Origin of the sequence: Nonomuraea sp. NPDC001831 (assembly GCF_042892035.1) — a bacterium.
GTDB lineage: Bacteria > Actinomycetota > Actinomycetes > Streptosporangiales > Streptosporangiaceae > Nonomuraea.
This window is the reverse complement of the sequence record NZ_JBIATU010000018.1, coordinates 56,396-169,717: the sequence shown is the minus strand read 5'-3', so window position 1 is coordinate 169,717 and position 113,322 is coordinate 56,396. Positions and strand designations below refer to the sequence as shown.

At 70.1% G+C, this 113,322-nt stretch carries 103 protein-coding genes and 2 pseudogenes (2 of these 105 only partly in view); 54 read left to right on the top strand and 51 right to left on the bottom strand.

The window, feature by feature from the left end:
• The 6 genes from ACFYYW_RS40540 to truB form a co-directional block, all read left to right on the top strand.
• A protein-coding gene (locus ACFYYW_RS40540) for a YlxR family protein (protein WP_352319852.1) crosses the window boundary here: on the top strand, window positions 1-186 show its 3' portion. Its footprint begins 114 nt before the window's first position; 186 of the gene's 300 nt are visible here — the last part of the coding sequence; its start codon lies off the left edge, out of view; the stop codon is at window positions 184-186.
• A 125-nt stretch (window positions 187-311) separates the two neighbouring features.
• The gene (infB, locus tag ACFYYW_RS40535; RefSeq protein ID WP_387657649.1) at window positions 312-3,425 is read left to right on the top strand and encodes a translation initiation factor IF-2; all 3,114 of its coding nucleotides are present in this window, start codon (window positions 312-314) and stop codon (window positions 3,423-3,425) included.
• A gap of 120 nt (window positions 3,426-3,545) precedes the next feature.
• Complete coding sequence (locus tag ACFYYW_RS40530; RefSeq protein WP_352320823.1) at window positions 3,546-3,842, top strand: DUF503 domain-containing protein; 297 nt, start codon at window positions 3,546-3,548, stop codon at window positions 3,840-3,842.
• 39 nt (window positions 3,843-3,881) lie between these two features.
• Window positions 3,882-4,322 carry a 30S ribosome-binding factor RbfA gene (gene rbfA, locus ACFYYW_RS40525; RefSeq protein ID WP_352320726.1) on the top strand — a complete coding sequence of 147 codons (441 nt, stop codon included), beginning with the start codon at window positions 3,882-3,884 and terminating at the stop codon, window positions 4,320-4,322.
• Entirely contained in the window at window positions 4,319-5,356 is a 1,038-nt protein-coding gene (locus tag ACFYYW_RS40520; RefSeq protein ID WP_352365331.1) for a bifunctional oligoribonuclease/PAP phosphatase NrnA, read from the top strand. Before rbfA ends, ACFYYW_RS40520 begins: the two co-directional genes overlap by 4 nt.
• Complete coding sequence (truB, locus tag ACFYYW_RS40515; RefSeq protein ID WP_387657643.1) at window positions 5,338-6,210, top strand: tRNA pseudouridine(55) synthase TruB; 873 nt, start codon at window positions 5,338-5,340, stop codon at window positions 6,208-6,210. Before ACFYYW_RS40520 ends, truB begins: the two co-directional genes overlap by 19 nt.
• Before the next feature lie 26 nt (window positions 6,211-6,236).
• Here the strand turns inward: truB and ACFYYW_RS40510 are convergent, their stop codons facing one another.
• On the bottom strand, window positions 6,237-7,256 hold the full coding sequence (locus ACFYYW_RS40510; RefSeq protein ID WP_352320732.1) for an SAM-dependent methyltransferase: 1,020 nt from the start codon (window positions 7,254-7,256) through the stop codon (window positions 6,237-6,239).
• 102 nt (window positions 7,257-7,358) lie between these two features.
• On the opposite strand from ACFYYW_RS40510, the gene ACFYYW_RS40505 reads away from it, so the two are divergent.
• The 8 genes from ACFYYW_RS40505 to ACFYYW_RS40470 all read left to right on the top strand — a co-directional run bounded on the left by ACFYYW_RS40505 (window position 7,359) and on the right by ACFYYW_RS40470 (window position 16,501).
• Window positions 7,359-8,285, top strand: a complete 927-nt coding sequence (locus ACFYYW_RS40505) for a bifunctional riboflavin kinase/FAD synthetase (protein ID WP_352320734.1) — start codon at window positions 7,359-7,361, stop codon at window positions 8,283-8,285.
• A gap of 208 nt (window positions 8,286-8,493) precedes the next feature.
• Window positions 8,494-8,763 carry a 30S ribosomal protein S15 gene (rpsO, locus tag ACFYYW_RS40500; protein WP_090945762.1) on the top strand — a complete coding sequence of 90 codons (270 nt, stop codon included), beginning with the start codon at window positions 8,494-8,496 and terminating at the stop codon, window positions 8,761-8,763.
• 375 nt (window positions 8,764-9,138) lie between these two features.
• Window positions 9,139-11,478: a polyribonucleotide nucleotidyltransferase gene (locus tag ACFYYW_RS40495; RefSeq protein WP_387657634.1), complete on the top strand. Its 2,340-nt coding sequence runs from the start codon at window positions 9,139-9,141 to the stop codon at window positions 11,476-11,478.
• Between the two features lie 46 nt (window positions 11,479-11,524).
• The gene (locus ACFYYW_RS40490) at window positions 11,525-12,832 is read left to right on the top strand and encodes a pitrilysin family protein (protein ID WP_352320738.1); all 1,308 of its coding nucleotides are present in this window, start codon (window positions 11,525-11,527) and stop codon (window positions 12,830-12,832) included.
• A gap of 113 nt (window positions 12,833-12,945) precedes the next feature.
• Window positions 12,946-13,683: a 4-hydroxy-tetrahydrodipicolinate reductase gene (gene dapB / locus ACFYYW_RS40485; protein ID WP_357988077.1), complete on the top strand. Its 738-nt coding sequence runs from the start codon at window positions 12,946-12,948 to the stop codon at window positions 13,681-13,683.
• Window positions 13,684-13,829: 146 nt separating this feature from the next.
• Window positions 13,830-14,303: a GNAT family N-acetyltransferase gene (locus ACFYYW_RS40480; RefSeq protein ID WP_352320741.1), complete on the top strand. Its 474-nt coding sequence runs from the start codon at window positions 13,830-13,832 to the stop codon at window positions 14,301-14,303.
• Window positions 14,304-14,312: 9 nt separating this feature from the next.
• A complete protein-coding gene (locus ACFYYW_RS40475; RefSeq protein WP_387657630.1) occupies window positions 14,313-14,975 on the top strand; it encodes a TenA family protein in 663 nt (220 codons plus the stop codon).
• On the top strand, window positions 14,966-16,501 hold the full coding sequence (locus ACFYYW_RS40470; RefSeq protein ID WP_387657627.1) for a PucR family transcriptional regulator: 1,536 nt from the start codon (window positions 14,966-14,968) through the stop codon (window positions 16,499-16,501). The genes ACFYYW_RS40475 and ACFYYW_RS40470 overlap by 10 nt, the downstream gene beginning before the upstream one ends.
• 38 nt (window positions 16,502-16,539) lie before the next feature.
• On the opposite strand, the gene ACFYYW_RS40465 is transcribed toward ACFYYW_RS40470, so the two are convergent.
• Entirely contained in the window at window positions 16,540-16,776 is a 237-nt protein-coding gene (locus tag ACFYYW_RS40465; protein ID WP_352320746.1) for a glutaredoxin domain-containing protein, read from the bottom strand.
• 130 nt (window positions 16,777-16,906) lie between these two features.
• On the opposite strand from ACFYYW_RS40465, the gene ACFYYW_RS40460 reads away from it, so the two are divergent.
• The 5 genes from ACFYYW_RS40460 to ACFYYW_RS40440 are packed head-to-tail and all read left to right on the top strand — an operon-like array spanning window position 16,907 to window position 23,985.
• Window positions 16,907-18,529 (top strand): ABC transporter substrate-binding protein, encoded by a 1,623-nt coding sequence (locus ACFYYW_RS40460; protein WP_387657624.1) that lies wholly within the window; start codon window positions 16,907-16,909, stop codon window positions 18,527-18,529.
• Window positions 18,529-20,442, top strand: a complete 1,914-nt coding sequence (locus tag ACFYYW_RS40455) for a prolyl oligopeptidase family serine peptidase (RefSeq protein WP_387657621.1) — start codon at window positions 18,529-18,531, stop codon at window positions 20,440-20,442. Before ACFYYW_RS40460 ends, ACFYYW_RS40455 begins: the two co-directional genes overlap by 1 nt.
• On the top strand, window positions 20,442-21,395 hold the full coding sequence (locus ACFYYW_RS40450; RefSeq protein WP_387657618.1) for an ABC transporter permease: 954 nt from the start codon (window positions 20,442-20,444) through the stop codon (window positions 21,393-21,395). Before ACFYYW_RS40455 ends, ACFYYW_RS40450 begins: the two co-directional genes overlap by 1 nt.
• On the top strand, window positions 21,392-22,234 hold the full coding sequence (locus ACFYYW_RS40445) for an ABC transporter permease (protein WP_387657615.1): 843 nt from the start codon (window positions 21,392-21,394) through the stop codon (window positions 22,232-22,234). The genes ACFYYW_RS40450 and ACFYYW_RS40445 overlap by 4 nt, the downstream gene beginning before the upstream one ends.
• Before the next feature lie 2 nt (window positions 22,235-22,236).
• Window positions 22,237-23,985, top strand: a complete 1,749-nt coding sequence (locus tag ACFYYW_RS40440) for an ABC transporter ATP-binding protein (protein WP_387657717.1) — start codon at window positions 22,237-22,239, stop codon at window positions 23,983-23,985.
• On the opposite strand, the gene ACFYYW_RS40435 is transcribed toward ACFYYW_RS40440, so the two are convergent.
• The 11 genes from ACFYYW_RS40435 to ACFYYW_RS40385 form a co-directional block, all read right to left on the bottom strand.
• Entirely contained in the window at window positions 23,982-24,557 is a 576-nt protein-coding gene (locus ACFYYW_RS40435; RefSeq protein ID WP_352320754.1) for an XRE family transcriptional regulator, read from the bottom strand. The two genes, ACFYYW_RS40440 and ACFYYW_RS40435, sit on opposite strands and share 4 nt — an antisense overlap.
• Before the next feature lie 35 nt (window positions 24,558-24,592).
• Entirely contained in the window at window positions 24,593-25,438 is an 846-nt protein-coding gene (locus ACFYYW_RS40430) for an alpha/beta fold hydrolase (protein WP_387657612.1), read from the bottom strand.
• A 7-nt stretch (window positions 25,439-25,445) separates the two neighbouring features.
• Window positions 25,446-26,168 carry a GAF and ANTAR domain-containing protein gene (locus ACFYYW_RS40425; RefSeq protein ID WP_387657609.1) on the bottom strand — a complete coding sequence of 241 codons (723 nt, stop codon included), beginning with the start codon at window positions 26,166-26,168 and terminating at the stop codon, window positions 25,446-25,448.
• A gap of 101 nt (window positions 26,169-26,269) precedes the next feature.
• A complete protein-coding gene (locus ACFYYW_RS40420; RefSeq protein ID WP_387657607.1) occupies window positions 26,270-27,268 on the bottom strand; it encodes an adenosine deaminase in 999 nt (332 codons plus the stop codon).
• Window positions 27,269-27,270: 2 nt separating this feature from the next.
• Entirely contained in the window at window positions 27,271-29,010 is a 1,740-nt protein-coding gene (locus ACFYYW_RS40415; protein ID WP_387657604.1) for an adenine deaminase, read from the bottom strand.
• Entirely contained in the window at window positions 29,007-30,356 is a 1,350-nt protein-coding gene (locus tag ACFYYW_RS40410; protein WP_352320763.1) for a cytosine permease, read from the bottom strand. Before ACFYYW_RS40410 ends, ACFYYW_RS40415 begins: the two co-directional genes overlap by 4 nt.
• Window positions 30,357-30,644: 288 nt before the next feature.
• Window positions 30,645-31,520, bottom strand: a complete 876-nt coding sequence (locus ACFYYW_RS40405; RefSeq protein WP_387657600.1) for a 1,4-dihydroxy-2-naphthoate polyprenyltransferase — start codon at window positions 31,518-31,520, stop codon at window positions 30,645-30,647.
• Window positions 31,521-31,532: 12 nt separating this feature from the next.
• A complete protein-coding gene (locus ACFYYW_RS40400) occupies window positions 31,533-32,021 on the bottom strand; it encodes a GNAT family N-acetyltransferase (protein ID WP_352320766.1) in 489 nt (162 codons plus the stop codon).
• A 164-nt stretch (window positions 32,022-32,185) separates the two neighbouring features.
• Window positions 32,186-32,338, bottom strand: coding sequence for a CGNR zinc finger domain-containing protein (locus ACFYYW_RS40395; protein ID WP_387657596.1), 153 nt, complete (start codon window positions 32,336-32,338; stop codon window positions 32,186-32,188).
• Window positions 32,339-32,591: 253 nt separating this feature from the next.
• Window positions 32,592-33,959, bottom strand: coding sequence for a PLP-dependent aminotransferase family protein (locus ACFYYW_RS40390; protein WP_387657594.1), 1,368 nt, complete (start codon window positions 33,957-33,959; stop codon window positions 32,592-32,594).
• A gap of 165 nt (window positions 33,960-34,124) precedes the next feature.
• Window positions 34,125-34,412 (bottom strand): hypothetical protein, encoded by a 288-nt coding sequence (locus ACFYYW_RS40385; RefSeq protein WP_387657591.1) that lies wholly within the window; start codon window positions 34,410-34,412, stop codon window positions 34,125-34,127.
• 64 nt (window positions 34,413-34,476) lie between these two features.
• Here ACFYYW_RS40385 and ACFYYW_RS40380 point away from each other — a divergent pair, with 64 nt between their 5' ends.
• The 3 genes from ACFYYW_RS40380 (at window position 34,477) to ACFYYW_RS40370 (ending at window position 36,848) form a co-directional block, all read left to right on the top strand.
• Entirely contained in the window at window positions 34,477-35,322 is an 846-nt protein-coding gene (locus ACFYYW_RS40380; RefSeq protein WP_387657588.1) for a DMT family transporter, read from the top strand.
• Window positions 35,323-35,417: 95 nt separating this feature from the next.
• A complete protein-coding gene (locus ACFYYW_RS40375) occupies window positions 35,418-36,440 on the top strand; it encodes a hypothetical protein (RefSeq protein ID WP_387657586.1) in 1,023 nt (340 codons plus the stop codon).
• A gap of 9 nt (window positions 36,441-36,449) precedes the next feature.
• Entirely contained in the window at window positions 36,450-36,848 is a 399-nt protein-coding gene (locus ACFYYW_RS40370; RefSeq protein WP_387657583.1) for an ASCH domain-containing protein, read from the top strand.
• 516 nt (window positions 36,849-37,364) lie between these two features.
• On the opposite strand, the gene ACFYYW_RS40365 is transcribed toward ACFYYW_RS40370, so the two are convergent.
• Entirely contained in the window at window positions 37,365-37,607 is a 243-nt protein-coding gene (locus ACFYYW_RS40365; protein WP_352320777.1) for a GntR family transcriptional regulator, read from the bottom strand.
• A gap of 42 nt (window positions 37,608-37,649) precedes the next feature.
• The gene (locus tag ACFYYW_RS40360) at window positions 37,650-38,126 is read right to left on the bottom strand and encodes a GntR family transcriptional regulator (protein ID WP_352320779.1); all 477 of its coding nucleotides are present in this window, start codon (window positions 38,124-38,126) and stop codon (window positions 37,650-37,652) included.
• Window positions 38,127-38,236: 110 nt separating this feature from the next.
• Here ACFYYW_RS40360 and ACFYYW_RS40355 point away from each other — a divergent pair, with 110 nt between their 5' ends.
• Window positions 38,237-38,536, top strand: a complete 300-nt coding sequence (locus ACFYYW_RS40355; protein WP_387657579.1) for a hypothetical protein — start codon at window positions 38,237-38,239, stop codon at window positions 38,534-38,536.
• 792 nt (window positions 38,537-39,328) lie between these two features.
• On the opposite strand, the gene ACFYYW_RS40350 is transcribed toward ACFYYW_RS40355, so the two are convergent.
• The 6 genes from ACFYYW_RS40350 to ACFYYW_RS40325 form a co-directional block, all read right to left on the bottom strand.
• Window positions 39,329-39,640: a hypothetical protein gene (locus tag ACFYYW_RS40350; RefSeq protein ID WP_352320782.1), complete on the bottom strand. Its 312-nt coding sequence runs from the start codon at window positions 39,638-39,640 to the stop codon at window positions 39,329-39,331.
• A gap of 1,295 nt (window positions 39,641-40,935) precedes the next feature.
• Window positions 40,936-41,379 carry a transposase gene (locus ACFYYW_RS40345; protein ID WP_387657576.1) on the bottom strand — a complete coding sequence of 148 codons (444 nt, stop codon included), beginning with the start codon at window positions 41,377-41,379 and terminating at the stop codon, window positions 40,936-40,938.
• Between the two features lie 682 nt (window positions 41,380-42,061).
• Entirely contained in the window at window positions 42,062-42,718 is a 657-nt protein-coding gene (locus ACFYYW_RS40340; RefSeq protein ID WP_387657573.1) for a RadC family protein, read from the bottom strand.
• An 806-nt stretch (window positions 42,719-43,524) separates the two neighbouring features.
• Complete coding sequence (locus tag ACFYYW_RS40335) at window positions 43,525-44,271, bottom strand: phosphotransferase (protein WP_352320786.1); 747 nt, start codon at window positions 44,269-44,271, stop codon at window positions 43,525-43,527.
• A gap of 577 nt (window positions 44,272-44,848) precedes the next feature.
• On the bottom strand, window positions 44,849-45,565 hold the full coding sequence (locus ACFYYW_RS40330; RefSeq protein ID WP_352320788.1) for a GntR family transcriptional regulator: 717 nt from the start codon (window positions 45,563-45,565) through the stop codon (window positions 44,849-44,851).
• 510 nt (window positions 45,566-46,075) lie between these two features.
• A complete protein-coding gene (locus tag ACFYYW_RS40325; RefSeq protein ID WP_387657570.1) occupies window positions 46,076-46,399 on the bottom strand; it encodes a hypothetical protein in 324 nt (107 codons plus the stop codon).
• 173 nt (window positions 46,400-46,572) lie between these two features.
• On the opposite strand from ACFYYW_RS40325, the gene ACFYYW_RS40320 reads away from it, so the two are divergent.
• The 3 genes from ACFYYW_RS40320 (at window position 46,573) to ACFYYW_RS40310 (ending at window position 49,923) form a co-directional block, all read left to right on the top strand.
• A complete protein-coding gene (locus tag ACFYYW_RS40320; protein ID WP_387657567.1) occupies window positions 46,573-47,019 on the top strand; it encodes a GNAT family N-acetyltransferase in 447 nt (148 codons plus the stop codon).
• 246 nt (window positions 47,020-47,265) lie between these two features.
• Window positions 47,266-48,183: a 4-hydroxy-tetrahydrodipicolinate synthase gene (dapA, locus tag ACFYYW_RS40315; RefSeq protein ID WP_352320794.1), complete on the top strand. Its 918-nt coding sequence runs from the start codon at window positions 47,266-47,268 to the stop codon at window positions 48,181-48,183.
• Window positions 48,184-48,237: 54 nt separating this feature from the next.
• Entirely contained in the window at window positions 48,238-49,923 is a 1,686-nt protein-coding gene (locus ACFYYW_RS40310) for a ribonuclease J (RefSeq protein WP_352320796.1), read from the top strand.
• 100 nt (window positions 49,924-50,023) lie between these two features.
• Here the strand turns inward: ACFYYW_RS40310 and ACFYYW_RS40305 are convergent, their stop codons facing one another.
• From ACFYYW_RS40305 to ACFYYW_RS40295, 3 genes and pseudogenes are all read right to left on the bottom strand, one after another.
• Window positions 50,024-50,800 (bottom strand): ABC transporter permease subunit, encoded by a 777-nt coding sequence (locus ACFYYW_RS40305; RefSeq protein ID WP_387657563.1) that lies wholly within the window; start codon window positions 50,798-50,800, stop codon window positions 50,024-50,026.
• Window positions 50,797-51,561, bottom strand: coding sequence for an ABC transporter permease (locus ACFYYW_RS40300; protein ID WP_387657560.1), 765 nt, complete (start codon window positions 51,559-51,561; stop codon window positions 50,797-50,799). Before ACFYYW_RS40300 ends, ACFYYW_RS40305 begins: the two co-directional genes overlap by 4 nt.
• 62 nt (window positions 51,562-51,623) lie before the next feature.
• A pseudogene (locus ACFYYW_RS40295) lies at window positions 51,624-52,277 on the bottom strand (ABC transporter ATP-binding protein); the annotation flags it as partial.
• A gap of 112 nt (window positions 52,278-52,389) precedes the next feature.
• On the opposite strand from ACFYYW_RS40295, the gene ACFYYW_RS40290 reads away from it, so the two are divergent.
• From ACFYYW_RS40290 to ACFYYW_RS40280, 3 genes are all read left to right on the top strand, one after another.
• Entirely contained in the window at window positions 52,390-53,769 is a 1,380-nt protein-coding gene (locus tag ACFYYW_RS40290; RefSeq protein WP_387657557.1) for a sensor histidine kinase, read from the top strand.
• Window positions 53,766-54,407, top strand: coding sequence for a response regulator (locus tag ACFYYW_RS40285; RefSeq protein WP_387657554.1), 642 nt, complete (start codon window positions 53,766-53,768; stop codon window positions 54,405-54,407). Before ACFYYW_RS40290 ends, ACFYYW_RS40285 begins: the two co-directional genes overlap by 4 nt.
• Window positions 54,408-54,936: 529 nt before the next feature.
• The gene (locus ACFYYW_RS40280; RefSeq protein ID WP_387657551.1) at window positions 54,937-55,530 is read left to right on the top strand and encodes a hypothetical protein; all 594 of its coding nucleotides are present in this window, start codon (window positions 54,937-54,939) and stop codon (window positions 55,528-55,530) included.
• Window positions 55,531-55,563: 33 nt separating this feature from the next.
• Here the strand turns inward: ACFYYW_RS40280 and ACFYYW_RS40275 are convergent.
• A pseudogene (locus ACFYYW_RS40275) lies at window positions 55,564-55,752 on the bottom strand (transposase); the annotation flags it as partial.
• A gap of 88 nt (window positions 55,753-55,840) precedes the next feature.
• Here ACFYYW_RS40275 and ACFYYW_RS40270 point away from each other — a divergent pair.
• Window positions 55,841-56,371, top strand: coding sequence for a hypothetical protein (locus ACFYYW_RS40270; RefSeq protein WP_387657549.1), 531 nt, complete (start codon window positions 55,841-55,843; stop codon window positions 56,369-56,371).
• 295 nt (window positions 56,372-56,666) lie between these two features.
• Here ACFYYW_RS40270 and ACFYYW_RS40265 read toward each other — a convergent pair whose 3' ends face one another.
• The 3 genes from ACFYYW_RS40265 to ACFYYW_RS40255 all read right to left on the bottom strand — a co-directional run bounded on the left by ACFYYW_RS40265 (window position 56,667) and on the right by ACFYYW_RS40255 (window position 59,499).
• Complete coding sequence (locus ACFYYW_RS40265; RefSeq protein ID WP_387657546.1) at window positions 56,667-56,969, bottom strand: hypothetical protein; 303 nt, start codon at window positions 56,967-56,969, stop codon at window positions 56,667-56,669.
• Between the two features lie 146 nt (window positions 56,970-57,115).
• Window positions 57,116-58,249 (bottom strand): serine hydrolase domain-containing protein, encoded by a 1,134-nt coding sequence (locus ACFYYW_RS40260; RefSeq protein ID WP_387657543.1) that lies wholly within the window; start codon window positions 58,247-58,249, stop codon window positions 57,116-57,118.
• A gap of 152 nt (window positions 58,250-58,401) precedes the next feature.
• Window positions 58,402-59,499 (bottom strand): serine hydrolase domain-containing protein, encoded by a 1,098-nt coding sequence (locus ACFYYW_RS40255; protein ID WP_387657540.1) that lies wholly within the window; start codon window positions 59,497-59,499, stop codon window positions 58,402-58,404.
• 118 nt (window positions 59,500-59,617) lie between these two features.
• Here ACFYYW_RS40255 and ACFYYW_RS40250 point away from each other — a divergent pair, with 118 nt between their 5' ends.
• Both ACFYYW_RS40250 and ACFYYW_RS40245 read left to right on the top strand, forming a co-directional pair.
• Window positions 59,618-60,274: a response regulator transcription factor gene (locus ACFYYW_RS40250; protein ID WP_349457788.1), complete on the top strand. Its 657-nt coding sequence runs from the start codon at window positions 59,618-59,620 to the stop codon at window positions 60,272-60,274.
• A complete protein-coding gene (locus ACFYYW_RS40245) occupies window positions 60,271-61,536 on the top strand; it encodes a sensor histidine kinase (RefSeq protein WP_387657537.1) in 1,266 nt (421 codons plus the stop codon). Before ACFYYW_RS40250 ends, ACFYYW_RS40245 begins: the two co-directional genes overlap by 4 nt.
• An 83-nt stretch (window positions 61,537-61,619) precedes the next feature.
• On the opposite strand, the gene ACFYYW_RS40240 is transcribed toward ACFYYW_RS40245, so the two are convergent.
• Window positions 61,620-61,928 (bottom strand): hypothetical protein, encoded by a 309-nt coding sequence (locus ACFYYW_RS40240; protein ID WP_387657534.1) that lies wholly within the window; start codon window positions 61,926-61,928, stop codon window positions 61,620-61,622.
• A gap of 537 nt (window positions 61,929-62,465) precedes the next feature.
• Complete coding sequence (locus ACFYYW_RS40235; RefSeq protein ID WP_387657714.1) at window positions 62,466-62,723, bottom strand: transposase; 258 nt, start codon at window positions 62,721-62,723, stop codon at window positions 62,466-62,468.
• Between the two features lie 850 nt (window positions 62,724-63,573).
• Here ACFYYW_RS40235 and ACFYYW_RS40230 point away from each other — a divergent pair.
• Window positions 63,574-64,071 (top strand): DUF402 domain-containing protein, encoded by a 498-nt coding sequence (locus ACFYYW_RS40230; protein WP_387657531.1) that lies wholly within the window; start codon window positions 63,574-63,576, stop codon window positions 64,069-64,071.
• A 657-nt stretch (window positions 64,072-64,728) separates the two neighbouring features.
• On the opposite strand, the gene ACFYYW_RS40225 is transcribed toward ACFYYW_RS40230, so the two are convergent.
• Window positions 64,729-65,985, bottom strand: a complete 1,257-nt coding sequence (locus tag ACFYYW_RS40225; RefSeq protein WP_387657528.1) for a glucarate dehydratase family protein — start codon at window positions 65,983-65,985, stop codon at window positions 64,729-64,731.
• A 107-nt stretch (window positions 65,986-66,092) separates the two neighbouring features.
• Here ACFYYW_RS40225 and ACFYYW_RS40220 point away from each other — a divergent pair, with 107 nt between their 5' ends.
• Window positions 66,093-67,565: an aldehyde dehydrogenase (NADP(+)) gene (locus ACFYYW_RS40220; RefSeq protein ID WP_387657525.1), complete on the top strand. Its 1,473-nt coding sequence runs from the start codon at window positions 66,093-66,095 to the stop codon at window positions 67,563-67,565.
• Window positions 67,566-67,794: 229 nt separating this feature from the next.
• On the opposite strand, the gene ACFYYW_RS40215 is transcribed toward ACFYYW_RS40220, so the two are convergent.
• A complete protein-coding gene (locus ACFYYW_RS40215) occupies window positions 67,795-68,556 on the bottom strand; it encodes an IclR family transcriptional regulator (protein ID WP_387657521.1) in 762 nt (253 codons plus the stop codon).
• A gap of 60 nt (window positions 68,557-68,616) precedes the next feature.
• On the opposite strand from ACFYYW_RS40215, the gene ACFYYW_RS40210 reads away from it, so the two are divergent.
• The 4 genes from ACFYYW_RS40210 to ACFYYW_RS40195 all read left to right on the top strand — a co-directional run bounded on the left by ACFYYW_RS40210 (window position 68,617) and on the right by ACFYYW_RS40195 (window position 71,636).
• Window positions 68,617-68,880, top strand: a complete 264-nt coding sequence (locus ACFYYW_RS40210) for a hypothetical protein (protein WP_387657518.1) — start codon at window positions 68,617-68,619, stop codon at window positions 68,878-68,880.
• Window positions 68,865-69,659, top strand: a complete 795-nt coding sequence (locus ACFYYW_RS40205) for an NAD-dependent epimerase/dehydratase family protein (RefSeq protein WP_387657516.1) — start codon at window positions 68,865-68,867, stop codon at window positions 69,657-69,659. The genes ACFYYW_RS40210 and ACFYYW_RS40205 overlap by 16 nt, the downstream gene beginning before the upstream one ends.
• Window positions 69,660-69,741: 82 nt before the next feature.
• Complete coding sequence (locus ACFYYW_RS40200) at window positions 69,742-70,704, top strand: LacI family DNA-binding transcriptional regulator (protein ID WP_387657513.1); 963 nt, start codon at window positions 69,742-69,744, stop codon at window positions 70,702-70,704.
• Window positions 70,701-71,636, top strand: coding sequence for an aldose epimerase family protein (locus ACFYYW_RS40195; protein WP_387657510.1), 936 nt, complete (start codon window positions 70,701-70,703; stop codon window positions 71,634-71,636). Before ACFYYW_RS40200 ends, ACFYYW_RS40195 begins: the two co-directional genes overlap by 4 nt.
• On the opposite strand, the gene ACFYYW_RS40190 is transcribed toward ACFYYW_RS40195, so the two are convergent.
• The 3 genes from ACFYYW_RS40190 to ACFYYW_RS40180 all read right to left on the bottom strand — a co-directional run bounded on the left by ACFYYW_RS40190 (window position 71,626) and on the right by ACFYYW_RS40180 (window position 76,178).
• Window positions 71,626-74,088, bottom strand: coding sequence for a SpoIIE family protein phosphatase (locus ACFYYW_RS40190; protein ID WP_364391024.1), 2,463 nt, complete (start codon window positions 74,086-74,088; stop codon window positions 71,626-71,628). The two genes, ACFYYW_RS40195 and ACFYYW_RS40190, sit on opposite strands and share 11 nt — an antisense overlap.
• 99 nt (window positions 74,089-74,187) lie before the next feature.
• The gene (locus tag ACFYYW_RS40185; protein ID WP_364391027.1) at window positions 74,188-75,441 is read right to left on the bottom strand and encodes an MFS transporter; all 1,254 of its coding nucleotides are present in this window, start codon (window positions 75,439-75,441) and stop codon (window positions 74,188-74,190) included.
• Window positions 75,438-76,178, bottom strand: a complete 741-nt coding sequence (locus ACFYYW_RS40180; protein ID WP_387657506.1) for a tyrosine-protein phosphatase — start codon at window positions 76,176-76,178, stop codon at window positions 75,438-75,440. The genes ACFYYW_RS40185 and ACFYYW_RS40180 overlap by 4 nt, the downstream gene beginning before the upstream one ends.
• Window positions 76,179-76,265: 87 nt before the next feature.
• Between ACFYYW_RS40180 and ACFYYW_RS40175 the strand changes: the two genes are divergently transcribed.
• Window positions 76,266-76,973 carry a GntR family transcriptional regulator gene (locus ACFYYW_RS40175; RefSeq protein ID WP_387657503.1) on the top strand — a complete coding sequence of 236 codons (708 nt, stop codon included), beginning with the start codon at window positions 76,266-76,268 and terminating at the stop codon, window positions 76,971-76,973.
• Here the strand turns inward: ACFYYW_RS40175 and ACFYYW_RS40170 are convergent.
• A complete protein-coding gene (locus ACFYYW_RS40170) occupies window positions 76,957-77,793 on the bottom strand; it encodes a metallophosphoesterase (RefSeq protein WP_387657500.1) in 837 nt (278 codons plus the stop codon). The two genes, ACFYYW_RS40175 and ACFYYW_RS40170, sit on opposite strands and share 17 nt — an antisense overlap.
• A 122-nt stretch (window positions 77,794-77,915) precedes the next feature.
• On the opposite strand from ACFYYW_RS40170, the gene ACFYYW_RS40165 reads away from it, so the two are divergent.
• The 6 genes from ACFYYW_RS40165 (at window position 77,916) to ACFYYW_RS40140 (ending at window position 84,448) form a co-directional block, all read left to right on the top strand.
• On the top strand, window positions 77,916-80,426 hold the full coding sequence (locus ACFYYW_RS40165) for a DNA translocase FtsK (protein WP_352323165.1): 2,511 nt from the start codon (window positions 77,916-77,918) through the stop codon (window positions 80,424-80,426).
• A gap of 77 nt (window positions 80,427-80,503) precedes the next feature.
• Complete coding sequence (locus tag ACFYYW_RS40160) at window positions 80,504-81,268, top strand: helix-turn-helix domain-containing protein (protein ID WP_387657497.1); 765 nt, start codon at window positions 80,504-80,506, stop codon at window positions 81,266-81,268.
• A gap of 58 nt (window positions 81,269-81,326) precedes the next feature.
• Window positions 81,327-82,736 carry a 30S ribosomal protein S12 methylthiotransferase RimO gene (gene rimO, locus ACFYYW_RS40155; RefSeq protein ID WP_352323163.1) on the top strand — a complete coding sequence of 470 codons (1,410 nt, stop codon included), beginning with the start codon at window positions 81,327-81,329 and terminating at the stop codon, window positions 82,734-82,736.
• Window positions 82,733-83,305: a CDP-diacylglycerol--glycerol-3-phosphate 3-phosphatidyltransferase gene (gene pgsA / locus ACFYYW_RS40150; RefSeq protein ID WP_352323162.1), complete on the top strand. Its 573-nt coding sequence runs from the start codon at window positions 82,733-82,735 to the stop codon at window positions 83,303-83,305. The genes rimO and pgsA overlap by 4 nt, the downstream gene beginning before the upstream one ends.
• A gap of 8 nt (window positions 83,306-83,313) precedes the next feature.
• Complete coding sequence (locus ACFYYW_RS40145; protein WP_387657493.1) at window positions 83,314-83,805, top strand: CinA family protein; 492 nt, start codon at window positions 83,314-83,316, stop codon at window positions 83,803-83,805.
• A gap of 286 nt (window positions 83,806-84,091) precedes the next feature.
• Complete coding sequence (locus tag ACFYYW_RS40140) at window positions 84,092-84,448, top strand: helix-turn-helix transcriptional regulator (protein ID WP_352323171.1); 357 nt, start codon at window positions 84,092-84,094, stop codon at window positions 84,446-84,448.
• On the opposite strand, the gene ACFYYW_RS40135 is transcribed toward ACFYYW_RS40140, so the two are convergent.
• The 3 genes from ACFYYW_RS40135 to ACFYYW_RS40125 all read right to left on the bottom strand — a co-directional run bounded on the left by ACFYYW_RS40135 (window position 84,445) and on the right by ACFYYW_RS40125 (window position 87,634).
• A complete protein-coding gene (locus ACFYYW_RS40135) occupies window positions 84,445-85,224 on the bottom strand; it encodes a DNA-formamidopyrimidine glycosylase family protein (RefSeq protein ID WP_352323160.1) in 780 nt (259 codons plus the stop codon). The two genes, ACFYYW_RS40140 and ACFYYW_RS40135, sit on opposite strands and share 4 nt — an antisense overlap.
• A gap of 80 nt (window positions 85,225-85,304) precedes the next feature.
• Window positions 85,305-85,754, bottom strand: a complete 450-nt coding sequence (locus tag ACFYYW_RS40130) for an Rrf2 family transcriptional regulator (RefSeq protein ID WP_352323159.1) — start codon at window positions 85,752-85,754, stop codon at window positions 85,305-85,307.
• 8 nt (window positions 85,755-85,762) lie between these two features.
• Window positions 85,763-87,634 carry an endonuclease/exonuclease/phosphatase family protein gene (locus ACFYYW_RS40125; protein WP_387657489.1) on the bottom strand — a complete coding sequence of 624 codons (1,872 nt, stop codon included), beginning with the start codon at window positions 87,632-87,634 and terminating at the stop codon, window positions 85,763-85,765.
• An 89-nt stretch (window positions 87,635-87,723) separates the two neighbouring features.
• Between ACFYYW_RS40125 and ACFYYW_RS40120 the strand changes: the two genes are divergently transcribed.
• Entirely contained in the window at window positions 87,724-88,905 is a 1,182-nt protein-coding gene (locus tag ACFYYW_RS40120) for an ROK family transcriptional regulator (protein ID WP_352323170.1), read from the top strand.
• Window positions 88,906-88,929: 24 nt separating this feature from the next.
• On the opposite strand, the gene ACFYYW_RS40115 is transcribed toward ACFYYW_RS40120, so the two are convergent.
• The 4 genes from ACFYYW_RS40115 to ACFYYW_RS40100 all read right to left on the bottom strand — a co-directional run bounded on the left by ACFYYW_RS40115 (window position 88,930) and on the right by ACFYYW_RS40100 (window position 93,628).
• Entirely contained in the window at window positions 88,930-90,369 is a 1,440-nt protein-coding gene (locus ACFYYW_RS40115; RefSeq protein WP_387657486.1) for a glycoside hydrolase family 3 protein, read from the bottom strand.
• Between the two features lie 75 nt (window positions 90,370-90,444).
• Complete coding sequence (locus ACFYYW_RS40110; RefSeq protein ID WP_352323156.1) at window positions 90,445-91,296, bottom strand: carbohydrate ABC transporter permease; 852 nt, start codon at window positions 91,294-91,296, stop codon at window positions 90,445-90,447.
• The gene (locus ACFYYW_RS40105; RefSeq protein WP_352323155.1) at window positions 91,293-92,306 is read right to left on the bottom strand and encodes a sugar ABC transporter permease; all 1,014 of its coding nucleotides are present in this window, start codon (window positions 92,304-92,306) and stop codon (window positions 91,293-91,295) included. The genes ACFYYW_RS40110 and ACFYYW_RS40105 overlap by 4 nt, the downstream gene beginning before the upstream one ends.
• 2 nt (window positions 92,307-92,308) lie before the next feature.
• A complete protein-coding gene (locus tag ACFYYW_RS40100; protein ID WP_352323154.1) occupies window positions 92,309-93,628 on the bottom strand; it encodes an extracellular solute-binding protein in 1,320 nt (439 codons plus the stop codon).
• Between the two features lie 137 nt (window positions 93,629-93,765).
• Here ACFYYW_RS40100 and ACFYYW_RS40095 point away from each other — a divergent pair, with 137 nt between their 5' ends.
• From ACFYYW_RS40095 to ACFYYW_RS40085, 3 genes are all read left to right on the top strand, one after another.
• A complete protein-coding gene (locus tag ACFYYW_RS40095; protein WP_352323153.1) occupies window positions 93,766-94,914 on the top strand; it encodes an ROK family transcriptional regulator in 1,149 nt (382 codons plus the stop codon).
• A gap of 12 nt (window positions 94,915-94,926) precedes the next feature.
• The gene (locus ACFYYW_RS40090) at window positions 94,927-95,583 is read left to right on the top strand and encodes a M15 family metallopeptidase (RefSeq protein WP_387657480.1); all 657 of its coding nucleotides are present in this window, start codon (window positions 94,927-94,929) and stop codon (window positions 95,581-95,583) included.
• A 74-nt stretch (window positions 95,584-95,657) separates the two neighbouring features.
• A complete protein-coding gene (locus ACFYYW_RS40085; protein WP_352323151.1) occupies window positions 95,658-96,743 on the top strand; it encodes a glutamate--cysteine ligase in 1,086 nt (361 codons plus the stop codon).
• A gap of 86 nt (window positions 96,744-96,829) precedes the next feature.
• Here ACFYYW_RS40085 and ACFYYW_RS40080 read toward each other — a convergent pair whose 3' ends face one another.
• From ACFYYW_RS40080 to ACFYYW_RS40065, 4 genes are all read right to left on the bottom strand, one after another.
• Window positions 96,830-97,576, bottom strand: coding sequence for a sulfite exporter TauE/SafE family protein (locus ACFYYW_RS40080; RefSeq protein ID WP_387657476.1), 747 nt, complete (start codon window positions 97,574-97,576; stop codon window positions 96,830-96,832).
• Between the two features lie 175 nt (window positions 97,577-97,751).
• Entirely contained in the window at window positions 97,752-99,593 is a 1,842-nt protein-coding gene (locus tag ACFYYW_RS40075; protein WP_387657709.1) for a gamma-glutamyltransferase family protein, read from the bottom strand.
• A gap of 91 nt (window positions 99,594-99,684) precedes the next feature.
• A complete protein-coding gene (locus tag ACFYYW_RS40070) occupies window positions 99,685-100,464 on the bottom strand; it encodes a GntR family transcriptional regulator (protein WP_387657473.1) in 780 nt (259 codons plus the stop codon).
• 58 nt (window positions 100,465-100,522) lie between these two features.
• Entirely contained in the window at window positions 100,523-105,367 is a 4,845-nt protein-coding gene (locus ACFYYW_RS40065) for an ATP-dependent helicase (protein ID WP_387657470.1), read from the bottom strand.
• An 83-nt stretch (window positions 105,368-105,450) separates the two neighbouring features.
• On the opposite strand from ACFYYW_RS40065, the gene ACFYYW_RS40060 reads away from it, so the two are divergent.
• Entirely contained in the window at window positions 105,451-105,939 is a 489-nt protein-coding gene (locus tag ACFYYW_RS40060) for a VOC family protein (RefSeq protein WP_352323147.1), read from the top strand.
• Between the two features lie 263 nt (window positions 105,940-106,202).
• Entirely contained in the window at window positions 106,203-106,397 is a 195-nt protein-coding gene (locus tag ACFYYW_RS40055; RefSeq protein ID WP_352323146.1) for a DUF3046 domain-containing protein, read from the top strand.
• 43 nt (window positions 106,398-106,440) lie between these two features.
• Here the strand turns inward: ACFYYW_RS40055 and ACFYYW_RS40050 are convergent, their stop codons facing one another.
• Entirely contained in the window at window positions 106,441-106,707 is a 267-nt protein-coding gene (locus ACFYYW_RS40050; RefSeq protein ID WP_352323145.1) for a hypothetical protein, read from the bottom strand.
• A 744-nt stretch (window positions 106,708-107,451) separates the two neighbouring features.
• On the opposite strand from ACFYYW_RS40050, the gene recA reads away from it, so the two are divergent.
• A complete protein-coding gene (recA, locus tag ACFYYW_RS40045) occupies window positions 107,452-108,549 on the top strand; it encodes a recombinase RecA (protein ID WP_364415061.1) in 1,098 nt (365 codons plus the stop codon).
• 281 nt (window positions 108,550-108,830) lie between these two features.
• On the opposite strand, the gene ACFYYW_RS40040 is transcribed toward recA, so the two are convergent.
• Entirely contained in the window at window positions 108,831-109,133 is a 303-nt protein-coding gene (locus ACFYYW_RS40040; RefSeq protein WP_387657725.1) for a hypothetical protein, read from the bottom strand.
• On the opposite strand from ACFYYW_RS40040, the gene recX reads away from it, so the two are divergent.
• Window positions 109,026-111,062: a recombination regulator RecX gene (gene recX, locus ACFYYW_RS40035; protein WP_387657465.1), complete on the top strand. Its 2,037-nt coding sequence runs from the start codon at window positions 109,026-109,028 to the stop codon at window positions 111,060-111,062. The two genes, ACFYYW_RS40040 and recX, sit on opposite strands and share 108 nt — an antisense overlap.
• A 474-nt stretch (window positions 111,063-111,536) precedes the next feature.
• Here the strand turns inward: recX and ACFYYW_RS40030 are convergent, their stop codons facing one another.
• Both ACFYYW_RS40030 and ACFYYW_RS40025 read right to left on the bottom strand, forming a co-directional pair.
• The gene (locus ACFYYW_RS40030) at window positions 111,537-112,628 is read right to left on the bottom strand and encodes an IS630 family transposase (RefSeq protein ID WP_387657463.1); all 1,092 of its coding nucleotides are present in this window, start codon (window positions 112,626-112,628) and stop codon (window positions 111,537-111,539) included.
• Between the two features lie 43 nt (window positions 112,629-112,671).
• Window positions 112,672-113,148, bottom strand: a complete 477-nt coding sequence (locus ACFYYW_RS40025) for a GNAT family N-acetyltransferase (protein ID WP_352356362.1) — start codon at window positions 113,146-113,148, stop codon at window positions 112,672-112,674.
• A gap of 58 nt (window positions 113,149-113,206) precedes the next feature.
• On the opposite strand from ACFYYW_RS40025, the gene ACFYYW_RS40020 reads away from it, so the two are divergent.
• A protein-coding gene (locus ACFYYW_RS40020) for a hypothetical protein (RefSeq protein WP_387657459.1) crosses the window boundary here: on the top strand, window positions 113,207-113,322 show its beginning. The gene runs 184 nt beyond the window's last position; only the first 116 of its 300 coding nucleotides appear in the window; the start codon lies at window positions 113,207-113,209; its stop codon lies beyond the right edge, outside the window.

Below are 113,322 nucleotides of genomic sequence, written 5' to 3'. Positions count from 1 at the left end.
GACCATCTGGTCCCTGATCTGCGAGGACGGCTTTCTGGCCGCGGTGCATCGCTGCATCCGTCCTTGAGCTGTCTGGAGCTCGCCGAGCGTCGCCGAGCGTTCCCGCGCGCGTTCCGCGTGCCGGGACCGCTTGACAGCTCGCGTGTGCGGGCACACCTGGAGGAGGAATCACGAAATGTCATGTAGGACGCCGAGTTGATGGGCGGAGTCAGATTGCTATGAGCGCCTGATGAGCACGCGGCGATGAAGACGTCAAGTTAACGACGGTCCGGACGGCACAGCCAGCCTCCCGGGCCGAGTAAGGGAGTGCAGTGGCGAAGGTCCGGGTATACGAGCTCGCTAAGGAGTTCGGCGTAGAGAGCAAGGTCGTCATGGCCAAGCTCCAAGAGATGGGGGAGTTCGTCCGTTCGGCGTCCTCGACCATCGAGGCGCCGGTGGTCCGCAGGCTCACCGAAGCTCTGGGCGCATCGAAGGGTGGGCCCTCCAGGGGCGGCGGTTCGTCGTCCAACAGGCCGCAGCCGCCCAAGGCTGCGCCCCGTCCGGCAGAACACCAGGCCGGCAACGGCGCCGCGGAGGCGCCGACCCCTATTACTCCGCGTCCAGGTCCGGCCCCGAGGCCCGGCCCGCGTCCCGGCCCCGCGGGCGGCGCGCAGCCGCGTCCGCCGGTGCCGATGCCCCACCAGCCGCAGCAGCAGCCCGAGGCGGCGCGCGGCGAGACCTCCGGGGCGCCGCAGGCCCGCTTCGAGAGCGCGGCCGGTTCCGGCGCGCCCGCCCGTCCGACTCCGGGGCCGCGTCCGGGTCCCGCCGCCCGTCCGGGTCCCAAGCCCGGTCCGGCGCCGCGTCCCGGGCAGCCTTCCGGTGGTGGCGGCGGCGGCCAGCAGCAGGCTCCGCGTCCGGGTGCGCCCGCAGGCGGCGGCCCGCGTCCCGGTCCCGGTCCCAAGCCGGGTCCGCGTGGCCCGCGTCCGGGTAACAACCCGTTCTCGTCCAACGCCAGCGGCATGGGCCAGTCCCGTCCGCCGCGTCCCGGCGGCAACCGCGACGGCGGCGGCCCCGGTCAGCGCGAGCGTCGTGAGGGTCCGCCGCGTGACGGCGCGATGCCGCGTCCGCCGCGTCCCGGTGGCGGCGGCGAGGCCGGTCCGCGTCCTGCGGGTCCGCGTCCCGGTCCGCCCGGTGCGGCCGGTCCGCGTCCGGGTCCCGGCGCCGGTGGTCCGCGTCCCGGTGGGCCGCGTCCCAACCCGATGATGATGCCGCAGGGTCGTCCTGCCGGTCCGGGCGGTGGCCCGCGTCCCGGTGGCGGCGGCGGTGGCGGTCGTCCCGGCGGCGGTGGCGGCGGTGGCCGTCCCGGCGGTGGCGGCGGTCGTCCCGGTGGCGGCGGCGGCTTCGCCGGTCGTCCCGGTGGCGGCGGCGCCGGTCCCCGTACCGGCACCGGTGGTCCCGGTGGCGGCGGCGGTGGCTTCGGCGGTCGCCCGGGTGGCGGCGGCCGTGGTCGCGGCGGTGGCACGGCGGGCGCGTTCGGGCGTCCCGGCGGCCGTCCCGCGCGTGGTCGTAAGAGCAAGCGTCAGAGGCGCCAGGAGTTCGACAACATGTCGGCGCCGGCGATCGGCGGTGTGCAGGTCGCTCGCGGCAACGGCGCGACGATCCGCCTGCCGCGCGGCGCGTCGCTGTCCGACTTCGCCGACCGCATCGGTGCGAACCCCGCCTCGCTCGTGCAGATCATGCTGCACCTCGGCGAGATGGTGACCGCGACCCAGTCGGTCAACGAGGAGACGTTGCAGCTCCTCGGCGCCGAGCTCGACTACAACATCCAGGTCGTCAGCCCGGAGGAGGAGGACCGCGAGCTTCTCGAGGCCTTCGACATCGAGTTCGGCGAGGACGAGGGCGACGAGGCCGACCTGGCCGCGCGTCCGCCGGTCGTGACCGTCATGGGTCACGTCGACCACGGTAAGACCAAGCTGCTCGACGCCATCCGCAAGACCAACGTGGTGGCGCGCGAGGCCGGTGGCATCACCCAGCACATCGGTGCCTACCAGGTCGCCACGACGCACGAGGGCGAAGACCGCAAGGTCACCTTCATCGACACCCCGGGTCACGAGGCGTTCACCGCCATGCGTGCCCGAGGCGCCAAGTCCACCGACATCGCGGTGCTGGTGGTCGCGGCCGACGACGGTGTGAAGCCGCAGACGATCGAGGCGCTCAACCACGCCCAGGCGGCCGACGTGCCGGTCGTGGTCGCGGTGAACAAGGTCGACAAGGAGGGTGCCGACCCCAACAAGGTCCGCGCCCAGCTCACCGAGTACGGCCTGGTCGCCGAGGAGTACGGCGGCTCGACCCTGTTCGTCGACATCTCGGCGAAGAACGGCACGGGCATCGACAACCTCCTCGAGGCGATCCTGCTCACCGCCGACGCCGAGCTCGACCTGCGGGCCAACCCGACGATGGACGCCCAGGGCATCGCGATCGAGGCGCACCTCGACAAGGGACGCGGCCCCGTCGCGACCGTCCTGGTCCAGCGCGGCACGCTGCGCGTGGGCGACTCGATCGTGTGTGGCGAGGCCTTCGGCCGCGTCCGCGCGATGCTCGACGACAACGGCGACCCGGTCGAGGAGGCCACGCCGTCCCGTCCGGTCCTGGTCATGGGTCTGACGGCCGTGCCGAGCGCCGGTGACAACTTCATCGTCGTCACCGACGACCGGATGGCCCGCCAGATCGCCCAGCAGCGCGCGGCGCGCAAGCGCAGCGCCGACATGGCGAAGTCGAGCCGTCGCCGCACCCTCGAAGAGCTGTTCAGCGACCTTGAGAAGGGTCGCGTCGACGAGCTCAAGCTCATCATCAAGGGTGACGTGTCCGGTTCGGTGGAGGCCCTGGAAGACGCCCTGCTCAAGATCGACGTCGGCGACGAGGTCAGGCTCCGTGTCCTGCACCGCGCGGTCGGCGCGATCACCGAGTACGACGTCAACCTGGCCGTCGCCGACGACAACGCGGTCATCATCGGCTTCAACGTGCGCCCCGAGCCTCGGGCGCGCGACCTGGCCGAGCGCGAGGGCGTCGACATCCGCTACTACTCGGTCATCTACCAGGCGATCGAGGAGATCGAGGCGGCGCTCAAGGGCATGCTCAAGCCCGAGTTCGAAGAGGTCCAGATGGGCACCGCCGAAGTCCGCGAGGTCTTCAAGGTGCCGAAGATCGGCAACGTCGCCGGTTCGCTGGTCCGCTCCGGCACGATCGTCCGCAACAGCAAGGCCAGGGTGATCCGCGATGGCGTCGTCATCGCCGACAACCTGACCGTCTCGTCCCTGCGTCGCTTCAAGGATGACGCCACCGAGGTCCGCGAGGGCTTCGAGTGCGGCATCGGTGTCGGTTACAACGACATCCGGATCGACGACACGATCGAGACGTTCGAGATGCGGGAGAAGCCGCGGGCCTGACCCGCGGCCGGGCGCCCGGCGGAACCTCCGCCGGGCGCCTCTCGCACGCCCGGGCCCCCTTCCCACCGCAGCGGGCCGGTCGTGCTTCCACCCCACCAGGCCAAGCGGTGGTTTCACACGATGTATGTGGGTGCTCTGACCCTGGACATCCTGCTCGGCGACGTGCGTTCGCTGAAGCAGAAGCGCTCTGTCGTCCGGCCTCTGATCGCCGAGCTGCAGCGACGTTACCCGTCCATCGCGGTGGCCGAGACCGGTCATCTTGACCTGCATCGCAGGTGCGAGGTGGGCGTCGCGGTGATCTCCGCCTCCGCGGGTAACTGCAAAGAGGTGATGGACGCCTGCGAGCGGATGGTGGCCTTCCGCCCTGAGATCGAGTTGCTGTCAGCCAGACAGCGCCTCTACAACGACGAAGATTGAACGACAGCACGGCCAGGTCGTGCGTGAGGGGGAGCGAACATGGTGGATGCCGCACGAGCGCGCAAGCTCGCCGACCGCATCCAGCAGATCGTCGCCGAGATGCTGGAGCGCCGGATCAAGGACCCGCGCCTGGGCTTCGTCACCGTGACCGACACGCGGATCACGGCTGACCTGCGTGAGGCGACGGTGTTCTACACGGTGTTCGGCTCCGACGCGGAGCGGTCCGACAGCGCGGCCGCCCTGGAGAGCGCCAAGGGCATCATCCGCGCCGAGGTGGGCCGCCAGACCGGCGTGCGCTTCACCCCGACGCTGACGTTCCGGCACGACCCGCTGCCCGACAGCGCCCGCCAGCTCGACGACCTGATCAACGCCGCCAGGGCGCGGGACGCCGAGGTGGCGCGCCGGGCCGAGGGCGCGGCCTACGCCGGCGAGGCCGACCCCTACAAGAAGCCCGATGAGGGTGAGGACGACCAGGCGTGACGTCGCACGTGCGCGCCCGAGCCGAGCAGCCCTCCCAGGAGGCCACGGACATCCCCGAGGCCGCCTGGGAGCGCGCGGTCCAGCTCATCGGCCAGGTCGACGAGGTCGCCCTGGCCTGTCACGTGTCGCCCGACGGCGACGCGCTCGGGTCGATGCTGGCCGTCGGTTACGTGCTGCGCTCGATCGGCAAGCGGGTCGTGGCCTCCTTCGGTGACCAGTACTTCGCGGTCCCGCGGATCCTGCGGTTCCTGCCGGGGCAGGAGATGTTGTGCCCGCCGGCCGACTATCCCGAGGCCCCGGCCCTGATGATCACCTTCGACTCCTCCACGTTCGAGCGGCTGGGCCTGCTCAGCCCCAACGCGGCCAGGGCCGAGGAGGTCATCGTGATCGACCATCACCCGTCCAACGCCGGGTTCGGCACGCACAGCCTCATCGACCCGCGGGCGGCGGCCACGGCCATGCTGGCCGAGCAGCTCATCTACCGGCTCGGCGGCAGCCTCGACCGGGACATCGCCACCTGCCTGTACACCGGCCTGGTGACCGACACGGGCTCCTTCCGGTACGCCTCCACCACGCCGGCCGTGCACCGGATGGCGTCCCGGCTGGTGGCCACGGGCCTGCACACCGACGAGATCGCCCGCGAGCTGTGGGACCGCTCGCCGTTCGGCTACCTCAAGGTGCTGGCCAGGGCGCTCGACCGGGTCCAGCTGGAGGGCTCGATGGTCTGGACGTACGTGCCGCGGGTCGACCGGGCCGCGTACGGGCTGCCGTACTCGGAGATCGAGGGCATGATCGACATCGTCCGCCGTACCGACGAGGCCGAGGTCGCGGTCGTGCTCAAGGAGGACGACCACGGCGACTGGCAGGTGTCGACCAGGTCCAAGGGCGGGGTCGACGTGGCGGCCGTGTGCGCCGCGCTGGGCGGCGGCGGACATCACAACGCGGCCGGGTTCACCTCCTACGACAGCGTGGAGGAGACCATGGCCAAGTTCAGACGAGAGCTGGGGAAGGCTGGATGGCCGAGAGCGGTCTGATCATCGTCGACAAGCCGGGCGAGTGGACCTCGCACGACGTGGTGGCCAAGATGCGGCGCATCGCGGGCACCCGCCGCGTCGGGCACGCCGGCACGCTCGACCCGATGGCCACGGGCGTGCTGGTGATCGGGGTGGAGAAGGCGACCCGGCTGCTCGGGCACCTGGCGCTGACCGAGAAGGTCTACGAGGCCACGATCCGGCTGGGCGTGTCCACCAACACCGACGACGCCGAGGGCGAGACCGTGGCCACGGCGTCGGCGGCGCAGGTGGGCGCGGCCGAGGTGCACAAGGGCGTCGAGGCGCTCACCGGCGCCATCATGCAGGTGCCGCCGCAGGTCAGCGCCATCAAGGTCAACGGGCAGCGGGCGTACAAGATGGCCCGCGCGGGCGAGGAGGTCGCGCTCGCGGCCCGGCCCGTGACCGTGTACGGCTTCGACGTGCTCGACATCAGGGCCGCCGGCGACGTCGTGGACGTCGACGCGGTCGTCACCTGCTCCAGCGGCACCTACATCCGGGCTTTGGCCCGCGACCTCGGGGCCGCGCTCGGCGTCGGCGGCCACCTGACGAGCCTGCGCCGGACCCGGGTCGGCCCCTACGACCTGTCGCTGGCCCGCAGCATCGACCAGCTCGCCGAGGAGTGCGTGGTGCTGCCCATCGGCGAGGCGGTGTCGGCGGCCTTCCCGCGCCGGGACGTGACCGCCGAGGAGGCGCGCGTGATCGGCCACGGCGGCCGGCTGCCCGCGGCCGGGCTCGGGGACGGGCCGATCGGTGTGTTCGGGCCGGCGGGCGAGCTGCTGGCGCTGGTGGAGGAGCAGGGCCGGATCGCCAAGCCCCTGGCCGTGTTCGCGGGCTGAGCCGCGGCTCTGGCTGTTCTGTCCCGTCAGGCGGGTTTGCGGGCGACCAGGATGTCGCGGACGATCGCCTGGTCGACCCAGTGCTCGAAGTCGGGGTAGTCCATGACCTCCAGGCCCGCGCCGGTGAGGATCGCGGCCAGCTCGGCGCTCTTGCCGCCGTAGGTGTTCCAGGAGATGCCCATCGCGCCGCCGGGGCGCAGCAGCTCGGCCCAGACCGGCACGGCCTGCCTCAGCAGCTCCAGCGGGCTGCGGGACAGGCCGCCGCCGCCCTTGCTGCCGTGCTGGACGCCGTAGGGGGCGTCGGTCACGACGACGTCGAACGTGCGGGGCTTGAAGAACTCGCGGCTCTTGAGCGTGTCGGCGTTGACCACGGCGAGCTGCTGCACGTCGCCCGCCTTGACGGCCTCCTTCGACAGCCCGAACGTGACGTTGAGCCGCCGCCCCACCAGCGCCCGCGCCCGCCGCACCGGCACGGTCTCGGCGGTGTGCTTGAGCCGCTTGTTGCGCAGCCAGGTCTTGATGAACGTCGTGTACGCCTCGAAGTCCTTGCCGTCGACGTCGAGGCCGTAGGCGTCGTAGCCGTACATGAGGGCCTGGTTGAGGGTGGTGCCGCGGCCGCACATCGGGTCGAACACCGACAACTTCCCGGACATGGGCCGGTCGGAGGCGAGCACGGTGACGTTGAGCAGCAGCTTGGTGAAGTGTTCGTTGGTCTTGCCGGCGTATTTCTGGATGGTCAGCAGGTCGCTGCTCAGCCGGTCGAGGGGGCGCATGGCCAGCGGGCGCAGCAGGTCGCCCTCGACGCCGAAGACCGCGTAGACGGAGGACAGGTTGGACAGCAGCGCGACGTCGGGCTCCGACAGCGGCTCGGCGGTCTCGAACGTGATGTACGGGACGCCGCCGATGGTGGTCTCCGCGCTGTCCAGCACGGTGTTCTCGATGGCGTGGTCGCTGAAGACGGCCAGCTCGCCCCTGGTCAGACGTGGGGAGCTCTCGCCGTAGACCCGGTTGAAGGCGGGCAGGATCAGGAGCGCGTATCGAGGCATGATGGCTCATCCTACTTGCGGGAATACCGCGCTCCGCCCCTCGATTGGAGGTGAGCGGGAGGTGCATGGCAGGCTTGTGTCGGATTGATCTGCCACGAACGAATGGGGCCTAGCGTGCGGGGTTCGAGAGGGTCTGTGGTGACCATCGGCGTGTACGACGGGGTCCATCGCGGGCATCGCAAGGTGATCGAGCGGACGGTCGAGCTGGCCCGCGAGCGGGGGGCGCGCAGCGTGGCGGTCACGTTCGAGCCGCATCCCGACGAGGTGGTGCGGCCGGGCACCCGGCGGGCGCGGCTGACCACGCTCAAGCGGCGCGCCGAGCTGCTGGCCGAGCTGGGCATCGACGACGTCGAGGTGGTGGAGTTCACCCTCGACCTGTCCAGGACGAGCCCCGACGACTTCGCCCAGGGCGTGCTGGGCGAACGCCTCGGGGCGGCGGTGGTCGTCGTCGGGGCGGACTTCACGTTCGGGCACCACGCCGTCGGCGACGTCGAGACGCTGCGCACGCTGGGCGACAAGTACGACTTCGAGGTCGAGGTGGTGCCCCTGCTCGACGGCGTCTCCTCGACCTCCGCGCGCGAGCGGATCGTCGCCGGTGACGTCGAGGGGGCCGCCGCCGAGCTGGGCCGTCCGCATCGGGTGGAGGGCGTGGTGGTGCGCGGCTACCAGCGGGGGCGGCAGCTCGGCTTCCCGACCGCCAACGTCGAGACGCCGCAGCAGACGGCCATCCCGGCCGACGGGGTCTACGCGGGGTGGCTGGAGTGCGTCCCGGTGGCCAACCTGCCCGCGCCGTACGAGGGCGAGCGGTGGCCGGCGGCGATCTCGGTGGGCACGAACCCGACGTTCGAGGGCGTGCCGCGTACCGTGGAGGCGTACGCGCTCGACCGCGACGACCTGGAGCTCTACGGGGTGCACGTGGCGGTGGAGTTCGCCGCCCGGCTGCGGGGCAACACCCGCTTCGAGTCGATCGAGGCGCTGATCGACCAGATCCACGCCGACGTCGACGCCGCCCGCCGCATCACGTCGTGACACCGGCCGCGGCCGTCACGGCCGCCACGGCGGGCGCGGAACGCTCGCGGGCGCGGAACGCTTGACTCCGATGGTAACCTTGCATGTCGGCTCTGTGACGGTGGCGCTGCTGCGCTGCCCATGACGGCCTTCACGCGGCGACTGTAGGCACGCACGGTCGTTCGCACTCTCATCTCATTCGCGCGTGTCCGTAGATCGAAGGAGAGCCGTGTCCCTCGACACCGCTGCCAAGAAGACCATCATCAGTGAGTACGCGACGGCCGAAGGCGACACCGGTTCGCCCGAGGTGCAGATCGCGCTGCTCAGCAAGCGCATCAGCGAGCTCACCGAGCACCTGAAGACGCACAAGCACGACCACCACAGCCGTCGTGGCCTGCTTCTGCTCGTCGGTCGCCGGCGTCGTCTGCTGAAGTACCTGCAGAAGGTCGACATCCAGCGTTACCGTTCGCTCATCGAGCGACTCGGTCTGCGCCGATAACATGAAAGGGAGCGGCGCGCGGCGCCGCTCCCTTCTCATATGGCTCCGCCCATGTGGGTAGGAGCACACACGAGCGCCGCGCCGTCGGCGTACAACTGAATATCCGAGACACACAGCCCCCGCGTCCGATTCAGCACCATGCGACCCGCGACGCCTGCGGGCCGGTCCTCGGTAGTGGCTTCCGGTAAGAATGACCGGGCGCTTCGATCGAAGACCGGCGCTGCACCTTCTATGGGGAGACACGCTGATGGATCTCCGCCACCGTGCCACCGGGCACGACGGATGGGCGGCGGTCTGACGAGCGGGTCCTTTCATAGGCACGAGGGTGCCGGTGAGAAAAGAGGGCGCGGGTGACCGACCACAAGGAGGTCCCCCGTGGAGGGTGTCCACACCGCTGAAGCCGTCATTGACAACGGCTCTTTCGGCACGCGCACGGTCCGGTTCGAGACCGGCCGTCTCGCGCGCCAGGCGGCGGGTTCCGCCGTCGCCTATCTCGACAACGACACGATGGTGCTCTCTGCCACCACCGCGTCCAAGGCTCCCAAGGAGAACTTCGACTTCTTCCCGCTCACGGTCGACGTCGAGGAGCGCATGTACGCCGCGGGCCGCATCCCCGGCTCGTTCTTCCGCCGTGAGGGCCGTCCGTCCGAGGACGCGATCCTGACCTGCCGCCTGATCGACCGGCCGCTGCGCCCGTCGTTCGTCAAGGGCCTGCGCAACGAGATCCAGGTCGTCGCCACGGTCATGGCGCTCAACCCCGACCACCTCTACGACGTGGTCGCCATCAACGCCGCCTCGCTGTCCACGCAGCTCGCCGGGCTGCCGTTCTCCGGCCCGATCGGCGGCGTGCGGGTCGCGCTGATCGAGGGCCAGTGGGTGGCCTTCCCGACGCACCCCGAGCTGGAGCGGGCCACGTTCGACATGGTCGTGGCGGGCCGCCTGCTCGACGACGGCGACGTCGCGATCATGATGGTCGAGGCCGAGTCCACCAAGGACACGCTCAAGCTGGTCGCCGACGGCGCGGTCGCGCCGACCGAGGAGACCGTCGCGCAGGGCCTTGAGGCGGCCAAGCCGTTCATCAAGGTGCTGTGCGAGGCGCAGTCCCGCATCGCGCAGGTCGCCGCCAAGGAGACCGCCGAGTACCCGGTCTTCCTCGACTACCAGGACGACGTCTACAACGCGGTCGAGGCCGCGATCAAGACCGAGCTGGCCGCCGCGCTGACCATCGCCGGCAAGCAGGAGCGCGAGACCGAGCTCGACAAGGTCAAGGCGCTGGCCGCCGAGCGGCTGCTGCCCGAGTTCGAGGGGCGCGAGAAGGAGATCTCCGCCGCGTTCCGCTCGGTGATGAAGAAGCTCATGCGCGAGCGGGTCGTCAAGGAGGGCGTCCGCATCGACGGCCGCGGCACCAAGGACATCCGCGCCCTGTCGGCCGAGGTCCACGTGGTGCCCCGGGTGCACGGCTCGGCCCTGTTCGAGCGCGGCGAGACCCAGATCCTGGGCATCACCACGCTGAACATGCTGCGCATGGAGCAGAACATCGACACGCTCAACCCCGAGCGGACCAAGCGCTACATGCACAACTACAACTTCCCGCCGTACTCCACCGGTGAGACGGGCCGCGTGGGCTCGCCCAAGCGCCGCGAGATCGGTCACGGCGCGCTGGCCGAGCGGGCGCTCATCCCGGTGCTGCCCTCGCGCGAGGAGTTCCCGTACGCCATCCGCCAGGTCTCCGAGGCCCTCGGCTCCAACGGCTCCACCTCGATGGGCTCGGTCTGCGCGTCTACGATGGCGCTGCTGGACGCCGGTGTGCCGCTCAGGGAGATGGTCGCCGGCATCGCGATGGGCCTGATCAGCGAGGGCGGCAGCTACGTCACGCTAACCGACATCCTCGGCGCCGAGGACGCCATGGGCGACATGGACTTCAAGGTCGCCGGCACCAAGGACGTCATCACCGCCCTGCAGCTCGACACCAAGCTCGACGGCATCCCCGCCTCCGTGCTGGCCGGCGCGCTGAAGCAGGCCAAGGGCGCCCGCCTGGCGATCCTCGACGTGATGCAGGAGGCGATCGACTCCCCGGCGGAGATGAACCCGACCGCGCCGCGCATCATCACGATCAAGGTCCCGGTCGACAAGATCGGCGAGGTCATCGGCCCGAAGGGCAAGATGATCAACCAGATCCAGGACGACACGGGCGCCGAGATCACCATCGAGGACGACGGCACGATCTACATCGGCGCCACCGACGGGCCCTCCGCCGAGGCGGCCCGTTCGGCGATCAACGGCATCGCGAACCCGCACATGCCCGAGGTCGGCGAGCGTTACCTGGGCACGGTCGTCAAGATCGCGGCCTTCGGCGCGTTCATCTCGCTCATGCCCGGCAAGGACGGCCTGCTGCACGTCTCGCAGATCCGCAAGCTGCACGGCGGCAAGCGCATCGAGAACGTCGAGGACGTCATGGGCGTCGGCGAGAAGATCCAGGTCGAGATCGCCGAGATCGACGGCCGGGGCAAGCTCTCCCTCGTGCCCGTCGAGGTCATCGAGAAGGAGGCCGCCGAGAAGGAGGCCAAGGCCGCGGCCGGCGCCGAGGACGGCGAGGCTCCCGCGCCCGAGGCCGACTCCGCCGCCGCCGCCGAGGACAAGCCGGAGCGGCCGCGCCGCACCCGGACCCGCGTGCGCACCAGCCGCCCCAACGAGGGCGACGACCGCAACTCGTGACCGCGCAACCACAGTTCTCGGCACCCCCGAAGCAGGAGGCCTCGTGATGACCACCACGCTGCACCCCGGCAAGGACGGAGCCGGGGTCGTCAGGCGCACCGTCCTGCCGGGCGGGCTCCGTGTGGTGACCGAGACCATGCCGACCGTGCGTAGCGTCGCGGTCGGCATGTGGGTCGGCATCGGCTCGCGTGACGAGGCCCCCGAGCACATGGGGGCCACCCACTTCCTCGAACACCTGCTGTTCAAGGGCACGCCCACGCGGGACGCGATGGAGATCTCGGCCTCCATCGAGGGCATCGGCGGCGAGATCAACGCCTTCACCGCCAAGGAGTACACCTGCTACTACGCGCGGGTCCTCGACGAGGACCTGCCCGTGGCGGTCGACGTGCTCGCCGACGTGGTGACCAGCTCGCTGATCACCGACGAGGACGTCGAGTCCGAGCGCGGGGTGATCCTGGAAGAGATCGCCATGCACGACGACGACCCGTCCGACGTGGTGCACGAGCAGTTCGCCGCGGCCCTCTACGGCGACTCGCCGATCGGCCGGCCCATCCTGGGCACGGTCGACTCGATCAACGCCCTGGGCCGTGAGCGCATCGCCGAGTACTACCACCGGTACTACCGGCCGCGTACCACGGTGGTGTCGGTGGCGGGCAACGTGCGGCACGAGGAGGTCGTCGAGCTGGTCGCCCGCGCGTACGAGCGGGCGGGCGCGCTGGAGGGCCCCTACGAGTTCGCCCCGCCGCGCACCAGCGGTCCGGGCGCCGAGACCCGTTCCGGGGTCAGGGTGCTGGACCGGCCGACCGAGCAGGCCAACCTGGTGCTCGGCACGACCGGCATGTCCCGCACCGACGACCGCAGGTTCGCGCTCGGCGTGCTCAACGCCGCGCTGGGCGGCGGCATGTCCTCCCGGCTCTTCCAGGAGATCAGGGAGAAGCGCGGGCTGGCCTACTCGGCCTACAGCTACACCTCGGCCTACGCCGACACCGGGCAGTTCGGGATCTACGTGGGCTGCCTGCCCTCGAAGATCGACGACGTGCTCAAGATCTGCCGGGACGAGGTGTCCCGGGTGGTGGCCGAGGGGATCACCGCCGACGAGATCATGCGCGGCAAGGGGCAGATGCGCGGCGGGCTCGTGCTCGGGCTGGAGGACACCGGGTCGCGCATGTCGCGGATCGGCAAGAACGAGCTGGTCTACGACGAGCTGATGTCGGTCGACGAGGTGCTGGCCCGGATCGAGGCGGTCACCCCCGACGAGATCGGGGAGGTCGCCCGTGACGTCCTGAACCGGCCGCTCACGCTGGCCGTCATCGGGCCGTACGGGGACAAGGACTTCTCGGAGGCCATCGCCTGACGGGGTTCGCCCTGGCCGGGGCTGTTTTCGAGGGGGAGAGCGGGGTTCCGCTCTCCCCCTTCTCGGTTCGGGGGGTGCTTGGGAGGGGGTGGCGGGCGTAATAGGGTTGGGGCGTGATCAGGGTTGGTGTGCTGGGCGCGCGTGGTCGCGTGGGCGTCGAGGTGTGCAAGGCGGTCGAGGCGGCGGACGACCTGGAGCTGGTGGCCGCGCTCGACAAGGACGATCCCGTCGAGGGGCTCGAAGGCGCCGAGGTGGTGGTCGACTTCACCCATCCCGACGTGGTCATGGGCAACCTGGAATGGGCCATCGCCCACGGGGTGCACCCGGTGGTGGGCACCACGGGGTTCGACGCCGGCCGGCTGGAGACCGTGCGGGGGTGGCTGGAGCGTTCGCCGGGCGTCAACTGCCTGATCGCTCCCAACTTCGGCATCGCGGCCGTGCTCATGATGCACTTCGCGCAGCAGGCGGCCCGCCACTTCGAGTCCGTCGAGATCATTGAGCTGCACCACCCGAACAAGGCCGACGCCCCCTCGGGCACCGCCCGGCGTACCGCTGAGCTGGTGGCCGAGGCGCGTGGCAAGGCCGGGCTCGGCGGGATGCCCGACGCCACCAGCACCGCCCTCGACGGCGCCCGCGGCGCCGACGTGGGCGGGGTGCACGTGCACGCGGTGCGCCTGTCCGGGCTGATCGCCCACCAGGAGGTGCTGCTCGGCGGCGACGGCGAGATCCTCACCATCCGGCACGACACGATGAGCAGGTCGGCGTTCACGCCGGGCGTGCTGCTGGGCGTGCGCCGGGTGCGCGAGCTGCCCGGCCTCACCGTGGGCCTGGAGCCCCTGCTCGACCTGTGACCGCTGCACGACGTGCCCATGACCGCGTGTGACCGGGGTCATGGGCACGTCGTGAGGAGAGGGTCCCGGCTCCGCACAGCCGGGCCTACGATCATCAACACTAATACCAGCGGCGTGGTCCACCCGAAACATGAGACCGTGTCGTCATGGTGCGATGGGCCGACCCGGACGAGCTGGCCGGGCTGATCTCCGTGGAACTGGCCGCCGACAAGCTGTTCGAGCAGGCCGGCATAGTCTTCCCGCCGGGCACGACCATGGTCGAGGAGGTCACGGACGCGGCCTCGGTGCTGGTCGAGGGCGACCCGCCGGCGGGGTTCGCGATGATCGGCCGGGTCGACGGCAACCTGCATCTCGACCAGCTCGCGGTGCACCCCGACCACATGCGGCAGGGCATCGGCGGACGGCTGATCGAAGCGGTGGCCGACCACGCGCGGGCGGTCGGGGCCCCGGCGGTCACGCTGACGACGTTCCGCGACGTGCCCTGGAACGCCCCCTGGTACGAGCGGCACGGCTTCGCGGTGCTGCCCGAGGCCGAGTGGGGGCCAGAGCTGCGTGCGCTGGTGGAACACGAGCGCGAGCTGGGCATCGAGGTGGCGCCGCGGGTCGTGATGCGCCGATAGCCTGGGCGGGTGAGCCGGTTTCGTGATGAGTTGTGGCAGGTCGTCGGCGGTGTGTACGACCAGATCCTGGCCCACCCGTTCCTGTCGGGGCTGACCGACGGCTCCCTGCCGCGGGAGGCGTTCCGCCACTACGTGGTGCAGGAGGCGCACTTCCTGCCCGACTACGCCAGGGCGCTGGCGGCGTGCGCGGCGCGTTCGCCGGAGCCGTCCGGCGTGCAGCGGTTCGCCCGCGACGCCGCCATGACCGTCGAGGTGGAGCACAGCCTGGTGGTGGAGCTGCTGGCCGCGTTCGGGCTGGACGAGGCCGACGCGCGCAAGACGCCCGCCGGGCCCACGACGGTCGGATACACCTCGTACCTGGTGCGTACGTGCTCGCTGAGCACGTTCCCGGAGGCGCTGGGCGCGATCGTGCCCTGCTACTGGATCTACGCCCGGGTCGGCGAGACCCTGCTCGGCCGGTCCTCTCCCGACCCGCTGTACGCCTGGTGGATCGACACCTACGGCGGCGAGGGCTACCAGGAAACCGTGGCCGGGGTGCTCGACCTGCTCGACGGGCTGGCGCCGGCCGGCGAGGAGCGGCTGCGGCTGCTCGACCGCGCGCTCACCACGGCCCGTTACGAGTGGATGTTCTGGGACGCGGCCTGGCGCCGGGAAGGCTGGCCATGCGGCTGAGGGACCTTCTCCAGGCCGGCCAGCTGGCCCTGAAGGTGCTGACCGGGCACGACCTGCTCGACCGGCGCGTACGCGGCGTCACCACGACCGACCTGCCCGACCCGGCCATGTTCGTCAAGGCGGGCGAGCTGGTGCTCACCGAGCTGACCTGGCACACCGGCCCGGCCTCCTCGCGCGACTTCGTCGCCAAGCTCGGGGACGTGGCGGCGCTGGTCGCCGGCACCGCGCTCAAGGTGCCGCCGGCCGACCTGATCGACGCCTGCGCCGAGGCCGGGCTGCCGCTGCTCACCCTGCCGGTGGATGTGCCGTTCAGCCAGCTCACCGAGCACGTCCTGCGGGCGCTGATCGCCGAGCTGGGCACGCCGCCGCGGCCCGCGTACGCCGCCCGCAGGCGGCTGGCCAGCACCCTGGTCGACGGCGGCAGCCTCACCAAGCTCGTCACGGCGGTGGCGGGCGAGCTGGACGTGCCCTGCTGGGTGCTCTCGCCCACGGGCCGGGTGGTCGTCGGCTCCCAGCCGCTGGACGCCGCGGCCCGGCTGCGGCTGGCGCACACGTTCCTGACCGCGCGGTTCCTGCCGGGGATGGTGACGCAGGAGGACGGCACGACGCTGTCGGTGTTCCCGGTCAGCAAGGGGGCGCCGCACCGCATCGCCAACTGGTTCCTGGCGTACGCGGGCGAGCAGGTGCAGGGCGAGAACGAGGACCTGGTCGTCGAGCTGGCCGCGCTGGTGGCGCTGGAGCGCTCGCGGCTGGAGGCGGCGCAGCGCATCGAGCGGCGGGTGCTCGACCAGCTCCTGACGCTGCTGGAGTCGGGCGACGCGGCGCTGCCCGGCGTGGTGTCGCGGCTGCACACGCTGCACGTGGAGACCGAGCACGGCCTGCTGGCCGTCGCCCTGTCGGCGCGGCTCGACGGCGGCGGCGGCGAGGTCGCCGTGCCCGTCCTGGACGAGCTGCTGCGGCCGCTGGCGCCCGGCATCGTCACGGCCACCGGCCCCGCCGAGGCGGTCGCGCTCGTCCCGCTGGCGGGCAACACGGCCGACGAGCTGACGGCCCACGTGCTCAGGGGCGCGCGCACCCTGGAGGCAGGGCTCGGTCAGGGCCGCATCACGCTCGGGGTGAGCAGCGTGACGACCGGCCCGGCGGCGCTGAGCAGCCTGATCGAGGAGGCCAGGCACGCGCTCACGCTGGCCGGCCTGAGCGGCGACCGGGTCAGCGTGATCACCGGCGACGACGTCAGCTCCCACCGCACGCTGCTGGCCGCCATCCCGGGGGAGCTGCGGCGGGCGTTCCGGTCGCGGCTGCTGGGGCGGCTGGAGTCGTACGACGCGGCCAACCAGACGGACCTGCTGGAGACGTTGCAGGCGTACCTGGAGGAGTCGGGCTCGTGGGCGGCCACGGCCGAGCGCCTGCACGTGCACGTCAACACGCTGCGCTACCGGCTGCGCCGGATCGAGGAGCTGACCGGCAGGTCGCTCAACTCCTGGGACGAGCGGGTCGACTTCATGCTGGCCCTCAGGATGCGCTGAGAACGCCGGCCCTCAGGATGCGCTGAGAATGCCGGCCCTCAGGATGCGCCGAGCCGCGCCCGCACCTCCTCCACGCCGGGGTTGACCAGGGCGGAGCCGTCCGGGAAGACGACCGTGGGGATGAGCCAGGAGCCGCCGTTGAGCTCGGCGATGAGGTCGACGGCGCCGGGGGTCTCGTCCACGTCGATCTCGGTGTACGGGATGCCGGCGCGGGAGAGCTGCGTCTTCAGCCGGTGGCAGTGACCGCACCAGGGAGCGCTGTACACGGTGATCATGTATTTCCGATTCGGTAGGTGGGTTTGACTGGTGGCGCAGGCGCCGAATACTCTCGTGTGCCAACTGGAGTTTACCGGTAGACACTGCAGCTAGGCGGGTTGGCCGGTCGTGTGAAAGTAGGGTCCCCCGGTGACCGATCTGCCTGTCTCCCGGCGTTCTGTCCTGCGGTCCGCCGCCTTCGCGGGGGCGCTCGCCGTGCTGCCCGGCCTGCTGTCGGCGTGCGGGCCGGCCGAGCAGGAGGCCGGGACGGCCGCCAAGAAGAGCCTCGACGTCCTGCGCGTCGCGCTGCCCTCCTCCATCGGGTCGCTGGACGCGGCCAAGGAGGCGGGCATCATGAACTACGTCGTCGCCCTCCTCGTGCAGGAGTCCCTGGTCGGCGTCGGCCCGGACGGCAGCCTCCAGCCGTCCCTGGCCGAGTCCTGGGCCAGGAAGGACGCCACCACCTACGTCTACAAGCTGCGCCCCGGCGTGACGTTCTCCGACGGCAGCCCGCTCACCGCCGCCGACGTGGTCGCCAGCCTGAACCTGCACGCCAAGAAGGGCTCGACCACCGCCTTCGCCTACGCCTACGCCAACGTGGACACGATCGAGGCCACCGGCGACGCCGAGGTGACGATCAGGCTCAAGAGCCCCGACGCGGCGTTCGCGTGGGTGCCCACGCCCGGCACGCTGCTGGTGACCAGCGCGAAGTTCATCGAGGCCACCGGCGAGCGCATCGGCACGCCGGAGGGCAAGCTGCTGGGCACGGGGCCGTACAAGGTGGCCGAGTTCGCCCCCGACTCGCACGTCACGCTGGAGCGCAACGACGCCTACCGGGGCGGCAAGCCGGCCTTCCGGCAGATCAGGATCGACTTCATCCCCGAGGAGTCCACGCGGCTGCTGGCCATGCGCGGCGACAACGTGGACGTCGCGCTCAACGTGCCGGCCGAGCAGATCGACCAGTGGAAGGCCGTGCCCGGCGCGCAGGTGCTGACCGCCGCCGACCGTTCGCTGGTCACGCTGGCCTTCAACACGGCCAAGAAGCCCTGGGACGACGTGCACGTGCGCCGGGCCGTCGCCCACGCCGTGGACCGGGAGGGCATCGTCAGGAGCGTGCTGCGCGGCCACGGCAAGGTCGCCACCGCCATCCCGGACCCGGCCCAGTGGGGCGGCGTGCTGGCCGAGGCCGAGGTCACCGCCCTGTACGCGGCCATCCCCCAGTACGGCTTCGACCTGGCCCAGGCCAAGGCCGAGCTGGCGAAGTCGGCCACGCCGCAGGGGTTCGCCGACACGCTCACGTACCCGAGCAGCGGCCCGCAGCTCGGGCGGGCGGCGCTCACCCTGGCCGAGAACCTCAAGACCATCGGCATCACGCTGGAGGTCAAGGAGGTGCCGCTCGAACAGTGGATCGCCGACCTCGGCAAGCACGGCTCCGGCGTCTACCTCGGCTGGTACTTCGCCACCACCGGCGACCCCGCCGAGTACGTCCAGCAGCTCCTGCACGGCGGCGCCACCGGCGAGAACGGCACCAACATCGCCGAGTACGACAACGCCGAGGTGACCGGCCTGCTGGACCGGGCCAAGGCGGGCACCGACGACGCCGCCCGGGGCAAGCTGCTCGGCCAGGCGCTGGTCAGGGCGGCGGCGGACGTGCCGTACCAGCCGCTGTGGTGGGGCGAGGCGGCCACCGCGTTCGGCAGGGCGGTCGCCGCCGAGGGCTTCGGGCCCTACTTCTTCGTCGGCCCGTGGGCGACGAAGGTGGCCGCACGCTGATGACCGACCCCACCGACCTGACCGGCCCCACCCGCCCCACCGACCCGACCGACCTCACCTACGCGAACCGGGCGGCCGGGACGCGCGACCCCATCGACGTGCATCAGGCGCTGGCCGGGATGCGCTATCCCGAGTCGGTGTCGCTGCATCCTGACGGCGACCGCGTCGCCTGCGTGATCGACGGCGTCGCGTACGTCGTCGGGCTCGACGGCGTCACGGAGGCCGCGGGCGACTGTCACGGCCCGGTCCGGTGGCTGCCCGACGGGCGGCTGCTGCGCACGCCGTCGCCGTCCGAGCTGGCCGTCGACGGCTGGCGGGCCCGCGTGGACGGCGAGATCGAGGACCTGATCCCCGGCGCGGACGGCACCGTCCTGGTCCGGCTGGCCGACCCCGGCAGCGAGCGCGACGGCAGCCACCTGGGCCTGCGCGTGCACGACCCGTCCGACCCCTTCGTCCTGACACCGGGCGGCCGGCTGCGCCGCCTGGCCTGGTTCGAGATCGGCGACGACCGGCCGCGCGAGCTCCCGCTGCCCGGCCTGACCGTGTGGGACGCCGACTGGCGCGCAGGCCGTGCCCTGGCCGTGACCTCGCCGGACGAGACGCCCGCCGGGTACTACCGGCCCCGGCTCGACCTGGTCGAGGACGGCGAGGTGCGCACGTTGCACCGCACGTCCTGGCAGCTCGCCCGGCCCCGGCTGGCCCCGGGCGGCCGGATCGCCGTGGTGGTCGAGGGGCTGTCGATCGTCTCGGGCCGCGTCCTGCGGGCCGACCTGGTCACGGGGGAGGTCGCCTACCTGGGCGACCTGGACGACGTCACCGACCTCGGCTGGCTGGACGACGACACCCTGTGGTTCACCGGCTGGTCGGGCACCGGCGTGCACGGCGGGGTGCTCAGCGCCGCCGACGGCCGCGTCCTGAGCCGCTGGACGGCCCGGGGGACGCTGGGCGGCCGCGACGGCCAGCCCTCGCTGTCCGTGGACCGCGCCGGCACGGTGGCCGCGGCCTGCTGGGAGAGCCCCGGGCAGCCGCCCGAGGTCGCCGTGGCCGTCCTCAGGGAGGGCGACTGGCGTCCGGTCACCGCGCTCAACGCCGGGCTGGCCGCGCTGGCGGCACGCCAGGAGGAGATCACCTGGACGGGCCGCGACGGCCTGCCGGTCAGCGGCCTGCTGCTCACCACCCCCGGCGCCGGAGAGGGACCCAGGCCGCTGGTCGTCATGGTGCACGGCGGGCCCACCTGGTTGTGGTCCAGCTCGTTCGCGCCCGCCGAGTCCAACCAGCTCGCCCTGCCGCTCGCGCACGCCGGCGCCGCCGTCCTGCTGCCGAACCCCAGGGGCAGCAGCGGCCGCGGCCAGGACTACGCCCGCGCGGTCATCGGCCAGGTCGGCGCGGCGGACCTGGACGACGTGCTGGCCGGTGTGGACCACCTGGTCGCCACCGGCGTCGCCGACCCCGGCCGGACCGCGGTGATGGGCCTGAGCTACGGCGGATACCTGACCGCCTGGGCCGTCACCCGCACCGACCGCTTCCGAGCCGCCGTCGTCATGTCCGGCGTGAGCGACTGGCTGAGCTTCTCCACCGCCAGCAACCTCGCGGGCGGCTTCGACCCGCTCTACCACGCCGGCGCCGACCCGGCCACCAGCGAGGGACGCGAACGCCTGGCCGCCCGCTCACCCGTGCACCACGCAGCCAAGGCCGCCGAGGCCGCCACCCCGACCCTGATCCTGCACGGCGAGCGCGACCGCACCACCCCTCCCGGCCAGGCGGAACAGCTCTATCGTGCCTGGTCGGCGGCGGGCGTGAGCACTCAGCTGGTCCTCTACCCTCGGGAGGGTCACGAGCTGGTCGAGCCCGCCCACCGCAGGGACGCGGCGGAGCGCGTGATCGGCTGGCTGACCGGGGGCGGGGTGTTGTGATGGGCTGGGCCGGGTTCCTGCTGCGCAGGTCCGCGGGCACCGCGGCCGTCGTGCTGCTGCTGTCGGCCGGCGTGTTCGGCCTGCTCTACCTGGCCCCGGGCGACATCCAGCAGACCCTGCTCGGCACCCGTCCGGCCACCGCCGACACGATCGCCGCCCTGCGCATCCGCTACCACCTCGACGACCCCGTCGCCGTCCAATACCTGCGCTGGCTCGGCGGGGTGCTCGGCGGCGACCTCGGCACCTCCATCAGGACCGGCCAGCCGGTCGCCGCGATGCTCGGCGAACGCCTGCCGCGCACGCTCGTCCTGACCGGCTACGGCACGCTGCTGGCCGCGCTGGCGGGCCTGCCGCTCGGCGTGCTGGGCGCGCTGCGCAAGGGCCGGGCGAGCGACCGCCTGGTGGTGACCGCCGGGGTGGTGGGGCTCAGCGCGCCGCCGTTCGCGGTCGGCCTGCTGCTGCTCGTGGTGTTCGCGCTGGGGCTCGGCTGGTTCCCCGTCTACGGCACGGGGGAGGGGTTCGCGAGCGAGCTGTGGCACCTGACGCTGCCCGCCGTCGCGCTGGCGGCCGGGGCGGCCGGGATGCTGCTGCGCTTCAGCAGGGCCGCGCTCGTCCGCGAGCTCGACCAGGACTACGTGGTCTTCGCCCGCGCCCGCGGCCTGAGCGCGCCCGTCGTGCTCGGCTACGCCATGCGCAACTCGCTGGTGCCCGTCCTGACCGCGGCCGGGCTCGTCGTCACCGGCATGCTCGCCGGGACCGTGCTGGTGGAGGTCACGTTCGCGCTGCCGGGGCTCGGGTCGCTGCTGGTCGACTCGGTCACCTTCAAGGACGTGCCGGTGGTGCAGGCGCTCGCGCTGCTGCTCACCCTCCTGATCGCCGCCGTCAACCTGCTGGTGGACGTCGCCTACTCGGTGGCCGACCCGCGCGTGCGGCTCGGCGGGGGCGCGTCGTGACCGCGCCGGCCCGTACGCGCGGGCGTGCCCTGATCCGCCGGTTCCCGATCGCCGTGCCGCTGGCGCTGGCCGTGCTCGCGGTCGTCGTGGCCGCCGCCGCGTTCGCGCCCTGGCTGGTCCCCGGCGCCACCGCGCAGGACCTGATGACCGGCATCTCCATGCCCGGCCCCGGCCACCCGCTCGGCACCGACGACCTGGGCCGCGACGTGCTGAGCCTGCTCGTCGCGGGGGCCCGCACCGCCGTGCCGGGGGCGTTCGCCGTGGCCGCCGGCTCCATGCTGATCGGCAACCTGCTCGGCCTGGCCGCCGGGTACTTCGGCGGCTGGACGGACACCCTGGTCATGCGCTGGGCCGACCTGATGTTCTCGCTGCCCGCGCTGCTGGTCGCGATCGTCGTGGCGGGCGTGCTGGGCGGCGGTTACGGCCTGGCCGTCGCCGTGCTGGTGGTGCTGTTCGCGCCCACCGACACCCGCGTGGTGCGCGGCGCGGTCCTGGAGCAGCGTCACCGGCCCTACGTCGAGGCGGCCCTGCTCAAGAACCTGTCGTCCTGGCGGATCATGACCCGGCACATCTGGCCGAACATCGTCCCGGTCAGCCTGGCCTCGGCGTTCCTGAACTTCGCCTTCGCCCTGGTCTCCCTGTCGTCGTTGTCGTTCCTCGGCCTGGGCGTGCCGGCCGGATCGCCCGACTGGGGGCGCACGCTGGCCGACAACCGCACCCAGCTGCTGGCCAACCCGTGGGCGGTCATCGCGCCCGGCCTGGCCGTGATCGTCACCGCCGCCGCGCTCAACCTGGTGGGCGACTGGCTGCACGAACGTTTCGAGCGGAGGGCCCGGTGACCATGCTGCGGGTGGCCGACCTGACCGTACGGCAGCCGGACACCGGCCGTACGCTGCTGTCGCAGGTGTCCTTCGAGGTCGCCGCCGGCGAGTCGGTGGCGATCGTGGGCGAGTCCGGCTCGGGCAAGTCGCTGACCGTCCGCGCGCTGCTCGGGCTGCTGCCCGCCGGGCTGGAGTCCACCGGCCTGGTCGAGATCGACGGGCGGCGGGTCGACGACGACCCCAGGGCCAGGCGGCGGCAGCGCGGTGGCACGGTCTCGCTGCTCATGCAGGACCCGTTCACGCTGCTCAACCCCCTGCGCAGGGCCGGCAAGCAGATCGCCGACGGCCTGCCCGACGGCGCCGACCCGAAGACCGAGGTGCCGCGGCTGCTGGCCGAGGTGGGCCTGCCGGAAGAGGTGGCGGGCCGCTACCCGTTCCAGCTCTCCGGCGGCATGCGGCAGCGGGTGGGCCTGGCCTGCGCGCTGGCCGCCGCGCCGCGGATCCTGCTGGCCGACGAGCCGACCACCGCCCTCGACGCCACCACGCAGCGCGAGGTCCTCGCCCTCATCCGCCGCATCCAGCGCGAACGGGACATGACGTTCCTGCTCATCACCCACGACCTGCGGCTGGCGTTCTCGATGTGTGACCGGGTCGTGGTCATGTACGCGGGCCGGGTCATGGAGGTCGGGCGCGCCGCCGAGCTGCGCAGGGAGCAGCGGCATCCGTACACGCGGGCGCTGCTGGCCGCCGAGCCGCCCGCCGACCGGCGGCTGCCGGTCATCCCGTCCGTGCCGGGCTCGGTGCCGGCCCACGACGCGGTGGCCGGGCGGTGCGGGTTCGCCGACCGGTGCGCGCACGCGGGGGAGGAGTGCCGGGCGGGCGTCCCGGCCCTGGTTCCGGTGCCGGGCGCGGAGCTTCGCCTGTCGGCCTGCGTACGGGCCGCCGCGCTGCCCGAGGCGCCGCCGCCCCCGCCGGGCGTGCCGTCGCCGCCGCGCACCGCCGCCGCGCCGCTGCTGGCGGTGACGGGCCTGCGCAAGACGTACGCGGGCGCGTCGCGGCCGGCCCTGGCCGGTGTGGACCTGACCGTGGCGCCGGGCGAGGTCGTGGCCGTCGTCGGCGAGTCGGGGTCGGGCAAGACCACGCTGGCCCGCTGCGTCACCGGCCTGGAACGGCCCGACGCGGGCGTCGTCACCCTCGACGGGCTCGACTGCTCCGACCACGCCCGCCTGTCCCGCCAGGCGGTGCGCCAGGCCCGCCGGACGGCACAGATGATCTTCCAGGACCCGTACTCGACGCTCAACCCGGCGCGTACCGTCGGTGCGACGCTCAAGGAGGCGCTCGCCGCCGAGGGACGCCCCACGGACGTCGGCGCGTTGCTGCGCCTGGTGGGCCTCGACCCCGCACTCGCCCGCAAGCGCCCGGCCGGCCTGTCGGGCGGCGAGCGGCAGCGCGTGGCCATCGCGCGGGCCGTGGCCGGCGAGCCCCGCCTGCTGGTCTGCGACGAGCCCGTCTCCGCCCTCGACGTCTCCGTGCAGGCGCAGGTGCTCACCCTGCTCGCCGGGCTCAAGGAACGCCTGGGCATGGGCCTGCTGTTCATCACCCACGACCTGGCCGTCGTCCGCCAGCTCGCCGACCGCCTGTACGTGCTGCGCGCCGGCGAATGCGTCGAGACCGGCGACGTGGACCGGGTCCTGGACGCCCCCGCCCACCCCTACACCCGCGAGCTGCTGGCCAGCGTGCCCGACGGAAGCAGCCGCTGGCCCGGCTAGTCGTAGGAGATCAGCGTGAGCATCCGGCAGCCGCGCTCGCCGGTGGAGTAGACGTGGTCGACCTCAGCCCCGAACCGCACCGCGTCGCCCTCGCCCAGCCGCACCGACCACGTGTCGCTCTCGACCGTCACCTCGCCGGACACCACATAGGCGTGCTCCACGGACCCGTGCCCGTGGGCGCTCCTGGCGCTGCGCGTCAGCGGCGGCAGCTCGCCCTCGGCCAGCTCGAACCGCCGCCGGTCGGCCGCGGCGAACAGGCCGCGCACGGTCGTGTCGCCCACCGCCACCGGCAGGCCCTCGCTCCTGCGCAGCACCTCGGGCTCGGCGAGCTGGGTACGGGTCAGCTCGGCGAAGGTGAGCTCCAGCGCCCCCGCCAGCCGGGTCAGCACCTCGATCGTCGGATTGGCCACGCCGCGCTCGATCTGCGAGATCAGCGCCTTGCTCACCCCGGTCAGCTCGGCCAGCTCGCGGACGCTGAACCCCCGGGCCAGCCGCGTGCGCCGCAGGTTGCCCGCCAGCGCGCCGCGCACCCCGGCGGCCTGCCCGTTGGTGACCGCGAGTTCCTGCCGCACGTGGTGAGTCCTTCCTGTCCCGGCGTCCACCCCCATCATGCCCTGCGCGTCAGGCCGTCTCGTCCGGCCGCCGCGTCCAGGAATCCGGACACCGCCGAGACGAACGCGGCCGGGTCGTCCACCCACGGGAAGTGCCCGGCGCCGGGCAGCGTCACCAGCGTGGCGTCGCGGAACAGGGCGGCGAAGGGCTGCGCGTGCAGGCGGCAGGGGTGGACGTCCAGGTCGCCGGTCAGCAGCAGCGCGGGCGCGTCCAGCGCGGCCAGCCCGGCCCTGACCTCCTCGGGCGTCACCGGGGACGGCGCGTAGAAGCCGTCCGCCGCGGCCTCGCCGCACTCCTCCTCGGCCCGGGCGGAATGGGCCGCGGCGCGTTCGGTCCAGGGGCCGTAGAAGAACCGGTGGCGTTGCACGCCCTCGTCGGCCAGGAACTCCGCCAGGGCGGCGGCGTACCACGGCTCGTGCGCGCGCAGCTCCAGGCCGGCCCGCCAGTCCTCCTCCGTCGGCGCGAAGCCCACGGCGACCGGCGAGGGCGCGACCAGGCACAACGACCTCAGGCGGGCCGGATGCAGCCCGGCGTACCGGACGGCCACGTTCGCGCCCGCCGAGTGGGCCAGCAGGTCCATGCGGTCCAGCCCCAGGTGCTCCCGCAGGGCCTCGACGTCCGCGGCCAGCCGGTCCCACCGGTACGTCCCGGGGTCGGCCGGGCTCGCCGAGTCGCCGGTGCCGCGGCCGTCCAGCCGGATCAGCCGCCGGGGCAGGCCGCCGAGTTCGCCCAGGTAGACGGAGGCGCGGCCCGGGCCGCCTGGCACGCACACCAGCGGCTCGCCCGTCCCGTGGACGTGGTAGGCCAGCTCGGTCCCGTCGTGGGCGAGGAAGGAGGGCATGAGGCGATTATGCCGAATGCCCCTGGTCGCCGGGCGGCGGATCCTCGAACCGCGGCCGCTGCGGCGGGCCGCCGCTCACCGACCGGACGATCGTCGCCGCGACGTGGTGCACCTTGAGGTTGCGGTCCTGGGAGACGTTGCGCAGGATCTCGAACGCCTGGTGCGCGGTGCAGCGGCGCTGCGCCATGACGATCCCGATCGCCTGGTCGATGACCGGCCGGGTGCCGAGCGCCTCCTTCAGCTGCGCGGCCACCTCCCGCGTACGGGCCGCGCCGATCGCCACGTCGAACAGCACGCCGATCGAGGCGGCGCTCACCTGCGCCGCGACGTGCGTCCGCGCGGCGAAGCCGGCCGCGCCCGCCGAGTAGAGGTTGAGCGTGCCCAGCAGCCGCCCCTGGGTGGTCAGCGGCTCGGCGTGCAGGCTGAGTATCCCGTGCGGCTGCGGGCAGAAGGACCCCCAGCGGGCGTCGCCGGCCGCCAGACCGGCCGCCGTGACCGGGCGCCCGGCCTCGATCGCGTCGAAGCTCGGCCCCCGCCCGGCCGCCGACTGCATGCCGTCGAGCACCCTGGCACGGGCGTGCGCCCACGCCGCCGACCGGATGCCGCGCTCGGTGCACAACGTCACGCTGACCAGCGGAGAGTCGGGCATCGCACGGGCGGCGACGACGACACTCCGCGCCAGTGCCCGTTCGAACTCGTCGATTCCGGCCGGAACAGCGGTCCTGTTCAACAAATCCCTCGCGCTCGGCTGCGGCTCACGCCTGCGACCAGACAGCCTGCCCCTCCAGCGGGGTTCTAAGCGGCCCCCGCCGGAGGATTTCCCGGGACCGCTCAGGCGAGGTAGGCGTCGACCTCGGCCAGGTAGGCGTCCTTCAGGTGCCGCGGCAGCCACGTGATCTCGAACGCGTTGCGCTCCAGCCGGGCCAGCTCCTCGCGGGTGAGCTGCAGCTCCTCCTGCAGCGCCACCAGGTTCTCGCCCACGTACCCGTTGAAGTACGCCGGGTCGTCGGAGTTGATCGTCACCCGGACGCCGAGCTCCATGAGCTTGCGGATGCCCTCGGCCTTCATGGAGTCGGTGACGTACCCGTTGGAGATCGGGCAGCAGGTCAGGCCGATGCCGCGGGCCAGCACCAGGTCCACCAGCCGCTGGTCCTCCAGGATGTTGACGCCGTGGTCGATCCGGTCGACGCCGATCTCCTCGATCGCCTGCCGGATGTGCTCGATCGAGTTGTCCTGGTCGACGTCGCAGTGCATGGTCAGCAGGTAGCCCTCCTGGCGGGCCCGCTCGTACACGGCGGCGAACTTGGCCGGCGGGTTGCCCTTCTCGTCGGAGTCCAGGCCGATGCCGACGATCCACTCCTTGTACGGCAGCGACTCCAGCAGCGTCGCCATCGCGTACTCGGCCTGGAAGTCGCGCAGGAAGCACATGATGAGCTGGGCCCGCACGCCGAGCTGCCGGTCGGCGTCGATCAGCGCCCGCCGCAGCCCGCGGATCACCACGTCGAACGGCACCCCGCGCGAGGTGTGCGCCTGCGGGTCGAAGAAGATCTCGGCGTAGCGCACGTTCTGCTCGGCGGCCTTGCGCAGGTAGGCCATGGCCAGGTCGTAGAAGTCGGGCTCGGTGCGCAGCACCTGCATGCCCTCGTAGTAGACCGTGAGGAAGGAGGGGAGGTCGTCGAAGGAGTAGGCGGCCCGCATCTCCTCGACCGACGAGTAGGGCAGCGCGATGCCGTTGCGCCGGGCCAGGTCGAACTTGAGCTCCGGCTCCAGCGTGCCCTCGATGTGCAGGTGCAGCTCGCACTTGGGGAGACCGGCGATGAAGTCCTTCATGATCAAACCTCCGTGAGGATGGGGTCGACGACCTCGAGCCGTACGCAGTCGACCAGCCCGAGGTCGGTGACGGCGTAGTCGGGGATCGCGGTGATCGACAGGAAGAACAGGTACATCAGCGGCGCCGGCAGCGTGCAGCCCAGCTCGCGGGCCAGATCGTCGAGCCGCTCCTCCAGCACCGCCATCTCGGCGGCCGGCAGGTCGGAGACGATGCCGCCGACCGGCAGCGGCAGCAGCGCCCGCACCTCGCCGTCCACCACCACGGCCTGGCCGCCGCCGTGCTCGGCGACGGTGTTGACGGCCAGCGCCATGTCCTCGCGGGAGGCGCCCACGCAGATGATGTTGTTGTCGTCGGGCGCCGCGCTGGTGGCGATCGCGCCGGCCCGCAGGCCCATGCCGCTGACCATGGCGACCGGCTTGTTGCCGGTCTTGCCGTAGCGCTCGACGACCGTGACGAGCAGCGCGTCCTGCTCCACGGACGGCTCCACGACGCCGTCGGTCACCGGCAGGGTCACGTCCCGCCTCCTGCGGACGAAGACCTGGTCGGTGAAGCCGAGGGTCAGCACGGTCGCCTGCTCGCCCTCGGCGCGCAGCACCAGGTCGCCGGCGGTGACCGGGGCGATCGGGAACGGCCGGACCGGGCCGCGCTCGGGGGCGGGCGTCGGCGTGACCATCCGGCCGTCGCGGGCGGCGGGCACGCCGTTCGCGATCACCTCGCGGACCCGGAAGTCCTCCAGCGAGTCGACGATCAGCACGTCCGCGAACCGGCCGGGGGACAGGCTGCCCACCAGGTGGTCGATGCGGTACATCTCCGCGCAGTTCACCGTGGCCATCTGGATCGCCGTCACCGGGTCGACCCCCGCCGCGACCGCCATCCGGACCAGCTTGTCCATGTGGCCGCCCGCCAGCACGTCGGCGGCGTGCACGTCGTCGGTGCAGAACGCCAGCCTGCGGGAGCCGGCCAGGGCCACGGCCTTGATGTTCTCGTCGAGGAAGTGGGCGACGGAGGACTCGCGGATGATGCCGTACATGCCGCGGCGCAGCTTCTCCAGCATCTCCTCGTGGGAGTAGGACTCGTGGTCGAGCCGCACCCCGGCCGCCGCCAGCCCGCTGATCCGGCGCGGGTCGGACAGCGGCGCGCAGCCGAACACCGGCAGCCGCCGCTCCCGGGCCAGGTCGAGGGCCTCCATGACGGCAGGATCGGAGTGTTCCACCATCTCCTGGACGGTCTCCCAGATCCCCACACATTCCGGCCATTCGTGGGCGATCCTGTGCTCAGCCGGACCGAACGGGTGCCCGACGGTCGACTCAGGCACGGTGTAGGGCGCCTTGGCGGGTGCACCCCACCAGATTCGCATGCCGGTCGCCGCCGACTCGTCCAGGAAACGCCGGACGCCCGGCAGCCCCTCGGCCACGAGGATCTGGTCCAGCCCCGACACCACGCTCGTCGTGCCGAACGGCACCACCAGGTCGGCGAAGCTGGTGACCGACAACTTGCTGCACTCGATGTGCAGGTGGCCGTCGATCAGGCCGGGAACCAGGTAGCCGCCCCGGGCGTCGATGACCTCGGTGTCCGGGCCGCGCTCCAGCACCGGCTCGACGGCGGCGATCCGGCCGCCCACGATGCCGATCTCGGCCGGGTACAGCTCGCCGGTCAGCACGTTGACGAGCGTGCCGTTCGTGATGATCGTGTCCGCGGGCCTGCGCCCGTACGCCACGTCCAGCAGGTCGCGGTCCATCATGCCTCCACAGTCCGTACGGCGGGCCGCGGGACGAGCAGCGCGTAGGCCGCGCCCGCCACCAGGAAGCCCGCGAAGATGCTGAAGTCGCTGCCGCCCGTCGCCTCCGACAGCGGCCCGACGAAGACGGCCGAGTTGATCCACAGGGCCGCCGCCACCATGCCCAGGACCTGCGCGATGATCGCCGGCCACCGGACCTGGCCGGGCGCCTGCTCGTCGAACAGCGCCTCGGCGTCGTAGCGTCCCCGCCTGCGCAGCCAGTCGGTGATGTAGACGCCGGCCCAGGGCGCCAGCCAGATGATCAGCAGCGCGAGGAAGTTGTTGAGCATGGTGTTGAAGCTGTTCGAGGTGACCGCCACGAACGTGATGATCACGCACAGCACGAGGTCGCCGACGACCGCCACCCAGCGCTTGACCTTGATCCCGGCCGCCTGCAGGTTCAGCCCCGAGGAGTACAGGTCGGTGGTGTTGACCGCGAACAGCGACACGATCGCCAGCAGCAGGTACGGCACCACGAACCACTGCGGCAGCGCGCCCGGCAGCCCCGAGATCGGGTCGGTGTTGTCCTTGACCACGGTCGCCACGGCCGCCCCGAGCGTCATCAGCAGCACGTACGGGACGAACCCGCCCAGGGCGGCGTACCCGAAGACCGCCTTCCTGGAGGAGCTCGCCGGCAGGTAGCGGGAGTAGTCGCCGCCCAGCGGCCCCCACGACAGCCCGCCCGCCGACATGATCATCGCGATGGCCATCGTGAACGTGGCGAAGTCCGCCGACCCGCCGCCGCCCCCGAGCTCCACCTTGGGCGCGATCAGGATCGCCATCAGGCCGAACAGCACGACGAACACCCAGGTGAAGTACTTCTGCGCCTTCATCACCGCGGCGTGCCCGATCAGCGGCAGCACCAGCTGGATCGCCGCCGCCACCAGGATGACCACGACCTTGAGCCCGAGCCCCTGGTCGCTCACCCCCGCCTGCTCCAGCAGCGACAGCGCCGCGAACGTGATGAGCACCATGCCGCCGGCCTCGAAGCCCACCATGTTGAGCCAGCCGAAGAAGCTGAGCACGCGGGCGCCCTTGGGGCCGTAGGCGGCCCTGGAGACCGCCATGGTGGAGGTGCCGGTGGCCGGGCCCTGCAGGCTCGTCAGGCCGACCAGCGGGAACGACAGCAGGTTGCCGATGACGATCGCGACGACCGCCTGCGTGAAGCTGAGCTGGAACGCCGCCACGATGGTGATGCCGTAGACGAGGGTGAAGATGCCCATCGTCGTCCCGGACCAGAGGAAAAGCAGGTCACGCGGGCGGCCGTACCTTTCGCCGGCCGAGACCAGTTCGATCCCGCGTTGTTCCATGGCCCCTCCTGAGGGTCGCTGGGTGTGTGCGCACACAGTGAACCGTAGGGGGGTGACCTGGTGAGTTATCGGGACATACGAGCGTGCTGGGGGCCAGTTGTGCCCCGCCTACAAAGTGATCGCCAAGCCGACTGCCGTACCTCGCTAGAGAGTGATCGCCAAGCCGCTTGTCGTACCCGGCCACAAGGTGATCGCCGAGCCGACCGCTGTGACCGGCTACAGGGTGATCGCCAAGCCGACCGCTGTAACTGGCTACAGGGTGATCGCCAAGCCGACCGCTGTAACTGGCTACAGGGTGATCGCCAAGCCGACCGCGAACAGCAGGCCGTACGCCATCTGCAGTTTGCCCGTCTGCTGCAGGACCGCGATCAGCGCCGGCCCGACGGCCTTGCCGAGCACGGTCCTGATCGGCGTGATCGCGAGCGGCGCGGCCAGCGCCGCGAGCGCCGCCCACGGCGTGACCGCGATCATCGCCAGCGCCACCACGAACGGCACCACCTGGCACAACACGTACAACGCCCGGGTGCGCTCGGCGCCGAGCACCACCGCCAGCGTGCGCTTGCCCGACGTGCCGTCCGTCTGGACGTCGCGCAGGTTGTTGACCACCAGCATCGAGCACGACAACAACCCCACCGGGATCGAGGCCAGGAACGCCGTCCAGCTCAGTTGCTCGGTCTGCACGTACGCGGTGCCCATCACCGGGACCACGCCGAAGAACACGAAGACCGCCAGCTCGCCCAGGCCGCGGTAGCCGTAGGGCCGCTTGCCGCCGGTGTAGAACCAGGCCGCCGCGATGCACGCGACCCCCACCAGCAGGATCCACCACGCCCGCGTCACGACCACCAGCACCAGCCCGAGCACCGCCGCGACCGCGAAGCAGCCCAGCGCCGCCGTCAGGACCTGCCGGGGCGTGGCCGCCCGCGAGCCCACGAGCCGCATCGGGCCGACGCGCTGGTCGTCGGTGCCGCGGATGCCGTCGCTGTAGTCGTTGGCGTAGTTGACGCCGATCTGCAGGGACAGCGCCACGAGCAGCGCCAGGACCGCGCGCCACCAGACGAATCCGCCGTCGCCGATCGCCACGCCCGTACCGACCATGACGGGGACTACGGCGTTGGGAAGCGTGCGCGGGCGTGCGCCCGCGATCCACTGACCGGGGGTTGCCATGCTGTCGAACCTCTAGCTGATATCCGTGGTGAGCCTGACCATGCGGATCGGACGGCCCATGTCGAGGACGCGTTCGGCCATGTCCTCGCCCCAGCCGGCCGACTCCAGGAAACCGAGCACCGCGTAGTTGTCGGCGAACACCCAGGTGACGATCTGGCGGAAGCCGTCCTCACGCAGGTAGTCGACGGTGGCGTTGAGCAGGCGGCTGCCGTGGCCGCGACGCACGAAGTCGGGGTCGACCAGCAGCGTCAGCATCTCGGCGACCCTGCCCGGATCCAGGTCGGGGTCCTCGGCGGGGGCGTGCGAGGCCAGCCCCACCACCCGCTCGCCGCCGCGCGGGGTCGTCAGCGCCGCGCTGCCGCCCGCGCCCAGCGCGGGGAAACCTTCAGTGTCGAGGATGGTCTCCACCGCGACCAGCACCCGGTGCGAGGGGCCGGGCGGGGCGACGATCGCCTCGTCCCACTGACGCAGCCACATCTTCTCGGCCGCCGGCCCCGTCATCTGCTCGAGTGGGCCTTCCGGGAGGAACTCCCGATATCCGTAGCGCCAGGCGCGGATCTGAGTATTCGCAACCTGGAGAACATCCTCGCGCCGGGCCGCCCGGACGCCTACGTCTGCCATCTCGGCCCGCTCCTTCGCCTGCCGTTCGTGCCACAAGGCACGAGTTACACCGTATCGGTGTTTGAGCCTTGGAGACGACGCGAACCCCGCTTCCCCGCCCGGTAAGCGCGTGTCTTGGTGTTGTCACCGCATACCCGCATCGAACACCATGAGCGCGAACGATTCCCGGACACGTCGACGACCACCCGCCGACACATTCCCCACTGGGCCGACGACCCACCCCAACCGCCTCCAACGGGCTTCCGCCCGCCCCCCGGCCCGCCCGCGGCCCGCCCGCCCGCCCGCCCGCTCGCCGCCCGCCGGACGCCGCTGTCCGTCGGGGCCCGCCGCCGTCTGCCGCCGCCCGTCGATCCACGCGTGTCGATCGCACCCGTCGGCTGAGGTGGCTGGGACCGGTGCGGCGGTGGTCGCGGTCGGGCGCGTCCCGGTCGTCCCTGACCGGGCGTCCGATCACCGGACCTGTGCGTCCAGCGCCTGCCCGAGCCTCCGCACCCCTTCGGCCAGGACCGTCAGGTTGGCGGCGGCCATGTGCGTCACCCTGATCCGCGGGCCCGGCGGCTCCGACGGGTAGTACATCCGCCCCGGACTCACCAGCGTCCCGTACTGCCGGGCCGTCTCGACCAGGGCGTTCTCGTCCACCTCGGCAGGCAGCCGCAGCCACAGGTGCAGGCCGCCGATCGGCAGCAGATGCACCTCAGCCCCCGGGACGTGGGCCGCCAGCGCCGCCGCGAGCGCGTCCCGCCTGGTCGCGATCTCGGCGTGCACGGCGTTCAGATGCCTGCCCCACGCCGCCGAGCCCACGAACTCCAGCGCCGTCTCCTGCAACGGCCGCGCCACGAAGAACGACTCGACGAGCTGGCTGGCCCGCAGCCGGTGCGCGGCCGGCCCACGGGCCACGACCGCCGCCACCCGCAGGCTGGGGGACAGGATCTTGGTCAGCGAGCCGACGTTGACGACCGTGCCGTGCGCGTCCATGGAGGCCAGCGACGGGGGAGCGGCGGGGGACAGGTAGCGGGCGTAGTCGTCCTCGATCACGAACGCCCCCGCCGCCCTGGCCACCTCCAGCACCTGCGCGCGCCGCTCCAGGGGCAACGTCGCGCCGGTGGGGTTGTGCAGGGTGGGCTGGCAGAAGAACACCCGCGCGCCGGTGACGGCGAACGCCTCGGCGAGCAGGTCCGGCCGCACGCCGTCGCGGTCCATCGGCACGGCGGTCGCCCGCAGCCCGGCCGCCTTGGCCGCCGCCAGCGCTCCGGGATAGGTGGGCGTCTCGACCAGCACGGGCGTCCCGGGGGCCGCCAGCGCCCTGAACGCGTGCGTCAGCGCCGCCTGGCCGCCGCTGACGATCAGCGCGTCCGCCGCCGTCACGTCGCCCCCGGCCTGACGGGCGAACCAGCCGCGCAGCTCGTGCAGGCCGGTCAACGGCGGCGTCGCCCAGACGTCCGGACGGCGCACCGCCCGCGCGGCGGCCGCCGCGAGCTGCCGGTCCGGCCTCAGCCCCGGGTTCAGGTAGCCGCCGGTCAGCGGCACCACCTCCTCGGACGGCTGCGCGAGCAGCGCCGCCACCGGCCCGTCGTCCACCACCCGGTCGCCGAGAGCGACCGTCTGCCAGGACAGGTCCAGGGGGTCCTGGCCGCGCACGACCTGCCGCGGCGCCACGAAGGCGCCGCTCCCCGGACGCGACACCACCCGCCCTTCGGCGGCGAGCTGGCTGATGGCGCGCGAGACCGTGACGGGGCTGACGTTGTGCCGCCGCATGATCTCCCGGCTGGACGGCAGCCGCCCACCAGGCCCCAGACGGGCGGCCTCTTCACGCAGCATCGCCGCAATCTGGGCGATACTGCTATCGTTGGTCATGAAGGACAAGGATAGCGCTACCGCCCAAAACGCAGTAGCACCCCCTCCCACCCCCCACCCTGCAACGCCCCCCACCACCGGCTCTCCCGCCACCGGCTCTTCTGCCACCCTCAACCAGCCGGCCGCCCCTCAACTGCCGACCACCCCTCCCAGCCCTCCCAACAGGACCGGCACCGCACCCTCCTCTCCAGCCTCTGTCCCGAAGCCCACCCCCGCGACCGGCACCGCACCCTCGACCGGCACCACCTCGTCGAACGCCGCCCCCTCGAACGGCACCGGGATCTCGAACAACACCGGAATCTCGAACGACGCCGCGCCCTCGACCGGCACCAGCTCGTTGAACACCGCCTCCTCGACCGGCACCGCCACGTCGACCGGCACCGCCACGTCGACCGGCACCGCCTCCTCGACCGGCACCCGCACGCTCCGCGACGCCCTAACAGGAACCTGCGGGACCGCCGCCCGCGCCCGGCAAGGGACGATGCTGGCCTTCCTGGGCGTCCTGGCCTTCTCCGGCAGCTTCCCCGGCACCGTCTACGCGATGCGCGGCTTCGACCCCTGGCTCGTCGCCATCGGCCGTGCCGCCGTCGCCGGCGTCATCGCCCTGGTCTGCCTCAAGGCCGCCCGCCTGCCCCTCCTCCCGCCGCGCCGACACTGGCCCTCCTACGCCGTGATCTCCCTGGGCGTGGTCTTCGGCTTCCCGGTGTTCAGCAGCCTCGCCCTGGACCTGGGCGCCAGCACCTCCCACGCCGCCGTGGTCATCGCCCTGCTCCCCGCGGCCACCGCCGCCTGCGCCGTCGTACGGGCGGGCGAACGCCCCCGCCCCCTGTTCTGGGCCGCCTGCGCCGCCGGCGCCGCCGCGATCACCGCCTTCACCCTCACCCGAGGCCAGGCCGGCGCCGCCTGGCCGGACCTGCTCCTGGTCGGCGCCCTCCTGTCAGCCGCGCTCGGCTACACCGAGGGCGGCCGCCTGACCAGGACGACCCCCGGCTGGCAGGTGATCAGCCACGCTCTCGTCCTCTCCCTCCCGCTGACCGCCCCGATCACGGCGATCCTGACCCTCACCACCCCCATCACGCCGACCGCCCCCGCCCTGGCCGGCTTCGCCTACGTGGCGCTGATCTCGATGTTCCTCGGCTTCATCCCCTGGTACGCCGGCCTGGCCAGAGGCGGCATCGCGAGGGCCGGCCAGACCCAGCTGGCGCAGCCGCTGCTGACCCTCATCTGGGCCTGGGTCCTGATGGGCGAACGTTTCGGCCCCGCCACCGTGGCGGCGGCGCTCGCCGTCCTGGCCTGCGTCGCCGTCACGCAGCGCACCCGCTCGTAGGGAAAGGCCTGGTACGACGACGTGCGCACCGGGCCGCGGCGAAGCTTGCATGGCGTGACGCCGCCACGCAGGATGGCAGGGGAGGTGTCACAACCATGGCGGACCTCACGATCCCGGAAGGCGGCTTCTGGCCCGCGCCGGAGATCCCGCAGCCCAACATCTATCCGATGGAATGGCGCGTGGAGACCGAGAAGCTCGCGGCCATCTACGAGAAGTCCAAGCGCAAACTCTGGAACCCGGCCGACCTCCCATGGGACGGCCTCAACCCGGACGACTTCACCCGCGAACAGCGCCTGGGCATCATGTACTGGTTCGCCGTCCTCGCCAATTTCGACGCCTCGGGCCCGGCCGTGTTCGCCCGCGCAACCATCCAGGCTTTCGAGAAACACGAGGAAGACCCGGTCAGGAAGTGCTTCTTCTCCATCACCCGCGACGAGATGAACCATGAGGAGTGCTGCCAGCGCACCATCGCCCGGCTGTGGCCCGGCGGCCCCCTGAACTGGACCCCCGAAGACGATCTCGAAAAGGCCGCCCACAACAACATCGGCTGGCTCTACCACAACGGCGGCCGCTACTGGAACGGCTACACCAGCGCCGTCGGAAGATACTCCCTGCCGGTCCTGTTCACGAGCTTCATGATGGGCGAGATGGCCGCGTCCACGCTGTTCAGAGGCATGGCCACGGGCACCCGGCATCCGGTCTTCGGCGAGATGTTCCAGCGCATCGGCCTCGACGAGTCCCGCCATCTGCAAATCTGCATGACCATTCTGGAAAACGAATGGCCGGGCCTCACCGACGAGACCCGCAGCCTCATCACCCGCCAGCTGCGAGCCGGTTTCGTGTTCCTCTCCATGATTCTCTGGGAGCCTCCGGAAGGTTTCTGGGAACTCCCGCCGTACTTCCTCGACAACCACCGCGTCCTGATGGACCACGCGAGGGACGCGGGCCTCGGCGTGCTCTCGTACGAGGAGCAGAAGGAGAACTGGCGCGTGGCCATGGCGAAGGTCCGCGCGATCGTCGAACGATGGGGCATCGCCTTCCCCGCCATTCCCGAACTGGACCTGGAAGGCGTCGAGGTGAACGTCATCGACCCGGAGGAGATCATCCCCGTCTTCTAGGATGCGCGTATGTGGCCCCGCATCGACGGACGCAGAGTCCTCGCCCTCGGCACCCCCGGCAAGGTACGCACCCTGCTGACCGACCTCACCCTCTCAGGCACGAAGACCGCCACCGCCGGTCTCCTGCCCCTCGACTACGAGGCGGAAGGCGAAGAGGTGGAACACGTCGGCGAACACCTGATCCTCGTGAACGACGCCGGCGAGAAGGCCGCGACCATCGAGATCACCTCAGTGGCACTGGTGCCGTTCGCCGAGGTGCCGTGGGAGTTCGCCGAGGCGGAAGGCGAAGGATTCACCTCGATCCAACACTGGCGAGAAGTCCACCAACGCTACTGGTCATCCCTGGGCCACGACGTGAACGACACCTCCACCATCGTCTGCCTCCACTACCGCCTACTCCCGGAATAACCCCCAGCCACAAAGCCCAAGCCCCCCTGAACACACCCAGCCCCCAACACCCACCCATCAGCCGCACTGCCCCTCACCCCCCGCCACGCCCTGGGGGAGTGCACCATGAACCACCTGTACACAGCCCCGACCACACCCCTCGGCCAAGCAATCCGCCCGTAGCCAAGCATCCGCCCGTAGCCAAGCATCCGCCTGTAGGCCAAGCATCCGCCTGTAGGCCAAGCATCCGCTCCGGGCCAAGCTTCTACACCTGGGCCAAGCACCCTCTCCCCGCCGAGCATCCACCTCCCGCCAGGCACGCATTCATAGGCCCCCAGACAAGAGCCACACCGCAAAAACGAGCCGACTCGCACCGCCGTCACTCCCGCACCGACGCCCTCAGCGAACCGCCCCACCAGGCTCCCGCGTACTCCCGCCTCTGTCGTCCCCTGTGCTGTCGTCCCCTGTGCTGTCGTCCCCTGTGCTGTCGTCCCCTGTGCTGTCGTCCCCTGTGCTGTCGTCCCCTGTGCTGTCGTCCTACACCCCATCCGCGGCGGCCCCGACGAACGTCCCCTTCCCCTTCACCGTGTGCACGAGCTGCCGCCGACGCAGTTCCCGCACCACGTTCCGGACGGTTGACCGCGCCACGTCGAACTCGGCCTCCATGGCCAGCTCGCTCATCACCGCCTCACCGGCCAGCAGCTCACCTCTCAGAATCTGACCCTCGATCATCTCGGCAATCTGCACATAGATCGGCACGGGGCCGTCTCGGTCGAGCATGCTCATACCTTAGACGTCTGGATACAAGCAGATGAGTGAATCTCAATCCTGGGGCCACGACTCTTCGGGCGACACGTAACTCCCACGCTGCGGCACGGTGTAGATCCACCCCTGCTCCCGCAACAACGCCATGGCCCGCCGCACCGTCTCACGCGCCACGTCGTACTGCTGCACCAACGCCGTCTCGCCCGGAATCGCCCGCTTGGGCTGGAAGTGCCCCGCCCTGATCTGCTTGGCCACATCGGCAGCGATCTGCCGATAGAGCGGCACTTTCCGCTGCTTACGCGGCGCTTCATCAGGTGCACCGACGAACGTTCCCTCGCCCTGGACCGTGTAGATGAGCCCTTCCTCGCGCAACACGTGGATGGCCCGGCGGGCCGTCGTCCGCGCGACCCCGAACTCGTGCTGAATGTCCGCCTCGCTCGGCACGGGATGCCCGGACGCGAGCCCCTCGACCCGCCGCCGAAGGATCTCCGCGATCTGTACGTAGATATGGGTGTCGCCGTCGTAGTCCAGCACACCGGCAACATAGACGAAGGTGTACGAGCCCTCCCATATCCTCCTGCCTGCTCAGACAGAGTCATCTTTCTGAATAGACGAGCGGATACAACCAGACGTATTCTCCGACCATGACCGTCCTCCCCCTGGACTACGAACACTGCATCGGCATCCACCTCCCCGAACCCTGTCCAGACCGCACAGTCATCCACTGGTATCCCACGTACTCCCCCTACGAACGCGTACGGGTCCGGGCATATACCTGCCACTGCGCGCCCCTGATCTACGAGCTCTGCCAGATCGGCGGGCAGCGCTTCATCCGCCGAACCCGCAAGAACGGCAGGACCCCGATCCGGGAGGAGACCTTCCGAGGCTCCACGCTCAGGACCCAGCTGCTCTGGGACAGTCTGCTGACCGGCAACGCCCGATAACCCGGGCACCTTCCAGACCAGTACTCAACTTCGGCTCATCTTTTTTGGCCCTGGAGGACCTCGGCCCCTGAGCCGCTACCTGCAGCAGCACGACCCCCCGCATTGTCTGCCCGCCTGAGGCAACCCATCGGGAGAGCCTGACAGAACCAGCCCTCTCGTCGAACGCACCCCTCAAGCTCCCGTGCAGCTCAAACGCGGCGCTGCGGCCCCGCGTAGGCCCGCTTCTGGAGACCTCTTCGTCTCGCGACACGAACACTCTCTACATACGTGCGGTCGTCCGAGTGGCCGGCCGCGCCAGCCCGCCACGATGGCAACACCGCCACAAAGCTCGCAGATCTCGCACCAGAGGCTTCTCGAGATCCCTTGCCCTCTGGATATAGTCATGCGCCATCCTGGGCAACGCTCGACAGCCCCGGCCGCCGTACTGCAATTTCGCCAACAAGCAGTCACTCAAGCCCGATTTCCCTGACTATGAGGGACACATTGGCATTCCGTCCGAAGCTAGGCCAGAAAGAGAAAAGTAGGAGCCACAGTTCCGAAACGGCCTTGCATGCCATCTCGAAGGCGGCACACTGTTCCTCGCGGCCATCACGTTGGCTCCTTCGTTCTCGGACAAGGCCCTAGAAGGAGTACGGGATGGCCGTCACCATTTCCCGATACCGTCCCCACTCCTGGCCGATCCGCTCAAACCAGCCCTGAAACCGGCCTCCAGCATCATCGCCATCAAACCTCGGATCGGTCGAGCAGCCTCATTCAAGAGCCCCCAACCCGAACCGGGGGCTCAAATGCCACTCAGGCATCATCTTTCGCCAACAGGCGATCCAATCTGAGCCCGAGATCATCGAGCTGGAACCGTAGCCCTTCCAACATCGTCAACGTCTCCTCCAGGCTGGCCTTGCAGCTCTCGTCTATCCGTTCCCGAAGGCGCGCGATCTCGAAGTTGAGGATCTCAAAGTCCCGCCCGACCCCTGAGCGAACCTCGACGATCTCCGCCCTCGCCGTAGCCAGCCCGGCCAACACCGCATCACGGCCACCCGTACACGAGCGAGCCTCCAGCGCCTGCAGACGGAGTTGTAGATCGAGGATCTCCACCTCAACGTTCACGAACCCCCACCCCTTACCAGTGGACGACGAGGGAACCCGCCCACAGCGGCCGGCCCCACTTGCTGCGAGCACATATTGGCAAGACGCCCCTGCCTGAAGCGATCCCCGCCAAGCCACCCGGAGTGGTTTTCTTCCTCCGGCGTCCCACGCTTTTCCTGTGAACGTCCACATCCGCCCGTCTTGTCGGAGGAAATAACCCCACCTAGGCGAGGAGGATCAATCCGCCGCCCCCAGCAATGGACCGCCCGCCAGACCGGAGCGCCTAAACAGCCAGCCAGATCGAAGATATGTCATCGATCAGTCTCACTCGCTCGGATGTGCAAGCACGCATAAATACGGTGTAGCGCTGTCATGTCCTCTCATGCCGACCAGGTGCGCCGGAGTTAGGTAATCCTCGGCCGATATCCTGAGATGAGGGGCAACCTCCTGAAACAGGTACCGCAGAATTAGCTGAACTCGTGGGTGTCACACATCCTGCTGACTGGCCCACCGCCCGACGTACAGGGGAGCCGTTCGTAATAGGCGGCGGGCCGGCGACCGAAGCTCAGTCTCGTCCGAACTACCACACACGGCACTCGTGATCACCATCCTTCACACAGAGTGGCCCTGGACCAACGACGTCACGAGACCTCCCGTTACCTCGTCGAACGCGGCCGCCTGTGCCGCTTGCCGCCCAACGTCCCGGCCGCGGGGCGCAGGCAGCCACCGCATTCGCCGCGCTTCTTAAGCGCATTGACGTGACCTGTCGCCAGCCGAACAAGCTCGCTGGCCCGCCTCAGTGATCCTCCGACCGCACAGGGTGATACGTCTAAAGGGCAATGCTCACGATGCTGACTGCCTCCCGACGTCAAGGCCTGACACTCGGGTCCTCGCCGCCGATCCCCGGCGACACCGCGAGAAGCCCAACGACGTCGGCAGCCCCACCTCAACGGCAACAGCAGCGTTCAAGCGGTCACCCAGGGCGCCGGTCGTCACCTTGGCGACATCAGGCGCCCGCTACAGCCGATACATCCACCGCACAAACGAGATCCTTCGGCCTGATCCCCGCCCTTGGCCGCAGAGTGACCTGCAACGGACAACCCCTGGAAGAGCCTCACCTGTCGTCCAGCAATGTGGCGAGTAGGCGATGATCAGCCTGACGCTTGATCCTTGCCCGTGGGCCTGTTGGACCCCATGCGATGCGCTACACCGCGTCTCCCGCCGCCCATCGATCACAAACAGGCCGATCAAGGTCGGGCTGGCAGGCGCCCTGCCCAAACAACGAACAGGCGCCTGCCAGCACCAGCGCCCTCACTTCAACCTTTACGCTTCCCCATCTTGATCACCTCGGTCAGCCGGAGCTCGAGGCTCGCCAGCACCGGATCTCTCTGCTGTACCGCTCCGGACCCCGCCTCGCGACCAGCTGCAACCGACGGCCCGATGTCGTAAGTCATGACAGCGCCAGGATGCACCACAACATCGCCGTTCATGTGCCTGCCGATGCCTTGTGCGGCCTGTACATCTCTGAGCAGACGCCCCCAGGTTCCGTCCGCCGCCCAGCGGCGCTGCCGTTTGTAGACCGTGATCCAGCATCCGAACCGATCCGGGAGGCTCCGCCAAGGCGACCCGGTGCGCGCTTGATAGAGCACCCCGTTGATCAGCATTCGCTGGTCTCCGCGCCGCCGGCGTCCAGCGTCGCCGTCAGGCAGCAACGGCGCCAGCCGTTCCCACTCCGCATTCGTCAGGTCCGTATGGCGCATTTATCCCATCCTCGACTGCTTTCTACTCTCAGCCTCGTCACAAAGGACAATAAGGACGGCCATCGCAAGTCTCCTTCGAATAGCAACGATTCAAGGGGTGAAGGAGGCTTGCAATGGCCGCAGGAACAAGTGTGCCTTCTTCGTCATGGTCAGCGCAGCAGATCGGCAAGGATTGGCCAAAATTTTCGAGCAACCGTGACGAGGGCGTAGACCATCACCGGCTGTTCCTCATGACTACCGTCTCGCTGCAACAGTAATCTGTCACATGAACAGCCACATCCTAGAGACAATGGACAATCCGGCCCAATGTCTCCTGGAATAGCTGAGCGTGAGCCTCGGACATGTGACTTGCCTCAGCGCCGCCGCATCACGCTTCCTTGGCGGGCGGATACAGTTGTGGGCTTCCGTCTGCTGCCGGCCGTCGAGACGACTCAGAGGCCGCGGTCCGTTCTTGCTGTCGGTCCCTTGCCCCACGAACTAAAGCGTGGTCCCGCGCATCCCGGAGAGGACGGGACCACGCTTGGACGAGTCTGTTGGCCGGCCGACGTCCATTACGGCCTCAACTCGTGTCATTAGGCTCTCATGACCGCCTCATGCGCTTCTCCTGTTCGACGCTATCGGAAGATGGTTCCTTTTGGGCCCCCGCGTTCGCCCGTCCGTCGCGGTCGTGGATGAAGATGATTCACATGGAGATCCGCCTCCACGCCGCATCCGTGATGATGAGATGGTCGAGGAGACGCAGCCCCACTGTCCGGGCGGCCTCGGCAAGGCGGGCCGTGACTTCCAGATCGGCCTCGCTGGGGTCGAGAGAGCCTCCAGGGTGATTGTGGGCAACGCCGAACATGGCGCCACCGGTGGTGAGCACAAGGGAGATCGTCTCCCGCACGGGCACCGTCGTGTGATCGGCGCCGCCCTCCGTCAACACCGAACGTTTCAGCACGCCGCCCCGCGTATCGCAAACCACCACGACGAAGCGTTCGTGCCCGAGGCCACGCAGTAAGGGGGCACAGACCTCCGCCAGGTCAGATGTGCTGGCGATGCGCATCCGCGCAGGTTCCGACGCCGCACGCCGTACGAGATGAAAGGCCGCCGCCACGCGCGCGGCCTTGGCCGGCCCTATGCCTCGCAGTGTGAGCAGCCGGTGCGGATCGGCGCGCCCGAGCGCATCGAGATCGCCGCAGTGTTCGATGACTTGACTGGCCAGGTCCAGCGCGCTTGCCCCGCGAAAACCGGAGCCGAGCAGAACGGCCAGGAGCTCCCGGTCGGCAAGCACCGCCGCGCCGCTCGACATGAGCCTTTCTCGCGGCCGATCGCGCTCGTACAGATCTTTGACTCGCATTCGCAACCTCCGCACCCGTTCTATCAACGAGGACCGACAATCTCAGCCCCCGAATTCCAGTCCGATAAAGGATGCAGTGCGCGGATATATCGCGCTTGAGTTACGTCGATGGTAACCCTGTGCCGCGAACGCGAGGAATTACCACCTTCGCAATGCCGTGGCGCGTATCAAACCCAGTCAGTGATGATCTCGCGCAGCGAGATCGGAGGGATGTTCTCGGGTCTCCATATGGTCGCCGACCGGAACGCGCGATTTGCCAGCTTTGATGTGGGCCCCGTTGCTGGTGGTGATTTGACGAAGCCTTGCCCGGGTCGCCTGACAATGCCGTCTACGATTCCACGGCAAGCTTTCGACCGCTCTTGTTCGCCCGAAAGAGTCACAGTATTATCGGACATTCGCTGCCATAAAATAAAAATCGGATAGTCCTGGATCGATGCTTTTTCGTGACCGCGCATGTGGTTCCGGAAGCTGTTCTGATGGCTCCGCTGGAGACTCACTCCCCAAAGCGGTGACTGTCGCGCTAATTCCGACTGGGGACCGCGCAGCTCACTAGCATCGATTCGGAGATTGCATCGAGTGCGAGCCATACCAACCACCCCGAGGCTTCACCCTGGGCATATCTCCGACCCCCGCTGTCGGCAGCTGGGCGTATCGTCGACACGAGTCGTGCTTCGGTGGTCCGAGGCCGTCGACCGCCTGCTCGCGGTCTTCGAGGCCATTACGTCGTTGGTCGGGAAGACGACGCCTTGCAGATGCGCCTCGCTCGACGCGGCGGAACGGCGCTCCTGGCCGTCAGTTCATCCCTCTCACATCCGGGCCTTCAACGCGTCGACCTCGCAGCCTGGCGCAAACGGGTCGAAGCCGTGCTCGATGAGCCATCTGATCGCCAGCAAGCTTCGCGAGGACCACCACCCGCGGATCACGTCGAGGTCGACGTCGGCCCCATAGCCGGCGATCAGATCGTCCAGGCGCTCCTCGTGTCCGAGCGTCAAGATGGCGAGGTCGAACAGCGCATCACCCTGGCCCGCCTCGGACCAGTCGATCACGCCGGTGACCTCGTCACCGTCGACGAACACGTGCGTGATCTGTAGGTCGCCGTGCGTGAACACCGGTTTCCATGGCCGGAGCGCAGCCGCGGCAACCTCGCGATTGCGCGCGACCAGGTCGGTCGGAAGGACGCCATTCGTGACGAGCCACTCGCATTCGGCGTCGAGACGCGATGTGACCTCGTCCAGGCTCTGACCAGGCCATGGTGGCAGGGGCGCGTCATGGAGCCTCCGCACGGCGGCACCCACTGCGGCCCAGGCCGCCGGCGACGCGACAGACGGCTCGCCCAGACGTCCGAGTGCGGTCCCTGGAACAGTGGCGAGCGCGAGCACGGGCGGTTTGCGCCACAAAACCTCCGGCGTCGGGATCGGCGCCATGGCCATTGCTTCGACCTCGACGTCAGTGCGCGCCTGATCGGCGTCGATCTTGAGAAACACGTCGCCGGCACGCAGCGTCGCGCGCTCGTTATGCGCGACGACGACCTCGATCTGCTCCACGTCGGTCATTATCGCGAGGATGACTACCGACGTCGCCAGGTTATTCGCCTGCGGTTGGGCGGCTGATCACGTCCTACTGCCGGCGGCTGGGCAGGACACTGACCACTGACGGATCAAGCGGCGAGGCGCCCCACGCCCGCAGGCGCAAGTCGCCATCAACGACGGGATGGCTCAGCTTGATCTACGAACGGTGAAGCCTGTGCAGCTTGCATGGACCTCCGCCGCCAGGACTGATTGGAGGTAAGCAGCATCCGCACCTCAGGTTGCAACGGGCCCTGACAAGCTCTGACGCGAATCCTTATACCGAGGCCGAAGGTGGAGTTGCAGCCGGAAGAGGATTCGTTGTGAGGCGACCGAGTACCAGAACATCCCCTTTGGGGCCTCCGGCGCGTTGTTCCCCGTGTGGAGCTCCGCGAGGGCGATGGGGCAGGGCGACTCTTACCACGCCCTCCGGACAATCAGTAGGCGCAAAGCGATCCGGCCTGTGGTCCTTCGGTTCCTCAGGCGTCGCTTCCCGTGCGGCCTTCAGGTGGATGCGTGAGGCTCCAGGCGGCAAGGAGCGGCGCCACCCGGAGCCCGGAACCGGTCAGACGGGCATGCTGTACATCACTCTGAAGCGATCGCCCGGAATGACGATGTCGCTCGTTTCGACAGGACGTTCGCCGGCCCAGTGCGTACGCTCCACATGCAGAACGTGAACCCCGGCCGCCAGATCGAGCGCATCGCTCTCGGCCGGTTGAGGCACCCGGGTGTGGATGCTCTCGACGACCTCAGTGATCTTTATGCCGTGCGCGTACATTCTCGCGACCAAGCTACGGCGTTCCTCCTCGGTGTGGGCGACGAACGCCATCGGCTCGTAAGCGGTGACAAGCTGAATCGGCTTGCCGTCTCCCCGAAAGACGTAGTGCGTTCTGGTCAGCGTGGAATGTTCGTCGATGCGTAGACGTCTGGCGATGTCGGGGCTGGCGTCGGCCGGTTCGCTGTGCCAATCCCACGTCACGCGCCTGCCTTGGGACTGCAGGTCGGAGGCGAACGGCGCGGGGTGGTCCAGGAAGCGCCATCGATGCAAGGGCGTCAAATTGGGACGATCCCTGACGTAATGACCTGAACCGACACGGCCGATGATGAGACCCTCGCCCGCGAGGACGCGTAGAGCGTGACGGGCGGCGGTCTCGCCGACCTGGTACTTACGGGTCAGTTGCGCCCGTGAGGGAATGGGCGCGCCTGGGGGGAGGGTGCCGTCGAGGATCTGCCGCCGGATGTCTTCGACGACACGCAGGTAGACCGGATCTGAGGTGGCCACTAGTCCATCCCTGGGGGTTCGTGTGAGGCGTTGCCCCATGTTGCCGTATTCGACAGGTAACCGACCGTCATCGATGACTGCTGGAGCCCCAACTTTGCGATGGCGAAAAATTATCGGAGAAACCCTGTAACGCTGATGTAAGGGACACCGATTCTCCGGTAGAGGTCGTCGATGTGTGTACCCCCGAGCACATATCGGCGACCTCTTCCATGCGCGCCCTCAGGTGCGGCCGTTGACGCATGCTCCCGCAGCTCATTCAGTACGTCGAGCTCAAGTTCCTGTCTTTTCATGGCATGTCCCCATCACCTCGCCGGAGGGACGGTTGGGGATGCACGGCAGCGGAGTTCTGAGAGAAGAACCCTGTCAGATGGGAACGGAACAGCACCAAGCTGCTCTGTCCTTGCCGGGCGCCCGCGTGACGGCCACAGCCGCGCGTGCCCGCGAACGCGGAGAGTGATGGGCCGACCGGGCACACGTGATCAGCTACGGCAGGCGTCCCAGCTGCGGTGCTCAAGGGGGCGAGGCAGCAGCCGAGGGCAGTGCCACCTCCCGCAGGGGCGCGGTACCCGCAGGGCAGTCAGCACCGGCCGCCGGCACCCGCAGCGCCATCAACACCCGGAAGGTCAACACCCGGAAGGTCAACAACACCGGCAAGGTCTCCAGCAGCACACGCAGGGCCATCAGCGCCTGTAGAGCCATCAGTGCCGACAGGAGCCGTCGGTCGGCGGATTCACCACGGGTCAGTGCTCTCGCCGAGGGGTTGTGCGGCGGTGCAGCGTCGGAGTGCCCCTCTAGGTTGATGGCTGACGACAGCGGCTGGACTTCGTGGCACATACCCCTGGATGTGGCCGGCACCAGGAAGAGTGGTCCTCTGATATCCCAAAGAAGTGGCTGTGTCGTAGAGGCCACCTTCTCCTTAGGTTGTGAGATTCCGTCTTCGTCTTAGTTGCTGGCGCCGTCCATCCTGTGGGCCCGGCTGTCTGAGGCCGTGCTTGTAAGGAGACCATGTGATCAGCATCGGCAAGCTCATGCCGTCCGACCGGGATGTGTGGGAGAGCTTGTTCCGGGCGTACATCGACTTCTACCAGCGAGTCGAGCCCGACGAGATGTATGCACGAGCCTGGCAGGAGTTCCAGGCAGACACCCGGCTGCACGCCTTCGGCGCGAGACTGGACGGGCGGCTCGTCGGCATCACCCACTTCTTGGTCCATGCCAGCACCTCGGCCCCTGACGCGGACGTCTGCTATCTCCAGGATCTGTTCACCGCTCCTGATGTCCGGGGCAAGGGAGTGGGACGCAAGCTGATCGAGGCTGTCGCGGACTGGGCTCGGGATGGCGGCTGCTCCCGTGTCTACTGGAACACTCACGAATCGAACAGCACCGCGCGCCGTCTCTATGACAAGGTGGCCGAGAACCGAGGTTTCATCAGGTACCAGATCGAACTGTCCCGGTAGGGGGCGCCGTGGGGCTGATCTTTGCTCTTCGGACCCGTCCGGGGATAGGCGGGTGTGGGCGGAGATGAGGGGAGCTCGGCTGTCGGCGAGGTGATCGCGAGCGAAGTAGATCGGGTTACCCCATGCGGTTATCCTTGTCACCTTGCTCCTCCGAATGCCTGCGAATGAGGGCAAATGGCTCCGTCGGGCTGGCAAAGCGGGGTGGCGACGTCCAACGTTTTTCCGAATCCAGGTAGCGTTCGCACTATGGCATCGCCAACTGGAACCGCCGAAGCGCCCTTCGGTCGCATGCTGACCGCGATGGTCACGCCGTTCACCTCTGACGGCGACGTCGACTACGAAGGCGTACGACGCCTGGCCACCTACCTGGTGGACGAGCAGCGCAACGATGGCCTGATCGTCAATGGGACGACAGGCGAGTCGCCCACGACCTCGGACGATGAGAAGCGACGGATCGTCAGCGCCGTCCTGGAGGCCGTTGGCGACCGCGCCGCCGTAGTGGCGGGAGTGGGGACGAACGACACACGCCACACCGTCAAGCTCGCGAAGCAGGCGGCGGAGGTGGGCGCCCACGGGCTGCTGGTGGTGACTCCCTACTACAACAAGCCCCCGCAAGAGGGGCTCTACCAGCACTTCACCCTCGTGGCCGACGCCACCGAACTCCCGGTGATGCTCTACGACATCCCCGGGCGCAGTGGCGTGCCGATCAAGACCGAGACGTTGATCCGTCTGGCGCAGCACGACCGCATCGTGGCCGTGAAGGACGCCAAGGGCGACCTCTTCGCTGCCAGCCAGGTCATGACGGCGACCGATCTTGTGTTCTACTCCGGCGACGACCTGCTCAACCTCGCCTGGCTGTCCCTCGGCGCCGCAGGGTTCGTCAGTGTCGTCGGACATGTCGTGGGCTCCGAACTGGCTCGCATGATCGAGTTGCACAAGAGCGGTGACGTGAAGCAGGCGCTGGAGGTACACGGCCAGGTGGCTCCTGTAGTGGACGGGATCATGCTGAAGGCCGGTGGCGCGATCATGGCAAAGGCGGCGCTGAGCTTGGTGGGTATGCCGGTGGGACCGGTACGTCTGCCGCTCGTGGCCGCGACCGAGAAGCAAATCGCCGAGCTGCGTGCTTGCCTGGTAGCCGGCGGGGTGAAGTTGACAGACGCATAGGAACGGGGAGGAACCGGGAGTTTTGAGAACACGATTTGACCATGGGGGCCGGGCATGAGCCATCCGCATCCTGAGCTTGGCCCCCCGCCGGAGCTGCCTTACGGCGGCCTGCGCATCGTCGCGCTCGGCGGGTTGGGGGAGATCGGCAGAAACATGGCCGTCTTCGAATACGACGGCCGGCTGCTGATCGTCGACTGCGGGGTATTGTTCCCTGAGCCCGATCAGCCGGGCGTCGACCTGATCCTGCCCGACTTCGAATACATCAGGGACAGGCTCGACGACATCGAAGCCGTCGTGCTGACCCACGCCCACGAGGACCACATCGGGGCGGTGCCTTACCTTCTGCGCGAGCGGCGCAACATTCCGCTCATCGGATCCAAGCTCACCTTGGCCCTGATCGAGGCCAAACTGACGGAGCACCGGATCCAGCCGACCAAGGTCGAGGTCGTCGAGGGCGAACGGCACATCTTCGGGCCCTTCGACTGCGAGTTCCTCGCGGTGAACCACTCGATTCCCGACGCGCTGGCCGTGGCGATCAGGACGCCCGCCGGCATCGTCCTGCACACCGGCGACTTCCGCATGGACCAGTTGCCGAGCGACGGCCGGCTCACCGACCTCGGCGGCTTCGCCAGGCTCGGCACCGAGGGCGTCGACCTGTTGATGTCGGACTCCACCAACGCCGAGGTGCCGGGCTTCGTCACCAGTGAGCGGGAGATCGGGCCGGTCATCGACGAGGTGATCCGCACCTCGGAGCAGCGCGTGATCGTGGCGAGCTTCGCCTCGCACGTGCACCGCATCCAGCAGGTGATGGATGCCGCGGCCAGGCACGGCCGCAAGGTCGCCCTGGTGGGCCGATCGATGGTCCGGAACATGGGGGTGGCTCGTGATCTGGGCTACCTCAAGGTGCCGCCGGAGTTGATCGTCGACTCGCGCGACATCGAGCAGTGGCCGCCGGAGGACGTGGTGCTGGTCTGCACCGGCTCCCAGGGAGAGCCCATGGCGGCGCTGTCGCGGATGGCCAATCGCGATCATCCGATCCGCATCGCCGAGGGTGACACCGTGTTGCTGGCGTCGTCGCTGGTGCCGGGGAACGAGACCGCGGTCAACAAGGTGATCAACGGGCTCACCAGATGGGGCGCTCGTGTCGTGCACAAGGGCAACGCCAAGGTGCACGTCTCCGGCCACGCTGCCGCAGGCGAGCTCCTCTATGTGCTCAACCTGACTCGCCCCTCGAACTTCATGCCGGTTCACGGCGAATGGCGGCACCTGCGGGCGCACGCCAAGCTCGCTGCGCTCACCGGTGTTCCCGACGACCACATCGTGATCGCCGAGGACGGCGTCGTCGTGGACCTGGTCGACGGCAGAGCGAAGATCGTGGGAGCGGTTCACGCCGGGTACGTCTATGTCGACGGCACCTCGGTGGGCGAGATCACCGACACCTCGCTGAAGGACCGCAGGATTCTCGGCGACGAAGGATTCATCTCGGTGGTCGTCGTGGTCGACTCCGCCACCGGCAAGCTCACTGCCGGCCCCGAGATCCACGCACGAGGCTCCGGTATCGATCCGGCGCAGTTCGAGGAGTTCATTCCGCAGATCGAAAGAGCTCTTCAGGACAAGGCCGCGGATGGCGTGGTCGACATGCAGGAGATCCGCCGGGTCGTGCGTCGCACGGTCGGCCGTTGGGTCAGCGACACTTACCGTCGCCGACCCATGATCATTCCCGTCGTGCTCGAAGTCTGAGCCGCTGAGCGGTACGGCAGGCGCCTGAGCCTGCCGTACCCACGGTTGCCGAACGAGACGGCAGAGGATGTATCGCAACAAGGTCCATGGAGCGGGCATCTCAAACGTCCCTCCTGCGTATGAGCCAGATGGCGGTCAGCAGCGGAAGAGTCGCGTACAACACCAGCACGGTGGCGGCCGCAGGCGGAGACAGAAGTGACCCGTACACCGACGTGGTGATGAGCTCGCCGGTGATCTCGCGGGGAAGCGCACCGATCATGATCGAGCCCAGCCGCTCACTCCAGGGCTCCGGGATGTTGCCCACGATCATCGGAATGACGTAGATCAATCCCACCAACAAGGCGATCGCGCCGGTGGCGGAACGCAGAAGCGCGCCCAATCCCAAGCCAAGCAGCGCGAATACGACCACCGTGGAGCTCGTGACGAGCAGGAACGGAAGCTTGTCCGCGAACGACGTCAGATAGGCGCCGGAGAATCGGTCGCCAAGCACCCAACGCGAGACGAAATACGTCCCGAACACCGCCACCGGACCAATGACCAAACTCAATACACCGACCAGGACGGCCTTCGCAGCGAGAAGCGGCCATCTCCGGGGGACGACCGTCAGACTCGTTCTGATCAAGCCGGTGGCGTATTCAGATGTGATGGCCATTGTGCCCAGGGCGCCCATGCAAAGTTGCGGCACGATCACCAGGACCTCTTCCAGATCCGCTATCCGGGCAGCCGGACGTTGCTCCACGGGAGCGTCGTCGTACATGCCGGCCGCCATGGAGGCCAAGGCAAGACCCAGGAGGATCGTGCCGAGACTGATGCCGATGATGAGATAGGAAGAGCGGACCGAACGAACCTTCAGCCACTCAGAGGCGAGAACACTCATACGTCCCTCCGCTTGAGCGAGATGAAACCGGCAACGAGCGCGAGCACCGGGTAAGCCAGGAGGACCAGCAGCGCGGCCCACGGTGGAAGAAAACCGTCTCCAAGCCGGGACGACAGGCGATCGCTGGCCAGCTGGGGAACCAGGTTCGGCAGCAGCAGCGATGCGGCACGCGTGTTCCAAGGCGCAGGCAGGTAAACGACAACACCAGGCAGGACGAACAGCAAGGCCACGACCGAGATGAGCGCGCCGGCCGTCGACCGCGTGGCCATGCCCAGGCCGAGCCCCACCAGAGCCAGCGCAGTCACCGAGACCCCCGCAGCCAACAGCACCGGCACGTCGTCGGCCAGCGAAGTCTCGTTGAAGCCCAGCCGGTGGCCATCGGCGATCAGACGGCTCGCCGAATAGGTGACCAGAAGGATGACGTGAGCCGCAGTCAACGTGGCCAGGCCGACGACGACGGCCTTGGCCAGAAATAAGGTGCTGCGCCGCGGAACGACGGTAAGACTGGCGCGAATCATCCCTGTCGCGTATTCGGACGTGACCGCCAGCACGCCAAGCACAGTGAGGCTCATCTGAAGGAGGGGCAGGAAGCCTTGTTCCGGCGCGGCCGCCTGCAGCGTTCCCCGATCTTCGGCGAGGTCGCTGACGTAGAGCGTCCAGACCACCCCGAGCACAGCCATGAGAGCCGACGCACCCATTGCGTGCCAGGTGGAAGTCACTGACCGGAGCTTCAGCCATTCGGCCAGCAGGGCCGCCCTCATCTCGCCGCTCCGAACTGGACGCTGCTCGCTGTCAGAGCCATATAGGCGTCCTCCAGCGAGGGATAGCGCGCGGTCAGCTCGCTGACCGTGGAGTGCGCGACCAATCGCCCCCGGCCCAGGATCACGATGCGTTCAGCCGTCAACGCCATCTCGCTCATCAGGTGACTGGAGAGCAGAACGGTCCTGCCCTCGGCGGCCAGTGACCGCATCAGGTCGCGGATCCAGCGCACGCCGTCGGGATCGAGGCCGTTGACGGGTTCGTCGAACAGCAGCACACCAGGATCGCCGAGCAGCGCAGCAGCGATGCCGAGTCGTTGTTTCATGCCGAGGGAGAAGCCGGCCACGCGTTTGCGTGCCACACCCGCCAATCCGACCTGCTCAAGCACCTCGGCCACGCGTGTGGCACCGATGCCGTTGGTGGTGGCCAGGCAGAGCAGATGGTTGTAGGCGCTGCGCCCGCCATGGACCGCACTCGCGTCGAGCAGCGCCCCCACCTCGAACATGGGCTTGCGCAAGGAGGCATACCGTCGGCCGCCGACCAGGGCCTGGCCGGAGGTCGGCGCGTCCAGGCCGAGAATCAGGCGCAGCGTGGTGGATTTGCCCGCGCCGTTGGGGCCCAGGAAGCCCGTCACATGGCCCGGCTCGACCTCGAAGGACAGATCATCCACGGCGAGCGTGTCGTCGTAGCGCTTGGTGAGGTGCTGAAGTTCGATCACGCTGAAGAAGATGCGGCATGCTGGGCCGGCGGCGCATCAGACCACGGTTCGAACTTCAAGGTCAGACCCTGGGCTGACGTGCTCGGCTCGGCGAGCGGCTACCGTTCAACGCGTGAACGAGAACCATCCCTTCTTCGCCAGGCGTTGGAGCCGCAGCCAGCTGATCGTGCTCGATCTGGCAGCGGGGCTGGGGTTCGCGTTCGTGTTCGTCACAGCGGCGGTCACCGCGCCTGGGATGCCGCCGTGGCTGAAGATCGCCCTCCCGTGCGGGCTGGGCCTGCCTTTGGCGGTACGAAGGCTGTGGCCTGTGCCCGTCTTCTGCTTCACACTGACGCTCGCCCTCTTCGCAGTTGCAGTTGACGTGGTGGGATATGCCTGCATCGCACCCGCTTATGCGATCTATATCGTGGCGACGTCCGACAGGTTCGGAGCCGTGCTGCCGTCCTCGGCCATCGGTGTGGTGAGCATGATCAGTGTGTTCGGACTGGTGGTCGCCGGTGGCGCGCCGCGCGGGGGCACGCCTGCTTGGCTCGTGCACATCGATCAGCCGCTGGTCGGCATCGCGGCGCTCGGCGGAGCCTGGACCATAGGGCGGGCCGTCCGGGAACGCAGGTTGTACGCCGCTCATGAGGCCGAGCGAATGTCCGAGCATGCAGTGACGCAGGAACGGTTACGCATCGCGCGGGAACTGCACGACGTCGTGACTCACAGCGTGGGATTGATCGCGGTCAAGGCCGGCGTGGCCAATCACGTGCTGGCGACCAGGCCGGAGGAAGCCCACGACGCCTTGCGTGTGATCGAGACCGCCAGTCGGAGTGCTCTGGTGGAGATGCGTCATCTTCTAGGCATGCTCCGTTCGACTCAGCTGCCAGATCTTGCTCCCGTTCCGGGTATCGCGGGCCTGGAGGGCTTGGTGGCGCAGGCGAGGCAAGCTGGGGTCGAGGTCGAGCTTGATCTCCGGATTGGGGGAGATGAGGTTGGCCAGGGAAGTCCAGGCTTGCGGGGTCAGGCTGACAGCACGCCATGTGGGCAGCGAGGCGCGGGGTCTGGCGAAGTAGGCGGGCCTCACGACGAGGAACAGGCCACGCGGTGGGACGGTGACCGCGCGCTGGATGGAGGCTTGTGCGGAGGAGTCGTCGCCGCGAATGGAGTGGGGGAACGACGAGGAGGCGGTGCGGCGCAGGAAAGACGGTTGCCCGATGGCGTGGAGTTGTCTGTGTATCGCATCGTGCAGGAGGCGCTCACGAACGTGGTCAAGCATGCCTCACCGACTCGCTGTCGCGTCTCTGTCGTAACGGACGCGGGCGAGGTGCGGATCGAGGTGGTTGACGAGGGCCCAGGAAGGCGCGTGTCGCCCGGGGACGGCTCCGGCCATGGACTGATCGGGATGCGGGAGCGGGTCATGATGTACGGCGGAGTCTTTGAGGCAGCAAGTCTGCCTCGGCGAGGGTTTCGTGTCTTCGCGCGTCTGCCGTTTCAGGAGGCCTCATGATCAGAGTGGTCGTTGCTGACGATCAAGCTCTGCTCAGGGGGAGCTTCACGATGCTGGTCGACTCCGAGCCTGACATGACAGTGGTGGGCGAGGCGTCAACCGGTGCTGAAGCAGTGGCGGTCGTCTTGGAGCATCGACCCGATGTGGTGCTGATGGATGTTCGCATGCCGCACATGGATGGCATCGAGGCGACTCGGCGGATCGGGGATGTCTCGCGGGTTCTCGTGGTGACGATGTTCGACCTGGATGCGTATGTCTACGACGCACTTCGGGCCGGTGCGAGTGGGTTTCTACTCAAGGACACGCCGCCTGCTGACCTGCTCGCTGCCGTTCGCGTGGTTGCAAGCGGTGAGGCTTTGCTGGCGCCAACGGTGACGCGACGCTTGATCGAGGAGTTCACGAAGACTCCGGTGGCGCATCGCCCGCAAGGACTGGACAGGGTGACGGAGCGGGAGAGGGAAGTGCTGCTGTTGATCGCTCGTGGGCTGTCCAATGGGGAGATCGCTGATCATTTGCAGTTGAGCCTGGCCACCATCAAGACACATATCGGCCGCTTGCTCGCGAAGTTGGATGCTCGTGACAGAGCGCAGTTGGTTATCGCGGCGTACGAAAGTGGGTTGGTTACCGCAAGGGGGTGATGTGGAGGGCCTGGATCGACCATTGCTCAGTGCTTTCTGTGGCGGGTCGGAGGTCTCCGCAAGAGGCGGATTTTTAAGGCGAGTGTCGAGACCGCAAAGCCGACTTGGGTGTATTGGGCGGTCGCTTGCCGTCGGTCGTCTGCATGTAGGGGAAGTGAGTACTCCGGCCGCACCTGGTGATTTGGGTCGTCTGGAGGGTAGGGCGTAATTCCGAGTGGTGGGTTCAGGGCGCTACGGGAGCCATCATCTGCCGGATGCGTAGCAATCGATGTTGATCGATTCTCGACTGGTTAAGGTCTTAGTGCGTGTTTGAGAAGATTTAGTGGCCGTGCCAGTCGCAGATGTACGGTGCCTGGCGTTGTTCAGGTCCGCTGTGGGTGACGCAGCCAGTCATACCTCCGATTGCTCGCTAGCAGAGATCGCTTCGGAAGCGTTGGGGTCGCGTGCGTAGTCGCGGGCCAGTTCAGCACGATCTGATTCTCAGACTGGATGCGCTCCTCATGATCTGCGGCTGCGCCATGATGGCCGGGTGATCCATGACTACCGCACTCTCTTCGAGCGGCACCAGTGGCTTAGGGACAGCCTCTGCTGGACCGTGGTGCAGCCCCTAGATGAGGGGGTCGCGCTGGACGACCTCCTGTGGCGGCTGAACAGAGGCCATGACCCGGAAGAACGCATCATGGACTACCCCATGGAGGTAGCCATGGACGAGGACCTTACCCTGCTCTACGTCTTCGAGGGCGACGGCGCGTACGGGTTCCTGGAGTGCAGGTACGGCTATCCCCTATCCGACGAACTCCTCTCCACGCTCAGCGAGGACGCCCGCGTGTGGACCACGTCATGGCAGTTCAACGGCACATCGACGATCTCCTGCGCAGGCGGCGGCAGGGTCCAGGCACGGATCCGGAACTACGTCCTCGGCGACCAGATCGACGAAGAGACCACGCCGGACGTCTTCACCAACTTCCACGTCATGCTCGACGACCTCGACCGCCAGGACTTCGACGGCAGGCGCAGCGCCGCGTTCGCGTTCATCGAGGCGGCCACTGGGGTAGGCGTCGAAAGCGACCGGTTGGACGGCGAAGGATGTCCGGTAATCGTTCTCGACACCCCTGCCATCTAACCGCTTGTTTGAGAAGATCGTTTTCGGCGGGTTTCACGCGCATAGGTAGCGTGGCTGGCGCTGAGCAGGTCCGCCACGGGTGAGGCGGTGAGCCATGCCTGCGATGGCTGCCCAGCGAATGATCGCTTCGGAGACCGCGGGGTCGCGTTCGTAGTCGCGGGCCAGCCGGCGGCAGGCTGTCAGCCAAGCCAGCGTCCGCTCCACTACCCACCTGCGGGTCATGTGGAGTCTGATCTGTCAAGCGGGCCATGCTGCCTGTCGGTAGATATCGGCTGGCCGACTGCGTGAGGAACCTGGACAATCACCTATCGTGATGGGGATCTCCGGCTTCGAGCCGACCTTTCTCGTCGGCCTTGAAGCCGTCCGCAAGGAACACGGGCCAGGCATGGCAGCGCTTGGCGGCCGGCGTCTGACGGGGTTCGCGATCGTGCGGTTCGTCGAGGACGGAGACTGGTTCGCTGACTGCCCCGTTGTCTTGAACTTCGACGGTGTCCAGGTAGAGATCTGCCACTGGAAGCTCGATGAGCTATCGATCAGCTGGAACAGCATCGACACGACGACAGCGATCAGCGACTGGGAATGGTTCGAGCTGACTCCGGCGTGGTCCAGTGCCGACGAACGGCTTGAGCCGTTCGTCGGCCAGGAACTACGCGAAGTTGCTCTGCTGGAGTGGCGTCCTTCGAGTCATGACCTGGCGGACGGCACCATCGCGGTGGAGTTCGTCTTCGACGCCGGCTGTTTCCATATCGCCAACGCTCTTGATGAGAACAGCATCGAGATCGGTGACGCTCATCCGGAATTCGTGCGGCACCGGTTGGGCTGCGGTGCGCCGCCTGAGTAGGTCGGCCTCCGGTTGATCTCGATGACCGGCAGCAGGGTCGCCTGGGTCGGCGTGCTGATCTGCCGGGGCGTGGGCCCAGCGGGGGTGGGGACGTCGGCGAGTTGGCCGAGCAGCCGGTCCAGGGCAGTCTGGCCGTCGTCGACGCGGCGCGTTCGTCGTCGGTGAGCGGGACGGCGGCGAGCATGCGCTGCAGGTTGCTTTTGGCCTCCAGCAGCAGTGCCTTGGAGGAGTCCTTGGGGGTGTAGAAGTCGCACGTGGCGCGGGCCATCCGGTGCGGACACTGCTCGAAGAAGGTTCAGTTGCAGAACCCGTGGCCCAGGTCGTAATACTGCCACGGCTCGCCGGCGGCCGCGGCCCCGTTCTCCACGGCCTCGCGGTCGACCAAGACCTCGATGGTGCGAACGTTGCGGTCGAAGTAGCCGGCGTCGCGGTAGGCCTTGGAGTATGTGTTCGGAGTGATCTTGGCGTAGTGCTGAGTGGTGTCGGCTGACCGGTGCCCGAGCCAAGCTTTCAGCTCGAACAAGGTCATCGGCTCCTTGGCGTCGTAGAGCTGCGTGGCGATATTCACCACACCCGTGAAGGCCACGGTTTGCGACAACTCCGCACACCGGGACCTGCGGACTTGTCCCGGGATCGGTGGAGTGAGGGCACCTCCGTGTGTTGTCCGATCCGCTTGCCAGGCCGCCCTGCTGCGGATAGCCGACAATATGTCGATCGGAAAGATTCAAGCGCCTAGAGGCGGCGCTAACCCGTTATCAGGGTTCTGGCCTTCCTGAGTGGCTCGAAGAGGGCGAGGTCCTGGTTGGTGAGGATGACGATGGTGTAGCCCTTGGTGGGAAACATGTCCAGCTCACTCCAGTAGCCGGGGATGCCGCCGTTGTGGCCGACCACGCGCACGCCGTTGCGCAACTCGTCGCTGAAGCCGTAGGCGTACTTGCTGTCCTTATTCAGGCCTTGCACCTTGCCCTCCATGACGGTCCGGGTGAGCTTGGCATTGAGCAGCCGGTGTCCCTGCAGGGCCTGGGCGAACTTGAGCATGTCGCCCACGGTGGAGATGGCGCCACCAGCGGGCGACGCCCCGTCGGGCTGGTCGCCGAGGTCGCGTAGCTCGCCCTCCGGTGTGGTGCCGTCCATCGTCGGCATGCCGACCCACTGGCCGTTCGTGTCGAACAGTGCGTAGGGATGAGCCATGCGCTTGACCTTGGCGGGCGTCCAGGGGCCGAGGAAGGTGTCGTGCATCCGCGCGGGCGTCAGGATGTGCTTTCGGACGTAGTCGGCGTAGTCCTGCTTGCCCACCTGCTCGATGATCGCGCCCAGGACGATGTAGCCGGCATTGCTGTACTGCATCTTCGTGCCCGGCTCGGACGTCAGCGGCTGCTTGACGATCTCCTTCATCAGGACGTCGACGTCGGTCTGCGCATGGTCGTTCCCGGGAACCTCGCCCATGCCCGAGGTGTGGGTGAGGAGGTGATGAACGGTTACCGTGTCGGCGATCTCGTTAGGAAACCCCTTGACGTACGTGCCGATCGTGTCCTGGAAGGAGACCTCGCCTCTCTGGACGAGCTGGGCGACGGCGACGCCGGTGATCATCTTGCCCATGGAGCCGATGCAGAACCGCGTCTGCAGCGTGTTGACCTCGTTCTCAGCCTTGTCGGCCATGCCGTAGGCGTTGTTCAGTACCGGCCGGCCGCCTTTGGCCACCAGGACCGCTCCCGAGAACTTCCCGGCAGCGGCCAATTCCTTCAGATAGGCATGAAAGGCACGCCAATCTTCTCGTGAGGGAACAGCGGCCGCGGCCGCCGCCCGCGCGACCGGCCGTCCGGCGGCAAGCGCCATCAGCAGCGCTCCGCCGACAAAGGCCCTACGGCTGACAACCATGGAGATATTCCTTTCAAGAGTGCATCGACAGGAAGCTGCATCACGCTGTTGCCGCCGAGGCCCCGGCTACCGGGCGCCACGTCGATGCCGTTGATCGGTTCGCGGGGTCCGGAGGCTCGTGGACGCAGGTCGCGGTGGATGGACGCCTCCGGTCATCGGCTGGGGCAGAGCACGGTCGCGGCGGCCTTGTTCATGGCGTCATTGACGGGCATGGCCTGCTGGTTGTCGATCTTTAGCGTGGTGGATACCACGAATTGGCGGCGGCCGTCGGAGGAGGTGTAGGTCACCGCCAGGAAGCCGGGGCCACTGCCCGCGGCCGCCGCGACCGTCCCGCCACACAGATCGGGCCGCGGCCGTCCTACCGCCTGCTGCAGGTCCGCCGGCAGCAGCCGGCCCTGGTTGAGCGCGCGGTAGAAGGCGCTGAGATCGCCGGAGGTGGAGACCACTCCTCCGGCCGCGCCGCCGAAGCTCGCGTTCTGCCGGTCGACGTCGCGCGGCCTGCCCTTGGCGTCGGGGTGGTAGCCGTGCCCGTGCGGGCCCTTGACCCCCTGAGGAGGCCTGGTGGTCAAATAGGTGTGCTTCATCCCCAGAGGTACGAAGAGACGCCGCTCCAGCTCGGCAGACAGGCTGCGGCCGGTTACCTTCTCGACGACCAGGCCGAGGAGAACGTAGTTGGTGTTGGAGTAGGCGAACCCCGCGCCCGGCTCCCCGGTGCGGGGGACCTCGCGGGATGCCTTCACCAGGTCGATCGGGGAGTAGTAGGTCGTGAAGTCGAAGGCGTCGTCGAACTTCCCCGAAGCGAAGAAGTCAGGGATGCCGGAGCTGTGGCGGAGCAGCTGCTGGACGGAGATCTCGCCGGCCCGCTCGACCAGATCCTGCTGCGCCACCTGCGGCAGAACGGCGGCCAGCGTGTCCCCCAGGCCGAGCTTGCCCTCCTTGACCAGTTGCAGGACCACCGTGGCCGTCATCAGCTTGGTCTGGGACCCCACCCGGTAACGGGAAGCCGCAGGAATGTGCCCACCCTTGCCGCCGAGCAGGCGCGTCCCCGCGCTCCCCTGCCCCTGGCGCCGGCCGTCGACGTACAGCTCGCCGATGGCCCCCACCACGCCGTCCGTCTTCGCCAGGTCCTTCATCGCCTGCTGGACGTCTCCCGTCTTGACCTCGACGGCGGCGGTGGCGGATGTGTGGAGACTCAACGCCAGCATGGCCGATGCCAACCCGGTCATGCCGGCCGCTCGTGCACGGCTCATCTCGTCATGATCCTTTCTATGGGGATTTCGAGGTGATCACATCTACCGGCCGACGCATATCGGGGGGCGATCGGCGAACCATATGTGGTCCATATGTGGACGTTGCGATACTGCCCGGATGCGTGTGCTCCTGGTCGAAGACGAGCAGCCCCTCGCCGGCTACATCGAGGCCGGGCTGCGCAAGCACGGTTTCACCGTGGACCTCGCTCTCGACGGCCGCAGCGCGCTGGACAAATGCGAGCTCACCCCATACGAGGTGGTGGTCCTGGACCGGGACCTGCCGGAGGTCCACGGCGACCAGGTCTGCCGCCGGCTCGTCCAGCGGGGCGTGTCGCGGGTGCTGATGCTGACCGCCTCCGACGCGGTGGAGGACCGGGTCGGTGGGCTGATGCTGGGCGCCGACGACTATCTCGGCAAGCCGTTCGCCTTCTCCGAGCTGGTCGCCCGGGTGCACGCCCTGGTACGGCGTAGCGCACCGGCCCGTCCACCGGTGCTGCGCACCGGCGGGGTGAGCCTGGATCCGGCCCGGCGCAGCGCCGAGCGGGATGGCAGGCTGCTGCGCCTGACCCCCAAGGAGTTCGGCGTGCTGGAGCAGCTGCTGGCCGCCGGCGGTGACGTCATCAGCGCGGAGACGCTGCTGGAGAAGGTGTGGGACGAGCACGCCGACCCGTTCACCAACGCGGTCCGGATCACCATCGGCACGCTGCGCCGCAAGCTCGGCGACCCGCCGCTGATCGAGACCGTCATCGGCGCCGGCTACCGGATCGGCCCGTGAGGCTGACCGCCCGCGCCCGGCTCGCCATGTTGCAGACCGCCCTCGTCCTGGCCGCGGGAGCCGCGCTGACCGGGCTGACTTACTTGCTTATGAAGCGGCGCCCGGCGCTCGTCACCCACCTCGACCCGACCGGGCCCGGCCCACAGGGCACGCTCCAGCCGGTGCCACCCCAGACGCAGGACCTGCACGATCTCGCCGACCGGGTGCAGGCCGACACCCTGGCCGCACTGCTGCCCCAGGCCGGTCTGGCGCTCATCATGGTGACCGTCCTGGCCGCCCTACTGGCCTGGCTGGTCGCCGGTCGAGTGCTGCGGCCGATCCGCGTCATCTCCGCCGCCGCCCGGCGGCTGTCGGCCGAGAACCTCACCGAGCGGGTCCCGGTCACCACCCCGGCCGACGAACTGTCGGCGCTGGCGGGCACGGTCAACGACATGCTGGACCGCATCCAACGCGGCGTCGCCGAGCGCGACCGGATCCTGGACAGCCAGCGGCTGTTCACCGCCAACGCCGCCCACGAGCTGCGCACCCCACTGACCACCGCCCGCACCGCCATCGACGTCACCCTGGACGGCCACCCCAGCCGCAACGAGCTCCTCACCATGGCCGGCGACGTCCGCGACGCCGTCGCACACATGCAGCGCGTCCTGAACGGGCTGCTGCTGCTGGCCCGCAGCCAGGCCGAAGCCGGCACGCGGGAGGCGGCCGATCTGGCCGCCATCACGGCAGCCGCCCTGGGCACGGCCGAGGAGCAAGCGGCAGCCGCCGGCATAGCCGTACACGCAAGGCTGCGGCCGGCGCTGGTCACCGGCGAGCCCGTCCTGCTGGAACGCCTGGTCGGTAACCTGGTCGACAACGCGCTCCGCTACAACCACGCCGACGGGCACCTCATCGTCGAGACGCACACCGTCGAGACGAGCACAGCGGGCGCACGCGCCGTGCTGCGGATCTGCAACACCGGCCGCGAGATCGCGCCCGAGGAAGCTCAGACGCTGCTGGAACCGTTCGTGCACGGGCAGGGCACCCGCGTCCGCACCGGCGGCCCGGGCCTGGGCCTGGGACTGTCCATCGTGCGCGCGATCACCCAAGCCCACCATGGACACATCGCGATCACAGCCCGCCCAGGCGGTGGCCTCGACATCACCATCGAGCTCCCGCCTCACTCACGGGCCGCAGAGCGGCTGGCACGACGACCCGCTGCGGTCACCGCACAGCCGGCGTCCGTGTTGCCTGCGGCACCACCGAGGAGCCGTCCCGCTGAATGAACGCATCCGACGCCTACGGGTCACCGGTCTCGAGCTGTTGGTCATCGGAATCCATCCGCCTGCCTTCGGCGTCAAGCGGCTGTTTATGTGGAATCAGAAGGCTGGCAGTCAAGCCTTCCTTTCGCGTGCTTCCGAGCCTTGAGGGCCAGCACGACAGGAGTTGGATCGCCGCTTTCCGTGAACTGTTCGAGTGCCAGTCCCGCAGCGAGGAAGGCGCGCATCAGCTCTGGGAGCGGGCGGTGGGTGGCGCCGACCTTGGCGCGCACGCTCCGGCCGGTCCAGGACGCCTTGGTCCAGTGACTGTCGAGGTAGCCGGGGTGGATCACGACCGCGTTCAGATCGCTGCGGTCGGCGAATCCGCCGCAGAAGCAGGGGTGGACGCCGACGTGCACGAACACTCCGCGCTGGCGCCTGTTACAGGTTCAGTTTGACCGTGATTGAAGACGGTTGTCCTTCGGGGGAGTTGGCGCCCGATCGCCGTGTTTGTGGCTCTTGGGTGCGGCCGCGGACGGTAGGTCCAGAGGGGAAGTCGACTCGAAGGGGCGGCCCGCGCGGGCACAGGTGTAGGGGTTGGTGCTCGCGCGGGCCGGAGAGGAGGAGCCGTAGGTGCCCGCGCGGGCAAAATGGAGGGGGATTCTAAGTGCCCGCGCGGGTGTCTATGGGATCCGGTATCGGATCGGTCTGTCCTACTTCGAACAGGTTGGTGTGGAAACTGTTCGCTGTTTCGGCTTGCTCAGGGTGAAGATTACTAGCCGGTGGCCTAGTTGTGGGAGTGAATTCTTATCTTGATGCTGGCGGAATGGTAAAGGAGGGGCAGTCTCGGGGGTAGTGAGGCTAAGTGCTTTCTGTGACGTTTTGTGCGGGATTGTCGTGAGTTCGAGGAGATTGTCTAGGGGGTTTGAGTTTTTGAGGGTTCCGGGTTGCGCGGGTCAGGGGGAGGGTGGTGTGGCCCCTTGGGGAGGGGGTGGGTGTTCTTCGGGTCGCGCTTCCGCCAAGACGCGTTCCCATGTTCCGTCTTCGGTCCAGCGTTTGTATCGTTCGTAGCAGGTTTGCCAGGGGCCGTAGCATTTCGGGATTTCTCGCCAGGTCGATCCGGTCTCAAAACGCCACAGGATTCCGTTCACCACTTGCCGGTGTCCACGCCGCGGGCGACCAGGGCCTGCGGTGGACGGGAGTAGGGGGGCGATCCGGTCTCATATTTTGTCGGTCAAGTCGCTGCGTGTTTCCACGGCTCACTATTTAAGCGGGATCCGAGGGGGGTGGTAAGGGGCTCCTGGGGGTGTTCTCTGGCTGGAGGTGTGTGGGCGGGAGGCGGGAACCGTGAAGATGTCTGGTCTTTGGGTGTCAGGTCACAAATTATCAAGACTTATGTCGTTTGGGAGCTTTTGGGGGTGGTGATGTTGCACTTGCGGTATGTGGTTGGGGTAGTTCCTCGTTGGTTGCATGAAGTGTGTGTGGGCAAGGTGCGCTAGCTGAGGGTGTTGCTGGCGCGGTGTGGTTCTGCCGGTACATGGGGGCTTTGTTTTTGTGGGGCGCGACTGTCTTGATTGGGGCGGGTTTTCGGCGTGGGGGTAGTGGGCTGGCCTTTGGTGTTGCGCGAGACGGGCTGAGGGTCCATTGATTGGAGCGTGCAGGGCGCTCGTCGTTGTGGTCTGCGCGTTAGAAGGCTGAGCACGCTCAGTGTGGAGGAGAAACTGTTCGAGCTGTTTGGCAGCAAGTTCAAGTCCGTCAGCGGTCTCGGGTGGTGGCTGATTAGGAATGGCCGCTGATGGTCGGCTCGTCTTCCGCGGGGTGGTTGAGAGGCAGGTCCATCGACTCTTGGGGAGTGTTGAGGGGCTTGAGGCGTTTGTGGTGCGGCGTACCTGGTGGCGGCTGCATGGTGTCGTGCGGTGGCAGGCAGGCAGGCAGGCGGGGGAGGGGCTGCGTCTGTGGCGAGGGCACGGTCTCAGGGCGTGGGGAGAGGGCGGCAGCGGAGGGGATGAGAGGGGTGACCTCTCGGTTCTCGTGGTGGAGGGGGACGAAAAGTAGATTTGTTCTATGAGTGATGTACGGGTGGTGTTTCGGAAGTACGGCGGGGCGTTGCACTGGAACCATCCGGGCACGGTGCTCGGAGACGATCAATATGGGGTTTGGGTGGCCGTGCCCGGCGGGACGGTTGCGCGCAAGGGGGATGGGCCGGCCATCATCTGGGACAACCACGCGACCATGCTGTTCCCGCGGGATGCCTGGTGGGCGGCATCGTTCAATGCGGCACCGCATCGCACTGAGGTCTACGTGGATGTCACCACGGTTCCCGAGTGGCGGGATGACGAGGTCACCATGTTGGATCTCGATCTCGACGTGATCAGGAAGCGGGACGGCCGGCTCATTCTCGACGATGAGGACGAGTTCGCCGAGCATCAGGTGGTGCTGGGGTATCCGCCGGAATTGGTCGCTGGGGCGGAAGCGAGTGCGCGATGGCTGATGGATGCGGTCGGGGCTCGTAGAGGGCCGTTCGGGGGAGCACACGTGAAGTGGCTCGCGATGATGGAGTGAGTGCCGTCGGTTCGGATGGTGGGTAGTGGGGCGGCTTGCTTGGGCTTGCGTCGGCGGCTGACACGGTGAGGTGTGTTGGGGTGTCGGGTGAGGCGGCTGGTACTGCTGCTCAGGCGGGGGCTTGCAGCATCGGCTCACAGGCGAGCGTCAGCGACCTCGTGCGGACTTTCCGTTGTGTGGGTTTGAGCGCTTTAACATCACGAGTGCCGGGTGCATCGCTGTGCTTTGCGACGGTGGGTCGTTTCGCGACAGGGGCATTGGCGCGGGAGGGCGGCGGGGACCAGGCGGGGCCAGGCATGGGGGCGGATCGGCAGGTACGAAGGTGGGATGGGGGACGTCCAGGACGCGGTGTGCCGGGGTGCGGGGTGGCGGCCCGGGTGGAGTGGTAGCCGGCGGCCAAGGCGATCGTGTCGACGCTCAACCCAGCCCAACCCAACCCAGACCAAACAGCCCAACCCAACCCAGACCAAACAGCCCAACCCAACCCAGACCAAACAGCCCAACCCAACCCAGACCAAACAGCCCAAGCCAAGCCAACCCGGCCCAAGCCAAGCCAAACCAACCCGGCCAAACTAACCCGGCCCAACCCGGCCCGGCCAGGCGGGCGGGCGGTGGTCGGGTTGCCGATGACGTCCCAGGGGTGGACGTAGGTGACGTTCACCAGCGGGGGAGCTTCGCGGAGAAGGCGGGCTCGATGCGCCGCATGTAGGTCGTGTCGTCGCGGGCGCGGATGCCGCAGGACTTGTACTGCTCGTGCATGACCGCCAGCGTGTCGCGGTCCAGTTCGACGCCCAGGCCGGGGCCGGTGGGCACCGGTACGGCGCCGTTCACGAAGTGCAGGCTGCCGGGGAGCACCACGTCCTGGCCGTCCTGCCAGGGGGTGTGGGTGTCGCAGGCGAAGGTGAGGTTCGGGGTGGCGGCGGCCAGGTGGGTCATCGCGGCCAGGCTGATGCCGAGGTGGGAGTTGGAGTGCATTGACAGGTCCAGGCCGAAGGTGCGGCACAGGGTGGCGATGTGCGCGGATCGTACGAGTCCGCCCCAGTAGTGGTGGTCCAGCAGGAGCACGCCGATCGCGCCGGCGGCGATGGCGGGGGGCAGGTGTTCGGGGGTGACGACGCACATGTTCGTGGCGAGCGGCATCGGGACGGCCCTGGCCACCTCGGCCATGCCCGCGATGCCCGGCGTGGGGTCCTCCAGGTACTGGAGTGCGCCGTCGAGTTCGCGGCCGACGCGGATGGACGTCTCGACGGTCCAGGCGGCGTTGGGGTCCAGGCGGAGGGGGATGCCGGGGAACGCCTCGTGCAGGGCGCGGATGCCGGCGATCTCCTGGTCGGGCGGGAGGACGCCGCCCTTCAGCTTGATCGAGGAGAAGCCGTGCTCCGTGATCAGGAGGGTGGCCTGCGCCACCAGGGACGCCTCGTCGAGGGCCGGGCCGAAGCGGTCGGGGTCAGCGCCGGGGTGGCCCGCCCACTTGTAGAACAGGTACGCGCTGTAGGGGACGGCGTCGCGGACGCGGCCACCGAGCAGGTCCACGACGGGTACGCCGGCCGCTTTGCCGCGGATGTCCAGGCAGGCCACCTCGAAGGGGGAGAAGACCCGGTCGACGCTCTTCTCCTTGGTGGCGACGCCGGTCAGTCCGTGCAGGTCGGTCACGACGTCGCCGACGGTGGCCGTGATGCGGGCGTGCATCTCGTTGGTCGCGTGGACGTCGAGCCCGAGCAGGACCTGCGCGCATTCGCGGACCTTGGTGAGGTGGCTGAGGTCGCCGTAGGTCTCGCCCAGTCCGGTGATGCCCTCGTCCGTGACGATCTCGACGACGGTCCGCAGGGCCCATGGCTCGTGCACGCCGGCGGCGTTCAGGAGGGGCGGATCCCGGAAGGCGACGGGGGTGACGTGGATCTGCCGGATAATCATCTCTGAACCGCCGTCCATATATGTGAACAATGGCCAGATTTGTGGACAGGCTGCTGCGACTGTAAGAATCGGGCCGAGAAAGTGTCAAGACTCCGAAGGGCCACTCGATGATCTACGGATACGACCCCAGGACCGGTGAGACCGTGGGCGGCGGGCTGCCCGAGACCGACGGCGCCGGGGTCGACTTGATCGTCTCCGCGGCGACGGCTGCGGGCGCCGCGTGGCGCGCGACGCCGGCGGACGAGCGGGCGGCGGCGCTGGAGGCCGTCGCCGACGCCCTCACCGCGCACGTGGACGAACTGTGGCAACTCGCCGACCGGGAGACCGCGCTCGGTGAGGTACGGCTGCGGGGCGAGGTGGCGCGTACGGCCGGACAGTTCCGGCTTTTCGCCCAGGTCGTCAGGGACGGCGGTTACCTGGAGGCCGTCATCGATCACGCGGACCCGGCGCTCACGCCGCCGCGGCCGGACGTGCGGCGGATGAACCATCCGCTGCCCGGGGTCGTCGCGGTGTTCGCGGCGAGCAACTTCCCGTTCGCGTTCTCGGTGGCCGGCGGGGACACCGCCTCGGCGCTGGCCGCGGGGTGTGCCGTGGTGGTCAAGGCGCATCCGGGGCATCCGAACACGTCCGAGCGGGTGGCGAAGATCGTACGGAATGCCTTGCCTTATCCGGACCTGCTCGGGCTGGTACAGGGGATGCAGGCGGGCGCCGACCTGGTACGCCACCCGCGGGTGGTCGCGGCCGGGTTCACCGGGTCGGTGGCGGGCGGCAAGGCGATCCAGAAGCTGATCGACGAGCGGGAGACGCCCATCCCCTTCTACGGGGAGCTGGGCAGCGTCAACCCCGTGGTGGTGTTGCCGTCGGCGCCGGCGCAGGAGGTGGCGGGCGGGTTCGCGGCGTCGCTGACGCTGGGGGTCGGGCAGTTCTGCACGAACCCGGGGCTCATGTTCGTGCCCGAGGACGACGAGTTGCGCAAGGCGCTGGTCGCGGCGGTGGAGGGGACGAGCGGCGGCCCCATGCTGGCCGAGCGGATCAGGGACGGGTACCTGGGCGGGCTCGGCCGGCTCGGCGAGCTGACGCTGCTGGCGGAGGGGAGGCCGGGCGAGGGGGCCTGGGCGGTGGCGCCCAAGGTGTTCACGACCGATCTGGAGTCGTTCGGGGAGCGGCTGCCGGGGATCGCGGAGGAGTGCTTCGGGCCGGCGGCTGTTGTGGTGACTTATCGGGAAATTTCGGAGCTGAGGAGGGTGCTGGAGCGGCTGGAGGGGTCGCTCACGGCTACCGTCCATGGCGGTGATCCGGAGGAGGCCGAGGACATCGTCGAGGTGCTCGGGCGGAAGGCGGGGCGGCTGATCTGGAACGGATGGCCGACCGGGGTGGCGGTCTGCTGGGCCATGCACCACGGCGGGCCGTGGCCTGCGTCGACGTCGGCGTACACGTCGGTGGGGGCGACGGCGATCGGGCGGTGGGTGGCGCCGGTCGCGTACCAGGACTGGCCGGAGGCGCTGCTCCCGGACGAGCTCAAGGACGCCAACCCCCTCGGGATCCCGCGCCGGGTGGACGGCCGCCCGCAGACGGCGTGACAGGCCGCCCACGGCCTTGAGCCGGCGCCGTCGCCGTCGAAGGGGGGCACGGGGAAGCTGTCTAAAAGGGTCACGGGAAAGCCGTCGAAGGGGTCACGGGAAAGCCGTCTAAGAGGGTCATGGGAAAGCCGTCCAAGAGGGTCACGGGAAAGCCGTCGCCGTCGAACGGGGTCATGGGAAAGAAGAGAACACCACCGAGCCGCATCGGCAGTCCTTCCAGCGAGGGGGTCTAGCGGATGCCCTCCCTGCGCAGAGTGGCAGCCAGCTTGCGGGTGTGCCTGATCACCGCTTCGGTGACGCGCTCGATCTCGACGGGCGGCAGCGCGGCCGGCATCGAGCAACTGATCGCGTCGGTGGCCGGGATGCGGTAGTCGACCGCCACGGCCACGCAGGCCACGCCGGGGGTGCCCTGCTCGCGTTCGAGGGCCCAGCCGCGGGCGCGGACCTGGTCGAGCTCGCCGGTCAGCTTGGTCAGGTCGGTGATGGTGTGCTCGGTCAGCGGCCGCAGCGGGTCGGGCAGCAGGGCCACGACCTCGTCGTCGGTGAGCTGGGCGAGCAGCGCCTGGCCGAGCGCGGTGACGTGGGCGGGCAGCCGCCGGCCCACCCTGGGGTTCACGTGCCCGGCCTCGCGCGACTCGCGGGTGGCCAGGTAGAGGACGTGGGCCTCGTCCCGGCGGGCGAAGTGCACGGTGTGGCCGGTCTCGTCGCGCAGGTCCTCCAGGGTCTCCTGGGCGAAGGGCAGGGCCGGGTCCTTGTCGAGGTAGGCGGTGCCGGTCAGCAGGGCGTGCGGCCCGATCCCGAACGCCGACCTGGTCGTGTCGGTCTCGACCCAGTTGAGCTCGACGAGGGTGCGCATGAGGGCGTGGAGGCTGCTGCGCGGGAAGCCGGTGCGCCGCTGGAGCTCCGACAGCGTCAGGGGGGCGGCCGACTCTGCCAGGGTCTCCAGGATGCGTACGGTCCGCTCGGCGGACTTGACCAGCTGCGGCTCCATGCTCGTCCCATCTCGGCGGCGGCTTCCGGTGGGTCAGAATATGGGATCCCGTCCAGATACATGGACACCGCACCCCGCGCGAACCGGCCGCTGGACCGCTGGGAAGCGCCTTCCGGGCGGCCTCCTGATGGTGAGACATCAGCCCGCCTCCCGTTCGCCTACGCGGACACGGCATTCGCGGACACGGCATTCGCGGACACGGCGTTCGCGGACACGGCGTTCGCGGACACGGCGTTCGCGGACACGGCGTTCGCGGACACGGCGTTCGCGGACACGGCATTCGCCGCGAATTGTGTACAACGGTCGGCATGCGCATTCTCATGACCGGCGCCGCGGGAAAAGTCGGCACCCTGCTCCGTCCCCGGCTCGCCCGTCCAGGTCGCACGCTGCGGCTGTCCGACCTCCATCCGGTCGAGCCGGGCCCGGACGAGGAATGGGCGGGCGCCGACCTGGCTGACCGCGCGGCCATGGCCGAGGCCATGAAAGGCGTGGACGCCGTCCTCCACCTGGGCGGCCAGAGCCGCGAGCGTCCGTGGGACGACATCGTGCACGCCAACGTCCACGGCACCCAGGTCCTCATGGAGGCCGCCAGGAACGAGGGCGTGCGGCACCTGGTGCTCATGGGCAGCCACCACGCGGCCGGCTTCCACACCAGGCCGCGCGACGGCTCGGACCTGCCCGACTACGCCTTCCCGCGCCCCGACACCTTCTACGGCGTCAGCAAGGTCGTCATGGAGGCCCTGGGCAGCCTGTACCACGACCGGTTCGGCATGAACGTGACCGTGATCAGGCTCGGCACCTGCACCGAGCGCGCGGCCGACACCCGCGGGCTGGCCACCTGGATCTCGCCCGGCGACCTGGCCCGGCTGGTCGAGGCCGCGCTGGTCGCGCCCGGCTACCACGTCGTGTGGGGCGTCTCGGGCAACGCCCGCCGGTGGTGGTCGCTGCAGGAGGCCCGCCGCCTCGGCTACGAGCCCCGCGACGACTCCGAGCCCCAAGCCGCCGCCCTCGTCGCGGAACAGGGCGAGCCCGACCTGTCGGACCCGGTGCACGACCGCGCCGGCGGGGTGTTCACGCTCAACGAACTCGGCGGCTCCTGGTAGGCAAACGGTTGCAGAAACCTTGACGCCGGGACCGCTGAAGGTCAAGGCTTGGCTCTGGCAACCGTTTGCAAGGAGGACGGCCATGACGGTGACGATCAAAGACGTCGCCCGCGCCTGCGGCGTGCACGTCTCGACCGTCTCGCGCACGTTCTCGGCGCCGCACCTGGTCAATCCTGCCACGCGGAACCGGGTGCTGGCCGCCGCCGACGACCTCGGCTACCGGCCCAACAGGGCGGCCAGGGCGCTGACGACCGGCCGCACGTTCAACCTCGGCCTCATCGTCGCCGACATCGCCAACCCCTTCTTCCCGCCGCTGATCAAGGCCGCACAGGCGCAGGCGCGGGGGCGCGACTACCACGTCTTCGTGGCCGACACCGACGAGGATCCGCGGGTCGAGGAGGAGCTGATCCGCACGTTCGCCAAGCAGGTGGACGGCGTGCTGCTGTGCAGCCCCCGGCTGTCCAACCGGATGATCGAACGCCTGGCCGAGGACGTGCCGTTCGTGCTGGTCAACCGGCGGATCAAGGGCATGCCCGCGGTGCTGATGGACGTCGGCAAGGGCGCCAGGCTCGCGCTGGAGCACCTGGCCGGGCTCGGCCACCGCAGGATCGCCCTGCTGTCCGGCCCGCCCGGCTCGTGGACCAGCAACGAGATGCAGGCCGCCGCGGCCGAGATGCGGGGCCTCGACCTGCTCTTCTTCGGCCCCAACCAGCCCACCGAGTCCGGCGGCCTGGCGGTGGCGCCGGAGGTGGCCGCCTGCGGGGCGACGGGCGTGCTGGCCTACAACGACCTCGTCGCGCTGGGCCTCCTCGAAGGGCTCACCGCGATGGACGTCGACGTGCCGGGCCGGATCAGCGTGATCGGGTTCGACGACATCCTGCCGGGCCGGCTCGGCCGGCCCAAGCTCACCACGGTGGCGATGCCCGCGGCGGTGGCCGGGCGGATGGCGGTCGACCTGCTGCTGCAGTCAGAGGGCGAGGGCGCGGTGATCAACCTGGACACCGACCTCATCGTCCGCGAATCCACGGGAAGGGCCCAAACATGATCTTCGGAACGCTGCCGTCGGGGGAGACCGTCGAGCGCGTGGAGCTGTCGTCCGGACGGCTGCGCGCCGAGGTGCTGACCTACGGCGCCGTCCTGCGCTCGCTGGAGGTCTCCGGGCTCGACGTCGTGCTCGGCCTGGACACGCTGGAGGACTACCGCACGCGCAGCCGTTACTTCGGCGCCGTGGTCGGCCGCTACGGCAACCGCATCGCCGGCGGCCGCTTCACCCTCGACGGCCGCGAGCACCGCCTGCCGGTCAACAACGGCCCCCACAGCCTGCACGGCGGCACCGAGGGCTTCGACGGCAAGGTCTGGACGATCACCGCCCGCACCCCCGACTCCGTCACCCTCGAACTGACCAGCCCCGACGGCGACCAGGGCTACCCCGGAACGCTCACCGCCGCGGTCACCTACACCCTGCAGGACGACGCCCTCCGCCTCGACTACGCCGCCGAGACCGACGCGCCGACCGTGCTCAACCTCACCAACCACTCCTACTTCAACCTGACCGGCGGCGGCGACGTGCTCGGCCACGTGGTCAGGCTGGACGCCGCCCACTACCTCCCCGTGGACGACGGCAAGATCCCCACCGGGGAGCTCGCGCCGGTCAAGGGCACCCCCTTCGACTTCACCGAGCCGCACGCGGTGGGCGAGCGGATGGGCGGCGCCTACGACCACTGCTACGTGCTCGACGGCGACATCGAGGTCAGCGCGGGCGGCCTGACCATGCGGGTGACCACCACCGAGCCGGGCGTGCAGTTCTACACGGGCGGCATGCTCGACGGGGTCGCCACGCCGTACGGGCCCTTCGCCGGGTTGTGCCTGGAGACCCAGCACTTCCCCGACTCGCCGAACCAGCCGCACTTCCCCTCCACCGTGCTGCGGCCCGGCGAGCGCCACACCTCCTCGACCGCCTACCGCTTCACGGCCTGACCCCGCGCAGCTCGGTCGCGGCCTTGATGACCAGCAGCGCCACGTCGTCCTGGGACGGCTCCTGGGCGAACGTCTCGACGGCGTGCCGCACGCGTTCGGCCACCGCGTGGGCGCTCAGGCCGCGGCAGGTGGACAGCAGCGCCGACAAGCCGTCGTCGTCGTCGAGCAGCCGGTCGCCGTCGCGCCGTTCGGTCACGCCGTCGGTGACGCACAGCAGCACCTCCTCCGGCGCCAGCTCGAACGTCTCGACGTAGAACCGGGCGCCGGCCTCGACGCCGAGCAGCAGTTGCGGCGCGGCTACCGTGTCGACCGCGCCGTCGGCGCGCAGCAGCAGCGGCGGCGGGTGCCCGGCGGACGCGATCGTGCACAGCGCGCCGCCCTGGGGCAGCGGAATCAGCTCGCCGCACAGCAGGCTGAGGAACCGGCCGTCGTCGCCCTCCTCCAGCAGGGCCTGGTTGAGCCGGTCGAGGATGTCGGCGACCGTGTAGTGCTCCTTGGCCAGCAGCCGGACGGCGTGCCGGGCCAGGCCGGTCACCGCGGCCGCCTCGGGGCCGCTGCCGCACACGTCGCCGAGGGCGAAGCACCAGTGGTCGGAGACGGTGAACAGGTCGTAGAAGTCGCCGCCCACGTCGGCGCCCTCCTCGGCCGGCTCGTAGACGACCGCGGATTCCAGGCCCGGCATGGGGGCCACGCGCATGGGCAGCAGGCTGCGCTGCAACACCCGCGAGGTGGTCGCCTGGCGGGCGTACAGCATGGCGGTGTGCAGGTTGAGCGCGACCAGCCGGCACAGGTCGGCCAGCAGGTCGGCCAGCTCCAGCGGCAGGGTGGGCTCGGCGCGGCCGATCACCAGCGCGCCGTGCGACCTGCCCTGCGTGAGCAGCGGGAACGACAGCACCGTCTCGGGGCCGACGGGCCAGCTCACCTCGTCGAGCGCGGTGCGCGGGATCGCCGGCAGCGACCTGCGCAGGTTGGCGTTGTAACGCTCCTCGCTGTGCCAGACGTGGGCGAGCCTGGTCATGCCCGCCAGATCGGTCAGGTAGACCGCCGCCCACGTCGCGATCTTGGGCACGACGAGCTGCGCGGTCAGCGCGGCGATCAGCTCCTCGTCGTGCACCCCGGCCAGCAGCTCGCCCGCCTCGGCCAGGAACGACAGCCGGCCCCGGTGGGCGCGCTCGCGCTCGGCCAGCCGCTCGCGCTGCACCGGCACGGCCACCTGATCGGCGATGTGCTGCAGGCTGACGGTGAGCTCCTGGTCGAAGCGGCCCGGCTGGGCCGCGGTCACCACGATGTAGCCGGTCACCTCGCCGCCCACGCTCATCGGCGCGCACGCCAGCGACCTGGCCCGCAGCTGCTGGGCCAGCTCGACGTCGCCGGCCAGCAGGTCGTCGATCATCGACGGCGTCCTGCCGTCGGGGCCGAACACGCCCGCGGCCAGCACGCCGACCAGCCCCGCCGTCGCGCCCGCGCCCGCCGCCACGCCGAACCGGTCGCCGCCCTCGGCGGCCAGCAGCACGTACGCCGCGTCGCCGCCGCTGCTGGTCTGGACGATCCGCGCGATGGTGTCCAGCAGCTCCGCGAACGGCATGTCCCGGTCGAGCAGGTCCTTGATCCGCCGCCCGGCCTCCCTGCGCAGCGGCGCGGCCGGCGGCGTCAGCACGTAACGGTGGTCGCCGGCCACCATCATCCAGATCGACCGCCGCTCCTCCGGGCCGCCGCGGCTGCGCACGTGGGAGACGTAGACGGGGATCAGCCGGCCGTCGAGGTGGCGCATGCGCGCCTCGCCCCGCCAGCGGCCCAGGGACAAGGTGCCGGCCAGGGACATCGCGTACGGGCCGTGGCCGCGCCAGGCCACCAGGTCGGCCAGCGGCCTGCCGACGGCCTGCTCGGACGTCCAGCCCAGCAGGTGCTCGGCCTCGGAGTTCCACGACAGCACGGTCCCGTCGCCGTCGGCGAGCAGCACCCCGACGTGCAGCCCCTCGATGGGCGCGGCCACGGTGGCGGGCGCCAGGCCCGGCGTGCCGACCATGACCTCCTGGTGGTCGGGCCCGTCGGTCAGCTCCATGCGGACCCACACCCGTTTGGCGGTCCTGGTGTAGGTGACCCCCCAGGCGTCGGCCAGCATGGCGGCCAGCGCCAGCCCGCGCCCGGACGTGCGCGCGGGGTCGGTGGACATGGCCTCGGGGGTCGGGACCGTCCTGCCGGGCCGGTGGTCGTCGACCTCGATCTCCAGCCTGGCCGGGCTCGCCGCGACGTCGAGGCGGCAGGTCAGCTCGATGCCGGTGCCCGCGTGCACCACGGCGTTGGTGACGAGCTCGCTGGTCAGCAGCACCGCGTCCTCCGTCAGGTGGCTGAGGCGCCACTCGCCGAGCACCTGGCGGATGAAGCGGCGCGCGTGCGCCGGGGCGTGCGGAGTGCCGTCGAAGGCTGTGCTCGACACTCTGGTCGTGTCCACTGTGCGTCCTAGAACATCACTCGTTGTGGCAGTTCGGTCACAGTCAGAGTGTCAGATGGGTGCCGTTGATACCTCAGGTTGTGAAGAAGGTGCTCCCGGCTAACGCACGTCCCGCAGAAGGCCGACCAGCGGCGCCGCGGCGGCCGTCACGACCGCGCAGGCCAGGAAGAGCAGGAAGTAGTTGGGCCCGGGGGCGAAGGGGTCGCGGCCGACGCCGAGCAGCACCGGCGCGAGCGCGGGCGCGACCGCCGACGGCAGGTGCTTGGCCATCGCGAACGCGCCCAGGAAGCGCCCGGCTTCGCGCTCGTCGGGCAGCACCTGGGTCACCATGCCGAGGTCGACCGCGTAGTAGACGCCGGTCGCCGCCCCCGAGACCACGGCCACCAGCACCACGACGGCCACGCTCGCGGTCGCCGCCTTGAGCAGCAGCATGGCGGCCAGGATCACGGTCGCCCACAGGACGAACGGCCGCCCCCTGCCGATCCTGGCCGCCCAGCGCCCGCCGAGGTAGGCCAGCAGGCCGGACAGCAGCGTGCTGACGATCGTCGTCAGGCCCACCAGAGCGGTCGCCGCCGCGGTCGCCATCTGCAGACGGCTCTGCAGGTAGTAGAGCGAGTACGACGAGATCAACGCGAACCCGATGCTGACCAGCACCCGCTGGATCCACAGCAGCCGGAAGTCGCGCGCCCCGGCGGGCAGCACCAGCAGCGCCGAGGCGAGGCTGCGCAGGCTCACCGGCCGCCGCCCGGCCGGATCGAGCCGGCGGTCCGGCAGCGCCACCCACAACACGAGCGCGGCGGCCACGGCCAGTGCCCCGCACACCGCGAACGCCGTGACCAGCGAGTCCTTGAACACCTGGGCGACCACCATGGCGGGCACGACGCCGACGATGTTGCACATCGAGAACACGCCGGCGACCCGTGTCCGGCGCTCGGGCGGGAACTGGTCCACGACGGTGGCGGTCAGGCCGGCCACCATGGCCTGGTAGCCGCAGACGGCGACGATCCAGCCGAGCGCGACCAGGGGCACCGAGCCGGCCATGGCGAGCAGCAGCAGGCCGGCCAGGCCGGTGAGCGAGCCGCCGAGGATCCAGGGGCGGCGCATGCCGTACCGGCCGGCGGTCCGGTCCGACAGGTGGCCGGAGATCGGGTTGGCGATCACGGTGGCCACGCCGCCGAGGGCGGTGACCAGGCCGAGCGTGGTCTCCTTGCCCGCCGGGGCGATCTCCTGGATCTTCAGCCCGAGCCCGAGGACGAGGGGCAGCGCGCCGGCGGCGGCGTAGCAGAGCTCGGCCAGGCCGATGGCGGCGACCAGGCCGCGGCGCAGGCGTACCGGCTCCCGGGTGAGCGTCATGGCAGCAGGGCGGCGCGCAGCCGCCGGATCCGGGCGGCGGTGAGGCCGTGGGCGAGCAGGAACCTCTCGGCGCCGCCCAGGTCGTCCAGGGCGGCCAGGAACGTGCGCATCGCGCTCTCGGGCGCGTCGAGCAGCGCGGCCGGAATGCCCCCGAAAGCCCTGGAAGCCCTGGAAGCCCCGGAAGCCCCGGAAGCCCCGGAAGCCCCGGAAGCCCCGGAAGCCCCGGAAGTCCCGGACAGGCCGAGCATGGCCAGGACGTCGGGGAGCGCCCGCGCGGTCAGGGCGTAGTCGCGCACGATGGCCTCGTGGTCCACGTCGAGCAGGTCGAGGATGAGGGCGACGACCATGCCGGTCCGGTCCTTGCCGGCCGCGCAGTGCACGAGCGCGGGCAGGCCGTCGGCGATCTCGGCGACCACCTCGGCGAACCAGGCGGCCCGGTGGTGGAGGAGGCCGACGTACAGGTCGCCGAGGTCGAGGTCGGCGGGCAGCGCCGCGAGCCGGGCGGGGGAGGAGTCGCCGCCCGTGCCGAGAGCGGCGTGACGGACGGCGCCGTTCGGCAGGCCGGCCCAGTCGCCGGGCCGGCGCTCGTCGTCGCCGCGCAGGTCGGCGATGAGCCGGAGGCCGGCGACCAGCCGGGCGTCGTCGGGGCTGAGGGTGTGCGGTTGCGCCGAGCGGTAGAGCACGCCCGGACGCAGGGAGGTCGCGGTGGCGACGTCCCGGAGGTTCAGGAGGGGCATGGGTCATATATATGAGTGGACGGTCTGCGGGAAGGCTGCCCGCATGTGGCCGGAGGATGAACCCTGCGGCACCTTTAAGGTGTTCACGTGCCACGACAAGCCCGCTACCGGGAGATCGCCCAAGTCCTCGGCAGGTCCATCGAGTCGGGCGAGCTGGCGCCGGGCGAGCGCCTGCCCACCGAGGACGCGCTGGCCGAGCGCTACGGCGTCCACCGGCTGACCGCCCGCCAGGCGATGGTGGAGCTGCGCAAGGCCGGCCTGGTCGAGACCCGGCAGGGGCTCGGGAGCTTCGTCAGGCGGGCGCCGCGCCGGATCGAGGTCTCCGTCGACCCCGAGACACGCCGGCACCGCCCTTCGGACATCGCGGGCATGGCGGGCGTGTTCGGCGGCGGCGAGCGGGTCGTGGAGCGCGCGGAGACGGCGCATCCCGTGGCGGCCGGACACCTGCGGCTGCCCGGCGGCGTCGTGCACGAGATCACCACCCTGCTCCGCCACGCCGAGCGGCCCTGCGTGCTCAGCCGCTACCGCCTGGCCCCCGAGCTGGCCGGGCTGCGCCTCGACGCCAAGGCGGGCGTGCTCGCCTCGCTGGAGGCCGCCGGGCACGCCTACCGCTACGCCTGGCACGCCATCTCGGCCGAGCCCGCCGACCTGCACGACCAGAGCATGCTGGAGATGCAGGCGGGCGAGGCGGTGCTGGTGCGGGAGGGGCTGCTCACGCACGAGGGGCAGCCCCTGTGCCACGTCGAGCGGCGCTGCCGCGGCGACATGATCTCGTTCGTCACCCGATATGACTGAGCAGGACCTCGGTGTCCAGCTCGTAGACCGGCGGCGCGGCCGACAGCGGCACGAGCGTGGCGAGCGCCCCTGACGGGCCGAGGTCCACCCGGGTGAACGCCTGCAGCGGCAGCGCCCGCGTGCGCCCCGCCGGGGGCATGGTGTCGGCGGCGTAGGCGCTGCCGGGGCCCACCCAGACCGGGATTCCGGCCAGCGTGCCGGCGCTCGCGCTGTGCGTGTGACCGGCCAGCACGAGCCGCACGTCCGTCCCGGCCAGCACGCGGGCCAGCCGTTCCGGCTCGCGCAGGCCGATGCCGTCCATGAGGGGCAGCACGCTGGGGATCGGCGGGTGGTGCAGCACCAGCACGCTGCCGTCGGGCGCGGGCGTGGCCAGGGTGTCCGCCAGCCAGGCGAGCTGGTCGTCGTCGAGCTCGCCGTGGTGCCGGCCGGGCACGGAGGTGTCCAGCGCGACCAGGCGCAGGCCGCCCGCCATCGTGACGGCGTCCCAGGGGCCCTCCTCGACGCGCGGCCGGGCGGCGGCGTTCAACCCGGCCAGGCCCGCGCGGAAGGCCGCGCGCTCGTCGTGGTTGCCCATGGCGGTCACGACGACCGCGCCGAGCGCCCCCGCGGCCTGCCCGACCGCCTCCGCCAGCAGCCGGTACGAGGCCAGGTCCCCCTGGTCGGCCAGGTCCCCCGACAGGACGACGGCGGCGACGTCCGTCCCCGAGGCCAGGACGGCGGCCAGCGCGGCCCGCAGGGCGCCCACCGGGTCCGCCGAGCCGTGCAGCGGCCCCTCGGGTACGACATGGACGTCGGTGAGATGGATCAGCGTGTACGTCATGACCGCGAACCTGCACGACGCCACTGAACGTGATCAGTCATCTATATGAATACAGTCGGACATTTCGGGCGCACGGCGCGTCTTCGCGCGTGCGACGCCGTCTCCGACGTACCTTTGGCATCATGGCCACCCGTACGCCGAAAAGCGCATCGAAGGGGCCGGCGAAGCGGTCGACCTCGCCTCGATCGACCCCCGCGAAGCGGCCGGCCACGGCGGCGGGGCGACCGAGGCCGAAGGCCGCGAGCTCCGGCCGCAAGTCCTCCGTGACCCATCCCGACCCGATCAGCTGGGTCTTCACGATGATCGGCAAGCTGATCGTCGGGCTGTGGATGCTGCTCGCCAACGGCATCGGCAGCACCGCCCGCGCGCTCGGCAAGAACGCCCGCGAGCTCGACCCCGCGCACCGGCGCGACGGCGTGGGCCTGTCGGTGCTGGCCGGCGCGATCGTGCTGGCCGCGATGACCTGGCGCAACCCCGAGGGCACGGTCTCCGGCGTCGTCAACACCGTCGTGCACGCCGTGTTCGGCTCACTGGCCTGGGCGCTGCCGCTGCTGCTCGGCCTGCTGGCCTGGCGTTACCTGCGCCACCCCGACCAGAACGCCGACACCGGCCGCATGGTCATCGGGTGGAGCGCGCTCATGGTCGGCGTGCTCGGCGTCATCCACGTGGCCAACGACACCCCCTACCCGGCGGGCCAGGGGCAGGGCATGGACAAGGTGTCGGCCGCCGGGGGCATGATCGGCTTCATCGTGTCGGCGCCGCCGATGAGCATCCTGCCGTCCTGGATCACGATCCCGCTGCTGCTGCTCCTGTCCGGGTTCGGCGTGCTGGTGATCACCGCCACGCCCGTCCACCGCATCCCCGAGCGGCTGTCGGAGCTGCGGCACATGTTGTTCGAGCGGCACGCCGAGCCGCTCGCGCCGCGCGAGCCCGCCAAGCGCCGGCCGCGGGCCAAGAAGGCGGAGGCCGAGGGCGCCGAGACGGTCAAGCCGTACGACACGCCGGTCATCGCCGAGAAGGACAAGCTGGCCGACCACTCGCCGGAGATCGTGCCGGGGCTCGTCGACGGGCCCGCGGACGAGGAGCCGTCCGTGCCCGAGCGCAGGCCGGAGCCGCCGGAGCCCACGCCCGCGCCGCGCAAGGTCGAGCAGCTCGTGCTGTCGCCGCAGGCGGGCCCCTACAGCCTGCCCGACCTGCAGTTCCTCAAGCCGGGCACCGCGCCCAAGCCGCAGACCAAGGCCAACACGACCGTGGTCAACGCGCTGACCAGCGTGCTGGAGCAGTTCTCCATCGACGCGCAGGTGATCGGCTTCACCCGTGGCCCGACGGTCACCCGCTACGAGATCGAGCTCGGCCCGGCGGTCAAGGTGGAGAAGGTCACCGCCCTCACCAAGAACATCGCCTACGCCGTCAAGTCGGCCGACGTGCGGATCCTGTCCCCGATCCCCGGCAAGTCGGCGATCGGCGTCGAGATCCCCAACGCCGACAAGGACCTGGTCGCGCTCGGCGACGTGCTGCGCTCCCAGGTGGCCCAGGCCGACCACCACCCGATGATCGTGGGCCTGGGCAAGGACGTCGAGGGCCGGACCATCGTCGCCAACCTCGCCAAGATGCCGCACCTGCTCATCGCGGGCGCGACCGGCGCCGGCAAGTCGGTCTGCGTCAACGGCCTCATCACCAGCATCCTCATGCGCTCCACCCCCGACGAGGTGCGCATGGTGCTGGTCGACCCCAAGCGCGTCGAGCTCAGCGTCTACGAGGGCATCCCGCACCTCATCACGCCCATCATCACCAACCCGAAGAAGGCCGCCGAGGCCCTGGAATGGGTCGTGGGCGAGATGGACCGCCGCTACGACGACCTGGCCGCCAGCGGGTTCCGGCACGTCGACGAGTTCAACAAGGCCGTGCGCGCGGGCAAGCTGGTGCCGCCGCCGGGCAGCGAGCGGGTCTACCAGCCGTACCCGTACCTGCTGGTGATCGTGGACGAGCTGGCCGACCTCATGATGGTGGCCCCGCGCGACGTCGAGGACTCGATCGTGCGCATCACGCAGCTCGCCCGCGCGGCCGGCATCCACCTGGTGATCGCCACCCAGCGGCCCTCGGTCGACGTCGTCACCGGCCTGATCAAGGCCAACGTGCCGTCCAGGCTGGCCTTCGCGGTGTCGTCGCTGACCGACTCGCGGGTCATCCTCGACCAGCCGGGGGCGGACAAGCTGGTCGGCCAGGGTGACGCGCTGTTCCTGCCGATGGGCGCGAGCAAGCCCATCCGGATCCAGAACGCGTTCGTCTCGGAGAAGGAGATCGCCGAGATCGTCACGCACTGCAAGGAGCAGATGCAGGTCGAGTACCGCGACGACGTGGCCGCCGCGCCGGTCAAGCGGGAGATCGACGAGGAGATCGGCGACGACCTCGACCTGCTGATCCAGGCCGCCGAGCTGATCGTGACCACCCAGTTCGGCTCGACCTCGATGTTGCAGCGCAAGCTGCGGGTCGGCTTCGCCAAGGCCGGACGGCTGATGGACCTGCTGGAGAGCCGCAACGTGGTGGGCCCCAGCGAAGGCTCCAAGGCCCGGGAAGTGCTGGTGAAACCGGACGATCTGCCCGGCCTGCTGGCCGACCTGCGTGGCGAATGACCCCAATGCACGGTTCCACGGCGATAACTGATTGAATATGAACCACTACGCACTGTCGTGGTGGGGAGGCGTTCGCTGTGCAGGAACAGAGCATCGGGGCCATGCTGGCAGCGGCCAGGCAGGCGGCGGGATTGACGGTCGCGCAGGTCAGCGCGGCGACCCGGATCAGAGAAACGATCATCAACCGGATCGAGCAGGATGACTACGACCAGTGCGGGGGCGCGTTCTACTCCCGCGGTCACGTCAAGGCCATAGCCAAGGTCGTCGGGCTCGATCCCGAGGCCACGGTCCACCTGTTCGACCAGCAGTACGGCGGGCCGCCGCAGCCCGTCCGCGCCGCCGCGGTGTTCCAGGCCGACCGCACGCTCGCCCTGCGCGAACGCCGGGGGCCCAACTGGACGATGGCGCTCGGCGTGGCGCTGGCCGTCGTGGTGGTGTTCGGCACAGTGCGCGTGCTCGGCGGCGCGAGCGACCAGGTGCGCACCGCCGACGTGCACGCCATCACGCCCAAGCCCAGCGTGCCGCCGAACACGCCCATCACCGAGGGCCCCAGGGCCGCGGCGGGCAAGGGCAAGGCGGGCAAGGGCATGGTCACCCTGCGGATCGAGGCCAGACGTACGTCGTACGTGAACGTGCGCGACGGTCAGGGCCGGATGCTCTTCGCCGGGATGTTGAAGGCCGGGGACAGCTCGACCTGGCGGGCCGCGGAGAAGGTCAGCCTGCTCCTCGGTGACGCCGGAGCGGTGTCCTTGCAGGTCAACGGCAAGAAGGTGGACAAACTCGGGGGCCGGGGCGAGATGGTGACCCGCTCGTTCGGCCTCGACGCGTCGCCTCCGCGGTAGTCCGGCGGGGAGGCCGTGCATCAGGTGGTGGCCAACTCCCGATACCGTAGTGTTCACCATGTCATCCCGCCGAACCGCATCGCTGATCACCCTGGGCTGCGCGCGCAACGAGGTCGACTCCGAGGAGCTGGCCGCGCGACTAGAGGCTGCCGGCTGGCAGCTGGGCGACGACGACCCCGACGTCGTCGTCGTCAACACGTGTGGCTTCATTGACTCGGCCAAGAAAGACTCCATCGACACGCTGCTCGCCGCCGCCGACTCCGGGGCGAAGGTGGTGGCCGCGGGTTGCATGGCCGAGCGCTACGGCAACGAGCTGGCCGAGGCACTGCCCGAGGCGAGCGCCGTCATCTCCTTCGACGACTACACCGAGATCGGCGGCCGGCTCGACGACGTGCTGGCCGGGCGTCCGCTCAAGCCGCACACGCCGCGCGACCGCCGCACGCTGCTGCCCATCTCGCCGGTCGAGCGCGGCAGCGCGCCCAAGACCGGCATCCCGGGCCACGGCGAGCTGCCCGACGGGCTGGCGCCCGCCAGCGGCCCGCGCGTGCTGCGCAAGCGCCTCGACGAGAGCCCGGTCGCCTCGCTCAAGCTGGCCTCCGGCTGCGACCGGCGCTGCACGTTCTGCGCCATCCCGGCCTTCCGCGGGGCCTACGTCTCGCGCAACCCCGACGAGCTGCTCGCCGAGGCCGACTGGCTGGCTCATCGCGGCGTGCGCGAGCTCGTCCTGGTCTCGGAGAACTCCACCTCCTACGGCAAGGACCTGGGCGACCTGCGGGCGCTGGAGAAGCTGCTGCCGCAGCTCGCCGCCGTGCCGGGCATCGACCGGGTGCGGGTCAGCTACCTGCAGCCCGCCGAGCTGCGGCCGGGGCTGATCGACGTCATCACCGCCACCGAGGGCGTGGCCGACTACTTCGACCTGTCCTTCCAGCACGCCAGCGGCGGCGTCCTGCGCCGGATGCGCCGCTTCGGCGACCCCGAGCGTTTCCTCGGCCTCCTGGAGAGCGTGCGCAAGGGCGCTCCCGAGGCGGGCGTGCGCTCCAACTTCATCGTCGGCTTCCCGGGCGAGACCGAGGAGGAGTTCGGCGAGCTGGTCGGCTTCCTGGAGCAGGCCAGGCTCGACGTGATCGGCGTGTTCGGCTACTCCGACGAAGACGGCACGGAGGCGGCCAACCTGCCGGGCAAGCTCGACCAGGAGGTCATCGACGAGCGGGTGCGCGTGCTCACCGAGCTGGCGGAGGAACTGACCGCCCAGCGCGCGGAGGAGCGCATCGGCACGGAGGTCGACGTGCTCATCGACGACGACCTGGGAGACGGCGGCTACGAGGGCCGGGCCGCCCACCAGGGCCCGGAGGTCGACGGCTCGGTGACGGTCCAGGGCATCGGCCTGGTCAAGGGACAGATCGTGCGCGCGGTCGTGGTCGACGCCGAGGGGGTTGACCTGATCGCGCGCATCAAGGCCAGTCCATGACCAGGGACGAGCGCCGCGTGGTGAGCCCGTGGAACATCGCCAACGTCCTCACGGTCCTCCGGTTGGCGCTCGTCCCCTTCTTCGTCGCATGCCTGTTCCTGCCCGGCACCGGCTGGCGGCTGGCCGCCCTGGGGGTGTTCGGGGTCGCCTCGATCACCGACCATCTCGACGGCGAGCTGGCCCGCCGCTACGGGCTGATCACCGATTTCGGCAAGATCGCCGACCCGATCGCCGACAAGGCGCTCACCGGGGCGGCGATGGTCTGCCTGTCGATCCTCGACGAGCTGCCGTGGTGGGTCACGATCGTGATCCTGGGCCGCGAGCTGGGCATCACCCTGCTCCGGCTGGTCCTGCTGCGGCACGCGGTCATCCCGGCCAGCTACGGCGGCAAGGTCAAGACCGTGCTGCAGATCGCCGCCATCGTGCTCTACATCCTGCCGGGGGTGCCCGACCCGCTGCGATGGGTGGTGATGGGCGCGGCGCTGGTCGTGACCGTCGCGACGGGCGTCGACTATCTCGTACGGGCGGTCAAGCTGCGCCAGGTGGCCAGACGGGCGCGTGGGGAGTGAGCTGAACGATGACGGACGTGGCCGAGGTCCTGGCCCTGCTGGTGCGGCAGGGCGCCACCGTGGCGGTGGCCGAGTCGCTGACCGGCGGGCTCATCGGGGCCGCGTTCACGTCGGTCTCGGGGGCGTCCAAGGCGTTCCGGGGCGGGGTGATCTCCTACGCCACCGATCTCAAGCACGAGTTGCTGGGCGTGCCCGGCGAGCTGCTGCGGCGCGAGGGGGCCGTGCATCCCGAGGTGGCCGCGGCGATGGCCGAAGGGGTCGCCCGGGTGTGCGGGGCGGGATACGGGCTGGCCGTGACGGGTGTGGCCGGCCCCGAACCGCAGGACGGAAAGCCCGTGGGCCTGGTGTACGCCGCGGTCCACGGCCCGGGCGGGGAGAACCTGGTGCGTGAGTTGAGCCTTGAGGGGTCGCGCGAACGTATCCGGGTAAGGACGGTGCACGAGGCAGTCGATCTCCTCGCAGGTGTGCTGAAGGCCAACAAAGGGGAACATTCCGGATGATTACCGTGTTACGTCCCGAGCGAACATGCGAAGCACGGTCTGACGCGGTGTCGGTGGATACGGGTACGGTGGAGCTGTGAGTGAGGTCCGTGAGCCAACTGCAAGCACCGAGCGCCCGGCAGGCGGGCCTGATGAGTCGCGCGACCAGGCACGAGCGGCAGACCCGGGGAGGCGACGCCCCATGATGACGGCGAGGAGTATGTACGAAGCCAAGAAGACCAATGTGCGGCACGATCCGATCGCGCGGGGCGTGGTGAAGACATCCACGCCGGGGAGGGAGCGACAGATGATTCTGCTGCGTCAGCTGCTCGGTGACGTGCTGAGGCGGTTGCGGGTGCGTCAGGGGCGCACGCTACGCGAGGTGTCCACGCTGGCGCGTGTCTCGCTCGGTTATCTTTCCGAGGTCGAGCGTGGCCAGAAGGAAGCCTCGTCAGAGCTGCTTGCGTCCATTTGTGGTGCTCTGGGAGTGCCGCTCTCGCAGGTGTTGCGTGAGGTTTCCGACCAGTTCGCGCTGGCGGAGCTCCAGGCCGCGCCTGTGCTGGCCGACATGCCCGAGCACGAGCGACTGCCCCTTGCCGAGACGGTTCCCGGTTCGATCGGCGACACCGTGTTCCCCGAGGTCAAGGACATGGTGGCGGCCTAACGCGGCTGGCAGCCACCACACCACAGGATCAGCCTTTCCTGTGGTTGTGCCCCCATCTCCCCGCGGCTGATGCGCGTGCCGCATCGGCGACAGGGTCTCCCTGCCCTGCCGTAGACCCAGGTCTGGTTCGCCGGGCGGCGATCACCTGTCGTCACCGTGCCGCCATGCCCCTTGTTGGCCTCCAGCAGCCGGTGGGCCAGCGTGACGAGCCCTTCGAGATCCTCGATCTCCCCGACCTTCCGCCACGGCCAGATCCCGCGCAGGAACAGGGTCTCGGCGCGATAGATCGTGCCGATCCCCGCCAGGTTGCGCTGATCGAGCAGCGCTTCGCCGATCGTCCTGTCCGGTGCCGCTCGTAGCCTTCGCACGGCCTCGCCCGGATCCCAGTCGGCGCCCAGCAGGTCCGGCCCCAGGTGCCCCACCAGCCGCTCCTCGTCGGCGGTCGTGACCAGGTCGACCATGCCGAGCTTGAGCCCCACCGCCTGCCACTCCGCGTTGGCCAGGATCAGCCGCACCTGGTCGCCGCCGGCCGTGCGCCGCCCCGCGGGCATGACCCGCCAGCTTCCGTCCATGCGCAGGTGGGTGTGCACGGTCAGGCCGCCCTCGACCCGCGTCAGCAGATGTTTGCCCCTGGAGACGGTGGTGAGCACCGTACGGCCGCTCAGGTCCGCGGTGGCGTGCCGCGGGACGCGGAAGTCCGACCTGGTCAGCACGCGGCCGTCGAGCGCGCCGCGCAGGCGTGCCGCGGTGCGGTAGACGGCGTCTCCCTCGGGCATCCCTCCAGTCTAGGTACCCGCCTCCCGGCCGGGACGGCGGCCACGGGCCCGAGGGCGCCCGCCGCCGCCACCGGCCGGCGTCAGTCCCAGGCGGCGGGGTCGGCGGCCAGCTGGCGGACGCGCTCGGGAAGGCTGCCCGTGGCCACCTGCTCGAGCGTGACCTCCTCCAGGATGGCCCGCTCGGTGGCCCGCAACGCGATCCACACCTGCTGCAACGACTCGGCCGGGCCTCGGTAGCCGACGTGTTCGGGACGCTCGCCGCGCACGTTGGCCAGCGGCCCGTCGACGGCCCTGATCACGTCGGCGAGCGAGATGTTCGCGGCGGGCCGGGCCAGCACGTAGCCGCCCTCGGGACCCCGCTGGCCGCGCACGAGGCCGGCGCGGCGCATCTGGAGCAGGATGTTCTCCAGGTATTTGGGAGGCATGTCCTGTTCCTTGGCGAGCTCACCCACGGTAGTCGGACCCGCGCCGGCTGCGGCGAGTTCAGCGGCGGCACGGAGGGCGTAGTCGACACGAGCGGAAAGGCGCATGTTCTCGATTATCCCTCCTGGTCAACACTGGTTAGGCGCAAGGTCGTCAGAACGGGCAGGTGATCCGAATACGGCAACCTCGGCGCCTGACCGGAAATCGCCGTCAATCCCTTGGTGAGCAGCACGTGGTCGATGCGCTCCTTGGGGGCGTCGGCGGGCGAGGTCGGCGGGTCCCCGAACGCGGTCAGCGGGTCGCTCAGCCCGGCCGCCTTCAGCACCGCCATGGCCGGATCGGTGGGCCGGGTGTTGAGGTCGCCCGCCAGGATCACCGGCCGCCTCACCTGCTCCCCGGCTCCGGCGGCGCGGTGCCCGGCCTCCTCGGCGTCCCGGCCGGCGGCCAGGGCCCGGACGATCGCGGCCACCTCCGGGGCCTGGCCGTCGGGGGCCTGGAGGTGGGTGTTGACGATGCCCACCTCCCTGCCGCCGACCTCCAGGACGACCGTCTGGGCCTGCGCACCCGTCGGGTAGTCGTGGGCGCCCAGGGGGTGGGAGTGCACCTGCCTGACCGGGAGGTTGGTGAGCAGCGCGTCGCCCCACACCTGGTCGGCGGCGGGCGCGAAGTGGTAACGCATGCCGAGGCCGCGGGCGATCCTGGCCAGGTCGTCGTGGCCGCCGTTGAGCAGCCAGCCGCGGTCCACCTCGCTGAGCAGCACGACGTCGGGCTTCTGGGCGGCGGCCCAGGCCGCGATCCTGTCGAGCGACAGGCGGCCGTCCAGGCCGTAGCCCATGCGGATGTTGTAGGCGATCAGGGTGAAGGTGTCGCCCTGCTTGGCCCGTACGGGCGGCGCGGACGGCGCCCCGAGCGTGACGAGCCCCACCAGCAGCACGGCGACCGCCATCGGCAGCCAGCCGATGCGGACCAGCGCGACCGGCCGCGGCGAGTGCCTGACCAGGGCCGTCACGACGCTGAGGACGGCCACCAGCACCGCCGCCGCCACGAGGACCAGGCCGTTGGGGAAGCCGAGGTTCATGTCGTAGGCCGCGTAGTAGACGAACAGCCCGACGAAGAAGACCAGCCCGCCCCCGAGCACGGCCACGCCAGGACGTCGCCCGGCGGGACGGTCCGGCCGCGCGGTTCCGGCGAGCAGGGAGCCGAGCCAGCTGATCACCAGCACGGCGGCGTAGGGCGCCGACAGGGCGAGCAGCACCGTGAAGGCCACCAGCAGGACCCCGAGGATGACGTCGAAGACCGGCGACAGCGGCGGGTGGGCGGCCACCACCACGACCATGACCAGGACGACGGCGAGCAGGCCGGTGCCCGCCAGCACCTGCCACAGATCGGCCGGGCCCTGTTCCGGCTTGGCCCAGCCCGTGGCGGCGACGCCGGTCAGCAGCATCGCCGGGCCGAGCAGGAACCACGTCAGCGCGGGCGCGCGGTCCACCTCGGCGGCCGGCGGGCGCAGGAGGCTCAGGAAGGCGGCGCAGAGCGAGAGCACCGCGAGCCACGGGAGCAGGCCGTCGCGCCAGACCAGGTCCACGCCGTCCAGCAGCAGGTGGACGATCAGCGACAGGCTCAGGCCGCCCATGACGCCGACGGGGACCGCCCGGCGCGGGACGGCGTGGGCGCAGCCGTACAGGAAGACCAGGCCCGCGGTGACGCCGGCGGAGGCGACGTAGAGCTGGCTCACGCCCGCCTGCAGCAGGATCCTGGTGAGGACCAGCGCCGCGGCGCCGCCGAGCAGAGCGTGGCGCGGCTTGGCTAACAGCGCCAGGAAAGGCAGGATGAACCAGGCGGCGGCGTAGAGGCCCATCAGCTCCGGCGGCGTCTCGCCCGCGCGGCCGAACAGGGTGATCAACGACGGGAGGAAGACTCTCAACACGTCCAGCAGCAGCACGAGGCCGAGCGCGAGCATGATCGCCGGGCCGCGGGGGATTGTCATGAGGCATCCTCGTGTTCGGCTCCGATGATATGCAAGAGCTGGGGCGCTAAACTTCCAACAACCTTTTCGAATTGACGGTGGGAATCAGCGTGGAGCGTCGTCCTGGTGTGCCCAGACTTCTCCGGGAGATCAACGATCGGGCCGCACTGGAGCTGTTGCTGGCCACCGGCCCCATGACGAGGGGGCAGATCGGCGACCTGACCGGTCTGTCCAAGGTCACCGCCTCCCAGACGCTCGCGCGGCTGGAGGAGCGCGGCCTGGTCGAGGTGGTGGGCGCGCAGGCGGGCGGCAGGGGGCCGAACGCGGCGCTCTACTCGGTCATCCCCTCCAGCGCCTACGTGGCCGGTCTGGAGGTCGGGCCCGAGCTCATCTCCACCGCCGTCGCCGACATCCACGGCCGCACCATCGCCGAGGTCACCGTCGATCCCGGCGGCCACGACGACCCGGTGGCCGCCGTGCACGGCGCGATCGTCAAGGCGTGCCGCAGCGCCAAGGTCAGCCTGGCCAAGCTGCGCGGCGTGGTGATCGGCACCCCGGGCGTGGTCGATCCGCGCAGCGGCGACGTGCGTTTCTCCTTCGACCTGCCGGGCTGGCACGAGGGCATCCACGAGGCGCTCGCCGGCGACCTGCGGCGCGAGGTGACGATCGAGAACGACGTGAACCTGGCCGCCATCGCCGAGTACGCCGACGGCGCGGCCAAGGGCGTCGACGACTTCGTGCTGGTGTGGGCGAGCCGGGGCCTCGGCATGGCCGTCATGCTGGGCGGCAAGCTCCACCGGGGGCGTTCGGGCAGCGCGGGGGAGATCGGCTACCTGCCGGTGCCCGGCGTGCCGCTGCCGGAGGACATCCGCACCAAGCCGGGCCGGCTGCCGTCACTGGCGGGCGGCCTGCAGTCGCTGGTGAGCGCCGAGGCGGTGGCCGAGCTGGCCCGCGGCTACGGTTTCGAGGCCGAGAGCGCCGGCGAGTGCGTCGAGGTCGCGGTGGCGGCCGGGTCCCGCGGTGAGCCGATGCTCGACGAGATCGCCCACCGGCTGGCGCTGGGCGTGGCGGCGGTGTGCGTGATCCTCGACCCGGGGCTGGTCGTGCTGGCCGGGGAGGTGGGCCACGCCGGGGGATCCGCGCTGACCTCCAGGGTGGAGGAGGCCGTGGCGCGGATCTGCCCGGTGCGGCCGCAGGTGGTCACCACGGCGGTCGCCCACGCCAACCCGGTGCTGCGCGGCGCGGTGCTGGCCGCCCTGGACCAGGCGCGCGAGGAGCTCCTCGCGCCCTGATCCGGCGGGCCGTGGCCGCCCTGCTCAGGCGGTGATCAGTTCCACGGCGGCCTGGGCGTTGGCCCTGGCCGCCCCGTACGTGGCGATGTAGGCGGCGCTGTCGGGCCGCCAGACGGGCAGGCCCATCTCGATCACCGTCGCGTCCTGGCGGGCCGCCACCAGAGCGGAGACCAGTTCCTGGCTCGCCTGGTAGCGGTGGGCGTCCTTCACCACGATGACCAGCGACCGGTTCACGGCCTTGGCCAGCAGGGCGGGGACGTCGGCGGCCGCGGGCTCGACGCGGACGATCTCGGCGTCCGGCAGCCACGGGCCCACACCCCATGGCACGTTCCCCACGGCGATCGTGGGCGGGGTGTCCACCTCGATCACCAGGGGTTCCACCAGGGGTTCCGTCTCGCCGGTCAGTTGCACGGCGCGGCGGGCGGCGTGCAGGCCGACCCCGTTCTGCGCGGTCGCGATCACCTCGGGCGTGCCGAACCAGGCGCGCAGCGCCCCCACGCGCTCGGCCGCCTCCTCCAGCCTGGCGGCCGGCAGCCGGCCCTCGGTCACCGCGGCCACGATCTCCCCGATGACCCGCTGGACGTCGTCCTCGCCGGGGATCGGGCCGAGGCAGATCAGGTCCGCCCCGGCCGCGAGCGTGAGCACGGCGCCGTTGGCCAGGCCGACGCTCTTGGTGATCGCGTGCATGTCCAGCGCGTCCGTGATCACCACGCCGTCGTAGCCGAGCTCGCCCCTGAGGAGCCCGGTCAGAGCGGCGGGTGACAGGGTGGCCGGAGTGTCCCCGGTCACCACCGGAACCGCCACGTGGGCGGTCATCACGGTCTTGGCGCCGGCCTCGATGGCCGCCTGGAACGGCGCGAGCTCGCGGGCGCGCAGCACGTCCAGGCCGACGTCCACGACGGGCACGGCCAGGTGGGAGTCCACCCGGGTGGCGCCGTGGCCGGGGAAGTGCTTGACGCAGGCGGCCACGTTCACCGACTGCAGGCCGTTGACCGCCGCCACCGTGTGCCTGGCCACCAGCGCCGGGTCGGCGCCGAAGGACCTGGTCCCGATCACCGGGTTGTCGGCCTCGGTGTTGACGTCCGCGCTCGGCGCGAGGTCCAGGTTGATGCCGCACGCGGCCAGCTCCGACCCGATCGCCGCGTAGACCCGGCAGGTCAGGTCCACGTCGTCGACCGCCCCCAGCGCCGCGTTCCCCGGGTACGGGCTGCCGACGTGGTAGGCCAGCCGGGTGACGTCCCCGCCCTCCTCGTCGAGCGAGATGACGGGCTCGGCCGAGGCGCGCAACGTCGTGGTGAGCGACCTGACCTGGTCGGGACCTGCGACGTTGAACCCGAAGAGCGTCACGCCGCCCAGGCCGTTGTCCAGCTCACGCAGCACCCAGTCGGGCGCCGTGGTGCCCTGGAAGGCGACGAGCAGCGTGCCGGCCGCGAGGCGACGCAGCCCCCGATCACTCTGACTCATGGCTCCTCATCACTTGAATGAAGGCACGATCGGGTACGGCCCGGACCAGCCGAGCCGTACGAGGATCAGTGCCTGTTACCCCTTCACGGCGCCGGCGGTGAGACCGGCGACCATGCGGCGTTGTACCAGCAGGAAGAAGACGACCACCGGAAGGGTCATCAGGGTGGAACCGGCCATGATCGCGCCCCAGTCGACGCCCTTCTGGCCGAAGAAGTACTGCAGGGCGACCGGCATCGTGTAACCCTCGGACCCCGACATCAGGTAGAGGGCGAACACCAGATCGTTCCAGGCGGTGATGAACGAGAAGATGCTCGTGGCCACCAACCCCGGCGCGACCAGCGGGAACAGCACCTTCCAGAACGTCGTCAGGCGGCTGGCGCCGTCGATCCAGGCCGCCTCCTCCAGCGTCCGCGGCACCGCGGCCACGAACGTGCGCAACATCCAGATGCCGAACGGCAGCGTCAGCGCGACCTGGGTGATGATCAGTCCGAGGAGCTGGTCACCGAGGCCGACCCGCTTGACCATCATGTACAGCGGGATGAGCAGGCCCTCGGCCGGCAACATCTGCACGATCAGCAGGATGACCAGGAACGTGCCGCGCCCCTTGAAGCGGAAGCGGGCGATGGCCGTGGCCGACAGCAGCGCGAAGACCGAGCCGATGAGCACGGTGCCGAGCGCCACGATCGCGCTGTTGCGCATGTAGAGCCAGATGGAGTTGTTCGCCACGCCCTCGGTCAGCACCCGCGCGAAGTGGTCGAAGGTGAAGTGCGTCGGGAACGGGATGAACTCCGTCGTGAAGATCTGGTCGTTCTCCTTGAAGCCGGTGGAGACCATCCAGTAGACGGGGAAGACCGCGTAGAGGAAGACCAGCACACCGGCCGTGTTCAGGAGGATCTTCCCGAGCTTCTTGCGGGCCAGCGCGTTCACATCTCCTCCTGCTTCACGATCTGCCGGACGTACGCGACGGTGATGATGAGCAGGATGATCGTCAGCACGATGGAGATCGCCGCGCCCGTGCCCAGCTTCTGCGGGGGCTTGAACGCCTCCGCGACCGCGTACATCGACAGGTTGAACCCGTCGCGGTTGGTCGGGCCGTTCATCAGCACGTAGAGCTGGCTGAAGACCTTGAAGTCCCAGATGATCGACAGGATCGTCAGGACGGCGAAGACCGGCTTGAGCAGCGGCAGGGTGATCTTCCTGAACGTCCGCCACGCCCCCGAGCCGTCGACCTTGGCCGCCTCGTACAGCTCGGACGGGATGCCCTTGAGGCCCGCCAGCACCGAGACCGCGATGAACGGGAACCCGGCCCACACCACGCACACGATCAGCGCGACGTAGAGCGGGAAGGTGTCGTTGAGCCAGGGGGTGCCCGACCAGTCCCGCTGGCCGGCGGGCGGCGCGGCCAGCCAGTCGGGCAGCAGGTTGAGCAGCCAGTTCACGATGCCGGACTCGGCGTCGAAGAGCGAGCGCCAGATGACGCCCTGCGCGACCGGCGGCACGGCCCAGGCGAACATGCACCCGATGACCACGAACAGGGACATCTTCTTGCCGAGCTTGTTCAGCAGCACGCCGACCGCGGTTCCCACGATCAGGGTGAGGCTGACGGCGACGAAGGCGAACACCACGGTGTTGCGCAGAGCCGACCAGAAGATGTCGTTGGAGAGGACCTTGTTGAAGTTGTCCAGGCCCACCCATTCGGCCGGCTTGCTGCCCCTGATCTGCGCGAGCCCGACCTTCTGGAAGGCCATCACGCCGAGCTGGAACATCGGGTACAGCAGCAGTCCCGCGATGACCAGCAGACCGGGGATGAGCAGCACGTACGGGATGCTCCATGTGGGCATCCCGGTGGCCTTGACGGGCCCGCCGCCCTTCTTACGGCGGCGCCCCGGGGCGGGGGACGAGCCCCTGCCCCGGGTGACCGTAGTCGTGTTCGCCATCGTTACTGGTTCAGGATCTCTTCGAGTTCCTTGTTGGCGTCAGCGAGAGCCGTGGTGGTGTCCTTCTTGCCCTCGATGACGGCGCGCGCCGCGTTCTGCAGCACGGCCTTGGTGGCGTCGGCCTCGGCCCAGTTCGGGTCGGCCGGGAACGCCTTGGCCTTGGCGAAGGCCTGGGCGAACGGGCCCTGCGCCGGGTCCTCGTTCAGCGCCGCCAGGGTGTCGGGGTAGACCGGCAGCAGGCCGCCTTCCTTGGCGTAGCGGTCGGCCCAGGTCTTGCTGGTGGCGAGCTTGATGTACTCCTTGCCGAGGTCGGCCTCCTTGGTGCCGCCCCACAGCGCGATGTCGTTGCCGCCGAAGAAGGACGGGGCCAGGCCGCCGGTCTTGGCTGGCAGCGGGAAGAAGCCGAGCTTGTCGCCCTTCAGCTTGCCCTTCGAGTCCTCCTCGATGCCGGGCAGGTCCCAGCCGGCGGTGAGGTACATCGCCACCTTGTTGTTGGCGAAGCGCTTGCGGATGTCGACGGTGTTCAGCGTCAGGTTCGCCTTGCTGGACAGGCCGCCGGTGACCAGACCGGTGTAGGTCTCGAAGCCCTTCTGGAAGCCGGGGTCGGTCAGCTTGCCGACCCACTTGTCGCCCTCCTTGACGGCGAACTCGCCGCCCTCGGACCAGGCGAACGCGGCCAGCAGGTGGTTGGCGTCGGAGCCGCCGTTGAAGGCGAAGCCGTCGACGCCGGCGCCCTTCTCCTTCTGGATCTTCTTGGCCGCGGCGACGAGCTCGTCCCAGGTCTTGGGAACCTCGATCTTCAGGTCGGCGAACCAGTCCTTGCGGTAGAGCACCGCGCGGGCGCCGGCGCCCCACGGGATGCCGTAGATCTCGCCGTCGACCGTCTCGTAGCCGTAGAGGTTCTCGGGGATCTGGGCCCGGTCGCCCTCACGCGCGATGTCGGTGATGGGAGTGAGCGCGTCCTGGCTCTGCCACATCGGGACCTGGTCGTTGCCGATCTCGGTCACGTCCGGGCCGGTGCCGGTCGCGGCGGCGGCGAACTTGTCGGCCACCTGCGGCCACGGGATCCACTCAAGCTTGACCTCGGCGCCGGTCTGCTTCTTGAACTCGGCGTTGAGCTCTTCCATGTACTTGGCGGCGGCAGGGTTGCTGTCGCCCAGACGCCACACGCTGAGCGTCTTGCCCGCGAACTTCGGGCCACTGGAAGCGGGGGCGGCCGCGCTGGACGACGGCTTCGGCTCCTCGCTTGACCCACAGGCGGCCAGGCCCAGGGCCAGGGCGGCCGTGGTGACCGTAGTGGCTGTGATCTTCGCGATCCTCACAGGGTTCTCCCTTCCCGGGTGCTGGCCTACGGTCCGCACCAGGCTGATCGTCAAATGCCGAACGACGCTGTTAAACTAACAAGAAACTTTCTTAAAAGAAACGCTCGTTAGCCATTCGTGACGAGAGGGGTGCGGTAATGAGTCGAAGCCCGGGGATCCCCCGGCTGCTGCGCAGGTTGAACGACCGCTCGGCACTTGAACTCCTCCTCGCGGACGGTCCGCTGACCCGCGCCGAACTGGGGGAGCGAACGGGGCTATCCAAGGTAACCGCAGGTCAGCTGCTCGCTCGACTCGAAGAGCGGGGGCTGGTGGAGGTCGCCGGCGAGCGCGCCGGCGGCCGGGGCCCGCACGCCGCCCTGTACGCCGTGGTTCCGTCGAGCGCGTACGTCGCCGGGCTGGAGGTGCTGCCCGACAGCCTCACCGTCGGTGTGGCGGACATCACAGGTAAAATCGTTGTCGAGGTGACGGTCAACCCGTCCGACGCCCGCGATCCGGTCAAGGCGGTGCACTCGGCCGTCCAGCGGGCCTGCGCCACGGCCAGCGTCGAGCTCTCCCAGCTCCGCTCCTTCGTCATCGGCACCAGAGGCGTCGTCGATCCCCGCAGCGGCGACGTGCGCTGGTCCTACGACCTGCCCGACTGGCACGTCGGCGTGCTGGCCAGCCTGCGCCAGACCCTCGGCGGCTCGGTGACGATAGAGAACGACGTCAACCTGGTCGCCCTGGCCGAGAGCCGCTACGGCGCGGCCGTCGGCCACGACGACTTCGTGGTCATCTGGGCCGGCGTCGGCCAGGGCCTCGGCGTCATGCTCGGCGGCCGGCTGCACCGCGGCATCACCGGCGGCGCGGGCGAGATCGGCTGGCTGCCGGTGCCGGGCGAGCCGCTGCCGTCCGACGTCTCGCAGCCGCAGTCGGGCTCCTTCCAGCGCCTGGTGGGCCACGACGCCCTGCGCGGCCTGGCCGGCGAGCACGGCGTGATCGGCTACACCGTGCCCGACCTGGTCCGCAACGGCGACGAGGACTACCTGGACGAGGTGGCGGGCCGTCTGGCCGTGGGCGCGGCGGCCGTGGCCGTCGTGCTCGACCCCGGGCTGATCGTGCTCAGCGGCGACGTCGGCCGGGCCGGCGGCGAGCGGCTGGCCGCCAAGGTGGAGGAGGCCGTGGCCCGCGTGTGCCCGAGCCAGCCGACCGTGGTGACCACCAAGGTGACCGGCAACGCGGTGCTGCGCGGGGCCATGGTCGCGGCCCTGGAACAGGCCCGGGAGCAGGTTTTCTCCGACACTGTGTGAGAATTTCTGCCCATGTGGCAGCTCGACACCGACGTAGTCCTCATCTCCGACCCGCGCGTCTCGGCGATCCCCGTCCAGGAGTGCGGTGAGCCGCTGGCCGACGTACGCGGGCGGCTGCGGGTCGACACGCGGATGGCCGACGCCGACGGCGCGTACGCGCACCTGCGCGCGGGGCTGCTCGACCGGCTGGAGCGGGCCGAGAGCTCGTTGCCCGACGGCTTCCACCTGCTGATCGTCGAGGGATACCGGCCCATCGCCACACAGCGGCGCATCTTCGAGGGGTACCGCGCGGAGCTCCTCACCACTTACCCCGACATGACGCCTGAAGAGTCGTATGTAGCGGCAAGTCGGTATGTGTCCCCCGTCGAGGTCGCCCCCCACACCGCCGGCGCCGCCGTCGACCTCACCCTGTGCGCCCCCGACGGCACCGAGTACGACATGGGCACCCAGGTCAACGACAACCCCGAGGAGAGCGGCGGCGCCTGTTACACGGCAGCCGCCGGCGTCCCGGCGCAGGCCCGCGCCCACCGCGAGATCCTGGCCGCCGCCCTGGAGCCCGTGGGCCTGGTCAACTACCCGACCGAGTGGTGGCACTGGTCGTACGGCGACCGCTACTGGGCCATGTCCACCGGCGCCCCCGCCGCCCTGTACGGTCCTGCCCCCTTCTAGCCAGGTTTTCCCCCGGCAGCGGTACGGGCACAACCTGTGGCGGAGGCTCTTCGGACTCCCCCAGCGAGGTGTGCATGGTTCCGTTGATCGGGATCGAAGAGGAATACCTCGTCGTCGATCCCCGCACCCGCCACGTGTCCCCTCGGGCGGCCGAGGTCCTGGCCGCCGCGACGGACATGCTCGACGTGGCCCACGAGATCACCCGTTTCCAGGTGGAGGCCCGTACGCCGCCCTCCGCCGACCTCAGTGAGCTGGGCTCCCAGCTCCGGGCAGCACGGAAGGAGGTGGCCGAGGCGGCCCGGTCCTGCGGCCTGGCGGTCGTGGCCAGCGGCATCCCGGTGCTCGGCAACGTCATGCCGCCGCCGCTCACCGACGACCACCGCTATCTGCAGGGCAAGGAGCTCTACCGGGCGTTGCAGGACGAGATCAGCATCTGCGCGCTGCACGTGCACGTCGACGTACCGGACGAGGAGATCGCCGTCTACGTCGGCAACCATCTCAGACCCTGGCTGCCGACGCTGATCGCGCTGGCCGCCAACTCGCCGTTCTTCGTGGGCCGCGACACCGGCTACGCGTCCTGGCGGGTGATCAGCTGGGGGCGGTGGCCGGTGTCCGGGGCGCCGCCGTACTTCCCGACGTTCGGCGACTACGAGCTGGCGCTGCGCGCGCTGTCGGAGTCGGGCGCGCTGATGGACCCCAAGACGGTCTTCTGGGACACCCGCCCGTCGCCGAGGCTGCCGACGGTCGAGATCAGGGTGGCCGACGTGCCGCTCGACGTGAGCGACAGCCTGACGATCATCGGCCTTATCCGGGCCCTGGTCGTGACCGCGTTGCGGGAGGTGGCGCGCGGCGACCGCGGGCTGCCGATCCCGTCGGAGGTGCTGCGGGCCGCCTACTGGCGGGCCGCCCGGGACGGCCTGGTCGGTGACAGCCTCGACGTGCGGCACGGGACGCTCGTGCCCGCCACGGTGATGGCCCGCCGCCTGTTCGGCCACGTGAGCGCCGCGCTGGCCGAGGCCGGCGATCTGACCTTCATCGAAGAGGGCCTGGAACGGCTGCTGAGCAAGGGCTCCGGGGCGGTGCGCCAGCGGCGCGTGCACGCCCGGGGCAACGACCTGAACGACGTGGTCGATGACCTGATCGAGGCCACCGTCGCCTGAACCGCCCGTTCAACGCAGATACGACGCAGCTACGACGCACGTAGGACGCACGTACGACGCAGCTACCACGCAGTTTCGACGCAGTTTCAACGCAGCGCGAGCACCGCCGCCACGCCGAGGCCGAAGGTCACGACGACCCCGCGCAGCACGTTCGGCGGCATGAGCCGGGCCACGCGGGTGCCGAGGAAGCCACCCGCCAGGCTGGCCGGCGCCACCACGGCCACGGCCTGCCACTCCACCGGGCCGAACAGCGCGAACGCCACCACCGACACCGTACTGACGACCAGCGACAACGCGGCCCGTACGGCGTTGACCCGGTGCAGGTCGTCGTGCAGGAACATGCCGAGCACGGCCAGCAGCAGCACGCCCATCCCGCCGTTGAAGTAGGCGCCGTAGCAGCCGCCCAGGAACACCCCGGCGTACACCAGCCTGCTCGGCGGCCGCCCGGCCGCGCCGCCGAAGCGGTCCTTGAGCCACGGCTGGGCCAGCAGCGCGAGGCTGGCGAACGTCACCAGCCACGGCACCAGCGAGTCGAACAGCCGGCCAGGCGTGAGCAGCAGCAGCGAACAGCCCGCCACGGCGCCCGCCACCGTGGCGGCCGACAGCGCCGCCACCCTGCGCCGCTGCCCGCGCAGCTCGGCGCGGTAGCCGACGACGCCGCCCAGGTAGCCGGGCCACAGGGCCACCGCGTTGGTCACCGACGCCGTGACGCCCGGGTAGCCGAACGCCACCAGCGCCGGGAAGGAGATCAGCGTGCCGCCCCCGGCCAGAGCATTGACCGCCCCCGCCAGCAACCCGGCCCCGACCAGAAAGACAACCTCCCCAACCGTCACCACCCCACCCCCAGCCGGGACGCCCGGTCGGTGGTGGTTCTCGCCTTCGGGTGGGACGTGTGGTCGGTGGGTCTTGGCTTCGGGCGGGACCTGTGGTCGGTGGCGGTCCTCGCCTTTGGGTGGGAGGTGTGGTCGGTGGTAGTCCGCGCCTTTGGGCGGGGCGTGTGGTGGTTGGTCATCGGCCCGCCGCGTAGCCCTGGGCGCCGCGGGGGTTGGCGGCGGCGCGCAGGAAGGCGCCGTCGCGGGCCACCGCGCTCAGCCTGCCGAGCGACCACGGCCCCTCGACCTCGACCGCGTGCCCACGCCGCCGCAGCTCGGCCACCACCCCCGGGTCGAGCCGCTCCTCGACGTGCAGCACCCCGGGACGCGAGCCACGCGGGAAGAACGAGCTGGGGAAGTGCGCGGAGTGGAACATGGGCGCCTCGATCGCCTCCTGGAGGTTCAGCCGCCCGTGCACGACGGCCAGGAAGAAGTTGACGCTCCACTGGTCCTGCTGGTCACCGCCCGGGGTGCCGAACGCCAGCCACGGCCTGCCGTCCCTGGTGGCGAACGACGGCGAGAGCGTTGTGCGCGGCCGCGCGCCGGGCCGCAGCGAGGCGGGCAGCCCCTCCTGCAGCCAGAACATCTGCGCCCTGGTGCCCAGGCAGAAGCCCAGCTCGGGGATCGTGGGGGAGCTCTGCAACCAGCCGCCGCTGGGCGTGGCCGAGACCATGTTGCCGAACCGGTCCACGACGTCCACGTGGCAGGTGTCGCCCCGCACCGCGCCGTCCGGCGTCACCGTCTGCTCACCGGCGCCGGCCAGGGTGCGCGGGCCGCCGGTCGGCGGTGCGTCGTGGCGGGCGACCGTCGGCTCGCCGATGCCCGGACGAACCGTCGGCTCGCCGATGCCCGGACGAACGGGCGCCGGAATCGCGGGGGAGCCGGCCGCCGTGCCGGGCGGCAGTACCGGCAGCCGCGGCTCCCGGCCGCCGGGCGCGCCCGGCCGCAGCTCCAGGCTGGCCTCGGGCCCGATGAGCCGCCGTCGTTCATCGTTGTACGCCGCGCTCAGCAGGTCGGCCATGGGCACGTCCGCGTCGCCGTACCAGGCTTCGCGGTCGGCGAAGGCGAGCTTGGCCGCCTCGGTCACCACGTGCATGTAGTCGGCGCCCAGGAAGTCGGCGGCGTCGAGGTCGAACCCGGACAGCAGGGCGAGCTGCTGCAGGAAGACCGGCCCCTGCCCCCAAGGTCCCGTCTTGTACACGGTGTGCCCGCGGTAGTCGAAGCTCACCGGCTCCTCGACCGTGGCGGACCAGCGGGCCAGGTCGTCCCCGGTGAGCAGGCCGCCGTGGACCTCGCCCGAGCTGTCCCGCCAGGCGGTGCCGGTGCTGAAACCGGCGACGGCCTCGGCGACGAAACCCTCGTACCAGGCATGCCGGGCGGCGGCGAGCTGACCTTCGCGGGTGGCCGACGCGGCCTCGGCCTCGGCGACCAGCCTGCGATAGGTCGCCGCGAGCACCGGGTTGGCCAGCCTCGAACCGGGCGCGGGCACCCGGCCGTCCGGCAGCCAGGTGGCCGCCGACGTGGGCCAGTCGTGCCGGAACAGCTCCTCGACCGTCCCGATCGTGGCGGCGATCCGGTCGAGCACCGGCACGCCGCGCTCGGCGTAGTGGATCGCCGGAGCCAGCACCTCGGCCAGCGACCAGGTGCCCCAGCGCTCCAGCATCAGCATCCAGCCGCCGAACGCGCCCGGCACCGTCGCCGCCAGCAGGCCCGTGCCGGGGACGACGTCCAGCCCCATCGCGGCGAAGCGCTCGACGGTCGCGGCGGCGGGGGCCACGCCCTGGCCGCACACCGCCGACACCTTCTGCTCCTGCTCGCTCCACAGCAGGATCGGCGCCTCGCCGCCGGGGCCGTTCAGGTGCGGTTCGGCGACCTGGAGCACGAACCCGGCCGTCACCGCCGCATCGAAGGCGTTGCCGCCGCGCTCCAGCACGCCCATCCCGGCCGCCGAGGCCAGCCAGTGGGTGCTGGCGACCATGCCGAAGTCGCCCGTCAGCTCGGGCCTGGTGGTGAACAACGGTCTCTCCTCCGGGGGGACGGTTCAGGAGACTGTATACAATCCCTGCGCCTCACCCGCGCCGCGGGGTGCCGATTCCCGACTGTGCGGCCGGGTGGTTCGCGTCGGCCGGGTGGTTCGGGTCGGCCGGGCTGTCCGAGTGGTTCGGGCCGGCCGGGTCGGCCGGGTGGGTCGCCGTGCGGGTCACGGCCGCGAGGAACGACCGGCGGGCGGCGGCGACGTGTGCGACCGCCCTGGCCTGGGCCTCGTCCTCGTCGCCCGCCGCGATGGCCTCGCACAGGCTCAGGTGTTCCGTCCAGGAGTGCGGCCCCCGGACGGCGGCGGTCTGGCTGAAGACCCACTGCGCCCGCAGCACCATGGGCTTCATCATCAGGTTGAGGTAGGAGTTGCCCGCCGCCTCGCCCACGGCCAGGTGGAAGGCGGTGTTGAGCTCGGCCACCTCCGCCGGTCGTCCGGCCTCCACGGCCTCCTTCGCCGCGTCGAGCACCCGGCGCAGCCGCGCGACGGCCTCGGGGCTGCGTTTGCGTGCCGCCAGCCGGGCGGCCAGGCCCTCGACCGCCATGCGCACGTCGAAGAGCTCCTCGCCCTCCTCGGCCGTCAGCCGCGCGACCGTCGCGCCGACCCGCGGGACGACCTCGACGAACCCCTCGGCCGCCAGCACCCGGATGGACTCGCGCACGGGGTTGCGCGACACGCCGAGCAGCGCCGCCAGCCGATCCTCGACCAGCCGTTCGCCCTGGGCCAGCTCACCCGACAGGATGCGACGACGCAGCTCCTCGGTGACCTCGCCCAGCAGCGTCGTACGCCCGGCGCCCCGCATCACATCAGCCATATGGCCGCCCATCGTATACAGATCCGTGGGCGGCCGATCCCCGGCGACCACCGACCGGTCAGGCACGCAGGCGCAGCCCCCGCGGTGTCGGATGGAACCCGGCCGCCTCCAGGGCAGCCGCCAGCGGCGATTCCACGATGGACGCGCCGTCGGCCCGCTCCACTGTCAGCTTCCCGAGCGCCCCGTCGCGTACGGCCAGCGCCAGCGCGTCGACCGCCGGTTGCAGCCGCTCGTCGTCGGCGAACGACAACAACGTCTTGCCGCCCCGCTCCACGTAGAGGACGAGGTGACCGTCCACGAGCACGACCAGCGCGCCCGCCTTCCTGCCCGGCTTGTGCCCGACGTCGCCGGGACGTTGCGGCCAGGGGAGCGCGGCACCGTACGGGCTGGCCGGGTCAGCGGCGGCCAGCACCACGGCCCGCCGCCCGGACCCGCCCCGGCCGCCTCGACCGAGCATCCCGGCCTCGCCACCCTGGCCGAACCCGCCGCCACCGGGCCGCGAACCCCGGCCACCCTCACCGCCGCCGAACCCGCCGCCGAACCTCTCGCCACCGAACCTCTCGCCACCGAACCCTTCGCCGGCCTCTCCGCCGCCGGGCCCGCCGGTCTCCCAGGCGGGGATCTCGGGCGGCGAACCGAAGCTCTCGCCCGGCCCGCCCCCGGTCGGTGCGACGCTCGGCGCCATGGCGCGCATCCGGTCGACCGCGCCCGCCAGCGCGAACTGGGCACCCCCCAGCCCCTCGACGAAGTACCCCCGGCGGCACCGCCCGCTCTCCTCGTAGGCGCGAAGCACCTGGTAGACAGGCGTGAACCCGCCGGGCAGCCGTTCGGAGGTCACCGCCCCGCGCGTCACCACGCCGTGCCGTTCGAGCAGCACCTCGGCCTGCGCGTGCGCCCGCTGCGTCGCGTCGTCGGCGGGGCCGGGCAGCAGCCACCACCGCCCGGCCACGGTCGGCGGCCCGCTCCGCGACGGCAGCACGGCTCGGCGCCGCCGCGTCGTGGCGGGCCGGTGCGCGGGACGCCCGGTGCCCAGCGTGGCCCGCAGCGGGGCGAGCGTGTCGCCGGAGACCCGGCCCGACCACACCAGATCCCACAACGCGGAGACCAGGGTCGCGTCGTCGAGCGCCCCGCCCTGGGCCCCGAGCTGGTCGGAGATGCCCCGGAAGAACAGCGCGCCCCCGCCGCCCAGCAGGTCGAGCACGCGCTCGTGCAGCGGCGTCATCGTGATCTCGGCCGGCTCGGGCAGCAGCAGCGGCGCGGTGTCGGCGAAGTAGAGCGACACCCATCCGTCGCCGCCGGGCAACGACCCCTGCCCCACCCACATCACCTCGCCCGACGAGGTCAGCTCGTCGAGCAGCGCCGGATGGTAGCCGGGCACCCGCGAGGGCAGCACCAGCGTCTCCAGCGCGGACGCCGGCACCGCGGCCCCCTGAAGCTGCTCGACGGACCGCACCAGCGCGTCCATGGCCCGGGCCGCCCCGGCCCGCGAGCCGTCGGACGACGCGCCAGAACCGGTGATGCCGTGCCAGGCGGGCAGGAAGCGGGCCAGTGTCTCGTGCGCGACCGGCTCGACCTCCTTGCGCAGCCGGGCCAGCGACCTGCGGCGCAACATCCGCAGCACCCCGGCGTCGCACCACTCCTCGCCCCGGCCGCCCGGCCGGAACTCCCCGTTCACGACGCGCCCCGAGGCGGCCAGCCGCCGCAGCGCGTCGGTCACCACGGCCGCGCCCAGCCCGAACCTGGCGGCGGCGGTGCCGGCGTGGAAGGGCCCGCGGGTGCGGGCGTGCCGGGCCACCAGGTCGGCCAGCGGGTCGGGCACCGGCTCCAGGAACACGTGCGGCACCCCCACGGGCAGCGGCACGCCGAGCGCGTCGCGCAGCCGGGCGGCGTCCTCCACGGCCGCCCACTGCTCCTCGCCCGCGATGCGCACGCGGATGGCCCGGCGCGCGCGTTCGAGCTCCTCCAGCCAGGACGGGTCGCCGCCGCGCACGCTCACGTCGGGCGTCAGCAGCGGCCCGTGCGAACGCAGCAGGTCGGCCAGGTCTTCCGCGTCGCGCAGCGGCCGGTCGAGCCGGGCCAGCTCGCGTTCGCTGCTCACGATCACGTCGGGGTCGAGCAGCTCGCGCAGGTCGGCCTGGCCGAGGAGCTCGGCCAGCAGCGTGGTGTCCAGCGCCAGGGCCTGCGCGCGACGTTCGGCCAGCGGCGCGTCGCCTTCGTACATGAACGCGCCGACGTAGTGGAACAGCAGCGACGCGGCGAACGGCGAGGCCTGCGACGTCTCGACCTCGACCACCCGGATCCGGCGCGCCGCGATGTCGCGCATGAGCTGGACCAGCCCCGGCACGTCGAACACGTCCTGGAGGCACTCGCGCATCGTCTCCAGCACGATCGGGAACGAGGCGTACTGGGAGGCCACGCCCAGCAGATGGGCGGCCCGCTGGCGCTGCTGCCACAGCGGGCTGCGCCGGCCCGGCACGCGGCGCGGCAGCAGCAGCGCCCGTCCCGCGCACTCCCTGAAGCGGGAGGCGAACATCGCCGACCCGCCCAGCTCCTCGGTGACGATCTGCTCGATCTCCTCGGCGTCGAACGCCGCCACGTCGGTGGGCGGCTCGGCCAGCGTGTCGGGGATGCGCAGCACGATGCCGTCGTCGGAGTGCACGGCCTGCACGTCGATGCCGTAACGCTCACGCAGCCGCCGGTTGATCGCCAGCGCCCAGGGCGCGTGCACCCGCGCGCCGTAGGGGGAGTGGATCACCACCCGCCAGTCGCCCAGCTCGTCGTGGAAGCGCTCGACCAGCAAAGTACGGTCGTCGGGCACGTATCCCGTGGCCTCGCGCTGCTCGTCGAGGTAGGCCAGCAGGTTGCCCGCGGCGAACTCGTCGAGGCCCGCCTCCCTGATGCGGTCGGTGGAACCCTGCTTGGCCTGCTCCCGCAGGAACTGCCCGATCGCCCGGCCCAGCTCGGCCGGACGCCCGGCCGTGTCGCCGTGCCAGAACGGCAGCTTCCCCGGCTGGCCGGGTGCGGGCGAGACCAGCACCCGGTCGGCCGTGATGTCCTCGATCCGCCACGACGTCGCGCCCAGCACGAACACGTCGCCCACCCGCGACTCGTAGACCATCTCCTCGTCGAGCTCGCCCACCCGGGACGCCTTCTCGCCCACGAGGAACACGCCGAACAGGCCGCGGTCGGGGATCGTGCCGCCGTTGGTCACGGCCAGCCGCTGCGCGCCGGGCCGCCCCTGGAGGACGCCGGTGACGCGATCCCAGACGATGCGCGGCCGCAGCTCGGCGAACTCCTCGCTCGGGTAGCGGCCGGCCAGCATGTCGAGGGTCGCCTCCAGCGCGCTGCGCGGCAGGGTGGCATAGGGGGCGGCCCGCTTGACCACGGTCTCCAGCTCGTCGACGGTCCACTCGTCGAGCGCGGTCATGGCCACGATCTGCTGGGCCAGCACGTCGAGCGGGTTACGCGGGTAGCGCAACTCCTCGATCTGCCCGGCGCGCATGCGCTCGGCCACCACGGCCGTCTGGACGAGGTCGCCCCGGTACTTGGGGAAGATCACCCCTCGGGAGACCGCGCCCACCTGGTGACCGGCCCGGCCGATGCGCTGCAGCCCGCTGGCCACGCTCGGCGGCGCCTCCACGCACGCCACCAGGTCGACCGCGCCCATGTCGATGCCCAGCTCCAGGCTGGAGGTGGCGACCACGGCGGGCAGCCGCCCCGACTTGAGCGCCTCCTCGATCTGAGCCCGCTCCTCCTTCGACACCGAGCCGTGGTGGGCCCGGACGATCTCGCTCACCACGCCCTTGCTCGCCCCGGCCTGCGCCATCGTCTCGGCGGGCATGCGCCTGGACGGCGGCTCCCGGTCGTACGGCGGGGGCTCCCGGTCGTACGGCGGGGGCTCCTGGTCCTGCGGCGGTGTCTCCCAGATCGACAGGTCGACCGCCTCCGGCCCCTGCCGCCGCGCGTAGGCCAGCTCGTTGAGCCGGGTGCACAGCCGCTCGGCCAGCCGCCTGGAGTTGGCGAACACGATCGTCGAGCTGTGGGACTCGATCAGGTCGAACAGGCGGTCTTCCACATGGGGCCAGATCGACCGGCTGGACGACGGCTCGACCTGCTCGGGATCGGGCGCACCCTCCATCTCCGTCATGTCCTCGACCGGGACGACGACCTCGATCTCGATGCGCTTGTCGGACGGCGGCTGCACCACCGTCGCCGGACGCGTGCCGCCGAGGAAGGCCGCGACCTCGCTCACCGGCCGCACGGTCGCCGACAGCCCCACCCGCTGGGCCGGACGCTCCAGCAGCGCGTCGAGTCGTTCCAGGCTGAGCGCCAGGTGGGCGCCGCGCTTGGTGGCCGCGACCGCGTGCACCTCGTCGACGATCACCGTCTCGACGTCGCGCAGCGCGTCGCGCGCCTGGCTGGTGAGCAGCAGGAACAGCGACTCGGGGGTGGTGATCAGGATGTCGGACGGCTTGGCGGCGAACCGCCTGCGCTCCTCGGCCGGGGTGTCGCCGGAGCGGATCGCCACCGAGATCTCCGGCACGGGCAGCCCGAGCCGGCGCGCCGTCTGCCTGAGCCCGGCCAGCGGCGCGCGCAGGTTGCGCTCGACGTCGACGGCCAGCGCCTTGAGCGGCGACACGTAGAGCACGCGGGTGCCCGGCTTGTGCCCCTTCGCCGCGCCCTCATCCGGGGGCTGCTCGGCCGCCCGCGCCGCGAGCCGGTCGAGCGACCACAGGAACGCCGCCAGCGTCTTGCCGGACCCCGTGGGGGCGACGACCAGCGTGTTGTCGCCGCGCGCGATCGACTCCCACGCGCCCTCCTGGGCCGCCGTGGGCGCCTGGAAGGCGCCGGCGAACCATTGCCTGGTCACCTGGGTGAAGTGGTCTAGCGAGCTCACCTGCACATACTGCCTCGCGCCACCGACAGAAAACTCATTGGAGCGGCGCCGGGTGGTTGAGCGGGGGTCAAGGCGGACATACAGCGACCGTGACCATTGACTATGCCGCCGTCGAGACCAGACGCGCTGAATTGCGAAGTAAGTACGCCTTACCGCACCGGCCGTCGAGCAGCGCCCGTGGCCTGCACCACGTGGCCCTGCTGTCGTCCGACGTCGAGCGGACCATCAAGTTCTACCAGGAACTTCTGGAGTTCCCGCTGACGGAGATCATCGAGAACCGCGACTACAAGGGTTCGAGCCACTTCTTCTTCGACATCGGCAACGGCAACCTGCTCGCGTTCTTCGACTTCCCGGGGCTCGACCTCGGCCCGTACCAGGAGGTGCTCGGCGGGCTGCACCACGTGGCGATCTCCGTCGACCCCGCCACCTGGGAACGGCTGCGCGGCAAGCTGGAGATGGCCGGCGTGCCGCACCAGATCGAGAGCGGCGCCTCCATCTACTTCAAGGACCCCGACGGCGCCCGCCTGGAACTGCTCGCCGACCATCTCGGTGAGATGTACGGTGCGCGAGTTCTATGACTGTTCTGTGACTGTTCGTCCCGGCTCAGCGCCGTGACGCCCTGCGCGTACGCGGCCTGCCCGCACGCGGCTCCTGCCTGATTCCCGCGTGCCGCTCCGATCGCTGTCCCTTCTCCTTCTGGACGGTCTGCCGCATCGCGAGTAACAGCCGGCGGCGCCGCGCCCTGTTGGCCTTGGTCCTGGCGGTCTTCGGGGGTGAAGACTTGGGGGTCTTTGGCATGTGGATGTCTTACCCACACCTGACGCGATTCCATACTTGGTCCATGCGCCTGACCGAGTTCTGGAGACGGATGAACGCCCATTTCGGCGAGACCTATGCCGAGTCGTGGGCCCGCGACTACGTGATCGCCCCGCTGGGCGGCCGTACCGTCATCCAGGCGCTGGCCGACGGTGAGAGCGCCAAGACCGTATGGCGGGCCGTGTGCCAGGTCGAGGACGTCCCACCCCGGCTACGGTGAACCCTGGCCACGTTGAGCTCAGGTCGGGGACGTTCCACCCGGGCTACGTTGAGCTCAGCGTCCGGCGGAGGGCGTCCGCCGTGGCTTCCAGGTCGTCCGCGCTGCCCTGGCCGCCCGGCGACCACAACAACGTCCAGCCCCCGCTGGAGGGGGTGGCGAAGATGATCGTCTGGCGGCGCGTGCGCGGATGCCACACCCACAACACCGGATCGTCGCCGCCGACCATGCGGCTTACCAGCCCCTGATGGGGCAGCAACTCGGCGAGCGCCTCCAGAAGGGTGCGTCGTTCCCCGGTGTAGCCACTCGCCACTTCGCCGCCTCCCAGCCAATCCCCTGCATGGGAGTCTCCCCAGCTCACGGCGTATGACAACACGTCGGCGGCAACACGCGCGGGAGATCGCGAACGCCCTCGCCCCCCACGCCCCACCCGTCACCCGGGCCCCGGTGCCGGCGCTCTCCGCGCCGGCGGGAAGAACGTCCGTGACGTCTCCCCACGCGGCGATCCACATCCTCCGTGACGGCTCAGGCCCGTGTTCTCCGGCACGAGCCAGATCCGTGTCATTCGGTACGGGCGGGATCCGCGTTTCCCGGCCGGGTCAGAGTTGTTCGGTACGGGCGGGATCCGCGTTTCCCGGTCGGGTCAGAGTTGTTCGGGACGGGCGGGATCCGCGTTTTCCTGGCCGGGTCAGATGCCGCTCGTCCGTGAGGGACAGGCGTTCGTCGGCCCCGGCTCCAGGCAACCGCCCATCGGGGCACACCCCATCACATCCGCCCGCCGCGCCCGATCCCACGGCCGCGGCCCCCCGGGCAGACCCCACGGCCAATCGGCCGGCAACCACCATGAACGCGAGCGACGTCCGAGCACCGGCCTCGCCCTCCTCTGAACACACCGCATGCATCCCAGCAGCGTGTTCGTGATGTGATCGAACAGCCGTTCGGCTACGATGAACCTGCCGAACCGGCCACGCCTTCCCCGACCGTCTCAGAAAATGTCGGTGGCAGGCCGTAGCTTTCACTCGACTGATCGGACCACGACCCTCCAGAGGGAGCTCCCATGGCTATCAACGACCGCGAGAAGGCCCTCGAGACCGCGCTCGCTCAGATTGAGCGGCAGTTCGGCAAGGGCTCCGTCATGCGACTGGGCGACGACGCCCGAGCCCCCATCGAGGTGATCCCCACCGGGTCGATCTCCCTTGACGTGGCCCTCGGCATCGGCGGCCTCCCGCGTGGGCGCATCGTCGAGATCTACGGCCCCGAGTCCTCGGGCAAGACCACGGTCGCCCTGCACGCGGTGGCCAACGCCCAGCGGGCCGGCGGCATCGCGGCGTTCATCGACGCCGAACACGCCCTTGACCCCGAATACGCCAAGAAGCTGGGCGTCGACACTGACGCCCTGCTGGTCTCCCAGCCCGACACCGGTGAGCAGGCGCTCGAGATCGCCGACATGCTGATCAGGTCCGGCGCGGTCGACATCATCGTCATCGACTCGGTGGCCGCCCTGGTGCCCAAGGCCGAGATCGAGGGCGAGATGGGCGACAGCCACGTCGGCCTCCAGGCGCGCCTCATGTCCCAGGCGCTGCGCAAGGTCGCCGGCGCGCTCAACAGCACCGGCACCACCGCGATCTTCATCAACCAGCTCCGCGAGAAGATCGGCGTCATGTTCGGCAGCCCCGAGACCACGACCGGTGGTAAGGCGCTCAAGTTCTACGCCTCCGTCCGCATGGACATCCGCCGCATCGAGACCCTGAAGGACGGCACGGAGGCGGTCGGCAACCGCACCCGGGTCAAGGTCGTCAAGAACAAGATGGCCCCGCCCTTCCGCGTCGCCGACTTCGACATCCTCTACGGCGTGGGCATCTCCCGCGAGGGCGGCCTCATCGACATGGGCGTCGAGCACGGCTTCGTCCGCAAGTCGGGCGCCTGGTACACGTACGAGGGCGACCAGCTGGGCCAGGGCAAGGAGAACGCGCGCAACTTCCTGAAGAACCACCCCGACATGGCCAACGAGATCGAGAAGAAGATCAAGGACAAGCTCGGGGTCGGTCCGAAGCTCGACACGCCTGCCGAGCCCGCCGCCGCCGTCCCGGCTCCCGCCGCCGCCGCGCCCTCGGGTCGTGGCTCGAAGTCCACCCCCAAGCCGGGTGACGTCTGATCGGTCGGCGCATGAGTGACAGGGATCCGTCGCAGGCGCCCCGTTACCAGGACTGGGGCGCATGGCCCGACCTCCCCGCCTCGGGGGAGCGCAGAAAGCGCGGACCCCGCGGCCGCCGGGCCACCCCCTCCGACCCGACGCCCACGTCCACCACCCCCGAGCCGCCGACCTGGGCCACCTCGGCCGAGTCGGTGACCGGGGCCACCACCTCCGAGTCGGTGACCCGGGCTGCCGGCCGTCCGGCCTCGGGCAGGGGCTCACGTGGCGCCGACCTCGCCCGGTCAGCCGCCGACGGCTGGCCGTCGGTAGACGAATGGCACGAACAACGCGCCCGTCTCCGAGCCGCCGCCGCCTCCGAGCCCCCCACCCCCGACGACGACCACCCCCCGACCGTCCACACCAGCGCAGATGCCCCGGCTGCCCACGACAGGCTGGACGACGCGGCCGATCACGCTGGTGCCGCTGGCGTGCAGAGCATGGCCGTCCACGATCAGGCGGACGAAGCGGTCGTTCACCATGAAGTGGACGACGAGGTGGTTCGTGACGCGGTGGTTCGCGACGATGCGCACGACGTGGTCGTCCATGCACAGGTGGACGACGAGGGTGTGTCGTCGGGCTGGGGCACGGACCGGCAGGCTGTTGTCGCGCCCCCGGCGTGGGGCCCTGGCCGGGAGATGGCCGCGCCAACCTTCCACTGGCCGGGCGACCCCCGCCCCGAAGCAGACGAGAAGGCTGCGAGCTCGACTCGTGAATCCGACGGGAGCCTCAGCAATGAGGCTGAGGTCGGGCTGGGTGCAGGGGCGGCCGTCGCCCCGAGCGATAAGGCTGACGTCAGGCCGCGCAGAAAGGCGGCCGTTGCGCCGGAAAGTGACGCCGGTGTCGGGCTGAACGAAGGAGCTGGCGTCACGCCGGGCAGTGAAGCCGGTGTTGGGCTGGATGTAGGGGCTGGCGTTGCGCCGGGCACTGAGGTCGATGTTGCGCTGAGCGGTGAAACGGGCTTCGGGCTAAGGCCGCGCAGTGAGGTGTTCATGGCGTGGCCGGGCACTGAGCGTGGCGATCCGGCAGAACGGCCCACTCCTGGCTGGCTCCACTCGGCCGACCCCAGCGCTCAGGACGAAGCCGCCCCCGACGGAAGCCCGGACAATCGTGGCCGAGCTGGTGGGCGGGGCAGTGGCCGGACCGGCGGACGGGCCGGCGGACGGGCGTCCCGAGGGCGCTCCGACGAGGGTGCCGACGCGCCGATCTTCGTCTGGCCGGGTGAGCGTAAGGCTCGTGCCGACCGGGACACCGCTGCGAGCTCGCCTGCCGAAGACGCCCGCACCGAACCGACCCGTAAGGGCAGTTCGGGAAGGCGTAAGAGGAAGGCCCAGGTTGACGGTTTCGCCGGAAGCGCGCTGGACGAGCTGAGCGATCATGACGGTGAGGGCGCTGCCGGGGTCGCTGGGCGGCGTACGAGCAGGCGGAGGGCTCCGGACGGCGAGGGCTTCTCCGGAATCCCTTCGGATGAGCTGAATGGCCCTGATGGCGAGGGTGCTGCTGATGTTGCTCCGCGGCGTACGAGCGGGCGGGCAGATCAGGAGAGCGCAGGGAGTTCCGAGGCGCAGCCGGCTGGGCTGAGTGGTCAGGATGGCGGCGGTGTCGCTGAGGAGCGCCTGCGGGAACGCGAAGATCCGTACGAGGCCGGCGGCGTAGGCGGGAAGCCGGAGGGGGAGGCCTCCTCCGCGGAGAAGCGCGGCGCCGATGAGTGGCATTCTGAGGTGCTGGCCGGAAGCAGCTGGTTCGGCGATGAGCAGGACGCGGGTGGGAAGAAGCGTTCAGGCAAGGGGCGCCGGACAGGCGGCCGGGGCGCTGGACGGGGCAGCGGCAGGGGGAGCGGACGCTTCGGGAGAGGCGCGACCGGTCGTGGCGGCCCGCTGTCCGACGGCTCGCTGTCTGACGGCCCCCTCTCCGACGGGCCATCGCATGGCGGGCTGCTGCCTGATGGGCCGGACGTCGGCAGTTCCGCTGCGGCGGCACCTGCGGCGGACCCGGAGTCCGTTGCGCGGGCCATCTGTCTTCGGCTGCTCACCATGGCTCCCAAGACGCGGGCGCAGCTCGCCGAGGCCCTTCGCAAGCGGGACGTACCGGATGAGGCTGCCGGAAAGGTGCTTGATCGGTTTGTCGAGCTCGGGCTGATCAATGACGAGGCGTTCGCGGAGGCATGGGTCGATTCTCGGCACCACGGTCGGGGCCTCGCCAAGCGTGCGCTCGCGGCCGAATTGCGCCATCGGGGTGTGGACACCGAAACCGTGAAGGAAGCCGTGGAGCGCCTGGACTCCGACCAGGAGGCCGAGACGGCCCGACGGCTGGTGGACCGTAAGCTCGCCTCCACCCGATCCCTCGACTCGCAGACCCGTACGCGGCGTCTGGCCGGCATGCTCGCGCGCAAGGGGTACTCGTCGGGATTGGCGTACCGGGTGATCCGGGAGGCCCTCGAACAGGAGGGCATCGACCTGGAGGATGACTTCTCCTAATCCCTCAGGACCTTCCGGCTGGCCTGCCGCCAGGTGCGAAGCCCTCTCACGCTTCGGGCTCAGGGAGATGGAGGGGCTATGGCCTGCTGGCTGGGGCCGCCCCCTCTCCTGCTTGAGGCTCGAGGGAGGGACTGGAGGTCTGCTGCCTGGTCAAGAGCTGAGGGGGACCGAAAGGCTGTGGGGTTGATCGTCGGATTCGGAGCTTCTCGCGCTTGGGCTCAGCAGATGACGGGTTGTGGGGCTGCTGATGGGTCTGAAGCGTCTCGTGTCTGGGGGCAGAGAGGCGGAGGGCGTGGGGTGCTGCATGGATGGGCGCCCATGAAGGTGAGGGTGGGCCCGGAGGAGGTAAGGCTGGGGGGTCGGCTCTGAGCGCTGGTCAGTGGAAGCTCGGGGATTCGCTTGGAGTGCTGGGCGGTTGCGGGGGCGGGGTTAGGACGTGTCGCAAAGTCCGCCTCTAGGGATATGGCGGAGTCTCTAGTGTCCTGAGTCGGGAATTCTGTTCAGATATCCGGCGAGGCGTTCGAGGATCTCGTCGGCGGTCTTGGTCCAGACGTAGGGCCGCGGCTTGGTGTTCCAGGTCGAGATCCAGTCGCAGATGTCCTTCTCCAGGGCCTGGACGGACTTGTGCACGCCGCGACAAATCTGCTTGTTCGTCAGGTCGGCGAACCACCGCTCCACGAGGTTGAGCCAGGACGACCCGGTCGGGGTGAAGTGCAGATGGAACCGCGGGTGGGCGACCAGCCAGGTGCGGATCGCGGGCGTCTTGTGCGTGGCGTAGTTGTCGAGCACGAGGTGGATGTCCAGGTCCGCGGGGGTCTGCTTGTCCAAGGTGATCAGGAACTTCTTGAACTCCTCGGCGCGGTGACGGCGGTGCAGGGACCCGATGACCTTGCCGGATGCGATCTTCAGGGCGGCGAACAGGGTCGTGGTGCCGGCCCTGACGTAGTCGTGGGTCACGCGCTGCGGGATTCCGGGCATCATCGGCAGCACGGGCTGGGAGCGGTCCAACGCCTGGATCTGCGACTTCTCGTCCACGCAGAACACCAGCGCCCGCTCGGGCGGATCCAGGTAGAGCCCGACGACGTCGTGGACCTTGTCCACGAAGTACGGGTCGGTGGACAGCTTGAACTCCTCGACCCGGTGGGGTTGCAGGCCGAACGCCCGCCAGACCCGCGAGACCGTCGACTGCGACATGCCGATCTCCTTGGCCATCGACCGGGTCGACCAGTGCGTCGCGTTCTTCGGTGTGCTCTCCAAGGTCTTGGTCACCAGTGCCGCGACCTGCTCGTCGGTCACCGACCGGGGCCCGCCCGAGCGTGGCATGTCACCCAGGCCCGCGATCCGATGCTCGACGAACCGGGCCCGCCACCGCCCGACCGCGTGAGGCGTCGACCCGAGCCGCTGCGCGACGTCCTTGTTCGTCGCGCCCGTCGCGCACTCCAGGATGATCCGGCATCGCAACGCCCACGACTGCGGCGTCGACCTGCGCCGCACCCAACCCTCCAGCGCCGCCCGCTCGTCCTCGGACAACACCAGCTCGGCCTTCGGCCGCCCCGTACTCGCCATGACACCAGCATAGAGTTATGAACAGAATTCCTGACTCAGGATGCTAGAGGCGGCGACGCATTTCTACGTTGGGGACGACGACCCCACGGACCGTGTTGTCCGGGCGATGGGCGACCACAGTGAATCCGAGGCGTTCGAACGCAGGCTGAGCACTCCGACTGGCCAAGGTCCGCAGTTCGGTGAGCCCACGGGCACGCGCCTCGCGCATGATGGCAGTGAGCAGGGCGCGTGCAACACCCCTGCCCCCTGATCGTGGATGAACGAACAGCATGTCAACCAAGCCGTCCGGCAGCAGGTCCGTGAACCCCACGACAGTGTCATCAACTTCTGCCACCAGGGTCGACGCTTCTTGCCGCCGCCTGTCCCAATCGCTCAGGTCGGTGCGAGCGGGGCCAGCCCATGCGTCCACCTGGCGCGGTCCGTAAACCAACGAGGCCGTTTGGCGAATCGCGGCTTGGAAGACATCGAAGGTCGCTGTGGCGTCATCTGGGCCTCGGTATGCGCGAATATCACACGTCATGAACCCAGCCTACATATATGGACAGAACTCCTGACTCAGGACACTAGTGTGACCGTGCATGGGAATCAGCGTGATGGTGTGGACCTTCTCCGGCGACATGGAGGGACAGTCGCTGCACCCGGCGATCAACGCGCTTTGTGATCGCGCCTTGGGCCTGGGGCTACCGATGCTCGG

Bases quoted from the DNA above. Each gene is read 5' to 3' on its own strand.
- ACFYYW_RS40090 (WP_387657480.1), top strand. From the start codon at position 94,927: ATGTGGCAGCTCGACACCGACGTAGTCCTCATCTCCGACCCGCGCGTC.
- ACFYYW_RS40055 (WP_352323146.1), top strand. From the start codon at position 106,203: ATGCGCCTGACCGAGTTCTGGAGACGGATGAACGCCCATTTCGGCGAG.
- ACFYYW_RS40450 (WP_387657618.1), top strand. From the start codon at position 20,442: ATGGGCTGGGCCGGGTTCCTGCTGCGCAGGTCCGCGGGCACCGCGGCC.
- ACFYYW_RS40395 (WP_387657596.1), bottom strand. From the start codon at position 32,338: ATGTGTCGGCGGGTGGTCGTCGACGTGTCCGGGAATCGTTCGCGCTCA.
- ACFYYW_RS40030 (WP_387657463.1), bottom strand. From the start codon at position 112,628: ATGGCGAGTACGGGGCGGCCGAAGGCCGAGCTGGTGTTGTCCGAGGAC.
- ACFYYW_RS40420 (WP_387657607.1), bottom strand. From the start codon at position 27,268: ATGAAGGACTTCATCGCCGGTCTCCCCAAGTGCGAGCTGCACCTGCAC.
- ACFYYW_RS40130 (WP_352323159.1), bottom strand. From the start codon at position 85,754: ATGCGCCTTTCCGCTCGTGTCGACTACGCCCTCCGTGCCGCCGCTGAA.
- ACFYYW_RS40180 (WP_387657506.1), bottom strand. From the start codon at position 76,178: ATGCCCCTCCTGAACCTCCGGGACGTCGCCACCGCGACCTCCCTGCGT.
- ACFYYW_RS40225 (WP_387657528.1), bottom strand. From the start codon at position 65,985: ATGATTATCCGGCAGATCCACGTCACCCCCGTCGCCTTCCGGGATCCG.
- ACFYYW_RS40410 (WP_352320763.1), bottom strand. From the start codon at position 30,356: ATGGAACAACGCGGGATCGAACTGGTCTCGGCCGGCGAAAGGTACGGC.
- ACFYYW_RS40335 (WP_352320786.1), bottom strand. From the start codon at position 44,271: ATGACCGACGTGGAGCAGATCGAGGTCGTCGTCGCGCATAACGAGCGC.
- ACFYYW_RS40530 (WP_352320823.1), top strand. From the start codon at position 3,546: ATGTATGTGGGTGCTCTGACCCTGGACATCCTGCTCGGCGACGTGCGT.
- ACFYYW_RS40255 (WP_387657540.1), bottom strand. From the start codon at position 59,499: ATGAGCCGTGCACGAGCGGCCGGCATGACCGGGTTGGCATCGGCCATG.
- ACFYYW_RS40370 (WP_387657583.1), top strand. From the start codon at position 36,450: ATGTGGCCCCGCATCGACGGACGCAGAGTCCTCGCCCTCGGCACCCCC.
- ACFYYW_RS40210 (WP_387657518.1), top strand. From the start codon at position 68,617: ATGGACACCGCACCCCGCGCGAACCGGCCGCTGGACCGCTGGGAAGCG.
- ACFYYW_RS40345 (WP_387657576.1), bottom strand. From the start codon at position 41,379: ATGCGCCATACGGACCTGACGAATGCGGAGTGGGAACGGCTGGCGCCG.
- ACFYYW_RS40470 (WP_387657627.1), top strand. From the start codon at position 14,966: ATGCGGCTGAGGGACCTTCTCCAGGCCGGCCAGCTGGCCCTGAAGGTG.
- ACFYYW_RS40170 (WP_387657500.1), bottom strand. From the start codon at position 77,793: ATGACGTACACGCTGATCCATCTCACCGACGTCCATGTCGTACCCGAG.
- ACFYYW_RS40325 (WP_387657570.1), bottom strand. From the start codon at position 46,399: ATGTGCCACGAAGTCCAGCCGCTGTCGTCAGCCATCAACCTAGAGGGG.
- ACFYYW_RS40205 (WP_387657516.1), top strand. From the start codon at position 68,865: ATGCGCATTCTCATGACCGGCGCCGCGGGAAAAGTCGGCACCCTGCTC.
- ACFYYW_RS40135 (WP_352323160.1), bottom strand. From the start codon at position 85,224: ATGCCCGAGGGAGACGCCGTCTACCGCACCGCGGCACGCCTGCGCGGC.
- ACFYYW_RS40215 (WP_387657521.1), bottom strand. From the start codon at position 68,556: ATGGAGCCGCAGCTGGTCAAGTCCGCCGAGCGGACCGTACGCATCCTG.
- ACFYYW_RS40250 (WP_349457788.1), top strand. From the start codon at position 59,618: ATGCGTGTGCTCCTGGTCGAAGACGAGCAGCCCCTCGCCGGCTACATC.
- ACFYYW_RS40355 (WP_387657579.1), top strand. From the start codon at position 38,237: ATGACCGTCCTCCCCCTGGACTACGAACACTGCATCGGCATCCACCTC.
- ACFYYW_RS40095 (WP_352323153.1), top strand. From the start codon at position 93,766: ATGAGTCGAAGCCCGGGGATCCCCCGGCTGCTGCGCAGGTTGAACGAC.
- ACFYYW_RS40040 (WP_387657725.1), bottom strand. From the start codon at position 109,133: ATGGACGACCACGTCGTGCGCATCGTCGCGAACCACCGCGTCACGAAC.
- ACFYYW_RS40400 (WP_352320766.1), bottom strand. From the start codon at position 32,021: ATGACGGGGCCGGCGGCCGAGAAGATGTGGCTGCGTCAGTGGGACGAG.
- ACFYYW_RS40510 (WP_352320732.1), bottom strand. From the start codon at position 7,256: ATGCCTCGATACGCGCTCCTGATCCTGCCCGCCTTCAACCGGGTCTAC.
- ACFYYW_RS40165 (WP_352323165.1), top strand. From the start codon at position 77,916: ATGGCCACCCGTACGCCGAAAAGCGCATCGAAGGGGCCGGCGAAGCGG.
- truB (WP_387657643.1), top strand. From the start codon at position 5,338: ATGGCCGAGAGCGGTCTGATCATCGTCGACAAGCCGGGCGAGTGGACC.
- ACFYYW_RS40200 (WP_387657513.1), top strand. From the start codon at position 69,742: ATGACGGTGACGATCAAAGACGTCGCCCGCGCCTGCGGCGTGCACGTC.
- ACFYYW_RS40260 (WP_387657543.1), bottom strand. From the start codon at position 58,249: ATGGTTGTCAGCCGTAGGGCCTTTGTCGGCGGAGCGCTGCTGATGGCG.
- ACFYYW_RS40390 (WP_387657594.1), bottom strand. From the start codon at position 33,959: ATGCTGCGTGAAGAGGCCGCCCGTCTGGGGCCTGGTGGGCGGCTGCCG.
- ACFYYW_RS40490 (WP_352320738.1), top strand. From the start codon at position 11,525: ATGACCACCACGCTGCACCCCGGCAAGGACGGAGCCGGGGTCGTCAGG.
- ACFYYW_RS40480 (WP_352320741.1), top strand. From the start codon at position 13,830: ATGGTGCGATGGGCCGACCCGGACGAGCTGGCCGGGCTGATCTCCGTG.
- ACFYYW_RS40375 (WP_387657586.1), top strand. From the start codon at position 35,418: ATGGCGGACCTCACGATCCCGGAAGGCGGCTTCTGGCCCGCGCCGGAG.
- dapA (WP_352320794.1), top strand. From the start codon at position 47,266: ATGGCATCGCCAACTGGAACCGCCGAAGCGCCCTTCGGTCGCATGCTG.
- rbfA (WP_352320726.1), top strand. From the start codon at position 3,882: ATGGTGGATGCCGCACGAGCGCGCAAGCTCGCCGACCGCATCCAGCAG.
- ACFYYW_RS40025 (WP_352356362.1), bottom strand. From the start codon at position 113,148: ATGACGTGTGATATTCGCGCATACCGAGGCCCAGATGACGCCACAGCG.
- ACFYYW_RS40115 (WP_387657486.1), bottom strand. From the start codon at position 90,369: ATGAGTCAGAGTGATCGGGGGCTGCGTCGCCTCGCGGCCGGCACGCTG.
- ACFYYW_RS40185 (WP_364391027.1), bottom strand. From the start codon at position 75,441: ATGACGCTCACCCGGGAGCCGGTACGCCTGCGCCGCGGCCTGGTCGCC.
- ACFYYW_RS40305 (WP_387657563.1), bottom strand. From the start codon at position 50,800: ATGAGTGTTCTCGCCTCTGAGTGGCTGAAGGTTCGTTCGGTCCGCTCT.
- ACFYYW_RS40405 (WP_387657600.1), bottom strand. From the start codon at position 31,520: ATGGCAACCCCCGGTCAGTGGATCGCGGGCGCACGCCCGCGCACGCTT.
- pgsA (WP_352323162.1), top strand. From the start codon at position 82,733: ATGACCAGGGACGAGCGCCGCGTGGTGAGCCCGTGGAACATCGCCAAC.
- ACFYYW_RS40440 (WP_387657717.1), top strand. From the start codon at position 22,237: ATGCTGCGGGTGGCCGACCTGACCGTACGGCAGCCGGACACCGGCCGT.
- ACFYYW_RS40415 (WP_387657604.1), bottom strand. From the start codon at position 29,010: ATGATGGACCGCGACCTGCTGGACGTGGCGTACGGGCGCAGGCCCGCG.
- ACFYYW_RS40340 (WP_387657573.1), bottom strand. From the start codon at position 42,718: ATGCGAGTCAAAGATCTGTACGAGCGCGATCGGCCGCGAGAAAGGCTC.
- ACFYYW_RS40380 (WP_387657588.1), top strand. From the start codon at position 34,477: ATGCTGGCCTTCCTGGGCGTCCTGGCCTTCTCCGGCAGCTTCCCCGGC.
- ACFYYW_RS40195 (WP_387657510.1), top strand. From the start codon at position 70,701: ATGATCTTCGGAACGCTGCCGTCGGGGGAGACCGTCGAGCGCGTGGAG.
- ACFYYW_RS40105 (WP_352323155.1), bottom strand. From the start codon at position 92,306: ATGGCGAACACGACTACGGTCACCCGGGGCAGGGGCTCGTCCCCCGCC.
- ACFYYW_RS40430 (WP_387657612.1), bottom strand. From the start codon at position 25,438: ATGCCCTCCTTCCTCGCCCACGACGGGACCGAGCTGGCCTACCACGTC.
- ACFYYW_RS40505 (WP_352320734.1), top strand. From the start codon at position 7,359: ATGGGGCCTAGCGTGCGGGGTTCGAGAGGGTCTGTGGTGACCATCGGC.
- ACFYYW_RS40310 (WP_352320796.1), top strand. From the start codon at position 48,238: ATGAGCCATCCGCATCCTGAGCTTGGCCCCCCGCCGGAGCTGCCTTAC.
- recX (WP_387657465.1), top strand. From the start codon at position 109,026: ATGGCCGTCCACGATCAGGCGGACGAAGCGGTCGTTCACCATGAAGTG.
- ACFYYW_RS40300 (WP_387657560.1), bottom strand. From the start codon at position 51,561: ATGAGGGCGGCCCTGCTGGCCGAATGGCTGAAGCTCCGGTCAGTGACT.
- ACFYYW_RS40365 (WP_352320777.1), bottom strand. From the start codon at position 37,607: ATGCTCGACCGAGACGGCCCCGTGCCGATCTATGTGCAGATTGCCGAG.
- rimO (WP_352323163.1), top strand. From the start codon at position 81,327: ATGTCATCCCGCCGAACCGCATCGCTGATCACCCTGGGCTGCGCGCGC.
- ACFYYW_RS40230 (WP_387657531.1), top strand. From the start codon at position 63,574: ATGAGTGATGTACGGGTGGTGTTTCGGAAGTACGGCGGGGCGTTGCAC.
- ACFYYW_RS40140 (WP_352323171.1), top strand. From the start codon at position 84,092: ATGATTCTGCTGCGTCAGCTGCTCGGTGACGTGCTGAGGCGGTTGCGG.
- ACFYYW_RS40465 (WP_352320746.1), bottom strand. From the start codon at position 16,776: ATGATCACCGTGTACAGCGCTCCCTGGTGCGGTCACTGCCACCGGCTG.
- ACFYYW_RS40455 (WP_387657621.1), top strand. From the start codon at position 18,529: ATGACCGACCCCACCGACCTGACCGGCCCCACCCGCCCCACCGACCCG.
- ACFYYW_RS40285 (WP_387657554.1), top strand. From the start codon at position 53,766: ATGATCAGAGTGGTCGTTGCTGACGATCAAGCTCTGCTCAGGGGGAGC.
- ACFYYW_RS40085 (WP_352323151.1), top strand. From the start codon at position 95,658: ATGGTTCCGTTGATCGGGATCGAAGAGGAATACCTCGTCGTCGATCCC.
- ACFYYW_RS40125 (WP_387657489.1), bottom strand. From the start codon at position 87,634: ATGACAATCCCCCGCGGCCCGGCGATCATGCTCGCGCTCGGCCTCGTG.
- ACFYYW_RS40070 (WP_387657473.1), bottom strand. From the start codon at position 100,464: ATGGCTGATGTGATGCGGGGCGCCGGGCGTACGACGCTGCTGGGCGAG.
- ACFYYW_RS40075 (WP_387657709.1), bottom strand. From the start codon at position 99,593: ATGGTCGCCAGCACCCACTGGCTGGCCTCGGCGGCCGGGATGGGCGTG.
- ACFYYW_RS40145 (WP_387657493.1), top strand. From the start codon at position 83,314: ATGACGGACGTGGCCGAGGTCCTGGCCCTGCTGGTGCGGCAGGGCGCC.
- ACFYYW_RS40220 (WP_387657525.1), top strand. From the start codon at position 66,093: ATGATCTACGGATACGACCCCAGGACCGGTGAGACCGTGGGCGGCGGG.
- recA (WP_364415061.1), top strand. From the start codon at position 107,452: ATGGCTATCAACGACCGCGAGAAGGCCCTCGAGACCGCGCTCGCTCAG.